Genomic DNA, 113,346 nt, shown 5'->3' with positions numbered 1-113,346 from the left:
TGACCACGGCACGGTCGTCGCCGCGCGTGGCGCCGCGGTTAATGATGACAACGGGTTTGCCGTTCTTCGCGGCATGCCGCACGAACCGCAGGCCGCTCATCACCGTCAGGGAGGACCCGGCCACCACCAGAGCCGGCGAACCATCCACCACCGCGTACGACCGCTCTACCCGTTCCTTGGGCACGCTTTCGCCGAAGTACACAAAGTCCGGCTTCAGCGTTCCGCCGCAGGCCGGGCATACGGCAACTACGAAGCTGCTGATCAGCCTGCGGTCCTCCACGGTGGCATCCGCATCCGGGGCCATCTCCACGAGCCCGCTCCGGCCAGCCCGCTCCAGGAAGTCCGGATTCAGTTCTTCCAGGACGGTCGCCAGGAACTGCCTCGGATAAGTCCGGGCGCAGTCGAGGCACACCACCTGGTCATACCGCCCGTGCAGGTCGATGACGTTGATGCTGCCGGCTCCCTGGTGCAGGCGGTCAACGTTCTGCGTGATCAATCCGGAAACGTAGCCTCGGCGCTCCAGCTCGGCGGCAGCATAATGTCCGCGGTTGGGGTCGGCATGGCGGAGCCGGGACCAGCCGATATGGTTGCGGGCCCAATACCGTTGCCGGTTCGCGGCGCTGCGGATGAATTCCTGGTAGGTCATGGGAGACCGCGGCGGCGAATCGGGGCTGCGATAATCCGGAATCCCGGAATCCGTGCTGAGGCCGGCACCGGTCAACAGGGCAAAGGGGCTGCCTGCCAGGACCGCGGCTATGCGTTCAAGGAGGCGGACGTCTTCAGCGGAAGGAAGGGACGGGCGCGACGGCGGCATGCTGGCAAAGCCTGTCAGGCCCACCCCGTGCCGTCCGGCGGCCATGGTGCATCAGTCCCGCACCAGGGCGGCCAAAGCCGCCTTGTATTCCGCCAGGTCCCGGGCCTGACCGCGCGGGTTCACCACGCTGTAGCGGACGATGCCCGCACCGTCGATGATGAACGTCCCGCGCCGGGCCATCCCCGTTTCGAAGTCGAAGACCCCGTACTCTGACGCAACGGCGCCGTGCGGCCAGAAGTCGGCCAGCAGATCGAAGCTGTAGCCCTCCTGGGCCGCATAGGCCCGAAGGCTGAACTTGCTGTCCACCGAGACTGCCAGGACCGTCGCATTCGCGTCCTCGAACGCGGCGATGTTGTCGCGGATTTCGCAGAGTTCACCGGTGCAGATTCCGGAAAAAGCAAACGGGTAGAACACCAGCACAACGTTCTGGCCGGCAAAAGAAGACAGACGGACGGGCTCCCCGTACTGGTTGACCAGTTCAAAATCCGGTGCCTGCTGGCCGACCGCAGGAACAGTCCCGGCGGCAGCAGCAACTGCGGACGTCACTTGTTCTTCCTGCTGACAAGACGGGACGCGCTCCAGTCCTTTGAAACGCCGGCGGACGTGGTCACGTGCAGCCCGGCGGTGGGCGCGGCTTCCTGGATGTCTGCAGGGGACACGTAGCCATCGCGGCCGGACTTCGGGGTCAGGACCCAGACAACGCCGTTTTCGCTCAGGGTGGTGAGGGAATCCATCAGGCTGTCAACGAGGTCGCCGTCACCGTCGCGCCACCAGAGGATGACGGCGTCCGCCACCTCATGGTCGTCCTCATCCAGCAGCTCGGCGCCGGTGAGGTCCTCGATGTCGTCACGCAAGTCGAAGTCGACGTCGTCGTCGTAGCCGAACTCCTGAATCAGATCCCCGTTCTTGAAACCCAATTTTTCCGCCACATTTACCGAAGTGGCGGCGTCGGCCTCGCTCACGTGTTCCTCCAATGCCTCATATATGCAGTGTGCATGGTGATTTCCATTACTCCCAAGCCAACACCCTTTGGGCCCGCGCTTCAAGCTGCCGCCCCCGCCGGACGCCATATTCTGCATCACACCGTGGCCGGAAACCCGTCCCGCGGCGGCTTCTGTCACACAACCAGTATGACGGCGAAATACAAAGGCGGCGCCCGGCCCGCAGCTACGCATCGGCTTCCAGTGGCGGCTAGAGTGGCTGATGACAACTATGCCTGCCGGACGACAACCATGTGACTCCGCGCCGGCATGGGAGAGCTAGGACCCTGCCCGGCACACATGACCGGGCTGTTGTAACCGATACGTCGCATCACGGCGTATGTACGCCGGGCAGTCACCCTGCCTGGCCTGAGTGCGCCGATTCACGCGCGCAAAGAGAGGTTGGACGTGGCTGCAGGAGAAGATACCTCCCATATCCTCAGCGGGTTGACTAACCAGCTGCCTGATCGTGATCCGGAAGAGACTGCCGAATGGGTTGAGTCCCTGGATGCCCTGATCAGGGAACAGGGCACCGAACGTGCCCAATACATCATGCGGAGCCTGCTGCAGCGCGCCGGTGCGCAGAGCGTCGGGGTGCCCATGGTGACCACCACGGACTACGTGAACACCATCCCCGTGGACCAGGAAGCCGAATTCCCGGGCAATGAGGAATACGAGCGCCGCTACCGGGCCTACATGCGGTGGAACGCCGCCGTCATGGTGCACCGCTCCCAGCGCCCCAACATCGGCGTGGGCGGACACATCTCCACCTACGCCGGCGCGGCCACCCTCTACGAAGTGGGCTTCAACCACTTCTTCCGCGGGAAGGACCACCCCGGCGGCGGTGACCAGGTCTTCTTCCAGGGCCACGCCTCCCCCGGCATGTACGCCCGCGCCTTCATGGAGGGCCGGCTCTCCGAACAGGACCTGGACGGCTTCCGCCAGGAGAAGTCCCGCGAAGGACACGCCCTGTCCTCGTATCCGCACCCCCGCCTGATGCCCGACTTCTGGGAGTTCCCCACGGTGTCCATGGGCATCGGTCCCATGAACGCCATCTACCAGGCGCAGTCCAACCGCTACCTGCACAACCGCGGCCTCAAGGACACCTCGGACCAGCAGGTATGGGCGTTCCTCGGCGACGGCGAAATGGATGAGCCCGAATCGCGCGGCCTGCTCCAGCTCGCTGCCAACGAGAACCTGGACAACCTCAACTTCGTGATCAACTGCAACCTGCAACGCCTTGACGGGCCGGTCCGGGGCAACGGCAAGATCATGCAGGAACTCGAAGCCTTCTTCCGGGGTGCCGGCTGGAACGTCATCAAGGTGGTCTGGGGACGCGAGTGGGATGACCTCCTCGCCAAGGACAGCGACGGTTCACTGGTGAAGATCATGAACGAGACGCCGGACGGCGACTACCAGACCTACAAGGCAGAGTCCGGCGGGTTCGTCCGCGAGCACTTCTTCGGCAAGACCCCGCAGACCAAGGACATGGTTGCGGACCTCACCGACGACCAGATCTGGAACCTCAAGCGCGGCGGCCACGACTACCGCAAAGTGTACGCAGCCTACAAGGCAGCCACGGAGTTCAAGGGCAAGCCCACCGTCATCCTGGCGAAGACCGTCAAGGGCTACGGACTGGGTCCGCACTTCGAGGGCCGCAACGCGACCCACCAGATGAAGAAGCTCACCCTCGACGACCTGAAGAAATTCCGCGACCACCTGCGCATTCCGGTCACCGACGAGCAGCTGGAAAAGGACCCCTACCAGCCGCCATACTTCCACCCGGGCACGGACGCTCCGGAAATCAAGTACATGATGGAACGCCGGGCAGCGCTGGGCGGCTCCGTGCCGGAACGCCGTTCAAAGCACGCCGCCGTCACCCTGCCGGATGCCAAGTCCTACGAAGTGGCCAAGCGCGGCTCCGGCAAGCAGCAGGCCGCCACCACCATGGCGTTCGTCCGTCTGCTGAAGGACCTGATGCGGGACAAGGAGTTTGGCAAGCACATCGCGCCGATCATCCCGGATGAGGCGCGTACGTTCGGCATGGACGCGTTCTTCCCCACCGCGAAGATCTACAACCCCAAGGGCCAGAACTACCTGTCCGTGGACCGCGACCTGGTCCTGGCGTACAAGGAGTCGCCCGCGGGCCAGCTGATCCACCCCGGCATCAACGAGGCCGGCGCCGTGGCGGCATTCACCGCTGCAGGCACGGCCTACGCCACCCACGGCGTGCCGCTGGTTCCGGTCTACGTGTTCTACTCGATGTTCGGTTTCCAGCGCACCGGTGACGCCTTCTGGGCTGCGGCGGACCAGATGGCCCGGGGCTTCATCATCGGAGCCACGGCAGGCCGCACCACCCTGACCGGCGAGGGCCTGCAGCATGCTGACGGCCACTCCCCGCTGCTGGCGTCCACCAACCCTGCCGTGGTCACGTACGATCCCGCGTACGGCTATGAGATGGGCCACATCATCCGTGACGGCCTGGAGCGGATGTACGGTCCGGAGAGCACCGACCGGAACCTGATGTATTACCTGACGGTGTACAACGAGCCGATCACCCAGCCCGCCGAACCCGAGGAACTAGACGTGGAGGGCGTGATCAAGGGCATCTACCTGCTGGCCCCGGCCAAGATCGACGGCCCCCGCACCCAGCTGCTGGCGTCCGGCGTGTCCGTCCCCTGGGCCATTGAGGCGCAGCGGATCCTTGCCGAGGACTGGGGCGTTTCCGCGGACGTCTGGTCCGTCACGTCATGGAACGAGCTCCGCCGCGACGGACTGGCCGCCGAGGAAGAGGCGTTCCTCAACCCGGGACAGCCCGCCCGTGTGCCGTTCGTGACGCAGCAGCTGGCCGGTGCCACCGGTCCGGTGGTGGCCGTGAGCGACTATATGAAGGCCGTCCCGGACCAGATCCGCCAGTTCGTGCCGAATGAGTTCGCCACGCTCGGCGCTGACGGTTTCGGTTTCTCGGACACCCGCGCTGCGGCCCGCCGCTTCTTCAAGAACGACACCCACTCCATCGTGGTGCGTTCGCTGGAGATGCTGGCACGCCGTGGCGAGGTCGATGCCGAGGCTCCGGCCAAGGCCATCGAGAAGTACAAGCTGCACAACGTCAATGCCGGCACCACCGGCAACGCCGGAGGCGAAGCCTGACCCTGGCGCCCTGAACGCGACGTACGACGGCGGCCCCCACCTTTCGAGGTGGGGGCCGCCGTCGTTCCCGGGCAGCCCGGCCGCGGCGGCGCCGGGCTGTGGCGCAGGCCATGGCGAATTGTAGCCTTCTCACAAATGGAGCTTCCGCGGCACTGGCCGTATGCTCAGATCATGCCAGCTCCCGCCACCCCGTCCGCCAAACGCAAACCCCCCGTCCCCAAAGCCACCCCGGAGAAGACGGAAACGCTCAAAAAGCTCCGCGCCAACGTGGGGCAGCTGTCCACCACCACCATGCGGGAGCTGGAAAAATCCCTGCCCTGGTATAGCCGGCTCAGTTCGGACGAACGGTCAGCACTCGGGATGGTGGCGCAGAACGGCATCGCCGCGTTCGTGACCTGGTATGAGCGGCCCAGCTCCCCGTCCTGGATCCTGACAGACGTCTTCGGTACCGCCCCCACGGAGCTGACCCGTTCCATCAGTCTTCAAAAGGCGCTGCAGCTGATCCGGATCGTGGTGGAAGTGGTGGAGGACCAGGTTCCGGTGATCGCACCGGAGGCGGACCAGCCCTCCCTGCGCGAAGCGGTGCTGCGGTACTCGCGCGAGGTGGCGTTCGCCGCCGCGGACGTCTACGCCCGCGCTGCGGAATCACGCGGTTCCTGGGACACCCGGCTGGAGGCGCTGATCGTGGACGCCATCCTCCGCGGCGAGAACACGGACGCGCTGCGTTCCCGCATCGCCGCGCTCGGCTGGAAGGCACAGGAGCGCTTTACCGTCATGGTGGGCAACTCCCCGTCGGAACCCAGCGCCAGCTATGTCAGCGAACTGCGCCGCATGGCCGGGCGCTACGCCGAAGATGCCCTGGTGGGCATCCAGGGCGACCGGCTCATCCTCATCCTGGGCGGGGTCCAGGACAGGGAAACCGCCTACGTGAAGCTCAGCGAAATGTTTGCTCCGGGACCGGTGGTCTACGGCCCGGAAGCGGGCTCGCTCCTGGAGGCCAGCGGCTCCGCACAGTCCGCCTTCGCGGGCTTGACCGCGGCCCGGGCCTGGCCTGCAGCACCGCGCCCGGTGGCAGCCGACGACCTCCTTCCCGAGCGCGTCATCTCGGGAGACGACGCCGCCCGCAGGTCCCTGGTGAAGAACATCTATCGGCCCCTGCTGGCGGCCTCCAACGGCCTGGTGGAGACCCTGGGCACCTACCTGGAGCTGGGCCATTCACTGGAGGCAACGGCGCGCGAACTGTTCGTCCACGCCAACACCGTCCGCTACCGCCTCAAGCGCGTCTGCGACGTCACCGGGTGGGATCCGCTGCTTCCCCGGGAGGCATTCGTCCTCCAGGCAGCCCTGGTGGTGGGCCGCCTGTCCGCCCCTCCCAGGGCCGCGGCGGAACGTCATCCTTCGCGGAATCAGACCTGACACGTTGTAGACTTCCTACAACCTGACCACGTGAGCTTGGTGCAGACAAACACCGCTGGATCACACCGCAATTTGGAAAGCTGGATACGTGCTTGCAATAGTCTGCCCTGGACAGGGCTCACAGACCCCGGGCTTCCTTGCCCCCTGGCTCGAGCTGCCCTCCGTGGCGGACCAGCTGGCGTCCCTGAGCGACATGGCGGGCATTGACCTGATCGCCCACGGCACCACCTCGGACGAGGAGACGATCAAGGACACTGCCGTGGCGCAGCCCCTGATCGTTGCGGCCGGCCTGGTCGCTGCCTCGGCGCTCTTTGATGTGGAACTCAGCAGCCTGCCGGTCATCCTGGCAGGACACTCCGTCGGTGAAATCACGGCGTCTGCATTGGCCGGCGTGCTCACGGAGAAGGAAGCAATGACGTTCGTCCGCGAACGCGCCAACAACATGGCGGCCGCTGCCGCGGTGACTCCCACGGGAATGAGCGCAGTCGTGGGCGGCGACCCCGCTGAGGTCCTGGCCGCCATCGAGGCAGCGGGCGCCACGCCCGCCAACGTCAACGGCGCCGGCCAGACCGTGGCCGCCGGAACGTTCGACCAGCTCAAGGCGCTGGCCGAAGACCCGCCCGCCAAGGCCCGCGTCATCCCGCTGAAGGTGGCCGGAGCGTTCCACACCAGCCACATGTCGCCCGCCGTCAGCGCCCTGAAGGCGCTCGAGCCGCAGCTTGCCCCACAGGCGCCGCGCGTTCCCCTGCTCTCGAATTACGACGGCGGCGAGGTCACCGATGGCGGTGCCGCCGTCGCCAGCCTCATTGCCCAGGTTTCGCGGCCTGTCCGCTGGGACCTGTGCATGGAATCGCTGGTCCGGCGCGGGGTGACCGGCCTGATCGAGCTGGCACCGGCCGGCACGCTTGCCGGCCTGGCCAAGCGGGGCATGCCCGGCGTAAAAACCGTAGCCGTCAAGACCCCCGATGACCTGTCCGCGGCACTGGCACTCTTCGCAGAACTGGAGGGCAACGCATGAGCGTTCCCACGCTGAAACAGGCTCCCATCCAGGAGTACACCCGGATCCTGGGCCTTGGCGCCTACCGCCCGGACGTCATCGTCACCAACGAGGACGTGTGCCAGTGGATCGATTCCTCGGATGAGTGGATCCGCCAGCGCACCGGCATTGTGACGCGCCACCGGGCCCCTGCAGACGTCAGCGTTATCGACATGGCAGAAGGCGCTGCGCGCGAGGCCTTGGCGAAGGCCGGGATCGAGGCGTCGGAACTGGGCGCCGTCATCGTCTCCACGGTGACCCACCCTTACGCGACACCCTCCGCCGCTGCAAGCCTCGCCGACCGGCTGGGCGCCACTCCGGCTCCTGCCTTCGACATCTCCGCAGCCTGCGCGGGCTACTGCTACGGCATCGCCCAGGGTGACGCACTGGTCCGCTCCGGCACGGCGAAGTACGTCCTGGTGGTCGGAGCCGAAAAGCTTTCCGACGTCATCGACAACCGTGAGCGCACCATCTCCTTCCTCCTGGGGGACGGCGCAGGGGCAGTCGTCATCGGCCCCTCCGATACGCCGGGCATCGCGCCCTCGGTGTGGGGTTCGGACGGCAGCAAGTGGGATGCGATCGGCATGACGCGTTCGCTGCTGGACGTCCGGGACCTGGGGATGGCCGCGCGGCAGTCGGACTCCACCGGCGACCTCGCCCTGCTGGAAGAAGCCCAGGAGCTGTACCCCACCCTCCGCCAGGACGGCCAGACCGTCTTCCGCTGGGCAGTGTGGGAAATGGCCAAGGTGGCCCAGCAGGCCCTCGAAGCCGCCGGCGTGGAAGCCGAGGACCTGGTCGCCTTCATTCCGCACCAGGCCAACATGCGCATCATTGACGAGATGGTGAAGAAGCTCAAGCTGCCTGAAACGGTTACAGTGGCACGGGACATCGCTGACGCAGGCAACACGTCTGCGGCTTCCATCCCGCTGGCCACCCACCGCCTGCTCCAGGAAAACCCCGGACTCAGCGGGGGCCTTGCCCTCCAGATCGGCTTTGGTGCCGGCCTGGTATTCGGCGCCCAAGTAGTCGTCCTTCCGTAGGAACGTCCCCACGGACCGCATCCGCGGCCCGCACCGTTTCCGGCAGTCCCTGCCGGCAATACAAGAAAAGGAGCCATCAATGGCTAGCAACGAAGAGATCCTGGCCGGCCTGGCTGAAATCGTCAACGAAGAGACCGGCCTGGCCCCGGAATCCGTAGAAATGGACAAGTCTTTTACCGAGGACCTGGACATCGACTCCATCTCCATGATGACCATCGTGGTCAACGCTGAAGAGAAGTTCGGCGTCCGCATCCCGGACGAAGAGGTCAAGAACCTCAAGACCGTCGGCGACGCCGTCAGCTTCATCGCCGGAGCACAGGCCTAGTCAGCCTTCGCCGCAAGGCGCCTGCGGGGCTGCCGGTCCGGATTCTCCGGCCGGCACCCCGCTGTCTTTATCCGGCGCACCCTGCGCCGCCCACCAAATGTGCGGGACCCTCCGAAGAACCGGAGACGGACTCCCCATCGACAGAGAGTGATCCCATGACACGCAAAGTAGTCATAACCGGTCTGGGCGCCACCACGCCCATCGGCGGCGATGTACCCACCATGTGGAACAACGCGCTCAAGGGGGTCTCCGGTGCCCGCACCCTGGAGGACGAGTGGGTTGCCCGGTATGAACTTCCCGTCCACTTCGCCGCCCGCTGCAGCACGCCCGCACTGGATGTCCTGAGCCGCGTCGAGGCCAAGAGGATGGACCCCTCCACCCAGTTCGGCGTCATCGCTGCGCGCGAGGCCTGGGCCGACTCCGGCATCACCGAAGTGGACCAGGACCGCCTGGCCGTAGCCTTCGCCACCGGCATCGGCGGCGTGTGGACGCTGCTGGACGCCTGGGACACCCTGAAGGAAAAGGGTCCCCGCCGGGTCCTGCCCATGACCGTTCCCATGCTGATGCCCAACGGTGTCGCAGCCGCCGTCAGCCTGGACCTTGGCGCCCGCGCCGGTGCGCACACTCCCGTCTCCGCGTGCGCTTCCGGCACCGAAGCCATGCACCTGGGCCTGGAACTCATCCGGTCCGGCAAGGCCGACGTGGTAATGTGCGGCGGTGCCGAAGCAGCCATCCACCCGATGCCGCTGGCAGCATTCGCCTCCATGCAGGCCCTGTCCCGTCGCAACGACGACCCGCAGGGCGCTTCGCGCCCCTACGACACGGCCCGTGACGGCTTTGTCATGGGTGAAGGCGCCGGCGCACTGGTGCTCGAGGCCGAGGAACATGCCCTGGCCCGCGGAGCGCGCATCTACGCTGAACTTGCCGGCACGTCCGTCACCGCTGACGCCTACCACATCACCGCACCCGACCCCGAAGGCCTGGGCGCCACCCGCGCACTGAAGGCGGCCATGTTCGACGGCCGCATCCAGCCGGAGGACGTGGTGCACGTCAACGCGCACGCCACCTCCACCCCCGTCGGTGACAAGCCCGAGTACACCGCACTCCGGGCGGCGCTGGGTGGCCACGTGGACAATGTCGCCGTGTCCGCCACCAAGTCCCAGATGGGGCACCTCCTGGGCGCTTCCGGCGCCGTGGAGGCTGTCCTGACCGTGCTTGCCGTTTATGACCGCAAGGCCCCTGTCACCATTAACCTCGAGAACCAGGATCCCGAGATCCCCCTCGACGTTGTGACCTCCGCCCGCGACCTGCCCTCGGGCAGCATCGTGGCGCTGAGCAACTCGTTCGGCTTCGGCGGACACAACGCTGTAGTGGCAGTCCGCAGCGTCTAGTTCCCGGCCGCACCAGGGTTATCCGGGGTATCCGGGACAACGCAGAAGAGGCCCCGCCAGTGAACTGCTCCCCGAAAGTTGGACTGAAAATTCAGTTCTGACTTACGGGGAGCAGTTTCATGCTTAAGAGCAGTTCGCTGTCTGAGGAACAGCGCGATGCCGCGGTGGCGTTGTTTGAGATCGGTTGGGGCTCGAGAGCTGTGGCCACAAGGCTCGGTGTGGGTCGGAAAGCTGTCCTCCGCTTGCACGACAGATGGCGCGTTCGTGGAGATACTGCTCTTGTGACCAAGCCAAGCAGCCGCGTGTATTCATTCGAGTTCAAGCTCAACGCTGTGCAGCGGTATATCGCCGGCGAGACCAGGGCCGCCCTGGCCAAAGAGCTCGAACTGTCCTCGCCACATCTGATAGCCGTGTGGGCGGGGCAGTATCGTGCTCAGGGCGAGGAAGGCCTTCGTCCGAAACCGAAAGGCCGCCCGAGGAAGAATCCAGATACGCCGACGCAGCCGGAACCTGAGCTGCAGCGGCTGCGGCGCGAGAACGAACGGTTGCGGGCAGAGGTGGCCTTCCAGGGAAAAGTAAACGCCTTGAGGGACGAGGAACGGCACTAAAGGTCCGCGCTGTCATCGCTCTCAAGGCTGAACACCGATTGGAAGTCCTCCTGGAGGTAGCCGGGTTAGCCCGGTCCACGTTCTTCTACCACCAGTCCCGACTCAAAGGCCCAGATCCACGGGCGTCCCTAAAGGCCGCTATTACGGAGATTTTCACGAAGAACCACGGCCGGTACGGGCACCGCCGGGTCCATATTGAACTGTTGAAGCAAGGGTGGACTGTCGCCAAGAAGACCGTCCTGAAGCTGATGCGTTCCCTGCGGCTGGTCTGCAAGGTCCGAAGCAGGAAGCGGTACAACTCCTACCAGGGCGAGCAGGGCGTCGTGGCCCCGAACCTGCTGAAACGCCAGTTCGAAGCGGACGCCCCAAATCAGAAGTGGGTCACCGACGTGACCGAGTTCAGCGTCGGTGATCGGAAGCTCTACCTCTCACCGATCATGGACCTTTTTGACCGGCAGATCATCTCCTACGCAATTGGCACCTCACCCAATCTAGAGCTGACCAATGCCTCACTGCGGGGCGCCTTGGCCAGACTAGGGGACGGACAGAAACCCCTCGTTCACTCCGACCAGGGTTTCCAATATCAGCACAACTCCTGGCGCACACTCTTGGCGAACGCCGGCGCCGTCCAATCGATGTCCCGCAAAGCCAACTGCTACGACAACGCCGTCATGGAGAACTTCTTCGGCCACCTAAAGGAAGAGCTCTTCCATCGTGTCCAGTTCCTCAACACCGATGCACTCGCATCAGCGCTGCACGAGTACATGCGCTGGTACAACACCGAAAGAATCTCGAGCAAGCTCAACGGCTTGAGCCCGGTACAGTACCGTGCTCAGATGCTCGCGGCATAGGTCCGTCTTACGACTTCGCCGGCGCATCACTCGGCCTCCCCAATACCTCATCTCCTGCCAAGGAAAACTGGGTTACTGATGCCCCAGGGCTCCAGGGCCCATCCTCATTTCGTTTCCGTAGATTTCGAGGATCGTCTGCGAGACCTGGCCTTGAAAATTATGGTCAGGACTATTGGAAGACCGGCGACAATAGTCTGGACGTATCGAGGATGGAATGAATCGACGGTAGATCCGTCAGTCATCGTGTACGAGCAGTAGAGTCCTAAGGGCAGGAATACGTAGTCTCCTCCCACCGGCGGGGAATTCTCCGGGTTATGAACGGTGCCCTCTGGTAGATGCTTGGTAAGACAGGGTGCGGTAATCGAGTGCTCCAACCGCACCAAGGCACCCCTGTCAACAAGACCGACGAAGCCGTACCACATGATGGATAAAACGGCCGCAAGAAGAAACGGTCGCCATTTTTCTGCCATACCCACCCCCAGGAGGCTGTTCGTTGCGCAACTATCGCACGTCAAGACCCATCTTGTATGTAGATAGCACCGCCCCGAAGCCCGAGTGCCGTTTCAATAGCGGGGTGGTCAGGGACTCTCAGCCTCGAATCGAGCCTGTTGCGACGATCATGAAACCTGACTTCACCCTGCACTGCCTTGGGAAAACCTGCAGAGAGCACTCACTTGTCTGCCATAGAACTTCCAGCAACGACAGAAGTCCCCGTCCCATAAGGGACGGGGACTTCTGTGAAGGGCTGGCCCTTGGCCGCTAAAGTGGAACCCGCACAGTAACGAGTCCAACTTTCGGGGACCAGTTCACAGCCGGCGGGGCCTCTTCTGCGTTATTGCCTGTTGTTGTTTCCTTGCTGGAGGAGGCAGTTGAAACAACGTACGACGGCGGTCAGCCCACCTGGTGCAGCCAGCGCACCGGAGCGCCTTCCGCGGCGTGCCGGAAGGGTTCGAGTTCCTCGTCCCAGGCTTCGCCGAGGGCGAGCGAGAGCTCATGGTAGACGGCTGCCGGGTCGCCGGCACCGGATTCGTAGGCGTACCGGATCCGGTCCTCTGAGACCATGATGTTGCCGTGTACGTCCGTGGTGGCGTGGAAGATTCCCAGCTCAGGGGTGTGCGACCAGCGGCCGCCGTCAACGCCCTGGCTTGGCTCCTCGGTAACCTCGTAGCGGAGGTGGGCCCAGCCGCGCAGGGACGAAGCCAGCTTGGCCCCTGTGCCAGGCGTACCGGTCCACGACAGCTCGGCACGGAACATTCCGGGCGCAGCCGGCTGAGGGGTCCACTCCAGGTCCGTCCGCTTGTCAACGACGGACCCGATGGCCCACTCCACATGCGGACACAGGGCCGTAGGGGCCGAGTGAACAAACAACACACCGCGGGTCATTGCAACAGACATTCCATCCTCCATAGCTCTAGGTACGTCTTCCCCAACGCCCTCAGCCCGGATGGAACAGCGATGCCATTCACCTGCGGTTGCGGTCTTCCGCGATATTCAGCTGTAGATGATCCAAGGTAAAACACCGTCCGGGCTGCCAAGCCGCATGAAGCCTCTGAGCTTCAAGCGGCAGTTGAAAGTTGCCGGACGTGATTCTTATTGTGCCGTACGCCCTGGAATTACGCCAGTGCAATACAGCGCCCTTTCGGGCCTCCCGCTCCCTGGTGCTGTCAGGCGCGGGGATGAGCCTGCTGGTAACTCTTGCGGAGGCGGTCCACAGAGACGTGGGTATAGATCTGGGTGGTGGCCAGGCTGCTGTGGCCCAGGATTTCCTGGACTGCACGCAGGTCCGCGCCGCCGTCCAGCAGATGGGTTGCAGCAGAGTGCCGGAGCGCATGCGGGCCGGAGGCGGAGGTGTCCCCCAGCGCTTCGAAAAGCCCGTGGACCAGGGACCGGACCTGGCGCTGGTCCACGCGGCCGCCGCGGGCGCCCAGGAACAACGCGGGTCCGCTCCCGGCTTTGACGAGCCGCGGGCGTCCCCTGCGGAGCCAGTCATCCAGGGCAACGGCAGCAGGGACGCCATAAGGAACGGTCCGTTCCTTATCGCCCTTGCCGATTACCCGCAGGGTCCGGCGGTCCTGGTCGAGGTCGTCGATGTCCAGGCCTGTCAGCTCACCCACCCGGATCCCCGTGGCGTAGAGCAGTTCCACCAGCGCCCGGTTGCGGACCGCCAGCGGCTCCCCTTCTGCTGCGTCCTGTTCGAGCCCGTCCAGGACCCGCTTCAGCTGCGACTCCTGCAGCACGCCAGGCAGTTGCCGTTCCCGCTGCGGCGCCTTGAGTCTCAGCGCGGGGTCCGCATCGATGCGTTCTTCCCGCAGCGCCCATGCTGTGAAGGACCGGGCCGTCGCGGCCCGGCGCGCCAGGGTGGCCCGGGCGACTCCGGCCTGGCTCAGGGCACCGAGCCAGCGGCGGAACGTCCCGAGCTCAAGGTCCCGGGGATCCGTGCAGCCCTCCCCGGCTGCGAACGAGAACAGGCTGCGCAGGTCGCCCCTGTACGCCCGCAGCGTGTGTGCCGACATGGCCCGTTCTCCCGAGACATAGCGGCAAAAGGCAGCCAGGGAGTCCCCGAGTGCTGCCGGCAACTGGTCTTCTTCCATCCGTCCACTGTCTCAGGCCCCGGTGCCGGACGGGTCCCCGGACACGGCACTCGGCGCGGGATCATTCCCCGCGGCGCATCAGGCGTTGGTCCTGCCGCGTTTCCAGGCACCCCGTTCGGAGACAGCCAGCCCCAGCAGGCCGAGGCGGCCCAACCCGGCCCGCACTGAGTCAGTACCCAGCCCGGCGACCGCGGCGAGCTTTTCCACGGAAGTGGTGGACCGCAAGGGCAGGGCGTCCAGCAGGATGAGGTCCTCGAGGGTAAGCCCGTCCTGCACGTGCGACGCACCTTGCCGCGGTTCCGGCAGGTCCGAGCCGCTGGGCGAAGCCAGCTCTGCGATTTCGGCGGCATCAGTGACGCACACAGCACCGCCGTCCCGCAGCAGGCGGTGGCAGCCGGCGGAATTGGCACTGTGTACCGATCCGGGCACGGCACCCACCGCCCTGCCCAGGGCCTCGGCGTGATGGGCTGTATTCAACGCCCCGGACCGCCACCGGGCCTCCACGACGACCGTCACCGCCGAGAGTGCCGCTATAAGCCGGTTGCGTTGGAGGAACCGGTATCTTGTGGGCGCGGACCCCGGCGGAACCTCTGCCAGGACGGCGCCCTGGTTTGCCACGGCGCGCAGCAGTTCCTCATTGCCGGAGGGGTAGAACCGGTCCACGCCGCCGGCCATCACGGCGATGGTGGGAACAGATCCGCTGGCTCCGGCCAGTGCTGCACGGTGGGCGTGCGCATCGATGCCATAGGCGCCGCCGGACACCAGCGTAAAGCCGCGCTGCGCCAGGGAGTACGCCATGTCCCCCGTTACCGCGGCACCATAGCTGGTGCTGTCCCGGGAGCCGACCAAGGCGATGCTTCGCTCCGCCTGGGGCAACTGCTGTTCATGCCCACGCCACCAGAGGCAGATCGGCTCCTGGATGCCCAGATCGGCCAGCTGTGCCGGCCAGAGGTCGTCCGAGGGGATCAGCAGGCGGCCGCCCAGGCGCGCCATGGTGGCAAGGTCCCGTTCCGGCGCGAGGTCCGGGGCCCGGGGCAGCCAACGTTTCAGACAGGCAGCCAGGCCCGACCAGCCAGCCGCAACACCGTTGTCCGCGAGCAAGCAGCTGATTTCCTGTTCAATTCCGGCGCCGCCGGCCACCTGGCCCGTAGCGATCCGCAGGGCGTCCACGGACCCTGCGGCCTGGACAAGGGCCAGACCGGCGGCGTCCTGGGGCTCCAGGAGCCGGGAAAGTGCCGCGCGGGCAAGCCTTTCAGTGTCCATGGCTGTATCCCTCATGCCGCTGCCGCCGCTGCCTGCCGCAGGCCCAGGGCCTGACCAATGTCGTTGGACTCCGGAGCGTCCCGGTGCCCCAGGTCCGCCAGGGTCCAGGCCAGCCTGAGCACGCGGTCGTACCCGCGCGCCGTGAGGACGCCGCGTTCCAGGGACCGGTCAAGGATCCGCGTGGCGCCTGGGGCCAGGCGGAGATCACCGCGCAGGATGCGGCCCGGCACCTGGGAATTTGTTTCCAACCCGAAGGCCGCCAGCCTGTCCAGCTGCCGGGCGCGGGCTTCCTTGACCCGCCCTGCCACCACGGCAGTGCCCTCCTCGGCTGCGGACTGGCCGAATTCGGCCAGCGAAACCCGTTCGACCCGCAGCTGAATGTCCACCCTGTCCAACAGCGGACCGGAGAGCCGCGCAAGATAGCGGCGCCGCATCATTGGGGTGCAGGTGCACTCAAGACCTTTGCCGGACGCTTTGCCACAGGGGCAGGGGTTTGCTGCCAGCACCAGCTGGAACCTGGCAGGGTACGCGGCGGTCCCGGCCGAGCGGTGGATCACCAGCTCCCCGGATTCCAGCGGCTGGCGCAGTGCATCAAGCACGCGCCGCTCATATTCGGGCGCCTCGTCCAGGAACAGCACGCCCCGGTGTGCCCGGGATGCTGCCCCCGGCCGGGGCAGGCCGGATCCCCCGCCGATAATGGCGGCCGGCGTTGCGGAATGGTGCGGGTTTTCGAACGGCGGCCGCCGCAAAAGCTGCACTGCGGAGGAGGGCAGCCCGCTCAGCGAGTGGATGGCCGTGACCTCCATTGATTCCTGGTCCCCGAGGTCCGGGAGCAGGCCCGGAAGCCGCTCGGCGAGCATGGTCTTCCCGGCGCCGGGCGGGCCAGTCAGCAGGAGGTGGTGGGCCCCGGCGGCTGCAACCTCAAGGGCGCGGCGGGCGTCGCCCTGCCCGGAGACATCTGCCATGTCCGGGACCACCCCGGACTCCTGAGGGCCATCCCCTTCCTGGTCTGCGTCCTCGGGCTCGAAGTCCAGTGCGAGGTCCTGCGGGTTCGCTCCGAAATCGAAGGCGACCCGGGCAAGGGTCCGGTAACCGCGGACGTTGGCCCCGGGAACCAGCGCGGCCTCGGCATAGTTGGCCTGCGCCACCACTATGTCGGGATAGCCGGCCTGGACGGAGGCCATGACCGCCGGAAGGATGCCGCGGACCGGGCGCAGCCGGCCGTCCAGCCCAAGTTCGGCGATGAAGACTGTCCGCCCGGACGGCCTGGTGTCGTTGGCGGCCCGGAGCACGGCCATGGTGACTGCGAGGTCGAATCCGGATCCGCGCTTGGGCAGTGAGGCCGGAATAAGATTGGCCGTGATCTTGCGCCGGCTCAGCGGAATGCCTGAGTTCTTGGCGGCCGAACGGATGCGTTCCTTGGCCTCATTAAGCGAGGCGTCCGGAAGGCCGAGGATCACGAATGCGGGCAGCGTCTGGCCGATGTCCGCTTCAACCTCCACCATGTATCCGTTCAGCCCCAGCAGCGCCACGGAGTAGGTGCGGCCCAGCGCCATCACCCCACCCCCTTGAGGTGCTCCAGCTGCGGCGCGCCGCCGCCGTCGTCCACTACCGCAATAACGTCCACGCGGCGCCGGGGCATCCGCAGCTCCCGGTCACGGCACCAGGCTGTACCGAGGCGGTGGAGCCGGGCAAGCTTGTCAGCCCCCACCGCTTCAAAGGGATGTCCGTAGTCGAGCGAACGCCGGGTTTTCACTTCCGCAATGACCAGGGCGTCCCCGTCCAGGGCCACGATGTCGATCTCGCCTTCAGCGCAGCGCCAGTTGCGTTCCACCACCAGCATGCCCAGCGATTCCAGATAGCCTGCCGCGAGTTCTTCGCCCCGCCGGCCCAGCACGTCTTTGGATTTCATGTCCACCTCCACCACCAGCCTGGCGGGGTGCGGGGAGCAGCGGGCAGGAAACTTTCGCTATGTGGACAGGCCGCCTGCCAAGGGCGGATGTGGAGGAGAAGTGGCCAGGTTAGTTGCCCAGGTCCACGTCCTTGGGAAGAGCCAGTTCCTCGTTGCGCGGCAGTTCTTCGACGTTGACGTCCTTGAAGGTGAGCACGCGGACGCTTTTGACGAACCGTGCCGAGCGGTACACGTCCCAGACCCAGGCGTCCTGCAGGGTCAGGTCGAAGTAGACCTCGCCGTCGGCGCTGCGCGCCTGGAGGTCAACGTGGTTGGCAAGGTAGAAGCGACGCTCGGTCTCGACTACGTAGCTGAACAGGCCCACAACATCCCGGTACTCGCGGTAGAGCTGCAGTTCCATGTCAGTCTCATAGTTTTCAAGATCCTCAGCACTCATGCTTCCATCTTGCACCATCGGCAGCCGCGTGGGCGCCCGTCAGGCCCCGGCCTCCTGGAGCTCCCCGTCCTGCAGTACTTCCAGATCGCCGCCAAGCAGCCGCCAGCTCACCCGGTGGTAGGGGGTGGGACCCTCAGTCCGGAGGGCGTCACGGTGCAGGGCGGTGGCGTATCCCTTGTTGACGTCCCAGCCGAAGCCCGGATATTCGGCGTGAAGGGTCCGCATGGCCTGGTCCCGTTCCACTTTGGCGATGACGCTGGCGGCGGCAACGCTGAGGCACTGCATGTCCGCCTTGACCTTGGTGTGCACGGGCGCTTCGCACCCGCTGTCCTGGACAGGTCCGTCGAAGAGGGACGGCTGCCCGGCCGGCGAAAGCCAGTTGTGGCTCCCGTCCAGGAGGACCATGTCAGGCGTGATGCCGGCAGCGAGGACGGTACTCCATGCACGCGTACCGGCCAGGCGAAGCGCGGCGATGATGCCGAGCGCGTCGATTTCCGCCGCGGAGGCATGGCCTACGGCCGACGCGATGCTCCAACGCCGGACCAGCGGTTCAAGCCGCTCCCGTTCGGCGGCGCTCAGCAGCTTGCTGTCCCGGACCCCTGCCAGGGGTTTCTGGCGCTCAAGGTCCACCACCGCGATGCCTACGCTCACGGGTCCGGCCAGCGCTCCCCTGCCGACTTCGTCCACGCCTGCCAGGAATCGGACCCCACTGCTGCGGAACGTCCGTTCGTGCCGCAGGGTGGGCGCCTTGCGGCTGGCAGGGGTTTTCGCCGCAGCCACTTTGGCGGTGCGCGTTGGGGTGCTGGTCTGGTTCTCGGCAGGCATGGTCAGGACGCGGGCGGTACGTTCCGGAACACGTCGGGATAGTTGTCGAGGGCGGTGATCCGGTTCAGCGGCCAGGCGATGACGGCCGCCTTGCCCTCGAGGTCGTCCAGGTCGACGAAGCCGCCGTCCGCGTCCATATGCGCACGGGAGTCAGCGGAATGGTTCCGGTTATCACCCATGACCCATACTTTCCCTTCGGGCACCACCACATCGAATTCCCGTACCTGGGGGACTTCAGCCGGGTTGATGTAGCCCTCATCGATGGCTGTTCCGTTGATGGTCAGTTTACCGCCGGCATCGCAGCACACGACATGGTCGCCAGGCAGCCCGATCACCCTCTTGACGAGGTGCTGCTCGGAGTTGTCAGGCAAGAGGCCCACGAAGGTGAGGCCGTCCTGCACCCAGGTGAACGGCCCGTCCGCCTTGTCCGGCACCGCGGGCAGCCAGCCCTTGGTGTCACGGAAGACCACCACATCGCCTCGGTTGAGCGCGAACGGTTCGGGAACCAGGAGGTTTACGAAGATCCGGTCGTCCACATCCAGCGTATCCACCATCGACTCGGAAGGGATGAAGAACGCCCGGAACAGGAACGTCTTAATAAGGAAGGACAGTACGACGGCGATGACTATCACCGTGGCGATCTCTTTTAGCCACGTCATGACCGGATGCGCCTCACGCCTCCCGGCAGATTTGGCCGCAGCGCGGCTTTCCGCGCGGTTTTCGAGGCCGGGCACTGCCGCGTCTGCCTGCTCCGCGCCGGAAGCGCCAGGGGCGCCCTCGGGCTGTGGTTCAGGCATGCGGGAGTGGTTCTCGGGCATCTACTGTCCGTTCTGTGTGCTGGGGCCTGCCGCAGCCGGCCGTGGTACTGGTGCAAATCTATCAAGGGGCCAGATGATCTGGACGGGCCGGCCCAGCACCCGGCCCACAGGAACCATTCCTCCGCCCGGCGCGCCGAGCAGGCTGCGGGAATCCGCCGAAACCGACCGGTGGTCCCCCATCACCCAAAGCCGGCCGGCCGGAACCAGCGCCTCGAACTCCAGGGTGCTTGGCACGTCTCCGGGATAAATGTACGGTTCTTCGAGCGGTTCGCCGTTGACGGTTACCATGCCGGCTGGATCGCAGCAGGCCACCAGGTCGCCGGGGACGCCGATGACGCGCTTGATGTACACCGTGTCGCTCCCGGCCAGGCCCAGCCACGCGGCTGCACCGGTGACGGCCTCGCCTACCGGGCCACGGCCGCTCTCCAGCGGCGCAAAGGTTCCCCTGCCGTCGAACACCACGATATCGCCGCGGCGCACGGGCTCCGCTTCGAAGGCTGTCCTCGACACCAGAATCCGGTCATCCTGCCGGAAGGCGGGCTCCATGGACTGGGACGGGATGAAGTAACCATCTATCCAGAAAGCCCTGACCAGCCCGCTGGCTACGAGCGCGGTACCCAGGACTACTAACGCAAAACGCCAGCCCCTGATGCGGGGCTGGCGTTTTGTCTGGTCCATGTCCGTGTCCTCGGGCGCTGGTGCTGGGTGCTCCGGCGCCGGCCGGCTACGGCTGGGTCCGGCCTGTGGTCCGGGAGGACTACTTGGCGGTGTTGAAGTCGCGCTTTTCCTTGATCTTGGCGGCCTTACCGCGCAGGGCACGCATGTAGTACAGCTTGGCGCGGCGGACGTCACCCTTGGTGACAACCTCGATCTTTTCGATGATCGGGGAGTGAACCGGGAAGGTACGCTCCACGCCAACACCGAAGGAAACCTTGCGGACGGTGAAGGTTTCGCGCACGCCGTCGCCCTGGCGGCCCAGGACGAAGCCCTGGAAGACCTGGACGCGGGAGTTCTTGCCTTCGATGATGTTCACGTGAACCTTGATGGTGTCACCGGCGCGGAAAACGGGAACATCGCTCCGCAGCGAGGCTGCGTCGACGGAGTCGAGAATATGCATGGTATTTGCACTCCTGGTGAACGCCACAGGTCATTCACTTTAGGTCACGGCGGGCAAGCCAGCACACCTGGCGGTGCAGCGGAAATTCCAGCCGAAAGGTAATTGGTCCTGCCGTCTTCACCGATTGAAGCGGCAGGTTGTCAGGCTGTTGGCGGCGCTCCCCCTGTGGCAGGTGCGGGCCCAGCAGACACAAGGACTAATTTTGCCACACCCGGAGGGCATCAGCCAATCGGGCGGCGCACCAGCCGGCCGGCCACGATGTCGTACCCCAGCACATGCAGTTCGGAACGGTCGGCACGCGGGAGGTTGCCGGCGTCGAACCCTTCCAGGAGGTCGGGCCGGCGCTCCGCAGTGCGCCGATATTGCTCGTGCCGCCGCCACTGGGCAATTTTGCCGTGGTTGCCGCTGAGCAGCACGGCGGGAACCTCGCGCCCGCGCCACTGGGACGGCTTCGTGTAGACGGGGTACTCAAGCAATCCGTCGGAGTGGGATTCCTCCACCAGCGATTCGGGATTGCCCACCACGCCGGGCAGGAGCCGGCCTACGGCCTCCACCATGGCAAGCACCGCCACCTCACCACCGTTTAGGACGTAGTCCCCCAGGCTCACGGGGCGCACCTCGAAGTGCTCCTGCGCCCATTCGAAGACCCGCTCGTCAATGCCCTCGTAACGGCCGCAGGCGAAAGTGAGGTGCTCCTCTTCGGCGAGTTCGTAGGCAAGGGCCTGGGTGAAACGCTCGCCGGCGGGCGAAGGGACAATCAGGACCGGCTTCCGGGCACCTTCGGGCCGGGCTTCGACCACAGCCGACAGCGCCTGCGCCCATGGCTCCGGTTTCATGACCATGCCCGCGCCGCCGCCGTACGGGGTATCGTCCACGGTCCGGTGCCGGTCGGTGGTGAAGCTGCGAAGGTCGTGGACGTGCAGGTCAAGCAGGCCGTCCTGGCGGGCTTTGCCGATCAGCGACAGGTCCAGCGGCGCCAGGTAGTCGGGGAAGATGCTGACGACGTCGATCCGCATCTAGGCGCTGCCTTCCGGGCCGTCCGTGGCAGCTTCCCCAGCGTTGAGTTCAAACAGCCCCGGCGGGGGCGTGATGAGGATGTACCCTTCGTCGATGTTGACCTCAGGAACGATCTCCTCCACGAACGGAACGAGGATCTCGTCGCCCTCCGGGGTGGCCACCACCAGCAGGTCCTGGACCGGCATGGTGTTCAACGCGGCAATCCTGCCCACCACGGCTTCTCCCACGCGGGCTTCCAGGCCGACGAGCTCGTGCTCGTACCAGCCTTCATCGCCGTCCTCGTCCAGTTCGGCCGTCTCGATGAACAGCTTTGCTCCGCGCAGCGTCTCGGCCTTGTTGCGGTCCGCCACTTCCTCAAAAGCGAGCAGGAGGATGTCCTTGTTCCACCGGGCGCTGGCTACCGTGAGCGGGCCGGAGGACGCAGGCTCCACGAGGAAACCGGTGCCGGGAACGAAACGGTCCTCGGGTGCGTCGGTCAGGACCTGGACCGTGACTTCACCGCGGATGCCGTGGGGTTTGCCGATTCGCGCCACCTGAAGCTTCATCTGTTCCTCTGTTCGCTCTGTGGGTATTGGTTGGTGGGGTAAAAGCACTCCGGCCCCTCCACCTTGCGGTGGAGGGGCCGGAGCAAAACTGATGTTGCCGAGCGCTCAGCGGCGGCGGTCGGTGTCGACGACGTCGACCCGCACCGGTTCGCCGCCGGCCAGTGCTGCCACGACGGTGCGCAGGGCGCGTGCCGTCCGGCCCTGGCGGCCGATCACCCGTCCCAGGTCATCCTGGTGAACGCGCACCTCGAGGGTGTCCCCGCGGCGGTTGTTCTTCGAATTGACCTTGACGTCATCCGGGGAATCAACGATTCCGCGGACAAGGTGCTCCAGCGCTTCTGCCAGCAATCTACTCAGCCTCGGTGGTCTCTGCTTCGGCGTCGGCCGGGGCTTCGGCTGCGTCAGCCTTGGAGGCCTTCTTGGTGATTGCTTCCGGGATGATCACGGAACCCTTTTCCGGGGCAACGAAGGCTTCCTTCGGAGCCTTCGTCTTCAGGGTGCCTTCCTGGCCCGGGAGGCCCTTGAACTTCTGCCAGTCACCGGTGATCTTCAGGATTGCGGCAACCTGCTCGGACGGCTGGGCGCCGACTGACAGCCAGTACTGTGCACGCTCGGAGTCGACCTCGATGTACGAGGGCTCTTCGGTGGGGTGGTACTTGCCGATTTCCTCGATGGCGCGGCCGTCACGCTTGGTGCGTGAGTCTGCAACGACGATGCGGTAGTACGGGGCGCGCATTTTACCAAAGCGCTTAAGGCGAATCTTTACGGCCACTTTTGTGGTCACTCCTGTTTCAGAAAAGGGGTTGAACCCGGCGTTCTGCACCCGTGGGGCGGGCCGTACTTGCGGGCTCGAAGGACAGGATCAAAACGCGGAGAGAGGGGCCACGCAGATCGAGTACCTGTCCATTGTGCCAGATCAGCGCATGGATTTCGACTTTGCATCCGCGCGGCCTGCCGGGCGAATGCGGCGCTTAGGCCGACCACACATAGAGCGAGGTACGGTCAGCGTCGTCCACAGTGCCGGCCAGCCGGGCCACCTGTTCGACGTAGGTCCGTGACTGCCCGGCCCCGAACGGCATATCGTCCTGCCCGGCCCACTCCGCGGCAACATCATCCAGCACGTTTCCCTCGCCTTCCGTCTCATAGGTGAGGAGGTCCGCCAGGGCCCGGACCATGGCCGGCGGCACGGCCAGGAGCGAATCGCTGGCCACGTCAACCATGGTGAGTTCGTAGTCGGCGCCGCCTGCGTGCACAGCCCTGCCGGCAAGGTCGCCCAGCTGCTCGACCTCGAAGTCACTGATGTCCGGAATCCGCACTGCCTGGCCGCCGGGAGCGGCTCCGCCTGCGTCCAGCTGGCCGGCACGCTTCAGGGCGGCGTCGTGCGTGGCGACAAAGATCTCGGTGAAGCCCATGGGAATTACCCTCGTTCCGTCGTCGGTACGGCGCGGCCGGAGGCGCGTGGCGCCCCCGCCGCTCCGGCTGTTGGCCGGGCCGTTTTCAGCCTAGTACAAGGCCGGGCCGGATCGGCGCACGGCCACCCGAAGCCGGTTGCGCCAGGGATCCTCGAACCGCAGTTCCGCTCCGGTGTGGTGCGCCGGCACCCCGGCGACCCTGAGCCGGTCCGCCAGGGCGCCGACGTCGTCCCCCGACGGCACCTCGATCAGCACTTCACCGAGCCCCAGGGTGTCCTTGCGCGGCCCGGCGCCGCGGCTGTTCCAGACGTTCATGGCCATGTGATGGTGGTAGCGTCCGGCGGAGACGAAGAGCGCCTGGCCGTGCCAGCCCGCCGTCTTTTCAAAGCCGAGGGTGCCCACGTAGAAGTCCCGCGCCGTCTGCACGTCACCCACCTGAAGGTGGACGTGGCCCACTCCTGCACCGGTCGCGCGCTGCCCGTCAAGGGATTCCTCGGTGAGGTACCGCTCGAGGTAGTGCTGGGGCGGCAGCGCCAGGCTGTCCATCACCACGTCGGTCCCGTTCCAGGACCAGTTGCTGCGGGGGCGGTCCCAGTAGAGCTCAATGCCGTTGCCTTCGGGATCGTTGAAGTAGAAGGCCTCGCTGACAAGGTGGTCGGCGCTGCCGGTGAAGAGCCGCGGGTTGAACCGGGCAGCCGTGGCGATCGTGGCGGCGAGCGCCTCCCTGGTTTCGAAAAGCAGAGCGGTGTGGAACAGGCCCGCCTCGCCCCTGCCGGGAAGGTGGAGCCCGGACGCCGGGGCCAGTTGGACCAGTGGCCTGCCCAGGCGGCCCAGGTAGACGCCGCCATCCTGTTCGGCCACGACTTCCAGGCCCAGCGCCTTCTGGTAGTAGTCCGTCATGAGCTTCATGTCGCCCACTTTGAGCATCACCGTGCCCATGCCGAGCCCGGCGGGAAGAAGGTCCTGGTTTACGGTTTCTGCGGTCATTGGAACACTCCGAACTCCTACGGCCTCCCGGGTGGCGGCCCTGTCCATTAAATGAGTTGAAGCTTCAATTTATTCCGCTGTCGTGGACGATCCGGCCGCCCAGTACCACCTGCTGCAGGTGGCGGATGGTTTCAGGCCGGCTCCGCGGATCCGCACTGCACACCACCACATCCGCCCGCGCGCCTTCGGAGATGGCCTGCGCTCCCAGCCACTGCCGCGCGGACCAGCATGCGGCATCCAGCGCTGCCGCTGCCGGCAGGCCCGCGGCGTGAAGCGCCAGGATCTCGTCCGCAATCCGCCCGTGCCGGATGACGCTTCCGGCGTCGGTGCCAGCGAAAACCCGCACGCCGGCGTCGAACGCTTCCGCCACGCGCTCCGCCCGGCGCTCCCAGAGCGCCAGCATATGGGCCGCGTAGCGCGGGAATTTCGGCTGCGCCTGCGCGGCAATGTCCGGAAAAGTGGCGATATTGATCAGGGTGGGCACGATCGGCACGCGCTGCTCGGCGAAGCGGGACAGGTGCCGCGGAAGGAGCCCCGTGGCGTGTTCAATGCAGTCGATGCCGCCGTCCAGCATCTGGTCCAGCGTGTCCTCGGCGAAGCAATGGGCGGTGACACGGGCGCCTTCGTCATGTGCCGCCTGGATGGCATCGCGGACGACGGCGGCAGGAAAGGACGGAGCCAGGTCGCCGGCGCCGCGGTCAATCCAGTCGCCAACGAGCTTCACCCACCCGTCGCCGTCGCGCGCCTGCTTCCGGACCGCTTCGACAAGGCCTTCCGGTTCAACTTCCCGGGCAAACCCGCGGAGGTAGCGCCGGGTGCGGGCCACGTGACGCCCGGCGCGGATCAGTACCGGAAACTCCTTGCCGCCCTGCATCCAGCGCGTGTCAGCCGGGGAACCCGCGTCCCGGACCAGCAGCGTGCCGGCGGCGAGGTCCGCCCGGGCCTGGGCTGCGGCGGTGTCCGCATCCACGGGACCGCCGGGCCCAAGGCCGATATGGCAGTGCGCGTCGACGAAACCCGGCAGCACCCAGCCGGGCAGGACGTGGTCAGGCCGCGCGGAGGGCCGCTGGAAGGTCAGGCGGCCGTCCACGGACCACAGCCCGCGCACTTCCCGGTCCGGGCCCGTGAGCACCGGTCCGCTGAAATGGATAACCGCCGGCATGGAACTCCTCTCATCCTGCCCGGTCAGGCTAGCACCGCGAATGTGACGCCGCTCCCCGTGGGGCCTGTGGTAGCTTCGTTCCTGACCACACGGGTGCCCCTGCAGGGGCTGAGATCGGGCTGACGCAGCCTGCGACCGTCGAACCTGTCCGGGTAATGCCGGCGAAGGAAGTGAGTATTCCTTGAATACACCAGAAACACAGCTGAACCCTGCCCTCGATGCGTCTGGCCGGGATCCTGCCACCCAGTCCCTGAAGTCCCACTCGCTCGCCTTCGTGGAAGACAGGGGGTCGGGCCTTCGGGTACCAGTCACCGAGATTACCCTGTCGGACTCCCCCGGCGGCGAGCCAAACGCTCCGTTCCGCGCCTACCGGACGGCCGGGCCGGGCAGCGACCCGGTCCGGGGCCTGCGGCCCTTCCGCACCGAGTGGATTGAGGCGCGCGGGGACACTGAAGCGTACAGCGGCCGGGAGCGGAACCTGCTCGACGACGGCCGGTCGGCTGTCCGCCGCGGCGCAGCCTCCGCGGAGTGGAAGGGCGCACGGCCAGTGCCCCGCCGCGCCGTCGAAGGCAAGACAGTCACCCAGATGCACTACGCCAGGCAGGGCATCATCACGCCCGAGATGCGCTTCGTGGCGCTGCGGGAAAACTGCGACGTGGAACTGGTCCGCAGCGAGGTTGCCGCGGGCCGGGCCATTATCCCCAACAACATCAACCACCCGGAATCGGAACCGATGATCATCGGCAAGGCATTCCTGGTGAAGATCAACGCCAACATCGGCAACTCCGCGGTCACCAGCTCCATCGCGGAGGAAGTGGACAAACTCCAGTGGGCCACCCAATGGGGTGCGGATACAGTGATGGACCTCTCCACCGGCGATGATATCCACACCACGCGCGAGTGGATCATCCGCAACTCCCCCGTGCCGATTGGCACCGTGCCCATCTATCAGGCGCTGGAGAAGGTCAACGGCGAAGCCAACAAGCTGACCTGGGAGATCTTCCGCGACACCGTCATTGAGCAGTGCGAGCAGGGCGTGGACTACATGACGGTGCACGCCGGCGTGCTCCTGCGCTATGTTCCGCTCACTGCCAACCGGGTCACCGGCATCGTGTCCCGCGGCGGCTCCATCATGGCGGGCTGGTGCCTGGCGCACCACCAGGAAAATTTCCTGTACACGCACTTCGACGAACTCTGCGAAATCTTCGCCAAGTACGACGTCGCGTTCTCGCTCGGCGACGGGCTGCGGCCGGGCGCCACGGCGGACGCCAATGACGCCGCCCAGTTCGCCGAGCTGGACACCCTGGCCGAGCTCACCCGGCGTGCCTGGGAGTACGACGTGCAGGTCATGGTGGAAGGCCCCGGCCATGTCCCGTTCCACCTGGTCCGGGAGAACGTGGAGCGGCAGCAGGAGCTGTGCAAGGGCGCCCCGTTCTACACCCTGGGACCGCTGGTGACCGACGTTGCCCCCGGCTACGACCACATCACTTCGGCCATCGGAGCCACCGAGATCGCCCGCTACGGCACCGCGATGCTCTGCTATGTGACGCCCAAGGAGCATCTTGGCCTGCCCAACAAGGACGACGTCAAGACCGGTGTGATCACCTACAAGATCGCGGCACACGCGGCGGACCTGGCAAAGGGCCACCCCGGCGCGCACGAACGCGACGACGCCCTGTCCAAGGCAAGGTTCGAGTTCCGGTGGCGGGACCAGTTTGCATTGTCCCTGGACCCAGTAACGGCCGAGGCGTTCCACGATGAGACCCTGCCGGCGGAACCGGCCAAGACCGCGCACTTCTGCTCCATGTGCGGGCCGAAGTTCTGCTCGATGCGGATCAGCCAGGACATCCGGGACGAGTACGGGTCCGCGGAGGCGCAGGCAGCACTGGCGGAGGCGGCCTCCGGAATGCGGGAGAAGAGCCAGGAATTCCTGGCCGCAGGCGGCAAGGTCTACCTGCCGGAGCCGAAGGTCCCGGCCGGCGGCTGACCCGGACACAGTGGCGGGGCGGGGCAGTTACGGGGGCTCCGCCCCGCCACAGGCTGCAGGACGGACAGCCTTACGCAGCGAGGCTCCTGCCGGCCTCGCGGATGAATGACCGGATGGTCCGGTCACCTTCAACGGAATCGTGCGGCCGGTGCCCCCCGGCAGCAATGCGGTGCACGGCCCCGGTTTCCCGCAGGTAGCCGGCAATCTCCTCGAACAGCGGCTCCCATCCTCCGGTGAGCACCAGGGTGGGGACACCCGGAACGATATGCAGCGGGGCCTCTGCGCACTCACGAAATTGTGCCCGGTGCGCCGCTGTGGCAGGCAGGTCCGCCGTCAGGGACAGGCAGGCCGGCTCCACGAGGGCGAGTGAGTGGACAAGGTCAGGACGTTCCACCGCGGCCAGCATTGCCGGAATGGCGCCCTGGGCGTGGGCCACCACGTGGCCGCCTGCAGCACCGCGGCCATCGTCCTGCAGCGAGCGAAGGATGATCGCGGCGTCCCCGGCAAAGGACGGCGCTGCCGGCCCGGCCGTTGGATCGCACCCGAGGCGCCGGAGGAAGAGGGCATCGTAGGCAAGGGCCATGCCGTGCTGGCGGGGCCAGGCAGCGGCGCCGAAGCTTCCGGCGCCGTGCACGAACACTACGCGTTGCTTGACCATGACCCCACCCTATTCCACGGCCCCGGCAGCACGCCGGAGCCCGGGCTGCTACTTGCCGAGGAACTTCTCGAAGCCCTTGGGCAGGTTCAGCTGCGCCGGGTCGAAATCACCCTGCTGGCCGAACGCCGCACCGGTGGGCAGCGCCTTGCCGGCGTTGGCGCGGCGCGCCTCCGCCTCCTTGCGCTCCTGCGCGGCCTTGGCCGGATTGCCGGACTTGGCCTTCTTCTTGGGCGCGTTCCTGGCGTTCTTCCGGGCTCCGCCACCGGCGCCGGGCAGGCCGGGCATTCCCGGCATTCCGGGCATGCCACCCTGCGCCATCTTCTTCATCATCTTCTGCGCCTGGGCGAAGCGCTCCAGCAGTCCGTTGACCTCTGAGACGTGCACGCCGGAACCGCGGGCGATGCGGGCGCGGCGGGAGCCGTTGATGATCTTGGGCGCGAGCCGCTCGTGGGGCGTCATGGACCGGACGATCGCTTCAACCCGGTCGATTTCGCGTTCGTCGAACTGCTCCAGCTGCTGGCGCATGTTCTGGGCGCCGGGCATCATCATGAGCATCTTCTTCATGGAGCCCATGTTGCGGATCTGCTGCATCTGCGCCAGGAAGTCTTCCAGCGTGAAGTCTTCCTGGTCGGCGAATTTCTTCGCCATCCGGGCTGCTTCGTCCTTGTCCCAGGACTTTTCCGCCTGCTCGATCAGCGTCAGGACGTCGCCCATGTCCAGGATGCGCGAGGCCATCCGGTCCGGGTGGAACAGCTCGAAATCGTCCAGGCCTTCTCCGGTGGACGCAAACATCACGGGCTTGCCGGTGACCGACGCGACGGAAAGGGCTGCACCGCCGCGCGCGTCGCCGTCGAGCTTTGAAAGCACGATGCCCGTGAAGTTAACGCCTTCATCGAACGCGAGCGCCGTGTTCACGGCGTCCTGGCCAATCATGGAGTCAATCACGAACAGCACTTCGTTGGGCACGATGGCGCGGCGGATCTGGCGCGCCTGCTCCATCATGTCCGCGTCAACGCCCAGGCGTCCGGCGGTGTCAACGATGACTACGTCGTGAAGCTTCTGGCGGGCTTCCTCCACGCCGGCACGGGCAACGGCGACGGGATCGCCGGCCGGCTGGTCCAGTTCCGTGGACGTGGCGCCGGGGTGCGGGGCGAAGACGGGCACATTGGCGCGCTTGCCTACTACCTGCAGCTGGGTGACGGCATTGGGTCGCTGGAGGTCGCAGGCCACCAGCATGGGGCTGTGGCCCTGGGCCTTCAGCCACTTGGAGAGCTTTCCGGCCAGTGTGGTCTTGCCCGCACCCTGGAGGCCGGCCAGCATGATGATGGTGGGACCGGTCTTGGCGAGGCGGATGCGGCGGGTCTCGCCGCCCAGGATTTCAACAAGTTCTTCGTTGACGATCTTGACGATCTGCTGGCTGGGGTTCAGGGCACCGGAGACCTCCGCGCCGAGGGCACGTTCGCGGACCCGGCCGGTGAATTCACGGACAACCGGAACGGCAACGTCGGCGTCAAGGAGCGCGCGGCGGATCTCGCGTACGGTGGCGTCAACGTCAGCCTCGGTGAGGCGGCCCTTGCCGCGGAGATTCTTGAAGGTTGCTGTCAACCGGTCAGAAAGTGAATTGAACACGTGCCGTTCTTTCAGTGGATGATCGGGACTCGACTATCTAGGGTACCAACTCGGACACGCAAGATGGCATGCTGGCAAAATGACCAGCCCAACAACTGTCAGGACCCTGCTCATCCTCGGCGCTTCCGGCGACCTCACGGGCCGCCTGCTGCTCCCGGGCCTCGCCCGCCTTGTGGCGCGGGGGCGCGCCACCGGCCTCCGCCTGGCCGGCGCGGGCTCTGATCCGTGGACGCCGGAACAGTGGCGCCAGCGCGTCACCGGAGCCTTCAGTGCCGCGGCCAAGGATGCCGGCCAGGAGGGCCGGCATGCCCTGGACTCCATCGCGCAGGATACCGCCTACCACCAGCTGGACGTTACGGCCGACGGCGCGCTGGCTGCCCTCGTGGCCGGGCTTGAAGGGCCCGCAGCCATCTACTTCGCCCTGCCGCCCCAGGTCAGCCAGCGCGCCTGCGAGGCCCTGCAACCCGGCCAGTTGCCGCCCGGGACGCGCCTGGTGATGGAGAAGCCGTTCGGCTCCGGGGAGGAATCGGCGCGGAACCTGAACCGGACCCTGGTGCAGCTGGTCCCGGAGGACCACATCCACCGCGTTGACCATTTCCTGGGCAAGGCCACGGTGCTGAACATCCTGGGCCTGCGCTTCGCGAACAACTTCCTGGAGCCGGTCTGGAACCGGGAGCACGTGGAGAAGGTGGAAATCATCTTCGATGAGGACCTGGCCCTGGAGGGCCGCGCCCGCTACTACGACGGCGCGGGCGCCCTCCGCGACATGATTCAGAGCCACCTCCTGCAAATCATGGCGCTCATGGCCATCGAGCCGCCGGCCACCATTGGCGAACGCGACCTTCGCGACGCCGTCTCCACGGTGCTTCGTGCCGGCAGCGTCAGAGCTCCTTACGGCGGGTCCAGCCGGCGTGCCCGGTATACGGCCGGAACGGTGGCCGGCACCGCGGTCCCGGACTATGCCCGCGAGGAGGGCGTTGATCCGGCCCGGAACACCGAGACCCTCGCCGAAGTGGAGGTCCGGATCGAGAACTGGCGCTGGAGCGGCGTTCCCTTCATCCTGCGGTCGGGCAAGGCTATGGGGGCCAGACGCAAGGAGGCGGTGGTGACCTTCCGTCCCGTGCCGCATCTTCCGGAGGGCTTCACGGGGGTGGACGCCCCCAACCAGCTGCGCATCGGGTTCGGCCCGGACACGCTCCAGTTCGATGTGGACGTCAACGGCCCGGGGAATATCTTCAGCCTGGGCAGGGTCACCCTGGATGCGGAGCTGAGCGCCTCGGACCTCCTTCCCTACGGCGAAGTCCTGGAGGGCGTGCTCAACGGGGATCCGCTGCTGTCCGTCCGCGGCGACACAGCGGAGGAATGCTGGCGCATCGTGGAGCCGGTGCTTCGGTCGTGGGAGGAGGGTGCCGTGCCGCTGGAGGAGTACGACGCCGGCTCGGCGGGTCCCCGTTCCTGGGCCGCCCGGGGTGCGGCCCAGTCAGCGGATCGCACTCCGGGGTAAGGCCGGAACGAAACGGGGCGGGCGGGGCACCTTTCGGTGTCCCGCCCGCCCCGTCACGGCGTTGGCCTGCTGGTTCCGGGCAGGCCCGGAGCGTCAGATTGCGGCTACCCCGCGTTCGCCGGTCCGTACCCGGACGGCCTCAAAAACGTCCATCGTCCAGACCTTGCCGTCGCCGGCGCGGCCCGTGTTGGAGCTGGCGATGATAACGTCCAGGATGTCGTCCGCCTGCTCGTCCGTAGCCAGGACCTCCACCCGGATCTTGGGCAGCAGGTCAACGTTGTACTCGGCTCCGCGGTATACCTCCGTGTAGCCGCGCTGCCGGCCGTAGCCGCTGGCTGCGCTGACCGTGAGGCCCTGGACCCCGTAGGATTCCAGCCCTTCCCGGATGGCTTCGAGTTTTTCCGGCCTGACGATGGCAGTAATCAGTTTCATGCCCCCACGCTTTCCTTGCCTGTTGCCGATTCTGTGTTCTGCGTCCCGGCTGCTGCCTGGTCCGACGTCTGGCTCTTGCCGGTCATCACGTCGTGCAGGGGCTGGAACGAGCCGCCGTGCCCGGATACACCGAACTCGTAGGCCGTTTCAGCATGCAGGCTGAGGTCCACGCCCACGCTTTCCTGTTCCTGGGAGACCCGGAAGCCCATGGTCTTGTGGATGGCCAGGGCAATGATGACCGTAAAGACGGCCGAGTAGGCGATGGCGATGCCTGCCGCTGCCAGCTGGGCCCACATCTGGGTCATGCCGCCGCCGTAGAAGAGGCCGCCGCCCGCGCCCTCCTCCGGCAGTGCGATGAAGCCAAGGGCTACGGTGCCGATGATGCCCGAGACCAGGTGCACACCCACCACGTCCAGCGAGTCATCGAAGCCCCAGCGGAACTTCAGGCCCACGGCCAGGGCGGAGGCAACGCCTGCCACGATGCCCAGTCCCAGGGCGCCCACCGGGCTGACGTTGGCGCAGGCCGGGGTGATGGCCACCAGGCCGGCAACCACGCCGGATGCTGCGCCGAGGGAGGTGGGGTGGCCGTCGCGGATGCGCTCGGTGACGAGCCAGCCGATCATGGCCGCTGCTGGCGCTGCCAGGGTGTTGACCCAGATCAGGCCGCCCTGCTCAGCGGAGGACGCGAGGCCGCCGTTGAAGCCGAACCAGCCGAACCAAAGCATGGCGGCCCCGAGCATCACGAAGGGAATGTTGTGGGGACGGTGGTTCGGGTCCTTGCCGAAGCCTTTGCGGTTGCCGATGATCAGCACGAGGATCAGGGCCGCGACACCAGCGTTGATGTGCACCACGGTACCGCCGGCGAAGTCGATGGCGGGGCCCAGTGCCTGGCCGATGGCGCCGTCCTCACCAAAGAGGCCGCCGCCCCACACCATGTAGGCCAGCGGGCAGTAGACCAGCGTGACCCACACAGGCACGAAGACGGACCAGGCGCCGAACTTGGCGCGGTCGGCAATGGCACCGCTGATAAGGGCAACGGTAATGATGGCAAACGTCGCGCCGTAACCCACCAGGATGAGGCCATCCGGTGAATCCGCGGAGTTGACGCCTTCGAGGCCGAAGCTGGCCAACGGGTTGCCCACCATCTGCAGGAAGCCGTCACCGCCTGTCATCGAGTAGCCCCACAGCACCCACACGACACTGACGATGCCGATGGAGATGAAGCTCATCATCATCATGTTCAGCGCTGCCTTGGCGCGCGTCATGCCGCCGTAGAAAAATGCGAGCCCTGGTGTCATCAGCAGCACGAGTGCCGCCGCCACCATCAGCCATACGTGACCCGGGGTAAGTTCCATGGTGCACGTCCTCCCTATGATCGATTCTGCGGAATACTCCGCCTGCCAACGCCGTTTTGCGTCCTGTATCGAGTCTGGGGTCGGCGTGTTTCGGCTGCCGCGGATTTATATTGCGGCCCTGTTACAACAACCTCCAGGAAGTAAATGGTGAATATCCGGCTTGTTACGGTGGTGTTTCATCCCTTTCGCCGGTCCCCGGCACTGTCCACGGCAAGGATTGCGGCATCATGACGGCAGAACCCCGCGAAAGCGGCACATCGTCCCGGTTCTTCACGCGGTTCCTGCCGCGGCCCGGGAAGTTCCCGCGGGACATCAAGGTGATGCTTGCCGCTGCGTTCCTGATCGCCCTGGGCTTCGGCCTGGTGGCCCCGGTTCTGCCGCAGTTCGCCACCACGTTCGGGGTGGGAAACACCGAGGCGTCCGTCATCGTGGCCATCTTCGCGTTCATGCGCCTGGTGTTCGCTCCGGCGGGCGGGGCGCTGATCGGCCGGCTGGGCGAACGTCCCGTATATGTTGCGGGGCTGCTCATCGTCGCGGCGTCCACGGCCGCCTGCGCTTTCGCCCAGGACTACTGGCAGCTGCTGCTGTTCCGTGGACTTGGCGGGGCCGGCTCCGTGATGTTCACGGTTGCCTCCATGGCACTGGTGGTACGGCTGGCGCCTCCGGAAAGCCGCGGGCGGGTCTCCGGCGCCTATGCCTCGGCGTTCCTGGTGGGCAACGTGTGCGGGCCCATCGTCGGGGGCCTGTTGGCAGGTTTCGGCCTGCGCGTCCCGTTCCTGGCCTACGCCGCGGCGTTGGTAGTGGCCGCGCTGGTGGTCCAGACGCAGCTGAGCCACCAGCGCAGGGGCGGCGGCCCGGGCGGGCAGCGCGCGCCGGAGCTGCCGTTCACTGAGGCGCTGGCGGCGGGCGCGTACCGGTCCGCGCTGGTGTCCAGCTTCGCCAACGGCTGGGCGACGTTCGGGGTGCGGATGGCCACGGTGCCGCTGTTTGCCGCTGCCGCGTTCGGCTCCGGGCCGGAGGCTGCCGGCCTGGCGCTGGCTGTGTTCGCCGCAGGGAATGCGTCCGCGCTGACGTTTTCCGGCCGCCTGGCAGACAGCCTTGGCCGCCGGCCCATGATGGTGTGGGGCCTTCTTGTGGCCGCCGCTGCCACCGCGGCGATCGGCGCCTCGGCGGACCTGGGCTGGTTCCTGGCCGCGTCCGCGCTGGCCGGTGTCGGTTCGGGCCTGTTCGGTCCGGCCCAGCAGGCCGCGGTTGCGGATGTGATCGGCAACGACCGCTCCGGCGGCAGGGTCCTGGCCGTCTACCAGATGGTGTCCGACGTCGGTGCGATCGTAGGGCCCATCCTGGCCGGCGTGCTCGCGGACCGGCTCGGCTATGGCTGGGCGTTCGGGGTGACCGGCGGGATCATGCTGGTGGCGGCCTGCAGCTGGCTCGGCACCCGGGAGACCCTGCGGCCGGCACGCTGACCGGCCGCAGGCTGGCTGTGCCCCCGGTTTTGCAGTACGGCTAGTTCAGCAGCGCGTCCACGAAGGCTTCGGCCTCGAACGGTGCGAGGTCGTCCGCGCCTTCACCCAGTCCAATGAGTTTGACGGGCACGCCGAGGCTCTTCTGGATGGCCACCACGATGCCGCCCTTGGCGGTGCCGTCCAGCTTGGTGAGGACGATGCCGGTGATGTTGACTACTTCGGAAAACACGCGGGCCTGGTTGAGGCCGTTCTGGCCGGTTGTGGCGTCCAGAACCAGCAGGACCTCGTCGACGTCCGCGAGTTTCTCCACGACGCGCTTGACCTTGCCCAGCTCGTCCATCAGGCCAACCTTGTTCTGGAGGCGGCCCGCGGTGTCGATCATGACCACGTCCACCTCCTGCTCGATGCCGGCCTTGACGGCCTCGTAGGCAACCGAGGCGGGGTCGGCGCCGTCGATATCCGACTTGACGGTGGGGACGCCCACGCGCTGGCCCCAGGTGGCCAGCTGTTCGGCGGCGGCGGCACGGAACGTGTCCGCGGCTCCCAGCAGGACGTCCTTGTCTTCGGCCACCAGGACGCGGGCCAGCTTGCCGACGGTGGTGGTCTTGCCCACCCCGTTGACGCCGACGACCATCATGACCGCGGGCTTGCCGTCCTGCCGCTCGATGTTGAGGCTGCGGTCCATGGTGGGGTCCACCAGCTTGACCAGCTCTTCGCGCAGGAGGGCCTTGACGTCCTCGGGCGTGCGCGTGCCCAGGACCTTGACGCGTTCACGGAGTGCATCCACCAGCTGCATCGTGGGTTCCGTGCCGAGGTCCGCCAGGAGAAGAGTTTCCTCCACTTCGTCCCAGACGCCCTCGTCGATCCGGTCGCTGGAGAGCAGCGCAAGCAGGCCCTTGCCCATGATGTTGTTGGACCGGACAAGCCGCTCCCGCAGGCGCATGAGGCGTCCGGCCACCGGCAGCGGGGTGTCTACGGGTATGGTTTCGAGCCCGGCGGCATCATCCGGGACCCCGGCGGTTTCCAGGCCCTCCAGATCCACACCGGCAGGCGCCGTCCGGTCCGCCACCGGCGCATCGGCAACCACGGTGCTGCCGCGGCGGGGGGTCTCCGGATCGTTGGCGTCGCGGGTTCCCGGGTACTGGTTGATGTTCCGGCGGGTCTTGAGCAGGACCGGAATCAGCCCGCCGACAACCACCAGGGCAGCAACAATGGACAGGATAATGGGAAGGATTTCATTCACTCCCCTAGCTTCTCACAGGGCAGCTACACGTCCGCGGTCGCCCGGTCCCCTGCCAGGCGCTGGCTGATCACGGTGGAAACGCCGTCCCCGCGCATGGTCACGCCATACAGTGCGTCCGCCACTTCCATGGTGCGCTTCTGGTGGGTGATGACGATCAGCTGGCTGGATTCGCGCAGTTCCTCGAAGATGGTGATGAGCCGGCCCAGGTTGGTATCGTCCAGGGCAGCTTCCACCTCGTCCATGACATAGAACGGGGACGGCCGCGCCTTGAAGATCGCCACCAGCAGCGCCACGGCCGTCAGCGAGCGTTCACCGCCCGAGAGCAGTGAGAGCCGCTTGATCTTCTTGCCGGCCGGGCGGGCTTCCACCTCGATGCCTGTGGCCAGCATGTCGTCCGGGTCGGTGAGGACCAGCCGGCCCTCACCGCCGGGGAACAGCCGTTCAAAGACCCGCACGAACTGGGCCTGGGTGTCCTCGAACGCTTCAGCGAACACCCGCTGCACGCGCTGGTCCACTTCCTTGATGATGTCCAGCAGGTCCTTGCGGCTGGCCTTCAGGTCCTCCAGCTGGGAGCTGAGGAACTGGTGCCGTTCCTCCAGGGCCGCGAATTCCTCCAGGGCCAGGGGGTTGACCTTGCCCAGGCTGGCCAGGTCCCGCTCCGCCCTGCGGAGCCGCTTCTCCTGCTCGGCACGCACGTAGGGTTTTCCCTCGACGATATCCTCGCCGGCCTCGTCCACAGGGGTGCGGAGGGCGGCCCATTTGTCCCCGGACTCCTCCGCCGGTAGGGGCACAGGGACGTGGGGCCCGAACTCTGCCACGAGCGCGTCCGGGGTAATCCCCAGTTCGTCGATGGCCCGGGTTTCCAGGGCCTCGATCCGAGCCCTTTGCTGGGCGCGGGCGAGTTCGTCGCGGTGGACAGTATCCGTCAGGTCCGCCAGCTCGCGGGCCAGGGCTTCGGTGGCCGAGCGCACCTCAGCGAGTTCCTTGTCCCGTCGTTCCCGGTTTTCCTCGGCGAGGTCCCGTTCGTGCCGCGCAAGGTCCACGGAAACGTCCAGGTACCGAAGGGAAAGGCCGACGGCGGCACCCACCGCAGCGGCCCGTCCCGCCTGCAGCCGGCGCCGGCGGGCCCGCTCCGCGGCTTCGGCCCGGGCACGCCGCTCGGTGACGGCGGCCCGTTCCAGCGAAGCGGCCCGGTTTCCCGTGGCGGACAGCTGTTCTTCGGCGCTGCGCAGCGCCAGGCGCGCCTCCATCTCGGCGGCACGGGCGGCCGACGCCGCCTGGGCGAGTTCGTCGCGGTGTGCGGTTGAAGGCTCCTCCTCCAGGGGCGCCTCCTGCGCTGCGGCAAGCCTCGCTGCCACAGCGGCGAGCGCTTCCTCCTCCGCGGCGACGTTGGCCTCGGCGCGGGCCAGGGACTGGGCCAGGCGGTCGCTTTCCCCCACAGCGCTGCGCAGGACGGAATTCAGGTGGCCCAGGCGTTCGGCTACGGCGGCGAGGCGGGCGTCGGACTCGTGCAGCCGCTCCATCGCGGCATCGGTCCGGTCCTGCGCGCCGGCCCGCCGCGCCTCTGCGGCGGCCAGTGCAAACCTGTTGCGCTCCAGAGTGGCGCTGACCTCCTGAAGGTCAGCTTCGGCGTCGTCCACGGCGGCCTGCACCTCAAGCAGCGACGGCCCCTTCGCGGAGCCGCCGGTGGCCGAGGCTGCCGTGAAGATGTCCCCGGCGCGGGTCACTGCCGTGATGCCGGGGTGGCGGGACACCAGCCCGGCGGCGGCTTCCAGTCCGTCAACGACGGCGGTGCGCGCCAGCAGGTGCCTGACCTGGTCGGCGAAGTGCCCGTCGCCGTCCACCACGTCCGCGGCCGGGACAGCACCTGCGGGGAGGCCCGGCAATGGCGGGCGGGGCTGTGCTTCCCCGTTTGGCGCCGGAGCCAGCAGCAGTGCCGCCCGGCCGGCGTCGTCCGCCTTGAGCAATCCGAGGAGTGCCACCGCGGTTTCCGGACTGTCCACCAGGACCGCCTCGGCGGCCTCGCCGAGGGCAGCTGCAACAGCGGCCTCATACCCGCTTTCCACCTCGATTGCGCCGGCGAGGCTGCCCCGGACGCCGGCGAGGCCCGACTGCAGGGCGTGGCTGGCCCCGTCCTTCCGTTCCAGTCCCAGCCTCAGTGCGTCCCGGCGCGCCACCAGGGCATCCCGGCGGCGGACCCCCTCGTTCACGTCCGCGGTGAGCGCGGCGATATCCTGCACCACGGCGTCCAGCGCTTCCGCTGCGGCCTCATACTCGGCGTCAAGGGACTCTTCGCCTTCTTCCACGCCGGCCACCTGGTTCTCCAGTGCGGAGAATTCGGCCTGGGCGCGCGCGCGGCGCTCCTGCCCGGCGGCCAGCGACTCGTGCAGCCTGCCGAGTTCCGCCTGTGCCGACTCCACCCGTGAACGGGCCGCGGCCACCTGGCCGGCCAGGCGGGCCATGCCTTCGCGGCGGTCTGCGGCCGCCCGCAGCTGCGAGGTGAGCCGCTTGTCCTCGGCCAGCGCGGCGCTTTCTGCCTGGGCCTTCACGGCCTCCGCCTGTTCGAGCGCCCGGCGGCGCTCCGCCGTGTCCCGTTCCAGCCCGGCGAGTTCTTCGCGGACGCGCGCGGCCTGGCGCTCCAGCTGATCGGGGTCCCGCCCGGATGCCGGTTCGGCATCCACGGCACCCAGGAGGCGGCTGCGCTCCTGTGCGAGCGAACCCAGGGACCGGAACCGCTCCCTGGCCGCGGTGAGCCGGTACCAGGTGTCCCGGGCCGCGTTCAGCCGCGGTGTGGCCTGCGCCGCCAACTGCTCCAGCCCGGCCTGTTCCCGGCGTCCGGCGGCCAGATCGTGTTCGACGGCGGCCCGCCGGGCCTTGAGCGCGGCCTCGTCCGCCACTTCCTGCTCCAGGACGGACTGCAGCTGGACCAGGTCGTCCGCCAACAGCCGGGCACGCGCGTCGCGCACGTCGAACTGTACGCGCTGGGCACGTCGGGCCACCTCGGCCTGCTTGCCCAGGGGCGTCAACTGGCGCCGGATCTCTCCGGTGAGGTCCGTGAGCCGCTGGAGGTTCGCCTGCATGGCCTCAAGCTTGCGGACCGTGCGTTCCTTGCGGCGGCGGTGCTTGAGGATTCCTGCCGCTTCTTCGATGAAGCCGCGGCGGTCCTCCGGTGTGGCGTGCAGGACCCGGTCCAGCTGTCCCTGTCCAACGATGACATGCATTTCCCGGCCCAGCCCTGAATCGGAGAGCAGTTCCTGGATGTCGAGCAGCCGGCAGCCGGACCCGTTGATGGCGTACTCCGAGCCGCCGGTCCGGAACAGCGTCCGTGAGATGGTCACCTCGCTGTACTCGATCGGCAGTGCACCGTCCGAGTTGTCGATGGTGAGCGAAACGTGGGCCCGTCCCAGCGGCGGGCGGCCGGAGGTGCCGGCGAAGATGACGTCCTCCATCTTGCCGCCGCGCAGGGTCTTGGCGCCCTGCTCGCCCATCACCCAGGCCAGGGCATCCACCACGTTGGACTTGCCGGAGCCGTTGGGGCCCACCACGGCGGTGACGCCGGGCTCAAAATCGAAGGTGGTGGCCGACGCGAAGGACTTGAATCCCCGGACGGTCAGGCTTTTGAGGTGCAAGGTGTTTCGGATCTCCTCGTGGTGTCAGCGGGTGCCGGGCTGACACCAAATCTAACCCGCCTGCCCTCCCTCCCGTGGGGTTTTCGTCCACTTAGAGGGCTTAAAACGCGTTCTTAAGGCGCCTGGGGACGAAATCCCGTGGGGCGGACGACGGCGGCGGGCCGGCTACCAGCGTCCGTTGCGAGGCCGCGGCTGGCAGACCGGGCACGTGTGTGACGAACGGTTCATGAACTGTTCGCGCCGGATGACGGCGTTGATCCCGGCGGCGGCACAGCGGGGGCATGCCTCGCCGCTCCGGCCATAGGCGTTCAGCGACCGCTCAAAGTAGCCTGAGGCGCCGTTGACGTTGACGTAGAGCGAATCGAAGCTGGTTCCGCCGGCGGACAGGGCGTCGACCATGACCTCCCGGGCCGCAGCGACCAGGCGTTCGGCGTCGGCCCGGCGCAGGGTGTCTGTGGGCCGCGCATAGTGCAGGCGCGCCCGCCACAAGGCCTCATCCGCGTAGATGTTCCCGATTCCGGACACCAGCCCCTGGTCAAGGAGGGCCCGCTTCAGGCCGGTCCTGCGCGCGCGGAGCCGCCGGTAGAAGAGGTCAAAGGAAAAGTGCGGGTCCAGCGGATCCCGGGCAATGTGGGCCGCCTCGGCCGCAATCAGCGGCAGCGGGCTTTCCGCTTCGCCGCCGGGGCCGCCGTCGTCCGTGGGAACCAGGTCGGTGACGAAGAGGCCCCCGAAGATCCGCTGGTCCACGAACCGCAGCTGGCCCGGCATGCCGGGCGCGGAACTGAGGCGCAGCCGGACCTTCAGGTGTTTTTCGTCCGGGACCCATGCGTCCTGCATGAGCAGCTGCCCGCTCATGCCCAGGTGCGCCATCAGGGCCACGTGCGGCAGGCTTCCTTCCGGAGTCTCCCCATCCGCGAGCGGAAGCCAGAGGAACTTTCCCCGGCGGACCACGTCGGTGACGGCGGCGCCTTCGAGATTGCCCGTAAAGTCCGCAGTACCCGCAGCGTGCCGCCGGATGGACCGCGGGTCCACCACGTCCACCGCTTCGATGGTGCGGCCGCGGACCCAGGTGGCCAGGCCGCGGCGGACCACTTCCACCTCAGGCAGTTCAGGCATGGCCGTTACTGTTTTGCGCCGGCGCCGTTGAGGGCACGCCAGGCGTCGGCGGCGGCTTCCTGCTCCGCTTCCTTCTTGGAGTGGCCGGAGCCCTTGCCGTACGCGGTACCGCCTACATGCAGCACGGCGGTGAAAGTGCGGGCATGGTCCGGCCCGGTGCCGTCCACGGCATAGTTGATGGTGCCCAGCTGCCGGCTCGCGGCCAGTTCCTGGATGCTGGTCTTCCAGTCCGTCCCTGCCCCCAGCGCAGCTGCATCCTTGAGCAGGGGCCCGATCAGCCGCATGACCAACTGGCGGGCGGTCTCGATGTCGTTGGAGACGTATGTGGCGCCGATCAGGGCTTCCATGGTGTCCGCCAGGATGGACGCCTTGTCCTTGCCGTGGGTCAGTTTCTCGCCCTGGCCCAGGTAGATGTATTCGCCGATGCCCAAGGTGCGGCCGATACCGGCGAGGGCACGGGTGCTGACCACGGCGGAACGGCGCTTGGCGAGCTCGCCCTCGGGCAGGTCCGGGTTGTCCCGGTACAGGGCATCGGTGACGGAGAAGCCCAGGATGGAGTCGCCCAGGAACTCAAGCCGTTCGTTGGTGGGGACGCCGCCGTTTTCGTAGGCGTAGGAACGGTGGGTGAGCGCAAGACGAAGCGTCCCGGCGTCAATAGAGACACCGAGACGCTTCAGAAGCTCTTCAGTTGAAGACATCGTGTCAGCCTGGCGGCCGATTAGACGTCCGCGACCTTGCGGCCCTTGTACTCAAGGAACAGCGCGGTGCCAGCCGAGTCGGTAACGACCTTTGCCTGGTGCGGCAGGCTGTAGGTGACCTGGCCGTTTTCAACGGTCTTCACCAGGTGGGGTGCGGTCGCCTTCCACTGCGAGCGGCGGGCGCGGGTATTCGAGCGAGACATTTTCCGCTTGGGAACAGCCACGGCTAACTCATTTCTCTCTAGACAAACACGTACAAATCAATTTTGCCGGTCAGGCTTAGCCATATCAGCTAGGGCAGCCCAGCGAGGGTCAAGGACCTCGTGGTGGTGCCCCGGCTCGTCTTCCAGGCGCGCTCCACATTCGGAGCAAAGGCCCTGGCAGTCTTCCCGGCACACCGGCTGGAACGGCAGCATGGTCACCACTGCGTCCCGCAACACCGGTTCAAGATCGATTACATCGTGCTCGACTCGACGTTGCTCTTCATCATCTTCTCCGTCCGAAAGCTCGACGCCTTCGTAGAAGAAAAGTTCTTGCACATTGACCTCAAGGTCATACGCAAGGGGATCCAGGCATCGGCCGCATTCACCGGTTACTTCGGCGAGCGCGGTTCCTGATACCAGAATTCCTTCGTGTACGGCCTCAAGCCTCAGGTCCAGCTCGATGTCCGAGCCTTCCTGAACGCCAATGAGCGCCACACCAAGATCACCTGGTGCGGGTACATGTTCCTTCAGTGTCCGCATGCTTCCCGGGCTGCGCCCGAGGTCCTTGACGTCGAACGCCAGGGGCGAACCTGCATCTCTTTTAATGAGAACTCCTGTTGAACATATGACCGACGTACCATCTTAGCCTGAAGAGCCGCGGGGACTCAAACCAGCAAACCGGCGGCGCCGAAGTACCGGTCAAGCCTACCCTCCCGGCCGCTGATCCGCGGCAGGCGCGCCAGCGGTCATCCGCCGCAGCACCGAGCGGGGCACGAAGTCCGAGATGTTCCCGCCCAGCGCCGCCACTTCCTTGATGAGGGTGGAGGACAGGTGCAGGTAGTGCGCCTCCGCGGGCAGGAAGACCGTCTCCACGCCGCTGAGCTGCCGGTTCATGGTGGCCATCGGCAGTTCGTAGTCGAAGTCCGAGGAGGATCTCAGCCCCTTGACGATCGCTGAGACTCCCCGCTGACGGCAATATTCGGCGAGCAGTCCGTCCCCGACGGGTTCCACCACGATGCCTTTGAGGGAAGCCAGCGTTTCCCTGGCCATCTCCAGGCGCTCGGGCTGGGTAAACCGGTACTTCTTTGCATGGTTCGTGGACACGGCAACGATGACTTCGTCAAACAGGCCTGCGGCCCGGGCGATGACCTCGAGATGGCCGTTATGGATGGGATCGAAGGATCCTGGGCACACCGCTCGTCTCATGCTCCGAACCTACCGCATGGAAACGCCGGGATACCATGGCTGGATGCATCCAGCAGCGGAACTTTCCCCTTCCACGGAGCCTGCTCCCTGGCAGCGCACGGCCCTCGGAGCGAACCTCCTGTCCCCGGGCGGCGGCCTGGGCGTCACCATCTTCGAAGAGATGACCACCCTTGCCGCAAAGACCGGTGCCATCAACCTGGGCCAAGGCTTTCCGGACGAGGACGGGCCGCTGGAAATCCGGGAAGCTGCCCGCGCTGCCATCGCCGCCGGCGCCAACCAGTACGCACCGGGCAAGGGCATCCTGGAACTGCGCGAAGCGGTGGCAGCACACCAGGAACGCTTCTACAACCTCACCCCGGATCCGCAGACTGAAGTGATTGTCACCACCGGGGCCACCGAAGGGATCGCGGCAACGCTGCTGGCTTTTTGCCGGCCGGGCGACGAGGTCCTGACGCTGGAGCCCTTCTACGATTCCTACGGCGCGGTGATCGGGCTCTCCGGCGCCACGCATGTGACCGCTCCCCTGTTGGCTCCGGACTTCATGCCTGACATGGCGGCGCTGGAGGCGGCCTTCAGCGAACGCACCCGGGTGGTCCTGCTGAACAACCCGCACAATCCCACGGGGGCCGTCTTCCCGCGACATGTGCTGCAGCGAGTAGTGGACCTCGCCGAACAGCACGGCAGCATCATCGTCACGGACGAGGTATACGAGCACCTCACCTTCGGCGCCACGCACATTCCGGTGGCCACCCTGCCCGGCGCGGCCGGGCGCACGCTCACCATTTCCTCCGCCGGCAAGACGTTCTCGCTCACCGGCTGGAAGATCGGCTGGCTGACCGGGCCGGAAGAACTCGTGGCGGCGGTCCGCACTGTTAAGCAGTTCCTTACATACAGCTCCGGCACGCCATTCCAGGCGGCAATCGCTGCGGGCCTGGCGCTGCCGGACGTGTTTTACGACGGCGTTGCGGCCGCATTGGCGCGTAAGCGGGACATCCTGGGCGAAGGGCTGAGGGCGGCCGGCTTCGATGTGTTTTCACCCCAGGGCACCTATTTCATCAACGTGGATACGGCCCCGCTGGGCATCAACGACTCGGTGGACCTGGCCCGCCGACTGCCCGCGCTGGTGGGCGTTGCCGCCATTCCGGTGCCGGTGTTCTGCCACGAGGACGGCGCCCGCCGCACCCGCAGCCTGCTCCGTTTCGCTTTCTGCAAGAAGGTGGAAGTGCTGGAGGAAGCCGCCGGGCGGCTCGCCGCCCTGGGCGGAAAGCTCTGATGCCGGCGGGGACGGATATTCCGGCATCGCGCTTCCTCCGGGGCGCCGGCCTGCATGCGTCCATCGAGGCTGACGCGTTCACGGAGGGGAGCTTCGTGCTGAGCATCGGCGGCGTGGAGCAGTCGCACGTGAACCTCGCGCAGCCGGCGGAGATCTTCTACGAGTACCTCCGCCGGATCGGCCATCTGGTGGACCTTGCGGCCCCGGCAGGAGCTCCGCTGCGTGTCCTGCACCTCGGGGCCGGCGCGCTGACCCTGGCCCGCTACATCCAGGCCACCCGGCCGGGCTCGGAACAGTACACGGTGGAACTCGAACGTGAGCTCCTGGACTTCGTGCTGCGGCACCTGCCCCTGCCGGAGGGAACCGTCCTGCACACCGTCACCGGAGATGCCCGTGCCGAACTGGCCGGCCTCGATCCGGAGCTCCGCTTCGACGTGGTCATCCTGGATATCTTCTCGGGGCCCGACGCCCCGGCGCACCTGGCCTGCGCGGACTTCTACCAGGAGGTACGGGCGCGGCTCACCACGGCCGGGATCCTGGTGGTCAATGTTGGCGACGAGCCGGGATTGACGCTCGTCCGGAGTCAGGTCGCCGCCATGCGCCGCGCCATGGGTGACGTGGCCGCGTTTGCCGAGGCAGGCATGTTCGAGGGGCGCTATCCGGGCAACATCATCCTGGCCGGAACGCAGTCCGTCTGGCCGGCAGAGTGGAGCGCCGCGCTGGCAGACCGCGGACCCCACCCGGCCCGGGTCCTTGCCGGGCCTGACCTGGACCCGCTGGACGGTTAAAGGGCGGGAGGTCAGGCCGGGCGGTCAGGTCTGCGGCAGGTCGCCGCCATCGATCGCGTCCGGCACGGAGGGTTCGGCGAACCAGAGCCGCGTCTCCCCGTACTTCTTCTCCGCGAAGCGCGCCATCCCCCCGGGCCACTCCGGCTCGGGCGAACGCGACGACCGTTCCACCACCACCACGGCACCGGGCGCCAGGAGTCCGGAGAGCTTCTCCAGCACCGCGGAGAGCGCCACCTCATCCAGCGGGTAGGGCGGGTCCAGGAAAACCAGGTCCCAGGCCGCTGCCTCCGGGACGCGGCCCAGGAAGGGCTCCACCTTGGCCCGGTGGACGGTCACGGCTTTGCGGCCCAGGATCCCGTTGATGAGGTCCGCGTTCCGCTGGCACACGCCGCTGGCCTTGGCATCCGACTCCACGAGATCCACCGTTTGCGCACCGCGGCTGGCGCTTTCGACGCCCAGCGCCCCGGACCCGGCGTACAGATCCAGGACCCGGGATCCGGCGATGACGCCGAACGCGTCAAGGCGGGAAAACAGGGCTTCCTTCACCCGGTCCGTGGTGGGCCGGGTCAGCGATCCGGGCACGCCGGTGAGCGGCGTACCGCCGGCCGCTCCGGCAACAATCCTGCTCATGGCCGGCCCCTGCCTGCAGTCCGGTGCACCGCACGGCCGGCGTCGACGGCCGGAACCGTATTAACCGCGTTCAAGGAACGCCTCCTTCTCGGGGTTGAGGTACTTGTCGATGGCGTCCGCGAGCGCCGGATGCGCCGTGAGGTCCGGATCAATCGCGACGATCCGGTGCGCGTCATCGCGGGCCCGGGCGATCACATCCTCGTGTTCCAGGACCCGCAGCAGCTTCAGCGTCGACCGCCCGCCGGACTGGGAGGCGCCCAGGATGTCGCCTTCGCGCCGCAGCTTGAGGTCCTCCTGGGACAGCTCGAACCCGTCCGTGGTGGCCGCAACAGCGTCCAGCCGCCGACGGCTCGGATGCCCGGGTTCCAGGGCGGTAACAAGCAGGCAGGTGCCGGGCAGCCCGCCGCGGCCCACCCGGCCGCGCAGCTGGTGCAGTTGGGAGATACCGAACCGGTCGGCGTCGAGGATGACCATCAGAGTGGCGTTGTGCACGTCCACGCCCACCTCGATCACCGTGGTGGACACCAGGACCTTGATGCGGTTGGCGGTGAAGTCCGCCATCGCGGCGGACTTCACCGCAGGGTCCTGCCGGCCATGCAGCGGGGCCAGCGGCACCCCTTTGAGGGCCGGCTCCTGCGCAAGATGTTCGACGACGGCCGTCACCGAGGCGAGCTCCCGGACGGGGCCGGTGTCCAGGTCAGCCTCTCCCGGCCCCAGGTTCACCGGTTCCGCTTCGCCGGGTGCCGCTTCCCCGGGGCTGAAGTCGCCGTCGTCGTCCGTTCCGATCTTGGGGCACACCACGTACACCTGGTGGCCGGCATCAATCTCTTCCCGTGAGCGCGACCAGATGCGTCCGGCCCAGCCGGGGTTCTCGGCAAGGCCCACGACGTGGGTGGTGATCCCGGCGCGGCCGGCGGGAAGCTCGTCCAGCACGGAGGTTTCAAGGTCGCCGAACACGGTCATGGCCACCGTGCGCGGAATCGGCGTGGCGGTCATGACCAGCAGGTGGGGCGGCTTGCGGGCCTTGGCCCGAAGGGCGTCGCGCTGCTCCACGCCGAACCGGTGCTGCTCATCCACCACGATCAGGCCGAGGTCGTAGAAGGAGACGTTATCGCTCAGCAGGGCGTGGGTGCCGATGACGATGCCTGCCGTGCCCGAGGCTGCGTCGAGCATGGCCTGCTTGCGGGCTGCGGTGGGCATGGATCCGGTCAGCAGCGTGACCTGCACTGCAGGGCCGCTGCCGAGCCCGCCGAGCAGCCCGTCGCCTGAAAGCGGACCGAGCGTGCGGCGAATGGACTCGTAGTGCTGGGCCGCCAGGACCTCAGTGGGGGCCAGGAGGGCCGCCTGTCCGCCGGCATCCACGACCTGGAGCATGGCCCGAAGCGCAACCACGGTCTTGCCGGAGCCCACTTCGCCTTGGAGGAGCCGGTTCATGGGTGAATCCCGGCCCAGTTCGGCAGCGAAGGTTTCGCCCACTGCTGCCTGGCCGGCCGTGAGCGTGAAAGGCAGATTCGCGTCGAATGCCGCCACGAGCCCGTCTGGAACGGGCTTCCGCGCGGTGGCTTCCTCCGCGGCGATCTGGGCCCGGCGGCGGGCCAGGGCGGACTGGAGCACCAGGGCCTCGTGGTAGCGCAGCCGCTGGCGGGAACGCTTCCAGTCGTCAGCGGACTTCGGGGCATGGATCAGCCGGTAGGCATCCCCGAGCGGCATGAACCCCTCCCTGGCCGTGACATCGGCGGGCAGCGGGTCCGGCAGGGCATCGAGGTCCATCGTGTCCAGCAGAGCCTCCACGGCCTTCTGGATTTTCCAGCTGGGCAGTTTGGCCGTGGCCGGATAGACCGGAATGGGCATGGCTGCCAGTTTTTCGGCGTCTCCGCCGCCGGCCATGAAGGGGTCCTCGTCAAGGACCAGGTAATCCGGGTTAGTCAGGCCCAGCGCCCCCTTGAAGCTGGTGACCTTGCCCGAGAACAGCGCCCGCCGCCCCGGCAGGAGGTCGTTCCTGGCCCGGAAGCCGTTGAAGAAACTGATTTTCAGGGTGCCCGGGACTTTTCCGCGGTAGTCGGTGCCGCCCACAAGCCGAAGCCCGGCCTGGCCGTCGTCGTCAGAGACAACCACGTCCGTGATGGAGCCCTTCCGCTGCACCATCTTCCTGGTATTGCTGGAGAGTACCCGGGCAATGAGGGTGACTTCCTCGTCGCGGGGAATCTCGTTGATCGGCGTCAGTTCGCCGCGGGTCAGGTAGCGCCGGGGAAAGTACGTGAGCAGCCCGCCGACCGTGGAGATGCCCAGCTGCTTCTCAATGACAGCCGCGGAACGGTTGCCGATGCGCCGTTCCAGCGCCAGGTCCAGTTCAGCGGTCATGCCCGTTGGCAAGGGAGTCCACCGGGCCCGCCACCGGATCCCGGGGCAGGGCAAGTTCACTGACACTGATGTGGTCCGGATCACCGAGGGACCGAATGGTTTCCACGGCGGGTTCCGCCTCCGGGACGTGGACGTGCACCCGCCACCGGTAGTTCCCGTCGTGGTCCGCGCCGGAGCCCACCTGGCTCATGATCACGGACTCACCAATTTCGTCGAGCCGCTGCCGGAGGGTCGCGGCGTTCAGCGGCGACAGGCTGATGGTGCACATGACTTCCACTCCATCGTCGTCCGGCATGTCCGTGTGGATGTGGGGGTCCTGGACGTCGTAGCCGTGAAGGCCGTCCAGCAGTTCGCCCTGGAGTTCCTCTCCCAGCACCGCCGAGCGCAGGCAGTCCAGGATCAGGAGCATGCCCACCCCGCCGGCATCCACCACGTGGGCGCTGGCGAGCGCGGCCAGCTGGTCCTCGGTATGTACGACGGCGGCCAGCGCGCCTTCCACGGCGGCGTCCAGTGCCAGGCCCAGGGCATGGTTGCTGTCGTCGCCGTTCTGTCCGGCGTCGACGGCGGCGGCAGCGCGCGCCGCGGCCTCCATGACAGAGAGCATGGTTCCCGGCACGGGATCGCTAAGGGCGGACCAGGCGCGGATCTGGGCCCTGTTCAGGGCTGCGGCGAGCAGGGTGGAGGTCAGCCGGGTGTGCCCGGCGAGCGGTTCGGCAGCTGCGGAGAGGAAGACGGAGAACAGCGTTCCGGAGTTTCCGCGGGCTTCCTCCATGGCGGCCCGCCCGGCAACGGCCAGGACCTCGCCCACGTCGGCCTGCGCGGCCATGGCATCGTCGCAGGCGAGGGATCTGGCGGCCGCCCGGACGGTCAGGTACAGGTTGGTGCCGGTGTCGCCGTCCGCCACCGGGAAAATGTTGATGGCATTGAGCCGGTCGCTGTGGTTGCCCAGTGCCGTCTCAGCCTTGCCCAACCACCGCTTCATCGCTTGCGCGTTGGCGGTTACCTTAGTGTGCAAAATGATCCCATCCCCGGGTGCCGGCGGGCCGGCCCGCTATCGTCACGCCCGGGCCGTCCATACGCCCGGGTGCTTGTATCGAGCCTATCGCAGCGAATCCCTCCGGCAGCTGAACACCGGCCGGGAAGGTGGCCAGCAGTCCATGGTCCTCGCCGCCGCCCAGCACCCACTCCATGGGATCCGTTCCAAGGATTTCAGCCGCAGGAGCAAGCACACGGGCCAAAGCGGAGAGCGCCCCGGGATCAAGGTCCACGACAACGCCGCCCGCCTTGGCCAGGCGCATCCCGTCGCGCAGGAGCCCGTCGGACACATCCATCATGGCGGTGGCGCCGGCCTCTCGGGCCGCCGGGCCGGCAGCCAGCGGAGGCCGGGGCCTGCTTTGGAGTTCGGGAAAGACCTGCCGGGAAGGGCCGGGCTTCGCGTCCGCGGGGTCCGATTCCAGCAGCGCCAGGCCCGCGGCGGCATGCCCGGCTGTGCCTGCCAGGGCGACGGTGTCCCCCGGCTGCGCGCCGGAGCGCATCACCGGGCGGCCGCCGTCGAGCGTTCCCAACACGGCGGCCGTAACCGAAATTTCCCGGCCCCGACCAAGGTCGCCGCCAGCGACGGAGCAGCGCCCGGCGCCCAGTTCGCGTACCGCTGCCACCAGGCCGTCGGCCAGGTCCTCCACCCACGCGACCGGAGTGTCCGGGGGCAGGGTGAGGCTGACCACCAGGGACGTGGCCACGGCGCCCATCGCGTTGATGTCGCTCAGGTTCTGTGCCGCCGCTTTCCAGCCCACGTCGAAACCGGTGGTGCGGTAGCCGTTGGGCCACTCTAGGCGGAAGTCCTGGTCCTGGACCTGGGTGTCGATGCTGATGACAGTCCGGCCGTCCGGAGCAGCGATGATGGCCGCGTCATCCCCGGGCCCCAGCAACGTTGCCTCCGTGTGGGTGCCGGCGAGGTCAAGGCGCGGGAAGATCCTGGCAAGGAGCTCCGTCTCCGAGAGTTGGTCAACCGTCAGGGCAGAGTCCGCCAAGGCTTCCGCGGACCCCGCCTCGGAACGGGGAGCGTCGGCGCGGCTCATAGGGTTTTCAGGCACGCTCCTACGCTACAGCCAGCCTCCGACACCGGGGACTCCGGCCTCGGAGGATCAGCTCCGGCCGCCCGGGAGAATTGGCGCCGCCTTGGCGGAACCGGGATGATGGACTCATGCGAGCCGTCCCCCAAATTTCCGTGTCCCTCCTGCGCGGAAGGACTTCCGTGAGGGCTTTGGGGACCGCTGCGGCATTGGCCGGGGGTCTGTCCCTGGCCGCCTGCTCCCCCGCTGTGGATGTTCCGGCCGCCGCGGACGCCGCGAACCCGGCATGCGCGCCGATGATGGTGGCGCTGCCCGATTCCCTCGGCGACGCCGAACTGCGCCAGACGAACAGCCAGGCCACAGCGGCCTGGGGCGAGCCGTCCCTCGTAATCCTGCGCTGCGGAGTGAACGTTCCCGGACCCACCACAGACCGATGCGTCACCGTGAACGGGATCGACTGGCTGCTCAAGGAAGGCGACCCCGTGTGGACCCTGACAACCTACGGCAGGACCCCGGCAACCGAAATCCTGATGGACCCGGACAAGATCAGCTCAGCCACGGTGCTGGCGGAACTGGCCAACGCCACCGGCAAGGTCCCGGCTGAGCGGAGCTGCATCGGCCAGGAGGAACTGCAGAACCTGCCGGACAGCCAGTAGCGCCAGACACAGCACTTAGGGGCGACCGCGGGTCGTTGACAGAAGTCACTGTTGTCGACAATATTGCGCGCAGGATGGGCGGCAGCCCGAATCTGTGCGGATGCGAGGGCAAACGATGCGTTGGCGTGTGAGCAGGAAAGGTGGTCGACGGCCGGCCACCTCAAACGACCCCGTCGCTGCGGCGATCGCCGCATCTGCAGCGGGCAGGCCGCTGATTCCGCGCCACCCGGACGTCGTCCCAAGGATCGAGGAGCTGCCGCAGTGGATTGACGTGCATGACTCCGACGACATTGACGGCTTCAACACGGTGGTTTGGTTTGACGACGAGATCAGCTCCTACTGCGACGCCTACGACGACGGCCTGGACCAGGCGCTGGCGGACCAGCCGGGCGTCGAGGACATCCTGGCCGAGGATCGCGAGGTTGTCTACCTGCGGACGAAGCTGGCTATTGCTGACGTGAAGGCTGCGGTGATCCGTGCTGTCGTTGAGGTAAACCGATCCCCCCGGGAGCCCGCACCCACCGATGTGCTTTCGATCGATACGGTCGACAGGCTGGCGTCCGGGGTGCTGCCGCTGCTCGGGCAGGCGGGATTCGCGAACACTCCGACTGGGCCGCGGTACTTCTACCGTGAAGGCAGCGAGGGTTTCGTCCAATCCATCGCACTCGCACCCGGCGCAGGCACCTCCGGCGACGGCACCAGCTATGCCGGACTCGTGTGGGTGATGTCCGGCACGCACGTGCCCGGTTTTGGCCGGGACGTCCCCTCGAGCCCCGACCGCGTGGCGCCGGTGCACTGCGGCCAGCCCGCCTACCACTGGGTCGCACCGACCGTCGACGCGCTGACCCGGTTATTGCACGACGAGGTGTTGCCCGTTCTCAGCCTGACACGCGGCCGCGCTGAGTTCGCTGCCTGGGTAGGCGGCGACCCAACGAGGGTGCCGGTGCCGAACCATCGACCGACGTACGCGCGGCTGTTCGCGCAGTGGGGCCTGACCGATCAGGCGGCGCGCGTGGTGGCCCACGTCGACGAACACGAGAGGTCCCTACGACTTCACCCGGATATTGTCACTGCCCGTGAGCTCATCCGGGACGCGCGGCCGTAGCCCTCGCCGGCGGGGGTCAGCGCAGGCCGGTTTTCCGGTTCAGCGCCAGGTAGATCAGTTCGTCGATCAGTTCTGCGTAGTCCAGCCCGGAGGCCGCCCACATCTGCGGGTACATGCTCTTGGGCGTGAATCCCGGCATGGTGTTGATCTCGTTGATGATCAGGTCGCCACTGGCCGTGTAGAAGAAGTCCACCCGGCTCAGGCCTTCAGCCCCCACGGCGTCGAACGCGGCTGCGGCAAGCTCCCGGACCCGGGCAATGGCTTCTTCGGGAATATCTGCCGGGCAGCTGAGCGCGGCTGCGCCATCCTCGACGTACTTGGCGGTGAAGTCGTAGAACTCGTGGCCGCCGCCGGCCACAGAGATCTCCCCCGGCATGGATGTCCGGGGAGCGTCGGTCCCCCGTCCTTCCAGGACCGCGCACTCGATTTCACGGCCCACGATTCCGGCCTCGATGACCAGCTTGAGGTCATGCCGGCGTGCTTCCCCGATGGCGGCGTCAAGGTCCGCCAGCGAGTCCACCTTGGAGATGCCCATCGAGGAACCGGCCCGGGCGGGTTTGACGAAGACCGGGAAGCCGAGTCGGTCCACCTGCTTGCGGACAGACTCAGGATCGTTGCGCCACTGCCGGTCTGTGACGGCGACGTAGGGACCAACCTGGAGCCCGGCGGCCTCGAACACCACCTTCATGTAGTGCTTGTCCATGCCGACGGCGGAAGCCAGGACCCCGGCGCCCACATACCGGGTGTCGGAAAGCTCCAGCAGCCCTTGGATGGTGCCGTCCTCGCCGAAGGGCCCGTGCAGCAGCGGGAAGACCACGTCCACGGTACCGAGCTCCTGCGGAACCTCGTTGGGCGCCGCCACGATGAGCTGGTGTTCGCCGCCGATTTCCGCGAGGGTCACCGTGCGGTCCGATGCCTCCACTTCGGGCAGCGACGCCGACGCCAGGGACCACTCGGCGGTGTCACCGGAGGCCAGCACCCACTGGCCGGACTTTGCGATCCCGATGGGGATGACCTCGTACTTGTCCCGGTTGATCGCGCCAAGTACGCCGGCCGCCGTTACGCAGCTGACCGCATGCTCACTGGAGCGGCCGCCGAAAAGAACGGCGACACGGGGCTTTGTCCGGCGGCCTGGTTCCTCCGCCGGCAGTTGGTGATGGGACATGTCAGTAATCGCCTTCAGGTTTCAGTTCCCGGGACAGCAAGGCGGGCCCCAGTTGGTCTACGGACAGTTTTCCGGCCAGGACGGCCACGACGGCGGCGGTGATGGGCATGTCCACCCCCAGCTTGCCGGCCAGCTCATGGACAGCCTGGCCGGACTTGATGCCTTCCGCGGTCTGCGTCATTTGCCGCCCCACTTCCTCCAGGGTGAGGCCCTGGCCCAGCAGGCGGCCGGCAGTGTGGTTGCGGGAAAGCGGCGAGGAACAGGTGGCCACGAGGTCGCCCAGTCCCGCCAGCCCTGCCATCGTCTTGGCTTCTCCCCCCAGTGCCAGGGCGAGGCGGGATGTTTCGGCCAGGCCCCGGGTTATGACCGAGGCCTTGGTGTTGTCCCCCATCTGCTTGCCCTCGCAAATGCCCACCGCCAGCGCAATGACGTTCTTCACGATGCCGCCAATCTCCACGCCGACGGTGTCGGTGGTGGTGTACGGGCGGAAATATGGCGCGGTGCAGCTCCTGGCGATCCACCCGGCCACGGCCGGGTCGGTGCATGCCACTACGGATGCGGTGGGCTCCTCGCGGGCGATCTCCATGGCCAGGTTGGGTCCCGACACAATGGCGATCCGGTGTGCAGGCAGGCCCAGCTCGGCAGCGATGACCTCACTCATCCGGGCATCCGTGTCCAGTTCCAGGCCCTTCATCAGCGAGACCACGACGGCGTCCGGAGCAATGAAGTCCTTCCACGACCGCAGCTGCGCGCGAAGGGACTGGGCGGGAACGGCAAGGACAACCAGGTCCGCACCGGCCAGGACTTCGCGCACGTCAGTGGACGCCGTAATCGACGCAGGCAGTGCCACGTCCTTGAGGTACTGGGTGTTGACGTGCGCCGTATTGATCTGCCCGACGACCTCCGGACGCCGGCCCCACAGCCTGATGGCGCGTTCTTCACCGGAGGCCTGGGCTGCGTCAGCGAGGATCTTGGCGAAGGTTGTTCCCCACGAACCGGCCCCCAAAACGGCCGCTGAGCGGGCAGAGCCCTGGGCGGCCTGTTCCGGGTTCACTGGGCCCCTGTCCCCGGGCCGGGCCGTTCCCCGCGTCCCACGGTGCGTCCGGCGGGACCCCGCTTGCGGGACGGATCCCAGCGTTCAGCCGGAGGCTCTTCGGTGCGCAGCCCCGCCAGCAGTTCGGTGATCGCGTCCATGATGGCGTCCGTGGCGGCGGTGAGCGTGGCCTTGTCCAGGGGCTTGTCCGCGAAGGCGCTGAAGTCCACGGGATCGCCCACCACCACGCGGGATTTCTTCCTCGGGAAGAGGTGCAGTTTCTTGCCGTAACGCGGCAGGACCTCGTGCGCGCCCCAATGTGCGATGGGGACGACCGGGATCCCGCCTTCCAGCGCCAGCCTGGCCGCGCCGGTATGCCCCTTCATGGGCCACATGTCCGGATCCCGCGTCAGGGTGCCCTCGGGGTAGATGATGATCGCGCCGCCCTCGGCCACCACTTCCTGGGCCACCTGCAGCGACCGGTTCGCCCCCGCCGTCGAACGCTCCACCGGGATTTGCTTGGTGGCGCGCAAAAGCGGGCCCAGCCCCGGGACCTTGAACAGCGAGGCCTTGGCCAGGAAGTGCGGTGCCCGCTTGTGGTTGTAAAGCATATGGCCGACCACCAGCGGATCAATTTCCGTGCAGTGGTTGGGGGCAGCGATGAAACCGCCGGCGGGCAGCTTCTCGGTTCCTGACCACTCCTTGCTCATCAGCAGGTTCATCAGGGGGCGGACCACGCTGGCGATAAACACGAACGTGGCCCTGCTCTTGGCCGATTCCTTCACAGCTGCACCGTTACTTCCTGGTCGAGATGTCGAAGTCGGCACCGAGTCCGGCCAGCTTCTCGGTGAACCGTTCGTAGCCGCGGTTGATGATGTCGATGCCGGTGACGCGTGATGTGCCGGTGGCCGCGAGTGCGGCTATGAGGTGGCTGAAGCCGCCGCGGAGGTCGGGAACGTCGATGTCGGTGCCCTTGAGCTGGGTGGGTCCTGAGATGACCGCCGAGTGCAGGAAGTTGCGCTGCCCGAAGCGGCACGGCACGCTGCCCAGGCATTCGCGGTGCACCTGGATGCTGGCGCCCATCCGGATGAGGGCGTCGGTGAAGCCGAACCGGTTTTCGTACACCGTTTCGTGGACGATGGACACGCCTTCGGCCTGGGTCAGTGCCACCACCAGCGGCTGCTGCCAGTCGGTCATGAAGCCGGGGTGCACATCTGTTTCCAGGACCAGGGGGTTCAACTTGCCGCCGCGGTGGTAGAAACGGATGCCGTCCTCGCCGATGTCCATGCCGCCGCCCACCTTGCGGTAGGTGTTCAGGAAGGTCATCATGTCGCGCTGGGACGCGCCCTCGACGAAGATGTCCCCGCGGGTCACCAGGGCGGCCGACGCCCACGACGCCGATTCGTTCCGGTCCGAGAGCGCACGGTGGTTGTAGCCGCCCAGGTCCCGGACGCCCTCGATGCGGATGGTGCGGTCCGTCTGCACGCTGATGATGGCGCCCATCTTCTGCAGGACGGCGATGAGGTCGATGATTTCGGGCTCGGTGGCGGCGCCGGAGAGTTCGGTGATGCCTTCCGCGCGGGTGGCACTCAGCAGCACCTGCTCGGTGGCGCCGACGGACGGATAGGGCAGGGAAATCTTTGCGCCGTGCAGGCCCTTGGGGGCGGAAATGTGAATGCCGCCGGGGCGCTTTTCGACGACGGCCCCGAACTGGCGCAGGACGTCCAGGTGGTAGTCAATGGGCCGGTCGCCGATCTTGCAGCCGCCCAGGTCCGGGATGAATGCTTCGCCGATCGCGTGGATCAGGGGTCCGCAGAGCAGGATGGGAATCCGGGAGTCGCCCGCGTGCGCGTCGATGGCCGTGCTGGAAGCCGTCTTGGCGTTCTTTGGGTCCAGGGTGAGGTCACCCGTGGCGGGGTCCTTGGCGACGGTCACACCGTGCAGCTGGAGGAGGGACGTGACCACTTCCACGTCCTTGATCTCGGGGACGTTGCGCAGCACGGAGGGCTCGTTGCCCAGCAAGGCTGCGACCATCGCCTTGGGGACAAGATTCTTCGCTCCGCGGACACTCACGCGGCCGGCCAGCGGAACGCCGCCGCGGATTGTCAGAACACTACTCATTTACCGGTTTCCTAACGATGACTCGCCCCCAAGATCCTTGCAAAGGCTCCAACCAAGCATAGGAGGTCACGTTACCGAACCGAAATAAGCACCGACCGCGGGTGGCCGTGGCGGTACGCGCCATGCCTCCGCTGTCCCGCGCCCGGTCCGGCCAGGCGAAGCCGGGACAGGCTCAGGAATGGCGGGCCGGCAGGGTGGCCGGCAGGAAAGACGGCCGGCGCGCCTCATAGGCCGTGATATCCGCCTCATGCTGCAGGGTCAGTCCGATGTCGTCCAGGCCTTCGAGCAGCCGCCACCGCGTGTAGTCGTCAATCTCGAAGGGGGCCACGATGTTTCCGCACACCACCGTCTTGGACGCCAGGTCCACCGTGATCTCGGTTCCGGGCGCGTTTTCGAGTTCCTTCCAGATCAGCTCGATGTCGTCCTGGGCAACCTGGGCGGCGAGCAGCCCCTGCTTTCCGGAGTTTCCGCGGAAGATATCGGCGAACCGGGAGGACAGGACCGCCTTGAAGCCGTAGTCCTTCAACGCCCAGACGGCGTGCTCGCGGGACGAACCGGTGCCGAAGTCGGGCCCGGCCACCAGGATGGACCCGGAGCTGAACGGTGCCTGGTTGAGGATGAAGGACGGGTCCTTCCGCCAGGCGGAGAACAGTGCGTCCTCAAAGCCGGTGCGGGTGATGCGCTTGAGGTACACCGCGGGGATGATCTGGTCCGTGTCGACGTTGCTCTGGCGCAGCGGGACGCCGATGCCGGTGTGGGTGGTGAATTTTTCCATGGCTGTGTCCTAGGCTGCGTCGGTACGGAGGGCGGCGGGTTCGGGGGCCGGTTCAAGGTCCGACGGTGAGCTCAGCGTTCCGCGGACTGCTGTCGCCGCGGCCACCACCGGCGAAACCAGGTGGGTGCGGCCGCCCTTGCCCTGGCGTCCTTCGAAGTTGCGGTTGGACGTGGATGCGCAGCGCTCCCCCGGTTCCAGCTGGTCCGGGTTCATTCCCAGGCACATGGAACAGCCGGCAAACCGCCACTCCGCACCGAAATCCTTGAACACCCGGTCCAGTCCTTCGGCCTCGGCTTCGAGCCGGACCCGGGCCGAACCGGGAACCACCAGCATGCGCACCTGCGGGTCCTTCTGCCGGCCCCGGATGATGTCCGCGGCGGCGCGCAGGTCCTCGATGCGGGAGTTGGTGCAGGAGCCCAGGAATACGGTGTCAACCCGGATGTCCTTCATGGGAGTGCCGGCCTCCAGCCCCATGTACTGCAGGGCGCGCTCGGCAGCAGCCTTCGCGTTCTCATCGCCGAAGTCCGACGGTGACGGCACTGACTGGGACAGCGAAACGCCCTGGCCGGGGTTGGTTCCCCAGGTGACGAACGGTTCCAGCGTGTCGGCGTCGAGGTCCACCTGCGCGTCGAAGAGCGCGTCGTCGTCGGTCCTTAGGGTGTTCCAGTATTCGACGGCGGCGTCCCACTCAGCCCCTTCGGGGGCGTGCGGACGGCCCTTCATGTATGCGTACGTGGTCTCGTCCGGCGCCACCATGCCGGCGCGGGCGCCGGCCTCGATGGACATGTTGCAGATGGTCATCCGGGCCTCCATGGACAGCGCGCGGATGGCCGAGCCGCGGTATTCCAGGACGTAGCCCTGCCCGCCGCCCGTACCGATCTTGGCGATGACGGCCAGGATGATGTCCTTGGCCGTGACTCCCGGGCGCAGAGTGCCCTCCACGTTGATGGCCATGGTCTTGAACGGCTTCAGGGACAGGGTCTGGGTGGCCATGACGTGCTCCACCTCGGAGGTGCCGATGCCCATCGCCAGCGCGCCGAACGCGCCGTGGGTGGAGGTGTGCGAATCGCCGCAGACAACTGTCATGCCGGGCTGGGTGAGGCCAAGCTGCGGGCCCACCACGTGGACGATGCCCTGCTCGGCGTCCCCGAGGGGGTGGAGCCGGACGCCGAACTCCGCGCAGTTGTTGCGCAGCGTCTGGATCTGGGTGCGGCTGGTGATGTCCGCGATCGGCTTGTCAATATCTAGTGTCGGAGTGTTATGGTCCTCCGTGGCAATGGTGAGGTCCGGGCGCCGCAGCGGGCGTCCCGCCAGCCGCAGTCCTTCGAAGGCCTGCGGGGACGTTACTTCGTGGACCAGGTGCAGGTCGATGAAGAGAAGGTCAGGCTGTGCGTTGGCTCCATCGCCGTCGCCTTTGCGCACCACGTGCGCGTCCCAGACCTTCTCGGCCAATGTCTTTGCCATGGCCAGCTCCCTTCCCCGCGTTTGAACGGAGTCCCGTAGACCGGGTTCCGTTTGATTAGTCCTACTGAAGCAGGGCGGCTCCGCGCTGCGCCAGCCAAAAGATTTGCATCTCAGATATTGAGACGGCAATATCATTACATGGACAATTCTAGTGGAGTCGGCGTCATTGATAAAGCGGCCCAGGTGCTGGATGCGCTTGAGGCCGGACCGACGACCCTCGCGCAACTCGTGGCGGCAACCGGACTCGCCCGGCCCACTGTCCACCGCCTCGCCCTCGCACTGGTCCACCACCGCCTGGTCAGCCGCGACATCCAGGGCCGCTTCGTCCTGGGCAGCCGACTCGTCGAACTGGCCTCCGCTGCCGGTGAGGACCGCCTTATCGCGTCCGCCGGCCCTGTCCTCATGCAGTTGCGCGACGCCACCGGCGAGAGTGCCCAGATCTTCCGCCGCCAAGGCGACTGGCGGGTGTGCGTTGCGTCCGCGGAGCGCCCCATTGGCCTGCGCGACACCATCCCCGTGGGCACCCAGCTGTCAATGAAGGCCGGCTCCGCGGCCCAGGTCCTGCTCGCCTGGGAGGACCACGACCGCCTCCTCGAGGGCCTCCAGGCCGCGCGCTTTACGCCCACCGTCCTGGCCGGCGTACGACGGCGGGGCTGGGCACAGAGCCTTGGCGAACGCGAGCCGGGGGTCGCCTCCGTCTCTGCACCGGTGCGCGGGCCTTCCGGCCGCGTGATCGCCGCCGTGTCGATCTCCGGCCCGATCGAGCGCCTGACCCGGCAGCCTGGCCGGCTCCATGCCGAAGTGGTGTGCAACGCCGGACGCATCCTTACCGAAGCGCTGCGCAAGAACAACGACTGACTGCCGCCTCCAACGCATTGGCAGGGCAGTCCGGACATGGCGCTACGCTGATGGCATGGGCAGCTATGCAGTGTTCCTCCGCGGCATCAATGTGGGCGGCATCAACATTAAAATGGCAGACCTGCGCCAGGCGCTGCAAGGCTGCGGTTTTGCGGACGCGAAAACCGTCCTGGCCACCGGCAACGCGGTCCTGACCAGCCGCCTGGGTGCCCGCCGCGTCAAACAGGAATGCGAAAAGTGCCTGCGCAGCGCCTTTGGCTACGAAGCCTGGGTGGTGGTGCTGGACGCGGAGCGCACGGCCGAACTGGTGGCCGCCTGCCCCTACCCGGCGGACGACAAGGGTACCCACACCTACGTCACGCTCTCCTCCGACCCGGCCGTGCTGGACCAGCTTGAGACCGCCGGCTCTGCCTTTGACGGTGCCGGCCTGCAGCGGTTGGGCCCCGAGGCGCTGGCGTGGCTGGCACCGGCCGGCGGGACCCTGGACAGCCCATTCAGCAAGCTGTCAGCCAAGGCGAAGTACAAAGCCGCCACCACCACCCGCAACCTGCGGACCCTCATCAAAGTCCGCGATGCCGCGGCAGCGCTTACTTCGCCGCCTTCAGTGCAGCGTTAAACGCTTCAAGCCGCCGCACCTCGGCGTCAACGGGTTCCACCACCAGCTCGCCGGCGACCTTTGCGACGGCGGCGTGCAGCCGCCGTCGGGCCTTTCGGGCACGCGAACGCGCGGCTGCACCGGCGATGAAGCGCCCGAGGATGGCAAGGACGACGCCCAGGACCACCCCAAAGGCGATCATCAGGGTAGGCACGGGCCAGCCCTCCACCCGCGGCACTTCCGGGACGGGCAGCTGCAGGTACCCGAGTCCGGCGAGGACACCGAGCCAGCCCAGGCCGCCCAGAACGGTCAGCAGCGCCGCCCACTGCACCACATTGAAGACCTGCCACCACCAGGACCTGCGGTTGGCGGCGAGGTCCGCTCCCGCGATGGCCTGGTCCAGTGCATCCGGCAGGCGTTCCCTGCCCTCCCTGGCGGCGCCGCGGATGGCGGCCCGCCACGGACCCGGGGCGCCGGCGCCGGCGGCGTCGGCGAAGTGGCGCACGGCGGCGTCCGCCCTGGCGCGCTCCGGTGCGCCGGCTGCCGGAAGCGAAGTCCGGTTAAGCTCTGCCGGCGCGTTGCTGCGGAGGTTAAGCCGGCGCAGGGGATCCGGTCTGAAGCGGGACAGCCAGCGCGTCACCGGCCACCCGGTCCGCCTGGTGGCTTCCAGGCGGTAGGAGTCGGCCACCGCACGGACGACTACCGGGACGTTGGCCGCCGTCGCCAGCTCATCTGCGAGGCGGGACCTGGAGGCGGCTTTGATCCCGGCAGCTTCGCCTTCGCCGGAGGCCTCCCCCAGCAGTTCCGCGGCCTTGGTGACGTCCGCCGCGAGCCGCTGGGCCTGCGCCTTTCGTTGCACGGCGGCCCTCCGGATGGCCGCCCGGACGTCCTGGATCCCCGTTCCGGTCAGCGCCGAAGCTGCCATGACATGCACCCTGGAAAGCCCGTCCCGGGCCAGGATGCCGTGCAGGGACTCCAGGACCGGCCGGACATCATGCTCCGGCAGGCGGTCCACCTGGTTCAGGACCACCATGGTCACCGCTCCGTGGGATGCAAGCGGGGCCAAAAAGTCCTTGTGCACCGCTGCGTCCGCATATTTTTGCGGGTCCAGCACCCACACCAGCACATCCACGAGGCCCACCATGCGACGGACCACTTCGCGGTTGGCTTCCCGTGTTGAATCGAAGTCCGGCAGGTCCAGCAGAATGAGCCCGGTGTCCTCGTCAGCAAAGCCGTCCACGGGTGCCGCATGGTGACGTTTGCGTACGTCCAGCCAGTCCAGCAGGGGTTCACTGCCGGCAGCACCCCAGACCCCCGCCAAAGGTTCCGACGTCGTGGGGCGCCGGGCGGCCGCCGTCGCAATTTCCGCCCCGCTGACGGCATTGAAAAGTGAAGATTTTCCGCTTCCGGTGGCGCCGAAAAATCCCACCACCGTGTGGTCTGCGGAAAGCGAGCGCCGTGAACTGGCGCGTTCCAGCACCCCGAGGACGCCATCCAGCGTCTCGTCCGGCAGCACGCCCCCGGCGAGTTCACGGGCGTCGTTCAGCGCCTCCAGCCGACGGTCCAGGCGGGTGGCCTCCCTGGCACCGCTGTGCCGGCTCACGCCGCGCCACCCAGGCGTGCGAGCGCCGCCGATTGCGCCGTGAGGGCGCCGGCCGCGGCGGGGTCGGCGGCCGGCAGGCGGACGAGGAACTTCTGCTGTTCCTCGTCCAGCAGCCGGCGGCAGCGGACCGCCAGGTCCTGCCGGGCCGTCGCCGCCATCCTGCGGACGGCGTCTTCGCCGAAGACAGCCTCGAGGAGCCGCTGACCCACCACGGCAGTCCCGCCCGCAATGCCGATTTCCAGCCCCGTGAGGCCTGCGGTCATCGAGAACACGACGATCATGAGCGCAGCGCCGAGCCCATTGACACCGAACGACAGCCAGCGCGCCTGGGTACGTTTTCCCTGCCCCTCCGTGCGGATCAGTTCCATCAGTCCCGCCTGCCAGTCGCGGATCTCGGCCGCGGCGCGGTCGGCAAACCCGGGGCTTGTGCCCGAGAGGTCGTCCGTGCCCAGCAGGCTCCGGCCGGCCGGATCCGAACGCCAGCGCTGGTCCGTCTCTTCCGCCGCGGTTGCCGCCTCGTCAAGGATGACCGCCTGCAGACCCGTTTCGATAGCGGCTTCCACCTTCACCGCGGGCGCCGGTTCCCCGCGGAAAAAGGCACCGAGGCGGTCGCGGAACCGGCCAACGTTCTGCTCGAGCGCCCGGAAGAACTCCCCGGTGCCAACGAAATCCTGCCAGCGGGCCAGCACTTCGCCGCGGAGCAATGCGCCGTCCCTGGTCGCCTCCGTGATGCGCCGGACGGCATCACCATAGGCCGCCACGGCATCTCTTTCGAGGCTCCCGGCAGCACTCTGCTGCTGCTCCAGCGCCCCGGCCACGCCCGCCACCCTTTCAGCCAGCGCGCGGACCGCCCCATTAAGGGTGCGCCGGGCCACGTCGGAACGGCCGACGGCGTCCGCGGCCAGGTCCTCCAGCCACGCCCGGAGCGGCTGCACCGCTTCCGGCTGCAGCATGCCGGCCGGCCCCAGTGAGGTTTCGTGGACGATGAACAGCTGCGCCCCGCCCAGTCCTTCCCGGTCCAGGAGTCCGCGCAGGTCGGCGCTGACCTCCTCTTCGGCGCCTGGCGGGACCCGGTCCAGCACGACCGCGACCATGACGTCCCGCGACGCCGCGTCAAGGAGCAGCTTCCACGGCACGGCATCCGCGTAGCGGTTGGCCGTGGTGACGAAGATCCACAGGTCCGCTGCGGCCAGCAACTGCCCGGCCAGCCGGCGGTTCTCATCGGAGATCGAGTCGACATCGGGGGCGTCGAGGATGGCGACGCCGCCGGGAACCGCAGGATCGGCCAGCAGGATCAGGGAGGTGGCCGCGGTCTCCTCTGCTGGAATGTCCCCGCCGGGCAGCCGGGCGCTGTCCAGGCTTCCACGGATCCGGCTCAGCCCGGGCAGGACCCGCTGGCCCTCGAACCAGCTCCCTTCGGCCGGATGATGCAGGAGGATCGGCTGGCGGGTAGTGGGCCGAATGGCTCCTGCCCGGGTGACGGGATGGCCTACCAGGGCATTGACCAGGGTGGACTTGCCGGCACCGGTGGAACCCCCGACGACGGCCAGCAGCGGTGCGTCGAGGCTGCGGTACCGGGGCAGGATGTAATCGTCCAGCTGGACGGCCGCTGCGGCAGCCTCCCGCCTGGCTGACTCCGCCCCCGGCAGTGCCAGGGGAAGTTCGATGGCCTGGAGGCCGCTGCGAACTTCTTCAAGAAGCGCCACCGCCGCCGTGATCCGTTGATCCGGCTGGGATTGCTGCTCCTGCTGGGGTTGCGGGCCCGGCCCGTTCTGAGACGACACACGTTCATCATGCCAGTTCAGCCCGGCACGGGGCGGAAGGGGCAGTGAAACAAAAATGGTCCCGGGCGTGTGCCCGGGACCATTTCGATGGTGACCCCAGCGGGATTCGAACCCGCGTTACCGCCGTGAGAGGGCGGCGTACTAGGCCGCTATACGATGGGGCCGTGTACTTTCTGTCAGCGTTTCCGCTGATCAAGCTCAGTGATTGTTTCACACATTTTGCTCTGGTTTCAAATCGGCGGAACCGGTTGAAACCGTCCTGGTTTTCAGCCAAATAGTGGCGATTAACCAAGCGCTGGGATACCAGGACTCGAACCTAGAATGACGGTACCAGAAACCGTAGTGTTGCCAATTACACCATATCCCAATGGCACTTTCGGGCCGGTTTTCAGGGCATTTGCCCCGCTCCGTGCGCCTCAGCACGAGAAATTACTTTACCCGAGACTTTGGGCTTTGCACAAATCGGGGAATCCTCAGGACGCCGAAGGGGCGGACAGGCCGTACCCGGGTGCCCCGGCCTAGGCAAGAAGCCCGGGCAGGGAGGTGACCATTCCGCCGTCGTACCCCTGCCCCGGCTCCCCCGTCCGGTTCAGCCAGACGCCCAGCAGGCCGGCCGCCGTCGAACCTTCAGCGTCCAGGAGGCGGTTGTCGCCGACGTAGAGCGTTGCGCCGGGCTCGGTGCCCAGCAGCCTGACGCCTTCGAGGTAGATGGCAGGGTCCGGCTTGGCCACTCCCAGGGTGTCCGTCCCGACGAGCCGCCGAACCCGTTCCAGGCCAGCGCCGTCCAGCTTGGCGCGCTGGTAGTCATGCACGTTGTTGCTCACCGCGCCGTACGGGATACCCGCGGCGTCCAGCAGGTCCAGGAACGGGAGCACGTCCGGGAACGGCTTGACGTAGGCGGGCTGCTTCTCCATGTAGGCGCTAAGCCAGCGGTGGGATTCCTCACCCTCGCCGAGGTCGACGCCGAAATGCCCCAGTGCCGCACGGCCCCGCAGCAGCCGCTGCTCGTTGAACGTCAGCTCGCCGGCCAGGTAGCGGTCATAGTAGTGCGTGGTTTCGTGCGTGAAAATCCGGCCAAACCGGGCCCACCCCGCCTGGTCCAGACCCGGCAGCAGGTGTTCGCTCACCTCGCGGAGAGCCGTGGTCATGGCGTATTCGAGATCAACGAGCGTGTCATCGATGTCGAAAAGGACCCCCTGCACCGCGCCGAAGGGGGTCTGCAGCACTGAGCCAGGAACCTGGCGGGTGGCAGTCATCAGCCGCGGAACGCGCGGAGCCGGGTGAGCGAGGACTCCTTGCCGAGGATCACCATGGACTCGAACAGCGGCGGTGAAATCCTGCGGCCGGACACCGCGGTGCGGACCGGGCCGAAGGCGAGCCGGGGCTTGAGGCCAAGATCCTCCACGAGCGCCTGCTTCAGCGCGGACTGCAGGTTTTCGGCGGTCCAGTCCGTCAGCGGCTCCAGGGCGGCGATCGCCGCATCGAGCACCTCGCCAAGATTCGCAGGCAGGCCCTTCCGCGCGTCATCGGCGATGTCCACCGCGTCATCGGCTTTGAACAGGAACGCCAGCATCTCGGGGGCCTCGCCCAGAAGGGTGATGCGTTCCTGGATCAGCGGCGCGGCCTCGGTGACGATTTCCTCTTCCCGGTCCGTCAGGATTTCCCCCACCAGTCCCGCCTCACGCAGATAGTGGGCCACCCGGTCCCGGAACACTTCCGGCGCAAGCATGCGCACGTGCGTGCCGTTGATGGCCTCGGCCTTCTTCAGGTCGAAACGCGCAGGGTTGCCCAGCACATCATGGATGTCGAAGTGCTCCACCAGCTGTTCCACGGTGAAGATATCCTCGTCCGCGCTGAGCGACCAGCCCAGCAGCGAGAGGTAGTTGAGCAGGCCTTCGGGGATGAAGCCCCGCTCGCGGTGCAGGAACAGGCTGGATTCAGGGTCCCGCTTGGAGAGCTTCTTGTTGCCTTGGCCCATAACGTAGGGCAGGTGGCCGAACTCCGGCATGTACCGGGCCACGCCAACTGCATGCAAGGCCCGGTACAGGGCGATCTGGCGCGGAGTCGAGCTGAGCAGGTCCTCGCCCCGCAGGACGTGGGTGATGCCCATCAGCGCATCATCCACGGGGTTGACCAGCGTGTACAGCGGTGCGCCGTTGGCGCGCACCACGGCGAAGTCCGGCACGGATCCCGCCTTGAAGGTGATCTCGCCGCGGACCAGGTCGGTGAAGGTGATGTCCTCGTCCGGCATCCGAAGCCGCAGGACCGCCTGGCGGCCTTCGGCCTTGAACTGGGCGAGCTGTTCCTCCGTCAGGTGCCGGTCGAAGCCGTCGTAGCCGAGCTTGGGGTCGCGGCCGGCGGCACGGTGCCGGGCTTCGATTTCCTCCGGGGTGGAGTAGGACTCGTAGATGAATCCGCCCTCATGCAGCCGCTTGATGACGTCCTGGTAGATACCCCCGCGCTGCGACTGGCGGTATGGCTCGTGCGGACCGCCTACCTCCACGCCCTCGTCCCAGTCGATGCCCAGCCACTTCAGCGCGTCCAGCAGCTGATGGTAGCTTTCCTCGCTGTCGCGCGCCGAGTCGGTGTCCTCGATCCGGAAGACGAGCGTGCCCTTGGTGTGCCGGGCGTATGCCCAGTTGAACAGCGCCGTGCGGATCAGCCCGACGTGCGGGGTGCCGGTGGGCGAGGGGCAGAACCGGACGCGGACGGGGGTTTCCGCGGTGACGGGCGGGATGGAGGCAGCAGGCGACGGGGAAGCGATAGTCATAGTGGCTCCAACTTTACCGCCTGGCCGCCTCCGCCCTTTCGCGTGCCCCTAGCGGCGGACGATCGGATTGGACAGCCGCCCGATCCCCTCGATCTCGACCTCGAAGCGGTCTCCCGCGTTGACCACGCCCACGCCGGCCGGCGTCCCGGTCATGATGACATCGCCGGGCAGCAGCGTGAACGCCTGCGACACGATGGACACGATTTCGCGGACGCCCCGGACCATCTGGCTGGTGCTGCCGTCCTGGCGCAGTTCGCCGTTGAGCCGGCCCTGGATCTGCAGGTCCTCCGTGTCCAGGTCCGTTTCAATCCAGGGGCCCAGCGGCGCGGAGGTGTCGAATCCCTTGGCACGGGCCCACTGCAGGTCGGTCTTCTGGACGTCGCGGGCGGTGAGGTCGTTGCCGCAGGTGTAGCCGAAGATCACATCGTCCACGCGGTCCTCGGGCACGTCCTTGCAGATCCGGCCGATGACTACGCACAGTTCGGCTTCGAAGGAGACTTCCTCGGAGAACTCGGGCAGGATCACGGGATCGTTCGGGCCCACCACGGATGTGTTCGGCTTCAGGAAGAGCAGCGGCTGCGCCGGCACCTCATTGCCCAGCTCGCGGGCATGTTCCACGAAGTTCCGGCCCACGCCCACTACCTTGCTGCGCGGAATGATCGGCGCCAGCAGGCGGACGTCTTCCAGCTTGTGGCGGACGGAGGTGCGCTCCACGCCGTTAAAGAAGGGATCGCCGTGGATGACAGTGATTTCCTCACTGCCCGGCCCACCTTCCACAATGCCGTAGAGGGGATCGGAATCGACTACAAACCTGGCAATACGCATGGCTCCTAGCCTACCGTCCCGCTTTCGGTGCGCAGGTAGTGGAGCTGGGCGGCAACTGACGTTTCGGCCGCGCGCCTGATTGAAGGTCCGACGTCGGCATACACTGCGTCGGTGACGTCACCCACGGACGCATCCCGGCCCAGCCGGTTCAGGACGCCGCGGATCTGCGCCAGACGCTCCTGCCGGTGCCTGAGGTAGTCCCGGGCCGTGGCCTCAAGCGATGGCAGCGGCGGGCCGTGTGCGGGCAGGACCGCCGCCGGTCCCAGCTGCTCCAGGCGGATCAGCGTGGCCAGGTAGTCGCCCAGCGTTCCGTCCGGATAGTCCAGCATGGTGGTGCCGCGCCCCAGGATGGTGTCGCCGGTCAGCACGGCGCCTGCAGCGCCGTCCGCGGGGAGATGGAAGCACACCGAATCCGAGGTGTGGCCGGGGGCGGGAACCACCGCGATCTCCAGCCCGGCGGCCCGGATGCGTTCGCCCGCTGACAGGGGTGCGCCGCCGCCGTGGCAATGTTCAGGGTCCGCGGCACGGACCGGGGCCCCGGTCAGTTCATGGAGCCGGGCTGACCCCGCGGTGTGGTCCGCGTGGCGGTGGGTAATGAGGATGAGCTCCACCGGGCCGGCTCCGGCAAGGGCCTGCAGATGTGTTTCATCCGCCGGGCCGGGGTCGACCACCACCGCTGTGGGGTGTCCGGGAGCCCGCAGGACATAGGAGTTGGTCCCCTCCAGGCTCATGGGGCCCGGGTTCGGTGCAAGGATGTAACCGGCGGACAGTGTGGCCCGCTGCAGGGCCGGAGTCGGTGCAGTGCTCACCAGGCAATCCTCCGAAACTTAACGCAATGCGGGGTCACCTTAGGCCGTCCCGGCCACCGGGAAGCGGCAGGAGTGACCCCGCTTTGCTTGGGATAGCTTGAGTTGCCTGGGACAGCTAGACCAGGCGGGTGAGCCAGCCGTGGGTGTCCGGGTAAGTGCCGGTCTGGATTCCCAACAGGCGTTCGCGGATGGCCATGGTGGTCTCCCCTGCCTTCGCGTCTTCGGCGCCGATGAACTCGGTGGCGTCCTTGAGCACGCCGATGGGCGTGATGACGGCCGCGGTCCCGCAGGCGAATACTTCCGTGATGTCACCGGAGGCCACGCCGTCGCGCCACTCGTCGAGGGTGATCTTACGTTCAGTGACTTCCCGGCCCATGTCCTTGGCTACCTGGATGACAGACATGCGGGTGACGCCTTCGAGGATGGTGCCGCTGAGCGCGGGCGTGACGAGCGAGCCGTCTTTCATGACGAAGAAGACGTTCATGCCGCCGAGCTCTTCCACAGCGTTGTCGTTGAACTGGTCCAGGAAGAGCACCTGCTTGCAGCCGTTGGCCTCGGCCTCCTGCTGCGCGATCAGCGAAGCCGCGTAGTTGCCGCCGCACTTGGCCGCACCGGTGCCGCCACGGCCGGCGCGGGCGTACTGACGGGAGATCCAGATGGACACCGGCTTCAGTTCGCCGCCGAAGTAGTTGCCGGCCGGCGAAGCGATGACGCGGAACGAAACCTCACGCGCAGCCCGTACACCCAGGAAAGCCTCCGTGGCGATCATGAACGGACGCAGGTACAGGGCTTCACCGTCGCCGGACGGAACCCATTCCCTGTCTGCGGCGACGAGTTCGCGGATGGCGCCCAGGAAGTATTCGGCGGGCAGCTCGGGCAGGGCGATCCGGCGGGCGGACTTGTTCAGCCGCGCCGCGTTGGCTTCCGGCCGGAAGGTCCAGATGGAGCCGTCCGCGTGCCGGTAGGCCTTGAGGCCCTCGAAGATCTCCTGCCCGTAGTGCAGCACAGCTGCCGACGGGTCAAGGGTGATGGGGCCGTAGGCTTCCACCCGGGGGTAGTGCCAGCCGCCATTGCCGTTCTCGTCCACGCTGTAGTCGACGATTGCGGTGTGGTCGGTGAAGTGGTTGCCAAATCCCGGGTTCGCCAGGATGGCTGCACGCTCTTCGGCGGACTTCGGGTTGGCCGAAGGCAGCTGGGTGAATTCGACGCCAGGGGCAGTCTGAGTCATGGTTCCTCCACGATCGGCCGCCGGCGGTTCAGCGCTGAACGGCGGGCGGCATTTGGTGATTCGAGACAAGCTTACGCCGGTTGCCGCACGCGCTCGTGCCGTTACAGCCCGGCTGCTATCGCGTCGCCCACCTCGGCCGTGGTGCGCGTGCCTCCGCCGCGCTTTTCGACGTCGGCAATCACCGCCGCTTCGATCTTCCGGGCCGCCGAGGAGTAGCCCAGGTGATCCAGCAGGAGGGCCGCTGACAGGATGGCCGCCGTCGGATCCGCCTTGCCCTGGCCGGCAATGTCCGGCGCCGATCCGTGGACCGGCTCGAACATGGAGGGGGCGGTCCGGTCCATGTTGATGTTGCCGGACGCGGCCAGGCCGATGCCGCCAGTCACTGCAGCGGCGAGGTCGGTAAGGATGTCACCAAAGAGATTGTCGGTGACGATCACATCGAATCGTGAGGGGTCGGTGACCATGAAGATAGTGGCGGCGTCCACGTGCAGGTAGTCGTGGGTGACCTCCGGGAACTCCTTTGCCACGGCCTCCACGGTGCGCTTCCACAGGTGCCCGGCATAGACAAGGACGTTGTGCTTATGGACCAGGGTGACGTGCCTGCGCTCCCTCGCGCTGGCCCTGCGGAAAGCATCCCGGACAACCCGCTCCACGCCATGGGCGGTGTTCAGCGAAACTTCGGTGGCCACCTCGTGGGGAGTTCCGGCGCGCAGGGTGCCGCCGTTGCCCACGTAGGGTCCTTCGGTGCCCTCACGGACCACAATGAAGTCGATGGTGCCGGGACTGGCCAGCGGGCTTCCCACCGTTCCGTAGAGCCGGGAAGGCCTCAGGTTGACGTAGTGGTCCAGACTGAAGCGGAGCTTAAGCAGCAGCTCGCGTTCAATGATGCCGGAGGGGATACGGGTATCGCCCGGGGCGGCGCCCACCGCGCCGAAGAGTATCGCATCGCGGGTGCGGAGGTCCGCCAGTACCTCGTCCGGGAGGGTCTCGCCCGTCTCCAGCCAGTGCTCGGCGCCGAGCTTGTAGCGGGTCTGCTTGAGTTCGACGCCCTCCGCGGCGGCCGCCTTTTCCAGGACTTTGACCGCCTCGGCGATAACCTCCGGGCCGATGCCGTCGCCGGGAATGACTGCAAGATCAATGGAAGCGCTCATAGTTTCAGGGTAGCCAAGTGATCCATATGCTGGTCAAGCTGTCTCAAGATACGAGAACCTGACAGAGCGGGGGAGGCCCCACGCTCTCAGCCCGGTGCCTCCCCGTCCCTATCGCATCAGTCGTCTCTACTTATAGCTGCTGATGTGCCGCCCGGTCCCGCCTGGCATCATCCGGACAGCCACGACTGCTGCGGAAAGGAAGAGTGCGATCAGTCCCGCGGTCAGCGGTGCCCCGGATGGTGCAGCCGCCGCAGCCGTCTGGACGCTGTAACCCTGGTTCCTGCCCGCCGCGGTGCCCGCTGCGGCTTCCACACTGCCCGGCGCCACCACGGCACCAGCAGTCACCGGTCCTGATGAAGGTCTCTCGCCTGGCTCCGAAGCATTTTCGTCTTCCGGGTCCGGCACAACCACCGGATCAGGGTCAGGCACAACCACCGGGTCCGGCACAACCACCGGATCCGGACCAGGCACCACCACCGGATCCCCCTCAACCGGATCAGGACCAGGCACCACCACCGGATCCCCCTCAACCGGATCAGGACCAGGCACCACCACCGGATCCCCCTCAACCGGATCAGGACCAGGCACAACCACCGGATCCGGACCAGGCACCACCACCGGATCCCCCTCAACCGGATCAGGACCAGGCACCACCACCGGATCAGGCACCACCACCGGATCAGGATCAGCGGGCGCTACAGGGTCCGGCGCCCCGCCAGGATCTTTGCACCCTGCTTCCCACCAGTCGATTTTGTCCAGGTTCCGCCCACCCGGCAGAACGCTGCCGTCATTCGGCGGAATGATGTCTTCGTCGTGGTGGGACCCCATATGGTCGTTCGGCCCGTTGATTGCGTCGACGCTGATGGTGACCGCAATGTAGGGGTTGAGTTCAGAACCTGTAGCGTGGCAGATCGTGATGGTCCTGCCGGCGTCTTGTGGCGAGGCTGTAGCAGTCGCCGTTGTTGCCAGCGCGGCCAAGCTCAAGACCCCCATCCCTGCAAGGATCCGTCTCATTTTCCCTCTCCATCCAATTCTTGGTCCAGGCCGACCAGCCAAGAGGGAGAAGGGGCCGCCCCGTACTGAAGGAAACAGCACCATCGCAAAACGGGGTGATGGTTCTCCCAGCTGAATCATCGGTTGCTTACCCAATGAGCGTAGGAGCGCCGCACCCGCTGGTCCCGAGTAGCGATTACCTGTATTGGCGCAGGTCAGATACGCAATGCGCGGGGCGGATACTCAAAAAAAGGCTCTGCCGGGACACCCTCCTGGGCATCCCGGCAGAGCCGGAGTGGAGCACGCGCTAGCGTCAGGAACCGGCAGGCTCCTCATATTTGGGGAAGACCGGCGTGGGCGCCGGCAGGACAGTGCCCGCCGCGATCGGGGTGCCCAGAGCAGCGAACGTACGGGCATCGCCATCAGGCTGCCCCAGTGCCGTGAGCAGCGATGCGGTGGCGGCGGGCATGACGGGTTGCGCCAGGATGGACACAATCCGCAGCACTTCGAGGGTGACGTACAGAACCGTGTTCATCCGTTCGACGTCGGTCTTCCGCAGCACCCAGGGGGCCTGCTCGGCGAAGTAGGCGTTCGTGTCGCCCAGGACGCCCCAGATGGTTTCGAGTGCGCGGCTGAACTCCTGCTTGTCGAAGGCCGTGCGGGCAGCCTCCAGCAGGGCGCCGGCCTGGGCCAGGATCGCCTTATCGGCGTCCGTGAACGCAGCAGGCACCGGAACCACTCCCCCGCAGTTCTTGGCCACCATGGAGAGCGAACGCTGGGCAAGGTTGCCGAAGTTGTTCGCCAGGTCGGAGTTCATCCGCCCCACGATAGCCTCGTGGTTGTAGCTGCCGTCGGCACCGAAGGGCACTTCGCGCAGGAAGAAGAAGCGGACCTGGTCCAGGCCGTACTGCGCCACGAAGTCCGCCGGGGCCACCACATTGCCCAGGGACTTGGACATCTTCACGCCGTTGTTGTGCAGGAAGCCGTGGATCATGATCCGCTTGGGCAGCTCCAGGCCGGCGCTCATCAGGAATGCAGGCCAATAGATGGCGTGGAACCGCGAGATGTCCTTGCCGATGACGTGCACGTCCGCAGGCCAGAAGGTCCGGAACTTCTCAGAGTCGACGTCGGGATAGCCGACACCGGTCAGGTAGTTGGTGAGGGCATCCACCCACACGTACATGACGTGCTTGTCGTTGCCTGGCACCGGGACGCCCCAGTCGAAGGTGGTGCGGCTGATGGACAGGTCCTCGAGTCCGCGCCTGACGAAGCTGATGACTTCGTTGAAGCGGTACTGCGGAGCGCCGAATTCCGGCTGCGCCTCGTACAGCGCCAGCAGCTTCTCCTGGTAGGCGGAGAGACGGAAGAAGTAGCTCTCCTCCGCTGTCCAGGTCACTTCGGTGTCCGTCTCTTTCGAGTAGCGCACGCCGTCGTCCTTGACCACGGTGTCATCCTCGCCGTAGAACGCCTCGTCCCGGACCGAGTACCAGCCTTCGTACTTGGACAGGTAGATGTCTCCGTTCGCTTCCATCTTCTTCCAGATGGCCTGCGAGGCAGCGTAGTGGTCCGCGTCGGTGGTGCGGATGAACCTGTCGTACGTGATGTCCAGGGCAGCGTGTGCCGCCTTGTAGATCTCCGCGTTCCGGTCCACCAGTTCCTTGGGCGTAATGCCTTCCTTTTCGGCGGTCTGCGCGATCTTCATCCCGTGCTCGTCTGTTCCTGTCAGGAACATCACGTCATACCCGTCCAGCCGTTTGAACCGCGCCATGGCATCGGTGGCGATGTACTCGTAGGCATGGCCGATGTGCGGAACGCCATTGGGGTAGGTAATGGCCGTGGTGATGTAGAACGGGGTTTTCTCTGAAGCAGTCACGTTGCGGACGTTACCTTCGGGTGCGGAGGGACAGGCTAGATCAGTTCCGTCAGCGTATCGCTGAGCCGGACCAGTTCGTGGTCGTGGGATGCGACCAGCACCGCAATTCCATCCGACGTGGTGTCCTTCAGGATGCTGATGATCCGGTTGGCCGACGCGCGGTCCAGGCTGGCGGTGGGCTCGTCCACGACGAGGACCCGGGTTCCCAGGATCAGTGCACGCGCGATCGCGACGCGCTGGCGTTCACCTCCGGAGAGCTGCGCGGGACGGTGCCGCATTCGGCGTCCGAGGCCCACCAGGTCCAGGAGGTCCTTGGCCATGTCCCGGCGCTGGTCAACTTCGCCGTCGGGAACTGCGGGCAGCAGGACGTTTTCCAGGGCGCTCATGCCGTCGATCAGGGCGCCGCCCTGATCGACGTAGCCGATGAGTGCCCGACGGCGGTCAGCGATTTCGTCGTCGCCCATGCTTTCAAGGGAATCGCCTTCCCAAAAAACGCGGCCGGACGTCGGCAGGGTCAGCCCCGCGCCGACGGTGAGGATGCTCGTCTTGCCGGAACCGCTGCGGCCGGCGACGCAGTGCATCTCGCCGGCGTGCAGGGTGAGGTCGAAATTCTCCACCACCGTGACGGCTTCGGCGCCGCCCTTGCCTCCGCCGTAGCGGATGGTGATGTCGCTCAGCTCCAGCGGGGTGGCGTGATCCGTGGACTTGACGATGGTGTTGGCACGGGTCTGCAGGGGGACCTCACCGGAGCCGGCCCTGCGGCTCCGCTGGACGTTGGTCGGGTTTGTCATTGGACTACTTTCGTTGCAATCGGAATCCAGCAAAGTACAGCCAGGAGGCCGGCCAAACCGGCCCACAGTGCTGCGTAGGGGGCCAGGAGCAGGCCGATCCCCAGTGCGCCCAGGACGCCGAGCGGCAGGGCCACGGTGCCCACCAGGGCGTTCTCGAACAGGCGGACCTGGCGCAGCATGTCCGGGTTCCAGCCCATCGCCGCCAGGATGGCCAGGTACTGGCGCTTCGCATTGAGCTCAAACCGGCCAGTGACCAGCGTCAGGACCAGGCCCACCAGCACACCGGCCAGTGCCAGCAGGATGCTGGGCAGGGCCACGCTCGTGGCGGCGAGCCCGCTGAGCGCGCTGGCGCCGGCCGCGCGGGGGATGTCGATCAGGAGCGCGATGAGTCCGCCCACCGCGGCGCCGAAGACACCGACTGCCACCGCGAGCGACAGGGTATTGAACTTGTTGGTGGCCAGCTGCCGGTTGGCGAAGGTCAGCGGGGAGTCCACCGGAATGAGCCGCTCGTCATGCTGCGGCTCCTGGTCGATCTCGTCGCGGTGGCGCAGCTGCCGGGCGGCGAAGTATGCTGCGCCGGCATAAAGTGCCAGCACCGCCGCTGAGACAAGGACTGTGGGCAGGCTCCAGCTGACCAGGCTGAGGACGATGCCGGCGGCGGCCAGCAGGACCGCGCCGACTCCGAATTCCTCCAGGACCCAGTTGCGGATGCGCCGCTGCGTCCAGCCCATGGCCCGGAGGGTGCCGGCTTCCGTCCTTCGCTTGCGGATGTAGCTGACGGTGGAAGCACCGGTCAGCAGAGCCGCACCGCACAGGGTGAGGAAGAGCAGGGTGATGTTCGTCCCGGAGAGGGAGCCGGACACGGCATCAGCGGCGTCCTGGCGGACCCACGACTGGGTGACGGTGCCCAGGTCGGATTCCTTGCCGGCGTCGTCCTTGGAATATCCGGGGACGAAAATGCTGGCGTCTTCCCGGGCAGAACCTGCCACGATGGTGGCTTCCAGGCCCATGTCTCTGATTTCCGCGGCGAGTTTCTCGACCTCCGGCTGGGCTTCCTTCCAGCTGCCCGGCGCCGCGGCACGGACGCGGACGGCGTCGATGACCGCTGCGTTGTCCGTGTAGCCGCGCGCCGCGGCAAGTCCGTAGTAGTCCGTGATGGCACCGGCGGACTGGCTGGCCAGGCCCGTGGCGCTCAGGGAGGGCTTCAGCTCTGCGGCCTGCACCTCCTTGCCCTGAGCGTCCTGGACCAGTGTGTAGGGGGTCGGGTCGTAGCCGCCGAGCGGCAGCTTGTTGACGTCGCCGGCGGCTTCCGCCACGGTGGCCGGGCTGAACGTGCCGTAGACCATGGCGAGCGGTGCCGCGACCTTCTCCCCCGTTTCCAGGTTTTCGCGGTAGGAGCGTTCATCCACCGGTTCCCGCTGCGTCTGGTCCACGGGGGCGCCGTTGGCGCCCGTCTCGGGCAGCCGGTTCACCGTGACCCATTCACCGGGCACCGCAGTCTTGGCGACGGCGCCGTTGGCTGCAGTCTCGCCGTCAGTGTATTTGGGCGCCGCGGCGAAGTCCGTGCTCCATTCCGCGGGCGTGTACAGGCCCTGGTTGAAGTTGCCGGTCTTGCCGAGCAGGGCAGAGTGGTCCGTCGATCCGGGCCAGTCCAGCGCGAACGGGTCCTTGGATACGAAAGGCAGGTAGTCCTTGTCCAGCGACCGCGAGGCCGTGCCGACTTCCTTGACCACTTTGCCGGCGTCGTCGATTTCTTCGATCTTGACGTTGTACCTGAGGTCCAGCGAAGTGCCCTCGCGCACGATCAGCGGGATCGCCTGCGAGTCTTCGGTCAGCTGGCCGCTGCGCTTGGCCTGCTGGTACTGGGTCATCAGGGGTGCCCAGTACTTAAGCTTCACGCCAAGGAAGTCCGGTCCCTCGTCGAGCTCCTCCAGGCTGATGCCGTTGGTGAAGAGGCCTTCGAAGTAGCGGCCGATCGCTCCGGCGTCGCGGGCATCTGCCGGCGGTGCCTTCTCCAGCGGCGCCAGGAAGTCGCCGGCGGAACCCAGCAGCGCACGTTCGGCCGCAGGGTCCACAGCCACCACGGACTCGGTCACCTCGGGGGCCAGGGGCAGCGAAATCGAGGCATTGAAGAGGTTGTGCTCGGAGCCTCCGGCCGGAGCCGGGAACTTGATGCCGGTTTCGCCTTCCGGCGCGGCAATGCGGATGCTCTTGCCACCCTCTGTCTGTTCCTCCACCAGCTTCGCTTTGCCCAGCGTGCCTTCCGCGGTGGATTTGAACAGCGTGGTCTCGGAAACACCGTCGGAGCTGACTGCGGTGGCGGTCAGGCGGTACTTGGTCGGCTCGTCATTGAGCACCGACTCCGCTGCCGGCCACTGCTCCGGGGCAGTGGCTCCTGCCGCCTGGTCCGCCGCCGCGGTCCCGGCAAGGCCTGCGTTGTAACCGAGGAAGTCCATGGCGTCCAGGCGGGGCGATTCAAGGTTCTGCGTGACCCGGGAGACCAAACTGATGGGGGCGGCAACGGACGTTCCGGAAAGGTTCCGGATGGCTTCGAGCTGGTCGAAGGTGATCCCGCCGGAACCGTTGGCGATGTCCGGCTGCATCAGCGCACCCGAGCCTGCGTTGGTCTGGACAAGGACGTCGTAGAGTCCGCGTGAATTTTCATCCACGGTCCGGTTGAGGGCAGCCTGCGACTGTCCCTGGACGAGGACCGACAAGCACATGGCTGCGATCAAGATGGCCGCGGTCAACAGCAGCACTTTGCTTCTGATGAACCTCTGGACGGCGTTCATTAATCTCCCTGGAACCTGGTTTGCGTGCGCACTGACATGCCCGCCGCCGGCGGACACGGACGATGACGGACGGATGTGCAAAAGGTATTGGCCGGTCTGCGGGCCTGGTCCCGGAACGGGACCCAGCCATTGTAAGCAGACCGGCCAATCATACGTGGACCCGGACGGACACGCCCACCCGGAAAGGAGGCCGTCGGCGTTGCGCCGGAGTCCCCCACACGGTGTTCCTTAGTCCTCCAGGTCCACTTCCCGGACCATGTCCGCGCCAATGCCGGCCTTGATGGCATCGAGCACCTGCTGCGGGACGGAGCTGTCGATGGTGAGGAGCGCCAGCACCTGTCCGCCCTCGTCCGAGCGTGCCACCTGCATGCCGGCGATATTGATGTTGTTCATTCCCAGGATGTGGCCGATGGTGCCGATCACGCCGGGCCGGTCCGTGTAGGCGACCACCACCAGGTGCTCGCTGATGGGAATCTCGACTTCGAAGCCATTGATCCCCACGAGCTTCTCCACCTGCTTGGGTCCGGTGAGCGTACCGGCCACTGAGATCTGGCTGCCGTCGCTGAGGGCACCGCGCAGGGTCAGGACGTTGCGGTAGGACTCGGTCTCCGGGGTGGTGATGAGGCGGACGTTGATGCCGCGCTGCTCCGCGATGACCGGGGCGTTGACGTAGGAGACCTGCTCGGTCACCACGTCGGCGAAGATTCCCTTCAACGCCGCCAGTTCGAGGACCTTGACGTCCAGCGAAGAGATTTCCCCGGCCACTTCGACGTCGAACTGCGTCAGCGAGTCGTGAGTCAGTGCGGTGAAGATCCGGCCCAGCTTCTCCACCAAGGCGATACCGGGGCGTACGTCCGGTGCGATGATGCCACCGGCCACGTTGACCGCGTCCGGCACCAGTTCGCCGGCCAGCGCCAGACGGACGGACCGGGCTACCGAAACGCCGGCCTTCTCCTGTGCCTCATCGGTCGACGCGCCCAGGTGCGGGGTGACCACCACGTTGTCCAGTTTGAAGAAGGGCAGGTCCGTGCTGGGTTCCTTGGAGAACACATCCACGCCCGCACCGGCGATGTCGCCGTCCTGAAGGGCGGTGAAGAGCGCCTCTTCGTCCACCAGGCCACCGCGGGCCACGTTGATGACGTAGGCGGAGTTCTTCATCTTCTTGAAGGCGTCCGCGCCCAGCATGCCCACCGTCTCGGGCGTCTTGGGCATGTGGATGGTGATGAAGTCGGACTGGGCCAGGAGTTCATCCAGGGTGACCAGCTGCACGCCGAGCTGGGCGGCCCGGGCAGAGGTGATGTAGGGATCGTAAGCCAGGATCTTGGTGTCGAAGCCCTTGAGCCGGGCCGCCACGAGAGCGCCGATCCGGCCGAGGCCGATGATTCCGATCTTCTTTTCGAACAGTTCGATGCCGGTGTACTTGGAGCGCTTCCATTCCCCGTCCTTGAGGGCGGCACTCGCCTGTGGAATGTGGCGGGCCAGGCTCAGGATGTGGCCCACGGTGAGCTCGGCGGCGGAAACGATGTTGGAGGTGGGCGCGTTGACCACCATGACGCCGGCCTGGGTGGCCGCCTTGATGTCCACGTTGTCCAGTCCGACGCCGGCACGGGCAATGACTTTCAGGTTCTTCGCCGCGGCAATCGCCTCCGCATCCACCTGGGTGGCCGAACGGACCAGGATGGCGTCAACGTCGGTGATCGCCGAGAGGAGCTGGGAACGGTCGGAGCCGTCTGTCTGGCGGATTTCAAAGTCCGGGCCGAGGGCCTCCACGGTGGCGGGGGAAAGTTCTTCGGCGAGCAGTACTACGGGTTTTGACACGGCTGATCCTCTGCGTTGCAGTCCTGGGGATGGAACAAGTCTAGGCCGACGGAAAGGCCGGGCTCACATTGTTAAGTGTGAACCCGGCCCCGGCGCCGATGGCGTGGCGAACGGCTGGCTGCCTTAGCGGGCAGCGGAGCCTTCGACGTAGTCCACGTCCTGCTGCTGCCAGGAGAAGAGGGAACGCAGCTCGCGGCCCACGGCCTCGATGGGGTGCTGCTCGGCCTTGGCACGCAGTTCCTTGAACTCCACGGCGCCGTTGTCCTGGTCCTCGATGAACCGCTTGGCGAACGCGCCGGACTGGATGTCGGCCAGGACGGCCTTCATGTTTTCCTTCACCTCGGGGGTGATGACGCGCGGGCCGGAGACGTAGTCGCCGTACTCTGCGGTGTCGGAGACGCTCCAGCGCTGCTTGGCAATGCCGCCTTCCCACATCAGGTCCACGATGAGCTTCAGCTCGTGCAGGACTTCGAAGTAGGCGATCTGGGGCTGGTAACCGGCCTCGGTCAGGGTCTCGAAGCCGTACTGGACCAGCTGGGACACACCGCCGCAGAGAACCGCCTGCTCGCCGAAGAGGTCCGTCTCGGTCTCTTCGGTGAAGGTGGTCTGGATGACGCCGGCGCGGGTGCCGCCGATTGCCTTGGCGTAGGACTTGGCGAGGTCCCAGGCGGAGCCGGAAGCGTCCTGCTCCACGGCGATGATGTCCGGGATGCCGCGGCCCGCTTCAAATTCGCGGCGGACGGTGTGGCCCGGCGCCTTCGGCGCGACGAGGATGACGTCGACGCCCTCCGGTGCCTGGATGTAGCCGAAGCGGATGTTGAAGCCGTGGGCGAAGGCAAGGGCCTTGCCCGGGGTCAGCTTGTCCTTGATTGAGTCGTTGTAGATGGCGCGCTGGTGCTGGTCCGGCGCGAGAATCATGATGACGTCGGCCCATTCGGCGGCGTCGGCAACGTTCTTGACCGTGAAGCCGGCTTCTTCTGCCTTGGCCGTGGACTTGGAGCCGTCCTTGAGCGCGATGACGACCTCGACGCCGGAATCGCGCAGGTTCAGTGCGTGGGCGTGGCCCTGGGATCCGTAGCCAACGATGGCGACCTTGCGGCCCTGGATGATCGACAGGTCTGCGTCGTCGTCGTAGAACATTTCAGTCACTTGCGTAACTCCTCTTGAGTGGTGTGTAGATATTTGTCTGGTGGTGCTGCGGTTACGGGCGCCTACGCGGAGCGCAGCGCCCGGTCACTCATGGAGCGGGATCCCCGTCCAACGGCCAGGGTGCCGGACTGCACGATTTCGCGGATGCCGAAGGGCTCAAGCACCGAGAGCAGTGCCGTGAGCTTTTCGGGGTGGCCGGTTGCCTCAATGACGACGGAATCGGTGGAAACGTCCACCACTGAGGCGCGGAACAGGTCTGCAGCCTGGGTGACCTGCAGGCGTGTTGCGGCATCCGCACGTACCTTGACCAGGATGTGGTCTCGCTGTACGGAAGATTCGGGGGTCAGCTCAACGATCTTGATGACGTTGATCAGCTTGTTGAGCTGCTTGGTGACCTGTTCGATCAGGTCGCCGTCGGCGTCGACCACGACGGTCATCCGGGACACGCCCGGGACCTCCGTGGGGCCGACGGCCAGGGAGTTGATGTTGAAGGCGCGGCGGGCGAAGAGGCTGGCTACCCGGGTCAGGACACCCGGCTTGTCCTCCACCAGCACGGACAGTGTGTGACGGCTCATGGCCTAGTCCTCCTCTTCCCATTCCGGGGTCATGTTGCGGGCAACCTGGATCTGGTCGTTGCTCACGCCGGCGGGCACCATCGGCCACACCATGGAGTTGGGGCTCACCACGAAGTCGATGACCACCGGTCGGTCATTGATTTCGAGGGCCTTCTGGATGGTGGCATCGATGTCCTCGTCGCGTTCACACCGGAAGGACGCACAGCCGTAGGCCTCGCCCAGTTTAACGAAGTCCGGGATGCGGACGGTGTCGTGGCCGGTGTTGAGGTCTGTGTTGGAGTAACGGCCTTCGTAGAAGAGCGTCTGCCACTGGCGCACCATGCCCAGCGAGGAGTTGTTGATGACGGCAACCTTGATGGGGATCTTGTTGATGGCGCAGGTGGCCAGCTCCTGGTTGGTCATCTGGAAGCAGCCGTCGCCGTCGATGGCCCAGACCACACGGTCCGGCTCCCCCACCTTGGCGCCCATGGCGGCCGGAACGGCGTATCCCATGGTGCCGGCGCCGCCGGAGTTCAGCCAGGCATGCGGGCGCTCATACTTGATGAACTGCGCGGCCCACATCTGGTGCTGGCCCACACCCGCGACATACACGCCTTCAGGTCCGGTAAGGGCGCCGATGCGCTCAATGACCTTCTGCGGGGCAGTGAGGCCGTCGTCCGGCTCGGTCCAGCCGAGGGGGTAGGTCTCCTTGAGGTTGTTCAGGAAGGCCCACCAGGTGGTCAGGTCAGGGGTGCCGGCCGCCTCGAACTGTGCGCGGACCGCGTCCGTCAGCTCGGGGATGATCTCCTTGACGGAGCCGACGATAGGGACATCGGCGGTGCGGTTCTTGGAGATTTCGGCGGGGTCGATGTCCGCGTGGATGACCTTGGCCGTGGGCGCGAAGGTCTTCAGGACACCGGTGACGCGGTCGTCGAAGCGGGCGCCCAGGGTAATCAGGAGGTCGGCCTGCTGGAGCGCGGTGACGGCGGAGACGCTGCCATGCATGCCGGGCATGCCCACGTGCTGGGGATGCGAGTCCGGGAAAACTCCCTTGGCCATCAGGGTGGTGACCACGGGAGCTCCGGTTGCTTCCGCCAGGGCCATAAGCTCGGCGGAGGCGTGGGCCTTCACCACGCCGCCGCCCACGTACAGGACCGGCTTGCTGGAAGCGGCAATCAGCTTGGCGGCTTCGCGCACCTGCTTATTGTGGCCGCGGGTCACGGGGCGGTAGCCGGGCAGGTCGATCTTCGGCGGCCACGAGAAGGTCATCTGGCCCACCTGGGCGTCCTTGGCCACGTCCACCAGGACGGGGCCGGGGCGGCCGGTGGAGGCCAGGTGGAAGGCCTCGGCCATGACATGCGGGATGTCGTTGGGGTCGGTCACCAGGAAGGAATGCTTGGTGATGGGCATGGTGATGCCCACGATGTCCGCCTCCTGGAAAGCATCGGTGCCAATGACGCCGCTGGACACCTGGCCGGTGATGGCCACCATCGGCACGGAGTCCATGTGGGCATCCATGATGGCGGTAACGAGGTTGGTGGCTCCCGGGCCGGAGGTGGCGATGCAGACGCCCACCCGGCCGGTAACCATGGCGTAGCCTTGCGCGGCGTGGCCGGCTCCCTGTTCATGACGGACCAGCACGTGATTCATGCTGGAGGCCATCAAGGGGTCGTAGGTGGGCAGGATCGCGCCACCGGGCAAACCGAAAATATCGTCGACGCCGAGTTCTTCGAGCGAACGGACAATAGCTTGCGAGCCGGTCATCACCGTTGGGGGTACAACGTTGTTCGGCCCAAGGACAGGAGAGGCGGCAGCAAGGTCGGCGACGGCGGCGTTGTCAGCCATCCGGTCGGCACGGTCCGAAGCCTTGGGGGCTCCGGCGGACTTGGCGGCCATCAGCGAGGGGCTGATCGGCGATCCTTTGCTCATCGGACTCTTCCTTGTGGATCATCTTGTTTCGTGGAACTGCGGGGAATAAAAAAACCCCTCAGCCTGACGGCTCTTCGAGGGGTTCGCGCGTGACGGTTCGTTACCGGGGCTAGTGTGCCACGCGCTTGGTAAGTACGACGACGGTGCCGATAACGAAGGTCATGCGTTCAGTTTTCCCTCTGGCTGAGACAGGTGTCAACGAAGACCGGGCCCATCTCACCATGTGGACGCCGTTGTCCACGGGGTGATCCGAACCCCGAACGTCCGGCGCGGGCGCCGTCAGCCCGGGGCCCATTGGATCACCCCTTATTGGGCCCTTCCGCCCCAGGCGGGCACCATCCCCCGCCGAAGGCTTCGGGCCCGCGCGTCACCCGCAGTATGCGCCCGTGCTGGCGCTGTGCACCAGCTTGGCGTATTTGGCCAGGACACCCTTGGTGTAACGTGCCGGAAGCGGCTCCCAGCCCACCTTGCGGGCCTCGAGTTCGGCGTCGTCCACCAGCAGGTCGAAGCTGCGCGCGGCGATGTCCACCCGGATCCTGTCGCCGTCCTTGACGAAGGCGATGGGGCCGCCGTCGACCGCTTCCGGCGCAACGTGCCCGATGCACAGGCCCGTGGTGCCGCCGGAGAACCGGCCGTCGGTGAGGAGCAGGACGTCCTTGCCCAGCCCGGCACCCTTGATGGCGCCGGTGATGGCGAGCATTTCGCGCATGCCCGGGCCGCCCTTGGGGCCTTCGTAGCGGATGACGACGACGTCTCCGGCCTTGATCCGGCCGTTGTCCAGCGCGTCCAGGGCGCCCTGTTCACGCTCGAAGACGCGGGCGGTGCCCTCAAAGACGTCGGCGTCGAAGCCGGCGCTCTTCACGACCGCGCCTTCCGGGGCCATGGTGCCGTGCAGGATGGTGATGCCGCCGGTCTTGTGGATCGGATTGTCCAGCGCGCGCAGGATCTTGCCGTCAACGTCCGGCGGGTTGATCGCCTCGAGGTTTTCGGCGACGGTCTTGCCCGTGACGGTGAGGCAGTCCCCGTGCAGCAGGCCGGCGTCGAGCAGTGCCTTCATGATGACCGGCACGCCGCCGATCTTGTCGACGTCCGTCATCACGTAGCGGCCGAAGGGCTTGAGGTCGCCAAGGTGCGGGATCTTGTCGCCGATGCGGTTGAAGTCGTCCAGCGTCAGCTCGACTTCGGCTTCGCGGGCGATGGCAAGGAGGTGGAGCACGGCGTTGGTGGAGCCGCCGAATGCCATGGTGACGGCGATAGCGTTCTCGAAGGCCTTCTTGGTCATGATGTCCCGGGCGGTGATGCCCTGGCGCAGCAGGTTGACCACGGCTTCGCCGGACTTGCGGGCGAACTCATCTCGACGGCGGTCTGCCGAGGGCGGGGCTGCGGAGCCGGGCAGGGACATGCCCAGGGCCTCACCGATGCAGGCCATGGTGTTGGCGGTGTACATGCCGCCGCAGGCACCTTCACCGGGGCAGATGGCCTTTTCGATCCGGGTCAGGTCCTCCATGCTCATCTTGCCCGCGGCGCAGGCGCCCACGGCTTCGAAGGCGTCGATGAGGGTGACTTCCTTTTCGGAGCCGTCCTCAAGCTTGACCCAGCCGGGCATGATGGAGCCGGCGTAGAGGAACACGCTGGACAGGTCCAGGCGGGCGGCGGCCATGAGCATGCCGGGAAGCGACTTGTCGCAGCCGGCCAGCAGCACGGATCCGTCAATGCGCTCAGCCTGCATGACGGTTTCCACGGAGTCTGCGATGACTTCGCGGGACACGAGGGAGAAGTGCATGCCCTCGTGTCCCATGGAGATGCCGTCGGAGACGGAGATGGTGCCGAACTGCATGGGGAAACCGCCGCCGGCGTGGACGCCTTCCTTGGCGCCCTGGGCCAGCCGGTTAAGGGAGAGGTTGCAAGGAGTGATTTCATTCCACGAGCTCGCGACACCGACCTGGGGCTTCGCGAAGTCGTCGTCCCCCATGCCGACCGCCCGGAACATGCCACGTGCGGGTGCAGCGTGGATTCCGTCGGTTACGACCCGGCTACGGGGTTTGATGTCAGGCTTGTTGTCGGTTGCGATGGTGGTCTCACTCATAGGGGAAAGTCTAGGGCTCCGCCCGCGCGCACCAGGACGGAAAAGCGGCGAACGCCGTAATATCCGGAATATTTCTATCAAATAGTGGACTGACGTCCCACAATTTGGACACTACGGACGTGCCGGGACCGTGCGCGGTGGCCGCCGTCACGTTCCACTCCCCTGCTCAACGGCTTTCGCTTCCCAAGAGAGCATCGCGAGGACGTCGCGGACGGAGGTCCGTTCAGCAATGTCCGCACGGACCAGCGCAACGATGCTGCGGCGGGCCGCAACTCCTTCGAGTGGCCGCAGCACGAAGCCCCGCCCCTGGTTGCCCGTGGCGGTGTAACGGGGCAACAGGGAAAGCCCGTGCCCGGCACTCACCAGCGCTTCCAGGACCCGCAGGTCCGGGAACCGCTGGGCCTGCACCGCACTGCTTCCCGCCTGCTGCTCGATTTCCCGGAACACCGCGTCGAAGGGAAAGCCCTCCGGCACTCCCAGCCAGGGGTAGCCCACCACGTCCTTTGCGGTCAGCCTGGTTTTGCCGGCAAGGGGGTGGCCGGCCGGAACCGCAACGTCCAGTGGTTCCTTCAACAGGGGTACCACCGTCACTCCCTGCCGGGAGAACACATCCGGACCGTCCACACTGTGGGCCAGGACGATGTCATAGTCGGCCACGAGCTCAGGGAAGCCGGAAACGCCCGGGTCTTCCAGGCAGGCTTCGAGCTGGAGGCCGGGCACTGCCTTGACCCGGTTCAGCAGCCCGGGCAGGAACATTTCGGCTGCACTGGGAAAGAACGCCGCCCGGATATGCGCCTGCCAGCCCTGGCGGTAAGTGTCGATGGTCGCTTCGGCCTTCGCCATCGCGGTGGAAACCTCAGCGGCAGCAGTGGCCATGGCCCGGCCCGCTTCGGTCAGCCGGACGCCGCGGCCGGATTTTTCGATAAGCGCGACGCCCAGTTCGTCCTGGAGGGTGCGCAATTGCTGCGATACCGCGGAAGGGGTGACGTGGAGGGCCTCGGCGGCGGCCCCGACCGTTCCCCGGTCCGCCAATTCGCGCAGGATCTGCAGGCGCTTGAAGTCCATGTAGCGAGGCTACCGTCAGCACAGCCCAAACCGCGGGTGTGCTCAACAACGCGGGCCCCGGCGTCCTCTCTGGACAGCAGTGGGTGCCCGACGTAGCGTCGGGGTGGAGGCTACCGTTCCATCCAAACAGAAGGGCTTGCCATGGACATCGTTCTCTGGATCATTCTCATCGCCGTTGCAGTGGCCGTCGTGTGGTGGCTGCTGAACCGCAGCAGTTCCTCCTCCGCCCGGCCCGGCCACGATGATGCCCCGGCGGCGCACGCCGACGGTGCCCTCTCCCGCGGAGGCGCTGCTCCCTCTGCTGAGGCAGCGGCAACCACCGGACTTCCGGGCGCGGCCGGCTTCGGCGTTCCTGCGGAACCTGTCGCACCCACAACGGCAGAGGAGCCTGCGGACGCGGCGACGGGCGGCGGCCGGCCGGGCAGCGAATGGGAAACCCAGTGGTCCGAAGGCAGTGCGCCCGGCGCTACGGGGGACATTCCCGGGGCGGGCACAGGCACGGTCCCGACCCCGGGCGGGGAACCGACCCACACTGCTGCTCCCGTGCATCACGCCGAGTACACGGACCGCCATGCGCCCACGCTTCCGGGCGCCGAGTCGGCCGCACTCGAGGAAGACGCGCGCGACGGCGCAGGTCACCACCACGCCGTCGCCGACGTTCCCGACGGCGCGGGTCACCACCACGCCGTCGCCGACGTTCCCGACGGCGCGGCTGCCGCAGAAACCATGGACCGGACGCAGTCTTCTGCGCTTGTGGAGACCGGCACTGACCGGATCCAGGATGAACCGGGCAATGCAGCACAGCCGGAGCCTGCCGGTCACTTGGCGGCCGACGAGCCGTACGGCGCCGGCTCTGTCGCCGCCAGTACGGACGGAACGGGCCCTGCGGGCTACCCCGTCAAAGGCGTAGCCACGGACATGGTCTACTACGACGAGGACCACCCCGGATATGGGGAAGCCCGTGCTGAGGTGTGGTTCGAGTCTGCCGCCCACGCGGAAGCAGCCGGTTTCCGGGCACCGCGCAGGCAGCGGCTTTAGGGCCTTCCACGTGCAGCGCCGGCCCGCTTCGGGATCCACGCCCGCTACGCACCCATGATCCGCACCGGGCGCGCCAACGGCACAGGGCCCATGGTGGCCGCGGCTCTTCTCTTCCTCCTTGCCGCCTGCAGCAGCCCGGACGCGGCGCCAACACAACGTCCCGGAGCCACGGTTCCATCCGCGTCCGGGACCAGCCCGGTGGCGGCAGCTGGCAGTTCCCCGGCCGCCAGCTCGAACGCATCCCGGTCCGGCGGCGCCGTCCGGGTCGCCGGCCGGCTGGACCTGCGGCTCGACATCCCATGGTCCGGGGTATTCCTGCCCGACGGTACCGCCGTCGTTTCCGAACGCGGCACCGCCGCGCTGAAGGCCGTGCGCGGAGCTGACGCCACCCTTATCGGTACGGTCCCGGGCGTGGCACCTGCCGGAGAAGGCGGCCTGTTGGGGCTGGCACTCTCCCCCGGGTTCGCCACGGACAGGCTGCTCTACGCATACCTCACCTCCGACGCGGACAACCGCGTGGTGCGGCTTCGCCTGGCGGACTCCGGCAACGGCGCGCTGTCCCTCGGCGCCCCCGAGGTGGTATTTGCCGGCATCCCCAAGGCCGCGACACACAACGGAGGCCGCATCCGCTTCGGGCCGGACGGCTACCTCTATGTGGGCACCGGAGACTCGCAGCGCCGCGACCAGCCCCAGGACCCTGCGGCGCTGGGCGGGAAAATTCTCCGGCTCACACCGGACGGTGGCCCGGCGCCCGGCAATCCGTTCGGCAACGCCGTCTACAGCCTTGGCCATCGAAACGTCCAAGGGCTGGCGTGGGACACCGACGGGCGGTTGTGGGCCACTGAGTTCGGGCCGGACGTGGACGACGAACTGAACCTGATCCTGCCGGGCGCCAACTACGGGTGGCCGGAGGTCACCGGGGCACCCGGCAGGCCGGAGTTCCAGGACGCCAAAGTAGTCTGGCCCACCAGCGATGCCTCGCCCAGCGGACTCGAGATCGCGGGCTCCACGGCCTATGTTGGCGCCCTGCGCGGGCAGCGGCTTTGGACCATCCCCCTTTCCGGCACCGAGGCCGGAAAACCTGTGGCCCATTTCACAGGAATGTATGGGCGGATCCGGGACGTGGTGCGGACCCCAGAGGGTGGTTTCTGGCTGCTCACCAACAACCAAAACCCTGATTTCGCGGTTGTTTTAGGGCCTGCAGGCTGATGCGGCAGGCACCCGGCCCGCCGATTTCACATGGGCGAAAAGTTCGTGTAGAGTTTCATGTCGTTGCGGAGAACAACGGGGAAACAAAAGCCCCGGTGAGCAAAGCAAAGAAGATGCACCTCTAGCTCAATTGGCAGAGCAATTGACTCTTAATCAATGGGTTCCGGGTTCAAGTCCCGGGGGGTGCACCAAAGGAAAAACAACCCCTGGCCGGCGGAAACGCAGGCCAGGGGTTGTTTTGTTTTCTGATTGTTCCGTGTCCGGGAAGAAGCGCTGAACTGCACGCCCTTCCACCAGCGGAACAACACCGGGCGGAAACAAAAACGCGGCCTCCGGCCTGGGCCGGGGTCGCGTCGTGCGGCCCTCTCGTGGGACCGCGCTGGATGACTTGGAGACCGGAACTTTTAAGGCGTATTGTCCACCAGTGCCGCGTTGGCCGGCGTGGAACCGAACTGGCTGGCCAGCTCGCGGACCACGGCCTGGAGTTCCTGCCGGAGGACTTCCGGGTCGATGGATGCGGAGGCCAGCACGGAGCGTTCCATCTCCACTGCGGCTGCAACTGCTTCCTTGCCGCGTTCGGTCAGCGACACAACGTGGCTCCGGCGGTCCGAGGTGCTGCGTACCCGGGCAATGTGGCCATGGGCTTCGAGCCTGCTGAGGGTCTTGCCCATCGTCTGGGCCTGGACCCGGACGTACTGGGCGAGCTGCGCCTGCGTCATGGGACCCTGGGCTTCCAGAACTTCGATGGCAATGACGCCCGCATGGGTCAGCCCGATCGCGGCAAGTTTTTCATTCCATGAGTGTTCAACGAGGCGCGCAGCAGTGGACAAGAGGCGCCCCGTGGGCCAGTGATCCATATCAGGCATACAAGCCAGTATAGCGAAATGCCGATTGGCACAGTCGAACACCCGTTACTAGGCTGGTGTGTCACCCCAGCAACCAGGAGAAAAACAATGGCTGAAAGACTTCTTACCGGTGACCAGGCACCGGCGTTCACGCTCACGGACTCCGCCGGTAAGGATGTCAGCCTCGCCCCCGGCAACGGCCGGAGCACCATTGTGTACTTTTACCCGGCAGCCTCCACGCCCGGGTGCACCAAGCAGGCGTGCGACTTCCGGGACAGCCTGGCATCCCTGCAGGCAGCCGGATACGACGTCCTGGGAATTTCCCCCGATCCCGTGGCCAAGCTTGCCAAATTCGCGGAAAAGGAAGCATTGACCTTCCCGCTGCTGTCCGATGCAGACCACGCCGTGGCTGAGGCCTACGGCGTGTGGGGAGAGAAGAAGAACTACGGAAAGACGTACGAGGGGCTTATCCGGTCCACCGTCGTCGTGGACTCGGACGGAAGGGTTGCCCTGGCCCAGTACAACGTCCGGGCCACGGGGCACGTCGCCAAACTCCGCCGGGACCTGGGCCTCGACAGTTAACTGTTCCGGACCCCGGGCGACGTTACAATGGAGACTGGCTTCCGCCGTCGTGCGTTTGGGCGCGCGTCTGAAAAGCGGCAAGCTTTGCGCGAGTGGTGAAATTGGCAGACACGCAGGATTTAGGTTCCTGTGCCTTCGGGCGTGGGGGTTCAAGTCCCCCCTTGCGCACATTGTGACAGAACACCCCCAGCCTTCGGGCCGGGGGTGTTCTGCGTTTTCGACAGCGCACCGAAAAACTCCTTGGCATCCACCCATCCGCAGCCGCGCATCGGCCGAATACCCAGTGAGACATCAGCCACGCGGCAGATGTCCACCGGCCAGATCAACGCTGCGGACACCGGTCCGCGGCAGGCACATGCCACAAACCAAGGAGATCCGAAATGCAGACCATCAAGCGCACAACTTTCTCGGTCGCAGGCGTTGCAGCCGCCGCACTGCTCAGCCTGACCGCCTGTGGCGGATCCAGCACCGCGGAGTCCTCAGCCCCGGCAGAGACGCCGGCGGCCACCACTGCCCCTTCAGCCTCGGCCAGCGCCGACATGATGGATCCGGCCGCCAACCTGGTCGGCCCCGGCTGCGCCGCCTACGCCGAGCAGGTTCCCACCGGTGCCGGCTCCGTGGAGGGCATGGCCCTGGACCCCGTAGCTGTTGCAGCCTCCAACAACCCGATCCTCACCACGCTCACGGCAGCCGTCTCCGGCAAGCTGAACCCCAAGGTTGACTTGGTGGACACCCTCAACGGCGGCGAATTTACGGTCTTCGCACCGGTGGACGACGCCTTCGCCAAAATCGATGCCGCCACCATCGAGACCCTGAAGACGGACGATGCCCTCCTGAGCAAGATCCTGACCTACCACGTAGTCCCCGGCCAGATCACTCCGGATGACATCGCGGGCACGCACGCCACGGTCCAGGGCGGTTCGGTGACCGTGACCGGCAGTGGAGACAACCTCAAGGTGGACAACGCCAACGTGGTCTGCGGCGGCGTCCAGACCAAGAACGCCACCGTATACCTGGTGGACTCCGTCCTGATGCCCAAATAGGACCCACACCACGGCTCCTGAGGCGGGTCCCGGCCGACAGGCCGGGACCCGCCAAGCTGCGTCAATTAGACTGGGGTCCGGCCCGCAGGCGGCGGAGCCGGAACATCCCGAGGTGGTAAACGAGTGCCCAGCAGTACATCGCGGCGGACTGTCCTCCTGACCGGAGCCGCCTTCCTGGCGCTGGGCGCAACGTCGTGCACCGGCTCGCCCGGCCCGTCGCCGTCGTCCGGCGCCGCTGACCCCTCTGCGGGGCCCCGGCCCACCGCAACCTTCAACTTCGGAACGGCAGCGCAACCGCTCGGCCTGGACCCCGCACTCTCCAACGACGTGGAGTCCCAACGCATCACCCGCCAGATCATGGAGGGCCTGGTGGGGGTGGACCAGACCACCGGCCAGCCCACCCCCCTCCTCGCCACGGAGTGGAGCGAATCCGACGAGGGCCGTTCCTACACGTTCAAGCTCCGCACAGATGTCACTTTCCAGGACGGCACTCCTTTTAATGCCGAAGCCGTGTGTACTAACTTCAACCGCTGGTTTGGCCTGCCGAGCGCCCTTCGCGACCAGGCCCCGGGCATCTCCTTTAAAGGCGTGTTCAAGGCGCACGCTGATGACCCGGGGCTTTCGATCTTCAAGAGCTGCACGGCGGTGTCGGCACACACGGTGCGGATCGACCTGACCCAGCGCTTTACCGCATTCCTCCAGGCGCTGACCCTGCCGGCGTTCGCGATCGCCTCCCCTGCGGCTCTCGCCAAGGACACCGCAGACGTGTTGGACCAGGACCGCGGCGGCCAGCGGCTCTCCAGATTCGCCACCCGCCCCGTGGGCACCGGGCCTTTCAGGCTGGCCGCCTGGGACGAAGCAAGTGTCACGCTCGCCACCAACGATGCCTACTGGGGCGACCGCGGCCAGATAGCCACCATTAACTTCAAGGCGTACACCCACCCCCAGTCACGCCTGCAAGCCCTCCTGGACGGCACGATCGACGGCTATGACGCCGTCACCGTCGGAAACTTCGACCAGCTGGTCAAGCGGGGCAAACAGATTGTCCAGCGGGATCCGTTCTCCGTCATGTATGTGGGAATCAACCAGGAGATCCCGGTGCTGCGAAAACTCAAGGTGCGGCAGGCGATCGAGATGGCGATCGACAAGGAAACACTGATCCGCCGCTTCTTCATCGATAACACCGGCAAAGCGACACAATTCGTCCCGCCCAAGATCAGCGGGTTTAACAACGACGCGCCTGAGCTGGGGCATAACCTGGCGAAGGCGAAGCAGTACCTCCAGGACGCCGGCTACGCGGGCGAGCCGCTGAAGTTCTACTATCCGCTTAACGTCACGCGGCCCTACCTGCCCACGCCGGAGAAGGTGTATGCCGAGATCAGCCGCCAGCTCACGGCCGCAGGGCTGAACATCCGCCCCGTTCCCGTGGAGTGGTCCGAAGGCTACCTCCAGGACGTTCAGTCGGCCGGCGACCACGCGCTGCACCTCCTCGGATGGAACGGCTCCTATTCAGACGCAGACAACTTCGTGGGCCCGCTCTTCGGTGAGAAGAACGGCGAGTTTGGCTACCAGGATCCGCAGGTCTTCGCCAAGATCAACCGGGCCCGGGGACTGCCCCAGGGCGACGAGCGGGATGAGCTGTACCACACCATCAACGAGCAGATAGCGGCCACAGTCCCGGCCGTCCCGATCGCATTCCCTATCTCGGCATTGGCCCTCTCGGACCGGGTCATCAGCTACCCGGCGTCTCCGGTGCTGCATGAAGTTTTCACGAAGGTCCAGCTAAAGCCTTGACGGACCGGCTCAATTTCAGTATGTCCGCCGGGCGGGGATATTCTGTGACAGCCAGAGCCGCTGCAATCGGAGACTGATCGTGACCTTCATTTCCAAGACCCCTCATGCCGACGTCGTCCTGATTGGCGGAGGCATCATGAGCGCCACGCTGGGGGCTTTCCTCAAGCAGCTGGAGCCTGACTGGACCATTTCGCTCTTCGAACGGCTGGACGAGCCAGGACTGGAAAGCTCCGGGCCCTGGAACAACGCCGGCACCGGCCACGCCGCCCTCTGCGAGCTCAACTACTCCCCCGCGGCCAAGGACGGCTCGGTGAACCCCGCCAAGGCGCTGCACATCAACGAGCAGTTCCAGCTTTCCCGCCAGTTCTGGTCCCATCTGGTGGACCGGAACCTGATCGGTTCGCCCAAGGGCTTCATCAATACGGTTCCGCACATGAGCTTCGTCATCGGCGAGGACCACACCCGGTTCCTCAAGACCCGCTACGAGGCGCTGAAGTCCCACACCCTGTTCCGGAGCATGGATTACTCCGAGGACCACGGCCAGATCGCCAAGTGGGCGCCGCTGATCGTCAAGGGGCGCGACCCCAAGCAGCGCATCGCCGCTACCCGCGCCGCCGAGGGCACGGACGTCGACTTCGGGGCGCTGACCCGTGAACTGACCACTTACCTCGGCAAGAACGGCGTGGAGGTCAACTACGGCCACGATGTCACCGGCATTTCCCGGGCGGCCGACGGCGGCTGGGACCTCTCCCTGAAATACCCGCGTTCCGGCGAGCACGGCAAGATCCATGCCAGGTTTGTGTTCGTGGGTGCCGGCGGCGGCGCACTCCACCTGCTGCAGGCCTCGGGCATCCCGGAGAGCAAGGGCTATGGCGGATTCCCGGTGTCCGGGCAGTTCTTCCGCTGCACGGACGAGACCATCGCTGCCCAGCACAGTGCCAAGGTTTACGGGCAGGCATCGGTGGGCGCTCCCCCCATGTCGGTGCCGCACCTGGACACCCGCTACGTCAACGGCAAGCGGTCCCTCCTCTTCGGTCCCTACGCCGGCTTCTCCACCAACTTCCTCAAGAACGGCTCCTACCTGGACCTGCCTCTGTCCATCCGGCCGGGGAACATCATCCCCATGCTGGCGGTGGCCAAGGACAACATGGACCTCACCGCATACCTCATCAAGGAGGTGGCCAAGCGCCACGGCGACAAGGTGGAAGCCCTGCGGGAGTACTACCCCGAAGCCCGCGACGGCGACTGGGAACTGATCACCGCCGGCCAGCGTGTACAGATCATCAAGAAGGACCCGCAGAAGGGCGGCGTCCTGCAGTTCGGCACCGAGGTGATCGCCAGCCGCGACGGTTCCATCGGAGCATTGCTGGGCGCATCCCCCGGTGCATCCACTGCGGTGCCCATCATGATTGAGCTGCTGCAAAAGACGTTCCCCCGGAACTTCAAGGGCTGGCAGTCCAAGCTGAAGGACATGATGCCCGGCTACGGGGTGAAGCTGGATGAGAATCCGGACCTCGCCGTGGAGCTTGAAAAGGCTACGGCCAAATCCCTCCAGCTGGAAAGCGTTTCCGCCAGCTTCTGACCACCACCAGGAGAGCATGCGATGTTCCGGCTGGCACACCTTTCACTCGCAAACCGGGCCCTGATCGCACTGATCACCGTCTTTGCCTCCGTCTTCGGCGTGATCACCATGTCCTCGCTGAAACAGGAACTCATTCCCTCCATCGAGTTCCCGCAGATTACGGTGCTCACAGCCATGCCGGGTGCGTCACCGGAAGTGGTGGACAAGCAGGTAAGCGCTCCCCTGGAAACCGCACTGAACGGCGTGGAGGGGCTGGAATCCACCTCCTCCACGTCGCGCGACGGCGTCTCCCGGATCACCTTGGCCTTCACCTATGGCTCGGACCTTGACCGTGCCCGGAACCAGATCGACCGGGCCATCTCCAATGCCAAGCGGACCCTGCCGGAGGACGTCCAGCCGCAGGCCATCGCCGGCAACATCAGCGACTTCCCCATCGTCTTTCTGGCGGTGTCCTCGGACAAGCCGCTCAGTGAGCTCAATGCGGACCTCCAGCGGCTGAGCGTGCCGCGGCTGCAGAAGATCGACGGCGTCCGGGGCGCCGACGTCACGGGCGGCGCCACCCAGCACATCGAGATCCTGCCGAGGACCAGGGAGATGGCCGCGGCCGGTACCGGCCTCAGCGCCATCCGCGACGCACTGTCCAACAACGGGGCGCTCATCCCCGCCGGGACGCTTGAGGAAAAGGGCAAGACGCTCTCGCTGCAGGTGGGCAGCCCGGTGGACTCCATCGAAGCGATCCGGGCGCTTCCACTCTCCGGGGCAAAGAAGGCGGCCACCATCGGTTCGGTGGCCGATGTCTCAATCCAGGACGACGGGCGGACCTCCATCACCCGGACAAATGGCGAGGAGACACTCGCGGTATCGGTCACCAAGAAGCCCGAGGGGGACACCGTGGCCATTTCCCACGCCGTCCGTGACTCCCTGGCTGAACTCGAAGCCGAACTCGGCTCCAACGCGAAATTCACCCCCGTCTTTGACCAGGCGCCCTTCATCGAGAAGTCCATCAAGGACCTGACCACGGAAGGCCTCCTGGGCCTCGGCTTCGCCGTGGCCGTCATCCTGGTGTTCCTGATGTCCACCCGGTCCACCCTGGTCACCGCCGTATCCATCCCCCTGTCCCTCCTGGTGACGTTCATCGGACTTTCCGCCACCGGCTACTCGCTCAACATCCTCACCCTGGGCGCGCTGACCATCGCCATCGGCCGCGTGGTGGACGATTCGATCGTGGTCATTGAGAACATCAAGCGCCACCTCACCTACGGCGAGGACAAGGTCACGGCCATCCTCACCGCCATCCGCGAGGTGGCCGGCGCCATCACCGCGTCGACGCTGACCACCGTGGCGGTCTTCCTGCCGATCGCGTTCGTCGGGGAACTGGCCGGCGAACTGTTCCGCCCGTTCGCCCTGACGGTGACCATGGCGCTGCTCGCCTCGCTGCTGGTCTCGCTGACCATCGTCCCCGTGCTGGCATACTGGTTCCTCAAAAACCCGGGGGCCGCCGTCGGGTTTCCCCCCGGAACCCCCGGGGCCCGCGCGTACGCTGCGGAAGCCCGTGCCAAGGCACTGGCCGCCGAACAGCGGAGCAGGCTCCAGCGCGGCTACCTGCCCATCCTCCGCACCACCCAGAAACACCCTGTGGTCACGCTGGTCGCCGCGGCCCTGGTGCTGGGAGCCACCGCCGCCATGACGCCGCTGCTGGCCACGAACCTGCTGGGCGGCTCAGGACAAAACAGCATGACCGTCCGGCAGGTCCTTCCCGCGGGTACCAGCCTGGCGGATACCAGCGCCGCCGCCGTCCGGCTGGAGGAGAAGCTGCGGACCATCGACGGCATCAAGGACATCCAGGTCACGTCCGGCAACGCCCAGGCAGGCTTTGCCGCCCTCGTCTCCACGGGATCGTCCAACTCCACTTTCACCGTGGTCACGGACGAGAAAGCGGACCAGGACGAGCTGCAGGAGACGGTCCGCGCTGAACTGGCCGAGGTGCCCGGTTCGGGCAAGGTATCGGTGGGAACCCAACAGGGCGGGTTCGGCACATCGTCCACCGTGGACATCACCCTGAAGGCGGCAACGACGGCGGACCTCCGGACCGCAAGCGAGGCCATGATGGCCGCGATGGAGGGCACGCCCGGCACCAGCGAGGTGGCGACCAACCTGGCCGAGGGCCAGCCGGTGGTCCAGATCCGGGTGGACCGGGCCAGGACGGTGGCAGCCGGACTCAACGAGGAACAGGTGGCAGGCGTGCTCGCCTCCACCATCAGCCCGGTGCCGGCCGGTGAGGTGCGTATCGGCACTACTGATTTCCCGGTGCGGATCGGCAAGGGGACCCAGTTCACCAGCATCGAAGCGGTCCGTGGCATCGCGCTGCCCGGCGCCCGGGGGCCGGTCCGGCTCGGCAGCATCGCCAGCGTGGAGCAGGTGGATGTCCCGGTGAGCATCACTGCGAGCAATGGCCAGCGGACCGCCAAGGTGTCGGTGACGCCGTCGGGCTCCAACCTTGGTGCCGTGAGCGCCGAAGTGGAAAAGCGCCTCCGGGGCGTCGATCTGCCTGCGGGCGTCACTGCGGAGCTGGGCGGCGCCACCACGCAGCAGGCCGAATCGTTCCGCCAGCTGGGCCTGGCGCTGCTGGCCGCGATCGCCATCGTCTACGTGATCATGGTGGCCACGTTCAAGTCCCTCGTCCAGCCGCTGATCCTTCTGGTCTCAGTTCCCTTCGCGGCCACCGGAGCGGTGGCGCTGCTGCTGGTGACGGGCGTCCCGCTGGGGCTCCCCTCGCTGATCGGCATGCTGATGCTGGTGGGCATCGTGGTGACCAACGCCATCGTGCTCATTGACCTCATCAACCAGTACCGCCGGCCTGGAGAGGGCCGGCCCGCGATGAACGTCCAGGACGCCATCACCCACGGCGCGCGCCAGCGCCTGCGGCCCATCCTGATGACCGCGCTGGCCACCGTCTTCGCCCTGACGCCGATGGCCCTGGGGCTCACCGGAGGAGGCGGCTTTATCTCCCAGCCGCTTGCCGTCGTCGTTGTTGGCGGGCTGGTCTCCTCCACCGCCCTGACGCTGGTGCTGGTACCCGTGCTGTACCGACTGGTGGAGGGCCGGCGCGAAAAGAAGGACCTGATGCGCGAACTGAAGCGCCGTCCTGAGTTCGCGGCCGCATCCGATGTCGAGGAGGAGTTCCGGGACTGGACCACGGGCATGGTGCCCAAAGTCAGCGGGCGGCGGGCAGCCAACGGCGGGCCGGAGCAGGCGGGCTAAAGCCCGCGCTGCCGCCGGGAATAATTGGCGGCAAAACGCGTTGCACGGGACAGTAGATGCAAATGCATCTAAATTGGTTTACTGTTAAATCAATGAACCGGGCACGCAACGGAAAGGCACACCATGCAGATCGGTGTTTTCAGCGTCAGTGACATCACCACCGACCCCACCACGGGCCGGACTCCCACGGAACACGAGCGCATCAAGGCCTCGGTGGCCATCGCCAAAAAGGTCGAGGAAATCGGCATGGATGTGTACGCGCTCGGCGAGCACCACAACCGGCCGTTCTTCTCCTCCTCCCCCACCACCACGCTGGCCTACATCGCCGCCCAGACGGAGCGGATCATTCTGTCCACGGCGACCACGCTGATCACCACCAACGACCCGGTCAAGATCGCCGAGGACTTCGCCATGCTCCAGCACCTGGCAGACGGCCGCGTGGACCTGGTCCTGGGCCGTGGCAACACCGCTCCGGTGTACCCCTGGTTCGGGAAGAACATCCAGGACGGCGTGGAACTGGCCATCGAAAACTACAGCCTGCTCCGCAAGCTGTGGGACGAGGACACCGTGAACTGGTCGGGCAAGTTCCGCACGCCGCTGCAAAACTTCACTTCCACGCCCCGCCCGCTGGACGGCGTGGCGCCATTTGTGTGGCATGGATCCATCCGCACACCGCAGATCGCCGAAGTGGCGGCCTACTTTGGCGACGGCTTCTTCGCCAACAACATCTTCTGGCCCAAGGAGCACTACCAGCAGCTGATCGGCCTGTACCGCGAACGGTACGAACACTACGGCCACGGCAAGGCAGACCAGGCCATCGTGGGCCTTGGCGGACAGTTCTTCATGCGGAAGAACTCCCAGGACGCCGTGAAGGAATTCCGGCCATATTTCGATAACGCGCCGGTATACGGCCACGGACCGTCGCTGGAGGACTTCACGTCGCAGACGCCACTGACGGTGGGCAGCCCGCAGGAAGTCATCGAGAAGACCCTGACTTTCCGGGAATACTTCGGCGACTACCAGCGGCAGCTGTTCCTGATCGACCACGCCGGCCTGCCGTTGAAGACTGTGCTGGAACAGCTGGACCTGTTCGGCGAGGAGGTACTCCCGGTCCTCCGCAAGGAATACGCGGAGAAGAAGCCCGCGCACGTCCCGGAGCCGCCCACCCACGCCAACCGCGTCGCAGCCACGCTGGCGGCGCAGGAGGTTTCCGAGACCCCCGCGGAGGCATAGGTGGCCGGCGAAAGCTCCACCTCCCCCGTGCGTCTGGCCGCCGAAACGTGGGAGTCCCTGTTCCGCACGCAGGTGGCCGTGATGCGCAGGCTCCAGGCAGGGCCGGCGTTCAGGAAGCTGGCGGTCAACGAGTACGATGTGCTCTTTACCCTGTCCCGGTGCCCGTCCGGCTGGCTCCGCCTGAACGAGCTCAACGACAACGTCCTGCTCAGCCAGTCAAGCCTCAGCAGGCTGGTGGAACGTCTTGAGAAGCGCGGGCTGGTGGCCAGGATGCCGGCCCCAAACGATGGCCGGGGCGTGCTGCTCAAGCTCACAGAAGCCGGCCGGGAACTGCAGAAGGAGATCGGACGCGAACACGTCCGGGACATCGCTGGGCTGATGACGCCGGCGCTGACTGCTGCGGAGCAGAAAGAGCTCCAGCGGCTGACGGAGAAACTGCGGGCGGCGCTGGGGAAGCGCTAGCCCAGCTGCACCGGCCGGGAGGGGTCCTCTTCGGGAAGGACGTCTGCCACTGCTGTCACCCGCAGCTGGCTGAGGGTGAGGCTTCCTCCCACCGTGGACAGGAATGCCGTATCGGACGAGTCCCGTCCGGCGGTGATCCGCAGCATCGATTCGCGCGGCGCAAGGCCGGTCGGGTCGATGACATGCCAGGCGCCATCGACCCAGGCCTCGGCCACGGCGTGGAAATCCATGGGCTTCAGCCCCGGTGCATAGACGGCCGCGAGCCGGGCGGGGACGTCCTTGGCCCGCAACAGGGCGATGGCCAGGTGCGCAAAGTCGCGGCACACCCCCCGGCGGGCGAGCAGCGTCTCTACGGCACCGTCCGTGCCGCGGGAGGACCCGCTGATGTAGCGCAGCTCCCGGTGCACCCACGCGCGGACTTCCTCCACCAGCGCGGACCCGTGTGCCCGGCCGAACGTGGCGTACGCCGTTGGCAGGAGGCGGTCCGATTCGGCGTACCGGCTGGGCCGGACGTACCGGATGCGGTCGGCCAGGTCTGCCTCCTGCGGCAGCCCGCGGCCGGATACGGTGGCCGAGTACTCGACGGTGACCTCTGTTGGATCAGTGAACTCCATGTAATGGAACCGGCCGCCGTGATGGTCCGCGACGGCGGTCAGGGGAACCTGTGCGCCGCCGGCTTCGACGGACAGCGATTCCCCGAGCCGGGAGTACCCGGTGTTTTCCGCGACGGCGATGGCCATGGCCACCTTGGTATTGGCGGTGGTCTTGAAGACCAGGCGTGCGGAAACAGTGCGTTCCATGACTCTCCGGGGGTGTGGACGGCGGGAAGCCAGCCTCCGCACCTTCCGGCCTGAGGTGGCGGCCGGCAGCGGGACTAGTCTTCGATCTCCAGAGACATTAGCATCCGCTGCACGTTGGCAAAGTCTTCGCTTTCCGCCGCGTACTCCCCCGCCTCCGCCAGGGTGTTGAACGCCTTGGCCGGGGCCACCTTCTCGTCCGGGGCGAACGCCCGCAGCACGGGGACGTCGCCGAACGAGTAGTCGCCTTTGGCAGCAGGGCCGCGTACGGTGTTGCGGAGTTCGCAGGCCCGGCCGTCGGTCCCGGCCACCACGTTCGTGATGCCGTACGAGCCGAAGTACCGGTACCCCTTGATGACACGGAACACCACCCTGGGCGGGATGGTTCCCGCAACCGTTCCGGCTGCGAGGTTTCCGGCCGGGACGCTGCTGAGCACCGTATATTCCCGCTTGGCGGCTTCGGTGCATGTGGCGGACGACGGCGGGAGCCCCGTCCTGAGCGCGGCCATGAACGTTCCGTCGGGCTTCTTGACCTCGATGGAAAGGGCGCCTGCCAGAGTGCCCTTCGCGGGCGGCACGGACTGCACGATCCATTCTTCCGGCAGTTCGAACAGGACCGACCTGTCCGGAGCGGAGTAGGTTTTCCAGGCGGACGCGGTGGCCGCGGGCTGCGGCCCGGCGGTCGGGTCCGCGGTGCCGGAGGCACCGGCTGGGGGTCCGGGCGTGGCGGTGGCCCCGGGGTCGTCGCCGCCCGCTTCGGATGCCGATGGCGCCTCCGGTGCGGCCGTCCAGCCGGGCCGGCCGTCTCCCGGGCCGCTGCAGCCGGACAGCAGAAGTGCCGTTGCCAGGATGACCGCCGGGGCGGTGGCCTGATAGGGAGTGCGTGCTGCCGGGCCTCTCATGCAGCCAGCCTAGCTTCCTGGCGGGCGGGTGCCGCGGCGACTCCCCGGTGCGGCGGCTCCCGGCGCGGCGGCTCCCGGCGCGGCCGCTCCCGGCGCGCACCGTCGTCGTACGCCTGTCGCGGTTCCGGGCACTAGGGTGGACGTATGGCGCAAGAGCAGCACGGCGGAACCCACGAAGACCTGGCGGAGATGTCCGCCCTCGATGTTGCCGACTGGCGGCTGCGGACGTTTGCCCTGTACGACACGGTCCGCCGGATCGCCGCGGACAACCCGGCGGAAGCGCACTCTTACTGGCGCCACCAGCGGGACCTGATGTTCGCCACGCACCCCGCTTCGCCGCTGACTGCCGAAGGCAAGGCCAGTTTCTCCGGCCTCCGGACCGCGGACTACGACCCGATCTACCGTTTCCATGTCCCACTCACCGGCGAGGGCGCCGGGCGCCGGATGAGCGTGGAGACCGGGACCGATGGCGTGGTGAATTTTGTCCGCCTGGGCACATTCGACCTGCCTGAGATGGGCCAGTTGGCGGTATGGAAGCTCCGCGGGTACGGCGGGGGGATATTCCTGCCGTTCCGGGATGCCACCGCCGGCCAGCCCCACGGAACCTATGGCGCCGGGCGCTACCTGCTGGACACCATCAAGGGGGCGTTCCACGGAGCCGGCGGTAAGGACGGCGCCTTTGTGCTCGATTTCAATTTCGCCTACAACCCGTCCTGCGCCTACAACGAGGCGTGGGCGTGCCCGCTGCCCGGGCCTGCCAACCGGCTCGCGGTGGAGATTCCGGCCGGCGAGCTGTACAACTAGGGCCGGCAGCGGAGGGTTCTTACCGGCGGTTTGCCAGGCCCTTCACACCGGCAACAGCCGCCGCGACCGCAAGGGCCGCCGCGTCCAGGTCCTCCGCGCTGACCGAGGCGTCAAAGCTGAAGCGGACGGCGGTCTGCGCCACTCCTGCGGGGATGCCCATGGCGGTCAGCACGGCGGAGGGTTCGTCGGATCCTGCAGCGCAGGCGGAGCCGCTGGAGCACACCACGCCCTGCCGCTCCAGCTCGAGCAGCACAGACTCTCCGCTGGTGCCCGGGAAGCAGAACGACGCCACCGAGGGGAGCCGGTGGACCGGGTGCCCTGTCAGCTCCGCGCCCGGCACCCCGGCGAGCACTGCTGCGGTGAAGGCGTCGCGCAGCGCAGAGACCCGTCCTGCTTCTTCGTCCTGCCGCGCACGTGCCAGCGCCAGTGCTGCGGCGAGGCCCACCGCCCCGGCAACATTGGAGGTCCCGGACCTGCGCCCGCGTTCCTGGCCGCCGCCGTGGACCAGCGGTTCCAGGCTGGTCCGGCTCCGGATGTAGAGCGCCCCGCAGCCCTTGGGCGCCCCGAGCTTGTGCCCCGAGATGCTCAGCGCATCAACGCCCAGGGCCCGCACATCCAGCGGCAGCCATCCGGCTGCCTGAACAGCGTCGGTGTGAAAGGGGATGCCGCGGCGCCGGGCAAGGTCCGCGAGCGCCGCCACGGGCTGGACGGTGCCCACCTCGTTGTTGGCATACATCACGCTGGCCACGGCAGTGCCGGGCTGCAGGGCCGCCGCGAACGCACCGGGGGTGACCAGTCCGTTGCCGTCCACGGGCACCACGTCCACCGCGAAGCCGTGGAATTTCGCCAGGTACCGCGCGGATTCCTCCACGGCCGGATGCTCGACGGCGCTGATCACCACCCGGTTCAGACTCGGGTCCATGGCCTGGCGGGCCAGGGCGATGCCCTTGACGGCCAGGTTGTCTGCTTCGGTGCCGCCGGAGGTGAACACCACCTCTCCCGGCCGGCAGCCCAGGGCGGCGGCCACGGACGAACGGGCCGCCGCGAGCGCGGCGGCCGCCGACTCCCCCAGGCTGTGGTGGCTGGACGGGTTGCCGAACTCCCCGGTCAGGTAAGGCCACATGGCTTCGAGCACTTCGCGCCGGACGGGCGTGGTGGCGGCGGCATCGAGGAAGATCATGGCCTACTCCACGCTGAGTTCGAGATCCAGGCCGAGGTCCAGGGCGGCCACGGTGTGGGTGAGCGCGCCGATGGAGATCACGTCCACTCCCGTGGCGGCGATGGCGGCCACGGTGCCCTGGTTGACGTTGCCGCTGGCTTCCACTCGTGCCCGTCCCGCCACCAGGGCAACCCCTGCGGCCAGGTCAGGGATGCTGAAGTTGTCCAGCATGATGGTGTCCACTCCCGCGGCGAGGACCGGCTCGATCTGGTCCATCCGGTCCACCTCCACCTCGAAGTGGGTGGTGTGCCCCAGCCGGGCCTTCGCTGCGGCGAGCAGTGCCGTGAGCCGGGCAGGGTCGCCGCCGGTCATGACGGCCAGGTGGTTGTCCTTGGCCAGGACTGCGTCGGACAGGCTGTACCGGTGGTTGGCGCCGCCGCCGCAACGGACGGCGAAGCGTTCCAGGATGCGCAGGCCGGGAGTGGTCTTGCGCGTATCGGTGATACGGGCCCTGGTCCCTTCGGCCAGCCTGACGAACTCGGCGGTCCGGGTGGCGATGGCGGACATGCGCTGCACAAGGTTCAGTGCCACGCGTTCTGCAAGGAGGACCGAACGCGCGGGCCCGGTGACCCGGGCAAGGTGCGTGCCGGCGTCGAACGTTTCTCCGTCCGCCACGAGCAGCTCCACGCTGATGCCCGCGTCCACCAGCTGCATGGCGTCGCGGAAGACGGTGGCCCCGCTGAAGATTCCGGGCACGCGGGCGTTCAGTACTGCCGTGGCCCGGGCGGACGACGGGATCAGGAGCTGCGACGTGATGTCCCCGGCGGGGGCGTCCTCGGCGAACGCCCGTTCCAGGATCTCCCGCACCGGCGCCGCCGGCAGGGCCAGGTCAAGGCCGCGGACACGGACGCTGGTTTCAGTCATGAAGGAGGCTCGCTTTCGGAAGTGGCATGGTTTCGACGGGATCGTCGTCTCGGTAATGGGCACCGAGGGAGTCGCGGCGGCGGAGGGCGGCGGAAACCAGCAGCTGCGCCGCCAGCAGCAGGTTCCGGTCCTCGTGCGCCGCAGGATCAACAGAAGCGGCAGCACTCACGGCTTCGGGACGGACGGCGGCGGCCCACCCCCTGAGGACCAAAGCCGCCTCTGCGAGCAACGCCCCGGAGCGCAAAACGCCGGCATGGGACGTCATCAACCGCCGCAGAGCCTCCCTGGAAAACGGCTCACAGGTCGCCACAGGCCTGTCAGCAACAAAAGAACCGGCCGCGCCGGCCGGTGAGCCCGCCGAAACGGTGACGGCACTCTCCGCGGCCCGCGGCAGGGCTGCAGAAGCTTGCGTCAAGGGGAGGCCGCCCGCGGCCGAGACAGCAAGCGGAGCATCGTTGCCTGGGGCCGTCCCCCGGCGTGCCGTACCGGAAAGGAAGTCTTCGACAGCGCGGCGGCCGAAGACGAGCCCTTCGAGGAGCGAGTTGCTGGCCAGCCGGTTGGCCCCGTGGACCCCGGTGCAGGCCACCTCACCGGCGGCGTAGAGGCCAGGCACAGACGTACGGGCGGAGAGGTCGGTGGCTACTCCCCCCATCCAGTAGTGGGCTGCCGGGGCGACCGGGACGGGTTCCCTGGTCCAGTCGATGCCCGCCTCCAGGGTTTTCCGGGTGAGGGTGGGGAACCGACGGGCCAGGTAGCCGGCGCCGCGTTCCTTTTCGATGACCCGGGCATCCAGGTGCACGTGGCCGTTGGGGTCGCCGAGTTTGGCCAGGTGCAGGGCGATGCTGCGGGAGACGACGTCCCGGGGAGCCAGCTCGGCGTCCTGGTGATAGGCGCGCATGAAGCGGCGGCCACCGGCGTCCAGGAGGACGGCGCCGTCGCCGCGGACGGCTTCGGAGATAAGCAGCGGCCCGTCCTGGGCGGCCGTGTGCCCACCGCCTTCAGGGGCCGTGGTCCGGACCAGGCAGGTGGGGTGGAACTGGAAGAACTCAAGGTCCGCTACGGCGGCTCCGGCACGGGAGGCGAGCGCCAGTCCGTCCGCCGTCGCAACGGCCGGGTTGGTGGTCTGGGCAAACAGCTGCCCGGCCCCGCCGGTGGCGAGCAGGACGGCGCGTCCCGCCAGGGTCCGGACGCGCCCTTCGCGCAGGTATTCGACGCCGGTGACCCGTCCGCCGTCCCGGATGAGCGTCGTGACGTGGGCGCCGGAGACGACGCTGATCTTCCCCCGGGCCTGCCGGTCCAGGACGGCACGGACCAGGGCGTGCGAAACCCGGGCGCCCGTCGCGTCTCCCCCGGCGTGGAGGATCCGCGGAGCGCTGTGGGCGGCTTCGAGGCCCAGGGAGGGACCGCCGCCGTCGGGCTCCGCGTCGAACCGCACGCCAAAACGGCGGAGGCCGGCGATATCCCGGCGCGCTTCCGTGCACATGGCCCGCACCGCAGCCTCGTCGCAGTGGCCGGCGCCGGCAGCCAGGGTGTCCGCGGCGTGCGAGTCCACCGTGTCCCCGGGCGCCGGCCCGTCCAGCACCGCGGAAATACCGCCCTGGGCATACCAGGTGTTGCTCACGCCGAGGCCGCCCTTGGTCAGAAGGACCGCCGGGACGCCGGCCTCCGCGGCGACCAGTGCCGCGTACAGTCCCGCAATGCCGCTGCCGACGACGATGAGCCGGGACTGCGTGCTGCCTCCGCTGTGCCCGGCCGGGCCGGCCGTGGGGAAAGTGGACATGGCGGGCGGCTTACCCTTGGGGCCTTGCGGCCAGCATACGTTCCAGTGCGGTGCGGGCGTTTTCCTGCACCGAGGAATCCACGGTGATGCGGTTGACCACCCGGCCGGCCACGAGTTCCTCCAGTACCCACGCCAGGTAGCCCGGGTGGATCCGGTACATCGTGGAGCAGGGGCAGATCACCGGGTCAAGGCAGAAGATGGTGTGCTGAGGGTTCTCGGCGGCCAGCCGGTTCACCATGTTGATTTCGGTGCCAATGGCAAACGTTGTGGGTTCCGCGGCGGCCGCGATGGCCTTCCTGATGAAGTCGGTGGAGCCGGCCGAATCCGCGGCGTCCACCACTTCCATGGGGCACTCGGGATGGACGATGACCTGCACGCCCGGGAAGTCCGCCCGGGCCTTCCCGATCTGGGCCACGTTGAAGCGCTTGTGCACCGAGCAGAAGCCGTGCCACAGGATCACGCGGGAATCCAGCAGATCCTGTTCGCTGTTTCCGCCCAGTTCCTTCCGAGGGTTCCACATCGGCATCTGCTCCAGCGGCACGCCCAGCGCCTTTGCGGTGTTGCGGCCGAGGTGCTGGTCGGGGAAGAACAGCACCCGCTGGGCGCGCTCGAACGCCCATTCCAGCACGGTGGCCGCATTGGAGGAGGTGCAGACGATGCCGCCGCGCTCGCCGCAGAAAGCCTTCAGGGCTGCGGAGGAGTTCATGTAGGTGACGGGAAGGACCGGAACCCGGCCGTCGGCGTCGGGCTCTGTTCCGAAGATCTCCTCGAGCTGTTCCCAGCACTCGGACACCGAGTCGGCGTCCGCCATGTCCGCCATGGAGCAGCCGGCCGCGAGGTTGGGCAGGATCACCGCCTGCTCCGGCGCCGAGAGGATGTCTGCGGTCTCGGCCATGAAGTGGACGCCGCAGAAAATGATCGCTTCGGCGTCAGGCCGGGTCAGCGCCGCGTTGGCCAGCTGGAAGGAGTCGCCCACGAAGTCGGCGAACTGCACCACCTCGTCGCGCTGGTAGAAATGGCCCAGGATGACGGCCCGGTCCCCCAGCGTTGCCTTGGCGGCCAGGATCCGGCGGGCGAGTTCTTCGTCGCCGGCCTGCTTGTATTCCTCGGGCAGCTGTCCCTGGCGCGGCGTGGCTGCAGGCGCGATGTCTCCGCTTGAGGCGCCGGGGCCGTAGGCGGGTGCGCCGGCCAGCGCCTCGGCGAGGTCGAAGTCCCAGGGTCCCTTGGCGAGGGCGGGGCTGCAGGTGCCCGCTCCGGCGGTGCCGCTGTTGGCGGCCTGCTCTCGCGTGATCAGCTGGATGGCAGTGTTGACGCTGCTCATGGTGTGCTCCTGTTGTCTGGATCCAGGCCGGGCCGGCCGGTGTAACGGTAAAGGCGGGGCGGACGGTGCTTGCCGCCCTGGAGGTACTCGCCGGTTTCTTCGATTTCCGGAGCAGCCTTGAGCTGCCGGCGGAAGTTTGCGGGATCCAGCCTGCGGTCAAGGACCGCCTCATAGACCTCGCGGACCTGGGCCAGCGTGAAGTACTCGCCCAGCAGGTGGTAGGCCACCGACCCGTAGGCCAGCTTGTTCCGCAGGCGCCAGAGGGCATAGTCCACGATGGCGTTGTGGTCGAAGGCCAGGCGGCCAGGGCGGTCAGCTCGGAACCAGCGGACATTTTCCGATTCGTCAGCCAGGGCGGCCTCGGTGGGCTGGACCAGGGCCCAGTACACGATGGACACCACCCGTTGGGACGGCGAGCGGTGCAGGCCGCCAAAGGCGTAAAGCTGTTCCAGGTAGGTGGGGGCCAGGCCGGTAGTCTCCCGCAGGTTGCGGGAGGCCGCGTCCTGCAGCGACTCATCGTGGCTAAGCGGCCCTCCCGGCAGGGCCCACATCCCCTTGTAGGGTTCGCGGATCCGGCGGACCAGTGGCAACCAGAGCGTGGGGCGGCCGGAGGTGGCGCTGGGGCGCAGGGCGAAAATGACCGTGGAGATGGCCAGCGCGGGCGGCGCGGTGCGGCGCTCCGAAACGTTCGCAGCACTGTTGAACAAGATTCCACCACCCTCGGCCGCCGGGCCTGCCCCGACAGCAGTCCCAGTTATGGTCACTTTGACCAGAACTCATTCTACGGCCATATCCGTCCGAGGCGGAAATGTTTCTGCGGGAGCTGCGGGATTTGCCGCCGACGCCGGCCTCCACGTCCTGGAAGTGTTGCGGGCGTTGCGTCCCGGGGTTACTTGGCGGCAGCCTCGAGGAGGTTCAGCGTCCGGCCCTGGAAGTGGGTATTAAGGACGATGACCGAGGACGCCCGCTGCACCATCCGGGTGGCTATCATCGCGTCCAGGACCCGCTGCAGGTCCGGGTTGGAGCGGGCCGCCACACGGGCCATCAGGTCCGAACTGCCGGAGACGGTGTGCACCTCGATAATTTCGGGAATGGCGGCCAGTGCCCCCGCGACGGTGTCATGCCCGGCATCCTGATTGATGGTGAGCGAACAGAACGCCACGACCGGGAAGCCGAAGCGGGCCGGGTCGGGCAACGGTACCCACGAACTGATGACGCCCGTCTCCGTCATCCGGTCCAGCCGCGACTGGACCGTCGCCCTGGCCACGCCAAGGGTCCTCGAAGCTTCGAGGACCGAGGCCCGGGGTTGCTCCGTGAAGAATCGGACAATCTTCGCGTCCAGCGCATCAACCACCAGGCAAACTCCTCGCACAACCCTGGCAGGGCCACGCAACCTGCGTTGAATTCCTGCCATTTTCCGGACAACTTGCTTCCATCGTCCCACGACCTGCATTCTCCGGAGCCGGTCTGCAGGCGGTAAATTCGACTGGGCCCACAAGGCGCCACACCCGTTAACCCCAAGAAGGTCCCCCTGCTCATGACAACGAAGTCCCTCCCCGCACGGCCCACGGCCGCCGCGGGCCACAGCATGAAATCCCGCCAGCTCACCATGATGGGGCTGGGCAGCGCTATCGGCGCGGGCCTGTTCCTGGGCTCCGGCGCGGGCGTCCAGGCGGCGGGCCCGGCTGTCCTGGTCTCCTATCTGGTGGCCGGCACCCTGATCATCCTGGTGATGTGGGCGCTTGGGGAGATGGCCGCAGCCAACCCGAACAGCGGAGCGTTCTCCGTATACGCCGAGCGCGCCATGGGCCGGACGGCAGGGGCCACGATCGGCTGGCTCTGGTGGCTCCAGCTGGTGGTGGTCATCGCGGCCGAGGCACTCGGCGCGGCGGGGCTCCTGTTTTCCATTTGGCCGGCGGTCCCGGTCTGGGCGCTGGCGCTCATTTTCATGGTGGTCTTCACCGCCATCAACCTCGCGGGCGTCCGGAACTTCGGCGAATTCGAATTCTGGTTCGCCATCCTGAAGGTGGCCGCCATTGTACTGTTCCTTGCCATCGGGGCCGCCCTGCTGCTGGGCCTCCTGCCCGACGTGAAGTCCCCCGGACTGAGCAACTTCACCACGGATTTTGCCCCCAACGGGCTGGCTGGCATTGCCTCGGCACTGTTCGTGGTCATCTTCGCCTTCGGCGGCACGGAAATCGTCTCGGTGGCCGCGGCTGAAACCGAAAACCCCCGCCAGAGCGTGGCAAAAGCCATCCGCACGGTCCTATGGCGGATCCTCGTCTTCTACATCGGCTCCGTCTTCGTCATCGCCGCCGTCCTGCCCGCCACGTCGGAGGGCCTGGCGTCCCCGTTCGCGGGCGTCCTGGACGTCGCCCGCATCCCCGGCGCCGGGACGGCGATCACCCTGGTGGCCGTCGTCGCGCTTCTCTCTGCCCTGAACGCGAACCTGTACGGCGCGTCCCGGATGGTGGCCTCACTGGCGGAACGCTCGGAGGCTCCCCGGTTCCTCACCCGGCTCAGCGGTACACACGTGCCCATGCTTGCCGTGGCTGTTTCCGTCGCGTTCGGCTTCGCCGCCACCGTACTGGAACTGCTGTTTCCCGAGCGCATCCTGCCTGCGCTGTTCCAGCTGGTGGGCTCCACCTGCCTGGTGGTCTGGGGCGCCGCCCTGGTTTCCCAGCTGATCCTGCGCCGCCGCGCCGACCGTAACGGCATTGAACTGCCGCTCCGGATGAAGGCCTTCCCGGCCCTGACCATCCTGGGCCTGGTGCTGCTGGCCGTGATCTTCGCGGTGGGCTTCAGTGCGGAGGCCAGCCGGGTGCAGCTGTTCAGCACCTTTGCCCTGGTTGCCGGCATTGCGGTGGCCTGCAGGATTGCTGCCCGCATCAGCAGCCGGCGTCCCGGTGAAGAGGCCGGAACCGCTGCCAGGCATACCGCGGCCGCGGACGCCGACCAGTCCCGCTGATACACCGGGGCGGCTGCGCGCTGCCGCCACAGGCAGGCTCCGCCTGCGTGGCCCCGCCCACAGCCGGCGTGGCTGAAATTTCCTTCCCGCTGCCGGATCCTGGCGAGGGCCTGATCGAAGCAACCGTGCTGGAGTGACTGGTGGCTCCGGGCGAACTGGTGAAGCGGAACCAGCCCCTGGCGGAGGTGGAAGCAAGCAAATCCGCCGTTGAATTGCCCGGGCCGCAGGCGGGTAGAGTGGTGCGTACCTTCGGGGAACCGGGCAGGCCGATACGCGTCGGCGAGTCCCTGATCGTGTTCGAGGTGCCGGACAACACGGCCGGGATCGTGGGCACGGTGCCGAAGGAAGAAGCCCCCAAGCGCCGGGTCCGCCTGAGCGCCGTACTTGATGAGGACTGACACCATGAGCGGCAGGCACACCGGCCCCCAGCAGGCGCACACCGTGGAAGGCACGGACCCCCAGATGTACGTGGAGGTCCATGAACCCGCCACGGACGCCGGGCTCCGGCCGGTCCTGCTGGTGCACGGCTTTTCCTCCTCCAGCAAGCTGAACTGGGTTGACACCGGCTGGCTCCCCGCGCTGCTCGAGGCCGGCCGCCGGGTGATCATGGTTGACCTGCCCGGCCACGGCCGCAGCGGCGCCCCGGAGGACCGGGACTCCTACTCCCCCAGCAGGATCCGCGCGGACCTCCTGCAGGCGGCGTTCGACGCCGGTGTGCGGCCACTGCGGGACGGCGACCCTTCCAGCGGGCTGGACGTGGCGGGGTATTCCCTCGGCGCCAGGCTCGCTTGGGAGTTCGGGGCCACGCAGCCCGAGATCGTACACCGCCTGGTCCTCGGCGGGCCCAACATCAGCGACCCTCTGGCCGCGTTCGACCTCGTCGCCGCCCAGCAGTACCTGGCGGACGGAACACCGATCGCGGACGAGTCCACGGCGCGGCTGCTGAAAATGGCGCTGCTGCTGCCCGGCAACAACATTTTCGCGCTCCTGACCCTGGTGGAAGCCATCAAGGACGAACCCTACGACCCCGCCGAGGCCGTGCCGCACGTGCCCATGCTCCTGGTGGCCGGAGACCAGGATGAACGGGTGGACAGCCTCCCGAAACTCGCGGATCTTGCCCGCGGCGCCGGTTCCATGGCAGAAGTACTGACCCTTCCGGGACGGAACCACACCAACGCAGTCACCAGCCGGGCCTTCAAACAGGCAGCCATTTCATTCCTCGCGGTGTAGCGTCGCCGCGGCCCGGGCCGTTTCGGAGGACCTGCGCTCCGGGCGTTTGCCGGCGGTACCCTGAAGAAAGATACGGGGAGGACACATGCGCAGGCGATTCAAGGACCGCACCGACGCAGGCATGCGCCTGGCAGAACTGCTGGCCGGCTACCGGGACCGGCCGGACACGCTGGTCCTGGGCCTGGCCCGCGGCGGGATCCCGGTGGCGATGGCGGTGGCGGAAGGGCTGCACCTGCCGCTGGGCGCCGTGCTGGTCCGCAAGCTGGGCATCCCCGGCCATGAGGAGACGGCCTTTGGCGCATTGGCCTGGAGCCAGGGCCGCACGGTACGCCTGCTGAACGCGCCGCTGGTGCGGCGCATCCTCGAAGACGGGGTGCGGCAGGATCTCCTGGACGCGGTCGAGGAACGCGAACGCGCCGAACTGCTCCGGCGCGTGGACCTCTACCCCGGAACGCAGCAGGACGTGGCCGGCAAAACCGTGCTCCTTGTGGACGACGGCCTGGCAACGGGCGCCACCATGCGGGCTGCCATCGAGGCTGTCCGCGGGGGTGGTGCTGCTGCCGTGGTTGCCGCAGCTCCGGTGGCATCGATCGAAGCTGCTGCCTCCGTGGAGGAAGCCTGCGATGCGGTCCTCTGCCTGCACCTGCCGGGCAGGTTCGGTGCGGTGGGCAGCTTCTATGACCGGTTTGAGCAGTTGACCGACGACGACGCCATCCGCCTCCTCAGTCCGTAAGCGGCCGTAGCCGGGCCAGCAGCCTTGCCTGTCCGGCTCAGCGGGGAAAGCGCCAACGGGTCCGGACCGCTGTAGGTCCGGACCCGCCGTCGTGCGTTATTGGTGTGGAACTCCTGCCCTGGCGGGCGGGATGCTAGTGGTGGCTGCTGACGCCGAGGGGATTGCCTTTGGTTTCCTTGGCCAGCACCACGCCGATGGCCGAAATAACACACAGCACCATGATGTAGATGCCGATGGATCCGGCCCATTTGGTGCTTTGCAGCAGCGCTTCGGCGATGGTGGCGGCAAACGCGCCGCCCAGGATGGCGCCGAAGGCATAGCCGATGGAGATGCCCGAGTACCGCACGTGGGCGGGGAACATCTCCGCGTACATCGCGGACATCGGGCCGTAGGACAGGCCCAGGCCGACGGTGAGGACGAACAGTGCCACGCCGTACAGCCAGATGTTCCTGGTATCGATCAGCGCGAACATCGGGAGCATCCAGGCGAAGACGATCGCGTAACCGGTGAGGAAAGTCTTGACGCGCCCGATCCGGTCCGAGAGCCAGCCGCCCACCAGCGTGAAGATCAGCCAGCCGAAGGAAGCGAGGGTGGTGGCGAGCAGGACCTCAGGGACCGGCATCTTCAGGGTGCGGGTGGCGTAGGCGATGAAGAATGCGATCAGGAGATAGCCCGCGGCGTTGTTGGCGATGAAAATCATGGTGGAGTAGAGCACAGACTTCTTGTGGCTGCGGAGCAGTTCACCCAAAGGCGCCTTGCTTTCTGCCTTGCGTGCAGCCATTTCCTTGAACACCGGGCTCTCGGCCACGGCGCGGCGGATCAGGTAACCCACCACGATCAGGACGATGGAGAGCAGGAACGGCACCCGCCAGCCCCAGGAGGCGAAGTCCTCCTTGGACATGCTGGTGTTCAGGAAGTAGAGCAGGCCCGTGGCCAGGATCATCCCGACGGGAACGCCGATCTGCGGGTATGCGCCGAACAGGCCGCGCTTGTGCAGGGGCGCGTGTTCCACGGCCATCAGCGCGGCACCGCCCCATTCGCCGCCGGCGGAGAAGCCCTGGACGATGCGGAGGGTGATGAGCAGGATCGGTGCCCAGGCACCGATCTGCGCGTAGGTGGGAAGCATGCCGATCAGGGCGGTGGCCGCACCCATCATCACCAGGGTGAAGACCAGCATGGCCTTGCGTCCCAGCCGGTCGCCGAGGTGGCCGGCAATGACCGCACCGACGGGGCGGAAGAGGAAGCTGATGCCGATCAGGGCAAAGGAGAGAATCTGTGCCAGGCCGGGGTTCTTCTCGTTCAGCGGTGCCAGGAAAAGGGGCGACAGCAGCGTTGCCGTCAGCTGGGCAAAGATGAAGAAGTCATACCACTCGATGGTGGTCCCTACGAGGGTGCCGGCGAGGACTTTTCGCTCCTCCCGCCGGCTGCTGGGGCCAGCGGGTGTGTCCACCGCGGAAGGTGAGGTCATTGAAACTCCATTGTTTATTGGCGGCGGGGCCGCCGGGTCGCCTTCAGGATTACTGACAGAACGGTCAGTTAGTTAGCAGGGTACTACGAAAAGGTGATACAGGACACGAATTCCGGAACATTAAGGTTCCGGCGCCGTTAGTTCTATAGTTGAACTAGTAATTCGTAATGAGAACACTACGGTCGGAGCGTCCGCCACACAAGAGGCTTCCGTCCCCCGACACCTAGGATGGAGGCCATGAACGTCCCCGCAACGGCCGCGACCGGCGCCGCGCCTGCCCAGGCCTCGCCCTCCCAGACGCTCTCCCGGGGAATCCGTGCGCTCGAGATCCTCGCCGCCGCGCCCGGACCCCTGACGATTGCCGAGCTCGCGGACGCCATGGGGGTGCACCGCTCCGTGGCGTACCGGATACTGCGCACGCTGGAGGACCACTCACTGCTGGTCCGGGACGACGCCGGCCGGGTCCAGCCGGGGCCGGGGCTCGCCGTCCTGGCCCGGGGCGTCTCCCGCAACCTGCAGGCAGCGGCATTGCCTGAACTGACACAGCTGGCCAACAGCCTGGACATGACGGCCTTCATCGCGGTGTGGGACCACCACGACTGCATCACACTGGTTACCGTTGAACCGCGGCATTCCGGCGCCACGGTGGCACAGCATCCAGGAACCCGGCACCCAATCAATGCCGGCGCCCCGGGAATTGCGATCCAGTCCGCGCTGACCGAGGCGGAATGGGAGCGCCTGGGCACCGGCATCGCCTACCGTGCCGAGGCTGCAGAGGCACGGCGCAGGGGCTTCTCCGCCAGCCATGACGAAGTCATCCCCGGGGTGTCCTCGCTGGCGGCCCCGGTCCGGGTCCCCGGCGGGCGTCCGGCCGCGCTCGCCGTCGTGTACATCAGCTCCCTGCACGACCCGGAGGCGGTGGTGGGGCCGGCGCTGGCGGAGAGCGCCGCCAGGATTGAGCAGCAGCTCGCCTAGGCTGCGGGCTCCAGCACCTCGGAAACCTGCAGGGTGGATCCGTTCCGGCCTTTGAGCACCTGAAGCTGGGTGCCGATCCGCTGCTTCATCTCAGCCACATGGCTCACCAGGCCCACCACACGGCCGCCGTCACGCAGCCCCTCCAGGGCATCCATGACCTGCTCCAGCGACTGCTCATCAAGGCTTCCGAATCCTTCATCCACGAAGAGCGTTTCGATTTCCACGCCACCCGACTCCTGCTGGACCACATCCGCCAGGCCCAAGGCCAACGAGAGCGACGCCATGAAGGACTCCCCGC

102 protein-coding genes, 4 tRNA genes and 1 riboswitch (2 of these 107 only partly in view) are annotated in these 113,346 nt (G+C 67.0%); of the genes, 34 read left to right on the top strand and 72 right to left on the bottom strand.

The window, feature by feature from the left end:
- The 3 genes in view from ACIQCN_RS02660 to ACIQCN_RS02650 are tightly spaced (at most 6 nt apart) and all read right to left on the bottom strand, a layout consistent with a single transcriptional unit that may run on beyond the window.
- Positions 1-859 carry the 5' portion of an NAD-dependent protein deacetylase gene (locus ACIQCN_RS02660; RefSeq protein ID WP_400603415.1) on the bottom strand. 62 nt of this gene lie to the left of the window's left edge, so only the first 859 of its 921 coding nucleotides appear in the window; the start codon lies at positions 857-859; its stop codon lies off the left edge, out of view.
- Between the two features lie 6 nt (positions 860-865).
- On the bottom strand, positions 866-1,360 hold the full coding sequence (locus tag ACIQCN_RS02655; protein WP_400603414.1) for a peroxiredoxin: 495 nt from the start codon (positions 1,358-1,360) through the stop codon (positions 866-868).
- Complete coding sequence (locus ACIQCN_RS02650; RefSeq protein WP_400603413.1) at positions 1,357-1,776, bottom strand: DUF3052 domain-containing protein; 420 nt, start codon at positions 1,774-1,776, stop codon at positions 1,357-1,359. The genes ACIQCN_RS02655 and ACIQCN_RS02650 overlap by 4 nt, the downstream gene beginning before the upstream one ends.
- A 426-nt stretch (positions 1,777-2,202) precedes the next feature.
- Here ACIQCN_RS02650 and aceE point away from each other — a divergent pair, with 426 nt between their 5' ends.
- The 8 genes from aceE (at position 2,203) to ACIQCN_RS02610 (ending at position 11,611) form a co-directional block, all read left to right on the top strand.
- Positions 2,203-4,944 (top strand): pyruvate dehydrogenase (acetyl-transferring), homodimeric type, encoded by a 2,742-nt coding sequence (gene aceE / locus ACIQCN_RS02645; RefSeq protein ID WP_400603412.1) that lies wholly within the window; start codon positions 2,203-2,205, stop codon positions 4,942-4,944.
- Between the two features lie 171 nt (positions 4,945-5,115).
- Positions 5,116-6,360, top strand: a complete 1,245-nt coding sequence (locus tag ACIQCN_RS02640) for a PucR family transcriptional regulator (RefSeq protein WP_400603411.1) — start codon at positions 5,116-5,118, stop codon at positions 6,358-6,360.
- 88 nt (positions 6,361-6,448) lie between these two features.
- Complete coding sequence (locus ACIQCN_RS02635; protein WP_400609271.1) at positions 6,449-7,378, top strand: ACP S-malonyltransferase; 930 nt, start codon at positions 6,449-6,451, stop codon at positions 7,376-7,378.
- The gene (locus ACIQCN_RS02630; protein ID WP_400603409.1) at positions 7,375-8,436 is read left to right on the top strand and encodes a beta-ketoacyl-ACP synthase III; all 1,062 of its coding nucleotides are present in this window, start codon (positions 7,375-7,377) and stop codon (positions 8,434-8,436) included. The genes ACIQCN_RS02635 and ACIQCN_RS02630 overlap by 4 nt, the downstream gene beginning before the upstream one ends.
- 79 nt (positions 8,437-8,515) lie before the next feature.
- A complete protein-coding gene (locus ACIQCN_RS02625) occupies positions 8,516-8,761 on the top strand; it encodes an acyl carrier protein (RefSeq protein WP_377215979.1) in 246 nt (81 codons plus the stop codon).
- Between the two features lie 155 nt (positions 8,762-8,916).
- Entirely contained in the window at positions 8,917-10,152 is a 1,236-nt protein-coding gene (fabF, locus tag ACIQCN_RS02620; RefSeq protein ID WP_400609270.1) for a beta-ketoacyl-ACP synthase II, read from the top strand.
- Between the two features lie 281 nt (positions 10,153-10,433).
- Complete coding sequence (locus ACIQCN_RS02615) at positions 10,434-10,760, top strand: helix-turn-helix domain-containing protein (RefSeq protein WP_400609268.1); 327 nt, start codon at positions 10,434-10,436, stop codon at positions 10,758-10,760.
- Between the two features lie 38 nt (positions 10,761-10,798).
- On the top strand, positions 10,799-11,611 hold the full coding sequence (locus ACIQCN_RS02610) for an IS3 family transposase (RefSeq protein WP_400609266.1): 813 nt from the start codon (positions 10,799-10,801) through the stop codon (positions 11,609-11,611).
- An 891-nt stretch (positions 11,612-12,502) separates the two neighbouring features.
- Here ACIQCN_RS02610 and ACIQCN_RS02605 read toward each other — a convergent pair.
- The 17 genes from ACIQCN_RS02605 to ACIQCN_RS02525 all read right to left on the bottom strand — a co-directional run bounded on the left by ACIQCN_RS02605 (position 12,503) and on the right by ACIQCN_RS02525 (position 25,696).
- A complete protein-coding gene (locus tag ACIQCN_RS02605) occupies positions 12,503-13,006 on the bottom strand; it encodes a DUF3145 domain-containing protein (RefSeq protein ID WP_400603407.1) in 504 nt (167 codons plus the stop codon).
- A 269-nt stretch (positions 13,007-13,275) separates the two neighbouring features.
- Positions 13,276-14,202, bottom strand: coding sequence for a tyrosine recombinase XerC (locus tag ACIQCN_RS02600; RefSeq protein ID WP_400603406.1), 927 nt, complete (start codon positions 14,200-14,202; stop codon positions 13,276-13,278).
- A gap of 78 nt (positions 14,203-14,280) precedes the next feature.
- Positions 14,281-15,465 carry a DNA-processing protein DprA gene (gene dprA / locus ACIQCN_RS02595; RefSeq protein WP_400609264.1) on the bottom strand — a complete coding sequence of 395 codons (1,185 nt, stop codon included), beginning with the start codon at positions 15,463-15,465 and terminating at the stop codon, positions 14,281-14,283.
- An 11-nt stretch (positions 15,466-15,476) separates the two neighbouring features.
- A complete protein-coding gene (locus ACIQCN_RS02590; protein WP_400609263.1) occupies positions 15,477-17,021 on the bottom strand; it encodes a YifB family Mg chelatase-like AAA ATPase in 1,545 nt (514 codons plus the stop codon).
- Positions 17,021-17,377, bottom strand: a complete 357-nt coding sequence (locus ACIQCN_RS02585) for a YraN family protein (protein WP_400609261.1) — start codon at positions 17,375-17,377, stop codon at positions 17,021-17,023. Before ACIQCN_RS02585 ends, ACIQCN_RS02590 begins: the two co-directional genes overlap by 1 nt.
- 109 nt (positions 17,378-17,486) lie before the next feature.
- On the bottom strand, positions 17,487-17,813 hold the full coding sequence (locus tag ACIQCN_RS02580; protein ID WP_056335405.1) for a DUF2469 domain-containing protein: 327 nt from the start codon (positions 17,811-17,813) through the stop codon (positions 17,487-17,489).
- Positions 17,814-17,852: 39 nt separating this feature from the next.
- A complete protein-coding gene (locus ACIQCN_RS02575) occupies positions 17,853-18,638 on the bottom strand; it encodes a ribonuclease HII (protein ID WP_400603402.1) in 786 nt (261 codons plus the stop codon).
- Positions 18,639-18,640: 2 nt separating this feature from the next.
- Positions 18,641-19,456 carry a signal peptidase I gene (gene lepB, locus ACIQCN_RS02570; RefSeq protein ID WP_400603401.1) on the bottom strand — a complete coding sequence of 272 codons (816 nt, stop codon included), beginning with the start codon at positions 19,454-19,456 and terminating at the stop codon, positions 18,641-18,643.
- On the bottom strand, positions 19,457-20,134 hold the full coding sequence (gene lepB, locus ACIQCN_RS02565) for a signal peptidase I (protein WP_400603399.1): 678 nt from the start codon (positions 20,132-20,134) through the stop codon (positions 19,457-19,459).
- Positions 20,135-20,213: 79 nt separating this feature from the next.
- On the bottom strand, positions 20,214-20,573 hold the full coding sequence (gene rplS / locus ACIQCN_RS02560) for a 50S ribosomal protein L19 (RefSeq protein ID WP_377215969.1): 360 nt from the start codon (positions 20,571-20,573) through the stop codon (positions 20,214-20,216).
- Positions 20,574-20,794: 221 nt separating this feature from the next.
- The gene (gene trmD / locus ACIQCN_RS02555) at positions 20,795-21,589 is read right to left on the bottom strand and encodes a tRNA (guanosine(37)-N1)-methyltransferase TrmD (RefSeq protein WP_400609260.1); all 795 of its coding nucleotides are present in this window, start codon (positions 21,587-21,589) and stop codon (positions 20,795-20,797) included.
- Positions 21,590-22,135 carry a ribosome maturation factor RimM gene (rimM, locus tag ACIQCN_RS02550; protein ID WP_400603397.1) on the bottom strand — a complete coding sequence of 182 codons (546 nt, stop codon included), beginning with the start codon at positions 22,133-22,135 and terminating at the stop codon, positions 21,590-21,592.
- Between the two features lie 105 nt (positions 22,136-22,240).
- Complete coding sequence (locus ACIQCN_RS02545; RefSeq protein ID WP_377215966.1) at positions 22,241-22,483, bottom strand: RNA-binding protein; 243 nt, start codon at positions 22,481-22,483, stop codon at positions 22,241-22,243.
- A gap of 1 nt (position 22,484) precedes the next feature.
- Positions 22,485-22,907, bottom strand: coding sequence for a 30S ribosomal protein S16 (gene rpsP / locus ACIQCN_RS02540; protein WP_377215965.1), 423 nt, complete (start codon positions 22,905-22,907; stop codon positions 22,485-22,487).
- Positions 22,908-23,106: 199 nt separating this feature from the next.
- Positions 23,107-23,547, bottom strand: a complete 441-nt coding sequence (locus ACIQCN_RS02535; protein ID WP_400603396.1) for a hypothetical protein — start codon at positions 23,545-23,547, stop codon at positions 23,107-23,109.
- A gap of 90 nt (positions 23,548-23,637) precedes the next feature.
- Complete coding sequence (locus tag ACIQCN_RS02530) at positions 23,638-24,534, bottom strand: VOC family protein (RefSeq protein ID WP_400603395.1); 897 nt, start codon at positions 24,532-24,534, stop codon at positions 23,638-23,640.
- A gap of 64 nt (positions 24,535-24,598) precedes the next feature.
- Complete coding sequence (locus tag ACIQCN_RS02525; RefSeq protein WP_400603394.1) at positions 24,599-25,696, bottom strand: amidohydrolase family protein; 1,098 nt, start codon at positions 25,694-25,696, stop codon at positions 24,599-24,601.
- A 79-nt stretch (positions 25,697-25,775) separates the two neighbouring features.
- Positions 25,776-25,883: riboswitch (TPP riboswitch) on the top strand.
- On the opposite strand from ACIQCN_RS02525, the gene thiC reads away from it, so the two are divergent.
- Positions 25,878-27,683, top strand: a complete 1,806-nt coding sequence (gene thiC, locus ACIQCN_RS02520; RefSeq protein WP_400609258.1) for a phosphomethylpyrimidine synthase ThiC — start codon at positions 25,878-25,880, stop codon at positions 27,681-27,683. Its footprint overlaps the riboswitch before it by 6 nt.
- 70 nt (positions 27,684-27,753) lie before the next feature.
- On the opposite strand, the gene ACIQCN_RS02515 is transcribed toward thiC, so the two are convergent.
- Together ACIQCN_RS02515 and ffh are read right to left on the bottom strand one after the other, a co-directional pair.
- On the bottom strand, positions 27,754-28,341 hold the full coding sequence (locus ACIQCN_RS02515; RefSeq protein ID WP_400603392.1) for an alpha/beta fold hydrolase: 588 nt from the start codon (positions 28,339-28,341) through the stop codon (positions 27,754-27,756).
- A gap of 48 nt (positions 28,342-28,389) precedes the next feature.
- Positions 28,390-29,970 (bottom strand): signal recognition particle protein, encoded by a 1,581-nt coding sequence (ffh, locus tag ACIQCN_RS02510; RefSeq protein ID WP_400603391.1) that lies wholly within the window; start codon positions 29,968-29,970, stop codon positions 28,390-28,392.
- Positions 29,971-30,049: 79 nt separating this feature from the next.
- Between ffh and ACIQCN_RS02505 the strand changes: the two genes are divergently transcribed.
- On the top strand, positions 30,050-31,474 hold the full coding sequence (locus ACIQCN_RS02505; RefSeq protein WP_400609257.1) for a glucose-6-phosphate dehydrogenase: 1,425 nt from the start codon (positions 30,050-30,052) through the stop codon (positions 31,472-31,474).
- A gap of 93 nt (positions 31,475-31,567) precedes the next feature.
- Here ACIQCN_RS02505 and ACIQCN_RS02500 read toward each other — a convergent pair whose 3' ends face one another.
- A complete protein-coding gene (locus ACIQCN_RS02500; RefSeq protein ID WP_050687078.1) occupies positions 31,568-31,906 on the bottom strand; it encodes a P-II family nitrogen regulator in 339 nt (112 codons plus the stop codon).
- Positions 31,903-33,261, bottom strand: a complete 1,359-nt coding sequence (locus tag ACIQCN_RS02495) for an ammonium transporter (RefSeq protein WP_400603389.1) — start codon at positions 33,259-33,261, stop codon at positions 31,903-31,905. Before ACIQCN_RS02495 ends, ACIQCN_RS02500 begins: the two co-directional genes overlap by 4 nt.
- A 227-nt stretch (positions 33,262-33,488) precedes the next feature.
- On the opposite strand from ACIQCN_RS02495, the gene ACIQCN_RS02490 reads away from it, so the two are divergent.
- Positions 33,489-34,727 carry an MFS transporter gene (locus ACIQCN_RS02490; RefSeq protein ID WP_400603388.1) on the top strand — a complete coding sequence of 413 codons (1,239 nt, stop codon included), beginning with the start codon at positions 33,489-33,491 and terminating at the stop codon, positions 34,725-34,727.
- A 40-nt stretch (positions 34,728-34,767) separates the two neighbouring features.
- Here the strand turns inward: ACIQCN_RS02490 and ftsY are convergent, their stop codons facing one another.
- The 7 genes from ftsY to coaD form a co-directional block, all read right to left on the bottom strand.
- Complete coding sequence (gene ftsY / locus ACIQCN_RS02485; protein WP_400609255.1) at positions 34,768-35,970, bottom strand: signal recognition particle-docking protein FtsY; 1,203 nt, start codon at positions 35,968-35,970, stop codon at positions 34,768-34,770.
- Positions 35,971-35,993: 23 nt separating this feature from the next.
- Positions 35,994-39,599, bottom strand: coding sequence for a chromosome segregation protein SMC (gene smc / locus ACIQCN_RS02480; protein ID WP_400609253.1), 3,606 nt, complete (start codon positions 39,597-39,599; stop codon positions 35,994-35,996).
- 165 nt (positions 39,600-39,764) lie between these two features.
- A complete protein-coding gene (gene mutM / locus ACIQCN_RS02475; protein WP_400609251.1) occupies positions 39,765-40,715 on the bottom strand; it encodes a bifunctional DNA-formamidopyrimidine glycosylase/DNA-(apurinic or apyrimidinic site) lyase in 951 nt (316 codons plus the stop codon).
- A 5-nt stretch (positions 40,716-40,720) separates the two neighbouring features.
- The gene (gene rnc, locus ACIQCN_RS02470; protein ID WP_400603384.1) at positions 40,721-41,413 is read right to left on the bottom strand and encodes a ribonuclease III; all 693 of its coding nucleotides are present in this window, start codon (positions 41,411-41,413) and stop codon (positions 40,721-40,723) included.
- 20 nt (positions 41,414-41,433) lie between these two features.
- Positions 41,434-41,637, bottom strand: coding sequence for a 50S ribosomal protein L32 (rpmF, locus tag ACIQCN_RS02465; RefSeq protein WP_009356569.1), 204 nt, complete (start codon positions 41,635-41,637; stop codon positions 41,434-41,436).
- Positions 41,638-41,673: 36 nt separating this feature from the next.
- Positions 41,674-42,198 (bottom strand): YceD family protein, encoded by a 525-nt coding sequence (locus ACIQCN_RS02460; protein ID WP_400604267.1) that lies wholly within the window; start codon positions 42,196-42,198, stop codon positions 41,674-41,676.
- A gap of 123 nt (positions 42,199-42,321) precedes the next feature.
- Entirely contained in the window at positions 42,322-42,822 is a 501-nt protein-coding gene (coaD, locus tag ACIQCN_RS02455; protein ID WP_400603383.1) for a pantetheine-phosphate adenylyltransferase, read from the bottom strand.
- Between the two features lie 43 nt (positions 42,823-42,865).
- Between coaD and ACIQCN_RS02450 the strand changes: the two genes are divergently transcribed.
- The gene (locus ACIQCN_RS02450; protein ID WP_400603382.1) at positions 42,866-44,095 is read left to right on the top strand and encodes an aminotransferase class I/II-fold pyridoxal phosphate-dependent enzyme; all 1,230 of its coding nucleotides are present in this window, start codon (positions 42,866-42,868) and stop codon (positions 44,093-44,095) included.
- On the top strand, positions 44,095-44,883 hold the full coding sequence (locus ACIQCN_RS02445) for a spermidine synthase (protein ID WP_400603381.1): 789 nt from the start codon (positions 44,095-44,097) through the stop codon (positions 44,881-44,883). The genes ACIQCN_RS02450 and ACIQCN_RS02445 overlap by 1 nt, the downstream gene beginning before the upstream one ends.
- Positions 44,884-44,907: 24 nt before the next feature.
- On the opposite strand, the gene rsmD is transcribed toward ACIQCN_RS02445, so the two are convergent.
- From rsmD to thiL, 4 genes are read right to left on the bottom strand one after another with little or no spacing between them, the layout of a single operon-like run.
- Positions 44,908-45,513, bottom strand: coding sequence for a 16S rRNA (guanine(966)-N(2))-methyltransferase RsmD (gene rsmD / locus ACIQCN_RS02440; protein ID WP_400603380.1), 606 nt, complete (start codon positions 45,511-45,513; stop codon positions 44,908-44,910).
- A gap of 60 nt (positions 45,514-45,573) precedes the next feature.
- A complete protein-coding gene (locus ACIQCN_RS02435) occupies positions 45,574-47,874 on the bottom strand; it encodes an ATP-dependent DNA helicase RecG (RefSeq protein WP_400609248.1) in 2,301 nt (766 codons plus the stop codon).
- Positions 47,864-48,856, bottom strand: coding sequence for a DAK2 domain-containing protein (locus ACIQCN_RS02430; protein ID WP_400609246.1), 993 nt, complete (start codon positions 48,854-48,856; stop codon positions 47,864-47,866). Before ACIQCN_RS02430 ends, ACIQCN_RS02435 begins: the two co-directional genes overlap by 11 nt.
- Before the next feature lie 22 nt (positions 48,857-48,878).
- Entirely contained in the window at positions 48,879-49,967 is a 1,089-nt protein-coding gene (gene thiL / locus ACIQCN_RS02425) for a thiamine-phosphate kinase (RefSeq protein ID WP_400609243.1), read from the bottom strand.
- 110 nt (positions 49,968-50,077) lie between these two features.
- Between thiL and ACIQCN_RS02420 the strand changes: the two genes are divergently transcribed.
- Entirely contained in the window at positions 50,078-50,602 is a 525-nt protein-coding gene (locus ACIQCN_RS02420; protein WP_400603377.1) for a DUF3515 domain-containing protein, read from the top strand.
- A gap of 127 nt (positions 50,603-50,729) precedes the next feature.
- A complete protein-coding gene (locus tag ACIQCN_RS02415; protein WP_400609241.1) occupies positions 50,730-51,707 on the top strand; it encodes a hypothetical protein in 978 nt (325 codons plus the stop codon).
- 16 nt (positions 51,708-51,723) lie between these two features.
- On the opposite strand, the gene ACIQCN_RS02410 is transcribed toward ACIQCN_RS02415, so the two are convergent.
- From ACIQCN_RS02410 to leuC, 6 genes are all read right to left on the bottom strand, one after another.
- Complete coding sequence (locus tag ACIQCN_RS02410) at positions 51,724-52,872, bottom strand: D-alanine--D-alanine ligase family protein (protein ID WP_400603375.1); 1,149 nt, start codon at positions 52,870-52,872, stop codon at positions 51,724-51,726.
- Position 52,873: 1 nt separating this feature from the next.
- Positions 52,874-53,926, bottom strand: coding sequence for an NAD(P)H-dependent glycerol-3-phosphate dehydrogenase (locus ACIQCN_RS02405; RefSeq protein ID WP_400603374.1), 1,053 nt, complete (start codon positions 53,924-53,926; stop codon positions 52,874-52,876).
- Positions 53,923-54,690, bottom strand: a complete 768-nt coding sequence (locus ACIQCN_RS02400; protein WP_400609239.1) for a lysophospholipid acyltransferase family protein — start codon at positions 54,688-54,690, stop codon at positions 53,923-53,925. Before ACIQCN_RS02400 ends, ACIQCN_RS02405 begins: the two co-directional genes overlap by 4 nt.
- A gap of 10 nt (positions 54,691-54,700) precedes the next feature.
- Positions 54,701-56,026, bottom strand: a complete 1,326-nt coding sequence (murA, locus tag ACIQCN_RS02395; RefSeq protein ID WP_400603372.1) for a UDP-N-acetylglucosamine 1-carboxyvinyltransferase — start codon at positions 56,024-56,026, stop codon at positions 54,701-54,703.
- Positions 56,027-56,198: 172 nt separating this feature from the next.
- On the bottom strand, positions 56,199-56,801 hold the full coding sequence (leuD, locus tag ACIQCN_RS02390; RefSeq protein WP_400609238.1) for a 3-isopropylmalate dehydratase small subunit: 603 nt from the start codon (positions 56,799-56,801) through the stop codon (positions 56,199-56,201).
- 9 nt (positions 56,802-56,810) lie between these two features.
- Complete coding sequence (gene leuC, locus ACIQCN_RS02385) at positions 56,811-58,265, bottom strand: 3-isopropylmalate dehydratase large subunit (protein ID WP_400603370.1); 1,455 nt, start codon at positions 58,263-58,265, stop codon at positions 56,811-56,813.
- Between the two features lie 138 nt (positions 58,266-58,403).
- Between leuC and ACIQCN_RS02380 the strand changes: the two genes are divergently transcribed.
- On the top strand, positions 58,404-59,123 hold the full coding sequence (locus ACIQCN_RS02380) for an IclR family transcriptional regulator (protein WP_400603369.1): 720 nt from the start codon (positions 58,404-58,406) through the stop codon (positions 59,121-59,123).
- Positions 59,124-59,178: 55 nt separating this feature from the next.
- Positions 59,179-59,739 carry a DUF1697 domain-containing protein gene (locus ACIQCN_RS02375; RefSeq protein ID WP_400603368.1) on the top strand — a complete coding sequence of 187 codons (561 nt, stop codon included), beginning with the start codon at positions 59,179-59,181 and terminating at the stop codon, positions 59,737-59,739.
- On the opposite strand, the gene ACIQCN_RS02370 is transcribed toward ACIQCN_RS02375, so the two are convergent.
- The 20 genes from ACIQCN_RS02370 to ACIQCN_RS02275 all read right to left on the bottom strand — a co-directional run bounded on the left by ACIQCN_RS02370 (position 59,711) and on the right by ACIQCN_RS02275 (position 84,938).
- Positions 59,711-61,321, bottom strand: a complete 1,611-nt coding sequence (locus ACIQCN_RS02370; RefSeq protein WP_400609236.1) for a GTPase — start codon at positions 61,319-61,321, stop codon at positions 59,711-59,713. The two genes, ACIQCN_RS02375 and ACIQCN_RS02370, sit on opposite strands and share 29 nt — an antisense overlap.
- Entirely contained in the window at positions 61,318-63,027 is a 1,710-nt protein-coding gene (locus ACIQCN_RS02365) for a dynamin family protein (RefSeq protein WP_400609339.1), read from the bottom strand. Before ACIQCN_RS02365 ends, ACIQCN_RS02370 begins: the two co-directional genes overlap by 4 nt.
- A gap of 166 nt (positions 63,028-63,193) precedes the next feature.
- A tRNA-Glu gene (locus ACIQCN_RS02360) sits at positions 63,194-63,269 on the bottom strand.
- 131 nt (positions 63,270-63,400) lie between these two features.
- Positions 63,401-63,472 (bottom strand) — tRNA-Gln (locus ACIQCN_RS02355).
- Positions 63,473-63,623: 151 nt separating this feature from the next.
- A complete protein-coding gene (locus ACIQCN_RS02350; protein ID WP_400603366.1) occupies positions 63,624-64,361 on the bottom strand; it encodes an HAD family hydrolase in 738 nt (245 codons plus the stop codon).
- Positions 64,361-65,875, bottom strand: coding sequence for a glutamate--tRNA ligase (gene gltX / locus ACIQCN_RS02345; protein ID WP_400609234.1), 1,515 nt, complete (start codon positions 65,873-65,875; stop codon positions 64,361-64,363). The genes ACIQCN_RS02350 and gltX overlap by 1 nt, the downstream gene beginning before the upstream one ends.
- Before the next feature lie 48 nt (positions 65,876-65,923).
- Entirely contained in the window at positions 65,924-66,700 is a 777-nt protein-coding gene (locus tag ACIQCN_RS02340) for a fumarylacetoacetate hydrolase family protein (RefSeq protein ID WP_400609233.1), read from the bottom strand.
- 5 nt (positions 66,701-66,705) lie between these two features.
- Complete coding sequence (locus ACIQCN_RS02335) at positions 66,706-67,509, bottom strand: MBL fold metallo-hydrolase (protein WP_400609232.1); 804 nt, start codon at positions 67,507-67,509, stop codon at positions 66,706-66,708.
- Between the two features lie 115 nt (positions 67,510-67,624).
- Positions 67,625-68,737, bottom strand: a complete 1,113-nt coding sequence (locus ACIQCN_RS02330; RefSeq protein ID WP_400609229.1) for a branched-chain amino acid aminotransferase — start codon at positions 68,735-68,737, stop codon at positions 67,625-67,627.
- A 101-nt stretch (positions 68,738-68,838) separates the two neighbouring features.
- Positions 68,839-69,888, bottom strand: a complete 1,050-nt coding sequence (locus tag ACIQCN_RS02325; protein ID WP_400609227.1) for a 3-isopropylmalate dehydrogenase — start codon at positions 69,886-69,888, stop codon at positions 68,839-68,841.
- Between the two features lie 126 nt (positions 69,889-70,014).
- Positions 70,015-70,902 carry a hypothetical protein gene (locus ACIQCN_RS02320; protein WP_400609225.1) on the bottom strand — a complete coding sequence of 296 codons (888 nt, stop codon included), beginning with the start codon at positions 70,900-70,902 and terminating at the stop codon, positions 70,015-70,017.
- A gap of 292 nt (positions 70,903-71,194) precedes the next feature.
- Positions 71,195-72,754 carry a methionine--tRNA ligase gene (metG, locus tag ACIQCN_RS02315; protein WP_400603359.1) on the bottom strand — a complete coding sequence of 520 codons (1,560 nt, stop codon included), beginning with the start codon at positions 72,752-72,754 and terminating at the stop codon, positions 71,195-71,197.
- Between the two features lie 35 nt (positions 72,755-72,789).
- Entirely contained in the window at positions 72,790-73,545 is a 756-nt protein-coding gene (locus tag ACIQCN_RS02310; RefSeq protein WP_377215926.1) for an ABC transporter ATP-binding protein, read from the bottom strand.
- Positions 73,542-76,337, bottom strand: a complete 2,796-nt coding sequence (locus ACIQCN_RS02305) for an ABC transporter permease (protein ID WP_400609223.1) — start codon at positions 76,335-76,337, stop codon at positions 73,542-73,544. Before ACIQCN_RS02305 ends, ACIQCN_RS02310 begins: the two co-directional genes overlap by 4 nt.
- 228 nt (positions 76,338-76,565) lie before the next feature.
- Positions 76,566-78,155, bottom strand: a complete 1,590-nt coding sequence (gene serA / locus ACIQCN_RS02300) for a phosphoglycerate dehydrogenase (RefSeq protein ID WP_400603357.1) — start codon at positions 78,153-78,155, stop codon at positions 76,566-76,568.
- 123 nt (positions 78,156-78,278) lie between these two features.
- The gene (gene ilvC, locus ACIQCN_RS02295; RefSeq protein ID WP_400603356.1) at positions 78,279-79,304 is read right to left on the bottom strand and encodes a ketol-acid reductoisomerase; all 1,026 of its coding nucleotides are present in this window, start codon (positions 79,302-79,304) and stop codon (positions 78,279-78,281) included.
- A 62-nt stretch (positions 79,305-79,366) separates the two neighbouring features.
- Positions 79,367-79,879: an acetolactate synthase small subunit gene (gene ilvN / locus ACIQCN_RS02290; RefSeq protein WP_018768340.1), complete on the bottom strand. Its 513-nt coding sequence runs from the start codon at positions 79,877-79,879 to the stop codon at positions 79,367-79,369.
- Positions 79,880-79,882: 3 nt separating this feature from the next.
- On the bottom strand, positions 79,883-81,787 hold the full coding sequence (locus ACIQCN_RS02285) for an acetolactate synthase large subunit (RefSeq protein WP_400609220.1): 1,905 nt from the start codon (positions 81,785-81,787) through the stop codon (positions 79,883-79,885).
- A 367-nt stretch (positions 81,788-82,154) separates the two neighbouring features.
- Positions 82,155-83,873, bottom strand: a complete 1,719-nt coding sequence (gene ilvD / locus ACIQCN_RS02280) for a dihydroxy-acid dehydratase (RefSeq protein ID WP_400603354.1) — start codon at positions 83,871-83,873, stop codon at positions 82,155-82,157.
- A gap of 147 nt (positions 83,874-84,020) precedes the next feature.
- Positions 84,021-84,938, bottom strand: a complete 918-nt coding sequence (locus tag ACIQCN_RS02275) for a LysR family transcriptional regulator (protein WP_400603353.1) — start codon at positions 84,936-84,938, stop codon at positions 84,021-84,023.
- A 141-nt stretch (positions 84,939-85,079) separates the two neighbouring features.
- Between ACIQCN_RS02275 and ACIQCN_RS02270 the strand changes: the two genes are divergently transcribed.
- The 3 genes from ACIQCN_RS02270 (at position 85,080) to ACIQCN_RS02260 (ending at position 87,376) form a co-directional block, all read left to right on the top strand.
- Entirely contained in the window at positions 85,080-85,976 is an 897-nt protein-coding gene (locus tag ACIQCN_RS02270) for a hypothetical protein (RefSeq protein WP_400609218.1), read from the top strand.
- Between the two features lie 54 nt (positions 85,977-86,030).
- Positions 86,031-87,185: a PQQ-dependent sugar dehydrogenase gene (locus ACIQCN_RS02265; RefSeq protein WP_400609216.1), complete on the top strand. Its 1,155-nt coding sequence runs from the start codon at positions 86,031-86,033 to the stop codon at positions 87,183-87,185.
- Positions 87,186-87,300: 115 nt separating this feature from the next.
- Positions 87,301-87,376, top strand: a tRNA-Lys gene (locus ACIQCN_RS02260).
- A 213-nt stretch (positions 87,377-87,589) separates the two neighbouring features.
- Here the strand turns inward: ACIQCN_RS02260 and ACIQCN_RS02255 are convergent.
- Positions 87,590-88,042 carry a MarR family winged helix-turn-helix transcriptional regulator gene (locus ACIQCN_RS02255; RefSeq protein ID WP_400604264.1) on the bottom strand — a complete coding sequence of 151 codons (453 nt, stop codon included), beginning with the start codon at positions 88,040-88,042 and terminating at the stop codon, positions 87,590-87,592.
- Positions 88,043-88,138: 96 nt separating this feature from the next.
- Between ACIQCN_RS02255 and bcp the strand changes: the two genes are divergently transcribed.
- From bcp to ACIQCN_RS02215, 8 genes are all read left to right on the top strand, one after another.
- Complete coding sequence (gene bcp / locus ACIQCN_RS02250) at positions 88,139-88,612, top strand: thioredoxin-dependent thiol peroxidase (protein ID WP_400609213.1); 474 nt, start codon at positions 88,139-88,141, stop codon at positions 88,610-88,612.
- Between the two features lie 86 nt (positions 88,613-88,698).
- Positions 88,699-88,780: transfer RNA gene (locus tag ACIQCN_RS02245), tRNA-Leu, on the top strand.
- 212 nt (positions 88,781-88,992) lie between these two features.
- Positions 88,993-89,655, top strand: a complete 663-nt coding sequence (locus tag ACIQCN_RS02240; protein ID WP_400609211.1) for a fasciclin domain-containing protein — start codon at positions 88,993-88,995, stop codon at positions 89,653-89,655.
- Positions 89,656-89,778: 123 nt separating this feature from the next.
- Positions 89,779-91,449 carry an ABC transporter substrate-binding protein gene (locus ACIQCN_RS02235; protein ID WP_400609209.1) on the top strand — a complete coding sequence of 557 codons (1,671 nt, stop codon included), beginning with the start codon at positions 89,779-89,781 and terminating at the stop codon, positions 91,447-91,449.
- 79 nt (positions 91,450-91,528) lie between these two features.
- Complete coding sequence (locus tag ACIQCN_RS02230) at positions 91,529-93,031, top strand: malate:quinone oxidoreductase (protein WP_400609207.1); 1,503 nt, start codon at positions 91,529-91,531, stop codon at positions 93,029-93,031.
- Between the two features lie 21 nt (positions 93,032-93,052).
- Positions 93,053-96,292: an efflux RND transporter permease subunit gene (locus ACIQCN_RS02225; RefSeq protein ID WP_400609205.1), complete on the top strand. Its 3,240-nt coding sequence runs from the start codon at positions 93,053-93,055 to the stop codon at positions 96,290-96,292.
- A gap of 123 nt (positions 96,293-96,415) precedes the next feature.
- Complete coding sequence (locus tag ACIQCN_RS02220) at positions 96,416-97,525, top strand: LLM class flavin-dependent oxidoreductase (RefSeq protein ID WP_400609203.1); 1,110 nt, start codon at positions 96,416-96,418, stop codon at positions 97,523-97,525.
- A complete protein-coding gene (locus ACIQCN_RS02215; protein WP_400609202.1) occupies positions 97,526-97,987 on the top strand; it encodes a MarR family winged helix-turn-helix transcriptional regulator in 462 nt (153 codons plus the stop codon).
- On the opposite strand, the gene ACIQCN_RS02210 is transcribed toward ACIQCN_RS02215, so the two are convergent.
- Both ACIQCN_RS02210 and ACIQCN_RS02205 read right to left on the bottom strand, forming a co-directional pair.
- Complete coding sequence (locus ACIQCN_RS02210; RefSeq protein ID WP_400603343.1) at positions 97,984-98,787, bottom strand: transglutaminase family protein; 804 nt, start codon at positions 98,785-98,787, stop codon at positions 97,984-97,986. The two genes, ACIQCN_RS02215 and ACIQCN_RS02210, sit on opposite strands and share 4 nt — an antisense overlap.
- A gap of 74 nt (positions 98,788-98,861) precedes the next feature.
- Positions 98,862-99,686, bottom strand: coding sequence for a hypothetical protein (locus ACIQCN_RS02205; RefSeq protein WP_400609200.1), 825 nt, complete (start codon positions 99,684-99,686; stop codon positions 98,862-98,864).
- Positions 99,687-99,830: 144 nt separating this feature from the next.
- On the opposite strand from ACIQCN_RS02205, the gene ACIQCN_RS02200 reads away from it, so the two are divergent.
- Positions 99,831-100,490, top strand: a complete 660-nt coding sequence (locus tag ACIQCN_RS02200; RefSeq protein ID WP_400603341.1) for a DUF1684 domain-containing protein — start codon at positions 99,831-99,833, stop codon at positions 100,488-100,490.
- 19 nt (positions 100,491-100,509) lie between these two features.
- On the opposite strand, the gene ACIQCN_RS02195 is transcribed toward ACIQCN_RS02200, so the two are convergent.
- The 6 genes from ACIQCN_RS02195 to ACIQCN_RS02170 all read right to left on the bottom strand — a co-directional run bounded on the left by ACIQCN_RS02195 (position 100,510) and on the right by ACIQCN_RS02170 (position 107,031).
- On the bottom strand, positions 100,510-101,670 hold the full coding sequence (locus tag ACIQCN_RS02195; protein WP_400609198.1) for a cysteine desulfurase family protein: 1,161 nt from the start codon (positions 101,668-101,670) through the stop codon (positions 100,510-100,512).
- Between the two features lie 3 nt (positions 101,671-101,673).
- Positions 101,674-102,573, bottom strand: a complete 900-nt coding sequence (nadC, locus tag ACIQCN_RS02190; protein WP_400603339.1) for a carboxylating nicotinate-nucleotide diphosphorylase — start codon at positions 102,571-102,573, stop codon at positions 101,674-101,676.
- Positions 102,566-104,353, bottom strand: coding sequence for an L-aspartate oxidase (locus ACIQCN_RS02185; RefSeq protein WP_400609196.1), 1,788 nt, complete (start codon positions 104,351-104,353; stop codon positions 102,566-102,568). The genes nadC and ACIQCN_RS02185 overlap by 8 nt, the downstream gene beginning before the upstream one ends.
- A gap of 10 nt (positions 104,354-104,363) precedes the next feature.
- Positions 104,364-105,674 (bottom strand): quinolinate synthase NadA, encoded by a 1,311-nt coding sequence (gene nadA, locus ACIQCN_RS02180; protein WP_400609193.1) that lies wholly within the window; start codon positions 105,672-105,674, stop codon positions 104,364-104,366.
- Positions 105,671-106,381 carry an NUDIX hydrolase gene (locus ACIQCN_RS02175; RefSeq protein ID WP_400604262.1) on the bottom strand — a complete coding sequence of 237 codons (711 nt, stop codon included), beginning with the start codon at positions 106,379-106,381 and terminating at the stop codon, positions 105,671-105,673. Before ACIQCN_RS02175 ends, nadA begins: the two co-directional genes overlap by 4 nt.
- 182 nt (positions 106,382-106,563) lie before the next feature.
- A complete protein-coding gene (locus ACIQCN_RS02170; protein ID WP_400604261.1) occupies positions 106,564-107,031 on the bottom strand; it encodes an Lrp/AsnC family transcriptional regulator in 468 nt (155 codons plus the stop codon).
- Between the two features lie 180 nt (positions 107,032-107,211).
- Here ACIQCN_RS02170 and ACIQCN_RS02165 point away from each other — a divergent pair, with 180 nt between their 5' ends.
- The 4 genes from ACIQCN_RS02165 (at position 107,212) to ACIQCN_RS02150 (ending at position 110,605) form a co-directional block, all read left to right on the top strand.
- Positions 107,212-108,642, top strand: coding sequence for an amino acid permease (locus tag ACIQCN_RS02165; protein WP_400603336.1), 1,431 nt, complete (start codon positions 107,212-107,214; stop codon positions 108,640-108,642).
- Between the two features lie 140 nt (positions 108,643-108,782).
- The gene (locus ACIQCN_RS02160; protein ID WP_400609191.1) at positions 108,783-109,040 is read left to right on the top strand and encodes a biotin/lipoyl-containing protein; all 258 of its coding nucleotides are present in this window, start codon (positions 108,783-108,785) and stop codon (positions 109,038-109,040) included.
- Positions 109,041-109,044: 4 nt separating this feature from the next.
- Entirely contained in the window at positions 109,045-109,872 is an 828-nt protein-coding gene (locus ACIQCN_RS02155) for an alpha/beta fold hydrolase (RefSeq protein ID WP_400603334.1), read from the top strand.
- A gap of 85 nt (positions 109,873-109,957) precedes the next feature.
- The gene (locus tag ACIQCN_RS02150) at positions 109,958-110,605 is read left to right on the top strand and encodes a phosphoribosyltransferase (RefSeq protein WP_400609189.1); all 648 of its coding nucleotides are present in this window, start codon (positions 109,958-109,960) and stop codon (positions 110,603-110,605) included.
- A 133-nt stretch (positions 110,606-110,738) separates the two neighbouring features.
- Here the strand turns inward: ACIQCN_RS02150 and ACIQCN_RS02145 are convergent, their stop codons facing one another.
- The gene (locus ACIQCN_RS02145) at positions 110,739-112,073 is read right to left on the bottom strand and encodes an MFS transporter (RefSeq protein ID WP_400609186.1); all 1,335 of its coding nucleotides are present in this window, start codon (positions 112,071-112,073) and stop codon (positions 110,739-110,741) included.
- Positions 112,074-112,310: 237 nt separating this feature from the next.
- Between ACIQCN_RS02145 and ACIQCN_RS02140 the strand changes: the two genes are divergently transcribed.
- Positions 112,311-113,048: an IclR family transcriptional regulator gene (locus tag ACIQCN_RS02140; RefSeq protein ID WP_400609184.1), complete on the top strand. Its 738-nt coding sequence runs from the start codon at positions 112,311-112,313 to the stop codon at positions 113,046-113,048.
- Here ACIQCN_RS02140 and ACIQCN_RS02135 read toward each other — a convergent pair.
- Positions 113,045-113,346, bottom strand: partial view of an AAA family ATPase gene (locus ACIQCN_RS02135; RefSeq protein WP_400609182.1) — the 3' portion only. Its footprint extends 2,743 nt past the window's final position; 302 of the gene's 3,045 nt are visible here — the last part of the coding sequence; its start codon lies off the right edge, out of view; the stop codon is at positions 113,045-113,047. The two genes, ACIQCN_RS02140 and ACIQCN_RS02135, sit on opposite strands and share 4 nt — an antisense overlap.

The organism is Pseudarthrobacter sp. NPDC092424 (assembly GCF_044754925.1).
Lineage (GTDB): Bacteria > Actinomycetota > Actinomycetes > Actinomycetales > Micrococcaceae > Arthrobacter.
This window is presented reverse-complemented; position numbering and strand designations above follow the sequence as displayed.

What these genes read in the sequence shown, in the direction of transcription:
- ACIQCN_RS02640 (WP_400603411.1), top strand. Translation starts at nt 5,116, where the DNA reads ATGCCAGCTCCCGCCACCCCGTCCGCCAAACGCAAACCCCCCGTCCCC.
- ACIQCN_RS02630 (WP_400603409.1), top strand. Translation starts at nt 7,375, where the DNA reads ATGAGCGTTCCCACGCTGAAACAGGCTCCCATCCAGGAGTACACCCGG.
- ACIQCN_RS02625 (WP_377215979.1), top strand. Translation starts at nt 8,516, where the DNA reads ATGGCTAGCAACGAAGAGATCCTGGCCGGCCTGGCTGAAATCGTCAAC.
- fabF (WP_400609270.1), top strand. Translation starts at nt 8,917, where the DNA reads ATGACACGCAAAGTAGTCATAACCGGTCTGGGCGCCACCACGCCCATC.
- ACIQCN_RS02605 (WP_400603407.1), bottom strand. Translation starts at nt 13,006, where the DNA reads ATGTCTGTTGCAATGACCCGCGGTGTGTTGTTTGTTCACTCGGCCCCT.
- ACIQCN_RS02600 (WP_400603406.1), bottom strand. Translation starts at nt 14,202, where the DNA reads ATGGAAGAAGACCAGTTGCCGGCAGCACTCGGGGACTCCCTGGCTGCC.
- dprA (WP_400609264.1), bottom strand. Translation starts at nt 15,465, where the DNA reads ATGGACACTGAAAGGCTTGCCCGCGCGGCACTTTCCCGGCTCCTGGAG.
- ACIQCN_RS02590 (WP_400609263.1), bottom strand. Translation starts at nt 17,021, where the DNA reads ATGGCGCTGGGCCGCACCTACTCCGTGGCGCTGCTGGGGCTGAACGGA.
- ACIQCN_RS02585 (WP_400609261.1), bottom strand. Translation starts at nt 17,377, where the DNA reads ATGAAATCCAAAGACGTGCTGGGCCGGCGGGGCGAAGAACTCGCGGCA.
- ACIQCN_RS02580 (WP_056335405.1), bottom strand. Translation starts at nt 17,813, where the DNA reads ATGAGTGCTGAGGATCTTGAAAACTATGAGACTGACATGGAACTGCAG.
- ACIQCN_RS02575 (WP_400603402.1), bottom strand. Translation starts at nt 18,638, where the DNA reads ATGCCTGCCGAGAACCAGACCAGCACCCCAACGCGCACCGCCAAAGTG.
- lepB (WP_400603401.1), bottom strand. Translation starts at nt 19,456, where the DNA reads ATGCCCGAGAACCACTCCCGCATGCCTGAACCACAGCCCGAGGGCGCC.
- lepB (WP_400603399.1), bottom strand. Translation starts at nt 20,134, where the DNA reads ATGGACCAGACAAAACGCCAGCCCCGCATCAGGGGCTGGCGTTTTGCG.
- rplS (WP_377215969.1), bottom strand. Translation starts at nt 20,573, where the DNA reads ATGCATATTCTCGACTCCGTCGACGCAGCCTCGCTGCGGAGCGATGTT.
- trmD (WP_400609260.1), bottom strand. Translation starts at nt 21,589, where the DNA reads ATGCGGATCGACGTCGTCAGCATCTTCCCCGACTACCTGGCGCCGCTG.
- rimM (WP_400603397.1), bottom strand. Translation starts at nt 22,135, where the DNA reads ATGAAGCTTCAGGTGGCGCGAATCGGCAAACCCCACGGCATCCGCGGT.
- ACIQCN_RS02535 (WP_400603396.1), bottom strand. Translation starts at nt 23,547, where the DNA reads ATGGGCTTCACCGAGATCTTTGTCGCCACGCACGACGCCGCCCTGAAG.
- ACIQCN_RS02530 (WP_400603395.1), bottom strand. Translation starts at nt 24,534, where the DNA reads ATGACCGCAGAAACCGTAAACCAGGACCTTCTTCCCGCCGGGCTCGGC.
- ACIQCN_RS02525 (WP_400603394.1), bottom strand. Translation starts at nt 25,696, where the DNA reads ATGCCGGCGGTTATCCATTTCAGCGGACCGGTGCTCACGGGCCCGGAC.
- ACIQCN_RS02515 (WP_400603392.1), bottom strand. Translation starts at nt 28,341, where the DNA reads ATGGTCAAGCAACGCGTAGTGTTCGTGCACGGCGCCGGAAGCTTCGGC.
- ACIQCN_RS02505 (WP_400609257.1), top strand. Translation starts at nt 30,050, where the DNA reads ATGACCAGCCCAACAACTGTCAGGACCCTGCTCATCCTCGGCGCTTCC.
- ACIQCN_RS02500 (WP_050687078.1), bottom strand. Translation starts at nt 31,906, where the DNA reads ATGAAACTGATTACTGCCATCGTCAGGCCGGAAAAACTCGAAGCCATC.
- ACIQCN_RS02495 (WP_400603389.1), bottom strand. Translation starts at nt 33,261, where the DNA reads ATGGAACTTACCCCGGGTCACGTATGGCTGATGGTGGCGGCGGCACTC.
- ACIQCN_RS02490 (WP_400603388.1), top strand. Translation starts at nt 33,489, where the DNA reads ATGACGGCAGAACCCCGCGAAAGCGGCACATCGTCCCGGTTCTTCACG.
- mutM (WP_400609251.1), bottom strand. Translation starts at nt 40,715, where the DNA reads ATGCCTGAACTGCCTGAGGTGGAAGTGGTCCGCCGCGGCCTGGCCACC.
- rnc (WP_400603384.1), bottom strand. Translation starts at nt 41,413, where the DNA reads ATGTCTTCAACTGAAGAGCTTCTGAAGCGTCTCGGTGTCTCTATTGAC.
- coaD (WP_400603383.1), bottom strand. Translation starts at nt 42,822, where the DNA reads ATGAGACGAGCGGTGTGCCCAGGATCCTTCGATCCCATCCATAACGGC.
- ACIQCN_RS02450 (WP_400603382.1), top strand. Translation starts at nt 42,866, where the DNA reads ATGCATCCAGCAGCGGAACTTTCCCCTTCCACGGAGCCTGCTCCCTGG.
- ACIQCN_RS02445 (WP_400603381.1), top strand. Translation starts at nt 44,095, where the DNA reads ATGCCGGCGGGGACGGATATTCCGGCATCGCGCTTCCTCCGGGGCGCC.
- rsmD (WP_400603380.1), bottom strand. Translation starts at nt 45,513, where the DNA reads ATGAGCAGGATTGTTGCCGGAGCGGCCGGCGGTACGCCGCTCACCGGC.
- ACIQCN_RS02435 (WP_400609248.1), bottom strand. Translation starts at nt 47,874, where the DNA reads ATGACCGCTGAACTGGACCTGGCGCTGGAACGGCGCATCGGCAACCGT.
- ACIQCN_RS02430 (WP_400609246.1), bottom strand. Translation starts at nt 48,856, where the DNA reads ATGAAGCGGTGGTTGGGCAAGGCTGAGACGGCACTGGGCAACCACAGC.
- ACIQCN_RS02420 (WP_400603377.1), top strand. Translation starts at nt 50,078, where the DNA reads ATGCGAGCCGTCCCCCAAATTTCCGTGTCCCTCCTGCGCGGAAGGACT.
- ACIQCN_RS02410 (WP_400603375.1), bottom strand. Translation starts at nt 52,872, where the DNA reads ATGTCCCATCACCAACTGCCGGCGGAGGAACCAGGCCGCCGGACAAAG.
- murA (WP_400603372.1), bottom strand. Translation starts at nt 56,026, where the DNA reads ATGAGTAGTGTTCTGACAATCCGCGGCGGCGTTCCGCTGGCCGGCCGC.
- leuD (WP_400609238.1), bottom strand. Translation starts at nt 56,801, where the DNA reads ATGGAAAAATTCACCACCCACACCGGCATCGGCGTCCCGCTGCGCCAG.
- leuC (WP_400603370.1), bottom strand. Translation starts at nt 58,265, where the DNA reads ATGGCAAAGACATTGGCCGAGAAGGTCTGGGACGCGCACGTGGTGCGC.
- ACIQCN_RS02380 (WP_400603369.1), top strand. Translation starts at nt 58,404, where the DNA reads ATGGACAATTCTAGTGGAGTCGGCGTCATTGATAAAGCGGCCCAGGTG.
- ACIQCN_RS02375 (WP_400603368.1), top strand. Translation starts at nt 59,179, where the DNA reads ATGGGCAGCTATGCAGTGTTCCTCCGCGGCATCAATGTGGGCGGCATC.
- ACIQCN_RS02350 (WP_400603366.1), bottom strand. Translation starts at nt 64,361, where the DNA reads ATGACTGCCACCCGCCAGGTTCCTGGCTCAGTGCTGCAGACCCCCTTC.
- gltX (WP_400609234.1), bottom strand. Translation starts at nt 65,875, where the DNA reads ATGACTATCGCTTCCCCGTCGCCTGCTGCCTCCATCCCGCCCGTCACC.
- ACIQCN_RS02340 (WP_400609233.1), bottom strand. Translation starts at nt 66,700, where the DNA reads ATGCGTATTGCCAGGTTTGTAGTCGATTCCGATCCCCTCTACGGCATT.
- ACIQCN_RS02330 (WP_400609229.1), bottom strand. Translation starts at nt 68,737, where the DNA reads ATGACTCAGACTGCCCCTGGCGTCGAATTCACCCAGCTGCCTTCGGCC.
- ACIQCN_RS02325 (WP_400609227.1), bottom strand. Translation starts at nt 69,888, where the DNA reads ATGAGCGCTTCCATTGATCTTGCAGTCATTCCCGGCGACGGCATCGGC.
- ACIQCN_RS02320 (WP_400609225.1), bottom strand. Translation starts at nt 70,902, where the DNA reads ATGAGACGGATCCTTGCAGGGATGGGGGTCTTGAGCTTGGCCGCGCTG.
- ACIQCN_RS02310 (WP_377215926.1), bottom strand. Translation starts at nt 73,545, where the DNA reads ATGACAAACCCGACCAACGTCCAGCGGAGCCGCAGGGCCGGCTCCGGT.
- ACIQCN_RS02305 (WP_400609223.1), bottom strand. Translation starts at nt 76,337, where the DNA reads ATGAACGCCGTCCAGAGGTTCATCAGAAGCAAAGTGCTGCTGTTGACC.
- ilvN (WP_018768340.1), bottom strand. Translation starts at nt 79,879, where the DNA reads ATGAGCCGTCACACACTGTCCGTGCTGGTGGAGGACAAGCCGGGTGTC.
- ACIQCN_RS02285 (WP_400609220.1), bottom strand. Translation starts at nt 81,787, where the DNA reads ATGAGCAAAGGATCGCCGATCAGCCCCTCGCTGATGGCCGCCAAGTCC.
- ilvD (WP_400603354.1), bottom strand. Translation starts at nt 83,873, where the DNA reads ATGAGTGAGACCACCATCGCAACCGACAACAAGCCTGACATCAAACCC.
- ACIQCN_RS02275 (WP_400603353.1), bottom strand. Translation starts at nt 84,938, where the DNA reads ATGGACTTCAAGCGCCTGCAGATCCTGCGCGAATTGGCGGACCGGGGA.
- ACIQCN_RS02270 (WP_400609218.1), top strand. Translation starts at nt 85,080, where the DNA reads ATGGACATCGTTCTCTGGATCATTCTCATCGCCGTTGCAGTGGCCGTC.
- ACIQCN_RS02265 (WP_400609216.1), top strand. Translation starts at nt 86,031, where the DNA reads ATGATCCGCACCGGGCGCGCCAACGGCACAGGGCCCATGGTGGCCGCG.
- ACIQCN_RS02255 (WP_400604264.1), bottom strand. Translation starts at nt 88,042, where the DNA reads ATGGATCACTGGCCCACGGGGCGCCTCTTGTCCACTGCTGCGCGCCTC.
- bcp (WP_400609213.1), top strand. Translation starts at nt 88,139, where the DNA reads ATGGCTGAAAGACTTCTTACCGGTGACCAGGCACCGGCGTTCACGCTC.
- ACIQCN_RS02240 (WP_400609211.1), top strand. Translation starts at nt 88,993, where the DNA reads ATGCAGACCATCAAGCGCACAACTTTCTCGGTCGCAGGCGTTGCAGCC.
- ACIQCN_RS02225 (WP_400609205.1), top strand. Translation starts at nt 93,053, where the DNA reads ATGTTCCGGCTGGCACACCTTTCACTCGCAAACCGGGCCCTGATCGCA.
- ACIQCN_RS02220 (WP_400609203.1), top strand. Translation starts at nt 96,416, where the DNA reads ATGCAGATCGGTGTTTTCAGCGTCAGTGACATCACCACCGACCCCACC.
- ACIQCN_RS02210 (WP_400603343.1), bottom strand. Translation starts at nt 98,787, where the DNA reads ATGGAACGCACTGTTTCCGCACGCCTGGTCTTCAAGACCACCGCCAAT.
- ACIQCN_RS02205 (WP_400609200.1), bottom strand. Translation starts at nt 99,686, where the DNA reads ATGAGAGGCCCGGCAGCACGCACTCCCTATCAGGCCACCGCCCCGGCG.
- ACIQCN_RS02200 (WP_400603341.1), top strand. Translation starts at nt 99,831, where the DNA reads ATGGCGCAAGAGCAGCACGGCGGAACCCACGAAGACCTGGCGGAGATG.
- ACIQCN_RS02195 (WP_400609198.1), bottom strand. Translation starts at nt 101,670, where the DNA reads ATGATCTTCCTCGATGCCGCCGCCACCACGCCCGTCCGGCGCGAAGTG.
- nadC (WP_400603339.1), bottom strand. Translation starts at nt 102,573, where the DNA reads ATGACTGAAACCAGCGTCCGTGTCCGCGGCCTTGACCTGGCCCTGCCG.
- ACIQCN_RS02185 (WP_400609196.1), bottom strand. Translation starts at nt 104,353, where the DNA reads ATGTCCACTTTCCCCACGGCCGGCCCGGCCGGGCACAGCGGAGGCAGC.
- nadA (WP_400609193.1), bottom strand. Translation starts at nt 105,674, where the DNA reads ATGAGCAGCGTCAACACTGCCATCCAGCTGATCACGCGAGAGCAGGCC.
- ACIQCN_RS02165 (WP_400603336.1), top strand. Translation starts at nt 107,212, where the DNA reads ATGACAACGAAGTCCCTCCCCGCACGGCCCACGGCCGCCGCGGGCCAC.
- ACIQCN_RS02155 (WP_400603334.1), top strand. Translation starts at nt 109,045, where the DNA reads ATGAGCGGCAGGCACACCGGCCCCCAGCAGGCGCACACCGTGGAAGGC.
- ACIQCN_RS02150 (WP_400609189.1), top strand. Translation starts at nt 109,958, where the DNA reads ATGCGCAGGCGATTCAAGGACCGCACCGACGCAGGCATGCGCCTGGCA.
- ACIQCN_RS02145 (WP_400609186.1), bottom strand. Translation starts at nt 112,073, where the DNA reads ATGACCTCACCTTCCGCGGTGGACACACCCGCTGGCCCCAGCAGCCGG.
- ACIQCN_RS02140 (WP_400609184.1), top strand. Translation starts at nt 112,311, where the DNA reads ATGAACGTCCCCGCAACGGCCGCGACCGGCGCCGCGCCTGCCCAGGCC.